A 115,343-nucleotide genomic window follows, 5' to 3' on the forward strand; every position below is an offset into this window, starting at 1 on the left:
GTAGGAAAAACAATAACCGCCGAAACAATAATAATGGCTCAGAAAATAAACCTGCTGCTGAATAAAAGGCAAATCATTTTACTTGCCTTTTTATGGATGGTTACCCTTTCTGTGGGTTGCACAAACAGTGTAGTTGATAGTAATGTAGAAATTGCCGACCGCAGGTGGACTTACCGAAACCATGTTTCTACAACGTTTGATATTAAAGATAATACCAAAGCGTATAATATTTATTTTAAGTTAAGGCATACCGCCAATTATAAATATGCCAATATTTTTATCCTGGCCCATTTTAAAGATGGCAAAAAGGTGGTAACCAAACGTTATCAATATAAACTGGCTAAAAATGATGGCGAATGGTTAGGTAGCGGTTCAGGAAATGTATTCAGTTATACCCTACCCGTGTTGACCAACCATTATTTTCCACGAAATGGTAAGTTTGAGATTGAGATTGAACAGAACATGCGCGATAATCCGCTCCTGGAAGTGAGTGATGTTGGTTTAACTGTAAGTGAATCCTTAACTAATTGAAATTAATCATTCGTGAAAATACCTCTTTTTAGATTACTCTTTTTGGGTTTAATCTTAACGCTTTCATCATGTGTAACTGTCTATCAGCTCAGCCCGGCGAAAAACAACTTCAACTACAAAAACAATATTGAATATGAAGTTTATGGAATGAGTTCTGCAAGTCAGCAAGCTACAGGAAACAGCAGGATAGTTGCCAAAAAAGGCTATACCTTTGTTAGCGTAAAGACGAAGGTGACTAACAAAACAAACGAAACCATTGATATAGACTTCTCAGAAGTTTCATTACTGGATCTTGTAAATAAGGTGAAATATCCGGTCTCTTTTGTTTACCAGGCTACAGTTGTATCAATACCAGCAAAAAATAAAACAACTTTAGGTCCTCAAAAAAGTTTAAAAAGAATATTGCTGATCACCTATCCAGATAAAATGAAGCCTGAACTTTTAGAAATTAATGGTGAAAGGTATGAAATTCAGTTTTCAAAGTAATTTATAGGTTTTTTAACAGGTTTTCCAGTTTCATTCCACGCGAGCCTTTGAGTAATACTAAATGATCTTGAATTAAATTTTCTTGTAAGTACCGGTCAGCCTCGGCCGGCGTTTCGAAGAATATACCTGAAAAATTGTCTTTAAATGCGTAGAAATCCTTCCCGATGAAAATGATGTTATCTAAACCACTTTCATTGGCTTGTTTTGCGATAAGTTCATGCTGATTTGGGGACTCAGAGCCTAATTCAAACATATCTCCCAATATGGCAGTCTTTTTATCGGCTGATATTACCGATAGATTTTTCAAAGCCGCGGCCATACTGCTTGGGTTGGCATTATAAAAATCACAGATCACCGTATTTTTCTCCGTTTTGTTGAGTTGCGAACGGTTATTTTTCGGTTGATAATTTGATAAGCCAATATTTATTTCTTCAGGTGCCATGTCGAAAAAGTCGCCTATGCAGATTGCAGCCAGAATATTTTCGAAATTATAACTGCCGGTTAAATTGGTTTTTACCGATGATGAAAGCTCATGATTGGTCCAGCTCACTTCGATAAAAGGATCGCTGCTTTTTAATTCCCCTTTAATGGCATTTCCATTTTCGGTTCCATAATAAATGAGCTTGTTTAAACCCGCGGTCATGCTCATTTCAAGCAAAAACGGATTGTCTCTGTTGATAAAAGTATAACCATTGGTTTGTTTAAGGTAAGCATAAAGTTCAGCCTTACCTTTTTTTACGCCTTCAAAGCCACCAAAACCATCTAAATGTGCCATGCCAACATTGGTAATAATGCCATGGGTGGGTTGTGCTATAGCAGACAGTAATTCTATTTCTTTCTGGTGGTTTGCGCCCATTTCAATTACCGCAATCTGCACATCATCTGTAATAGATAGTATGGATAGCGGAACACCAATATGATTGTTTAAGTTACCAAAAGTGGCAAAAGTTTTATACCGTTCAGATAAAACCGCATTTATAAGTTCTTTGCTCGTGGTTTTTCCATTACTACCCGTTAAACCGACAACCGGTATACCAAGCTGTTTGCGGTGATGGCGTGCCAGATCCTGTAAACAGCTTAGCACATCCTCAACCAGTAAAAACCTATCGCTTTGCGCATATTTTTCTTGATCAATTACAGCAAATGCAGCCCCTTTTTCTATGGCCTGGGCGGCAAATTCGTTGGCATTAAAATGATCTCCCTTCAAGGCAAAAAAGATACAACCGGGTGTAATATTTCTTGTATCAGTGGATATGATATTGTGCTGTAAATAATGCTGATATAGGGTTTCTGTTTTTGTCATTTGAAATGAATTACTCGCGTAAAATTACGAATCCACTTCAAATAAAACACTCTTTTTCCAATCTTCACCATTTCTTCATCAACTTCCTTTTAAAAGGCGCTAAATTCATTATTTATAAACGCAATGCGATTTTTTTTAGAATCGCTTTCGGATCATTATTAACTAAACTAATTTATCATGAAGAAACTACTACAAAGTTTGTTCATCCTGTTGCTATTTGCCTCAGTTGCAATGGCACAAGAAAGAACCATTACGGGTACCGTTACGGCTAAAGAAGACGGCATGCCAATTCCCGGGGTAAACGTTAAAGTAATGGGTACCAACTTAGGTGTATCCACCGGGGCAGACGGGAAGTTTTCAGTAAAGATCTCATCTGGGGCAAAGAGCTTACAGTTTTCATCAATCGGATTTTCTACACAAACTGTAAACATTGGTACTTCTAATGTAATCAATGTTGTGCTGGTTACCGACTCTAAAGTTTTAGGTGAAGTGGTTGTTACGGCGTTAGGCATCAAACGAGAAAAACGCACACTTACCTATTCTACACAAGAAGTTACTGGTAGTGCTTTGGTAGATGCAAAAGAAAATAACCTTGTTAATGCCTTAGCTGGTAAAGTTGCTGGCGTTCAGATTACGAACTCAAGCGGTGCAGCCGGCGGATCTTCAAAAATTGTAATCCGCGGAAACACATCCTTAACAGGAGAAAATGGTGCACTTTTTATTTTAGATGGTGTGCCGATTGATAACTCTGAAGCGGGTAATCCTGATGGTGCGTTAAGTGCCGGTGGAACTTCCAACCGTGCCATTGATATCGATCCGAATATTATTGAGAGCGTGACCATATTGAAAGGGGCGGCGGCTAGTGCATTGTATGGAGCAGCAGCGGCAAGAGGCGTGGTTATTATTACTACAAAAACAGGAAAGGGAAAACCATCTGTAACTTTAAGTTCTGGAGTAACTTTTGATAATCCGATTTTACCGGAATTTCAGGATAAGTATGCCCAGGGCAGTAATGGCGTTTATGTAGATGGTAACAATGGCAAGTTAAGTTCATCTTCATGGGGTCCACTAATTGATGGCTTAATGGTAAATGGACAACCTGTGCAAAAGCATGATCCCAGAAAAGAATTTTTCAAAACGGGCTTTACCACCGATAATACCCTGGCGGTAAACGGATCGACGGATAATTCAACTTATCTGGTTTCTTATTCGTATCTAAAAACAAATGGAACAGTGCCGTCCACAGATTTTGGCCGACATTCATTATTTACCAAATTTTCGAATAAAATCACAAAGGATATCACGCTTACCGGTCAGTTTAATTATGTTAATTCTGTAAATGACCGTTTAGCTGAAGGTAATGGACTTGCAAGTCCATACTGGACCGTTTATGCAGCACCTATTTCATGGAATCCATTTCCTACCACAAATCCTGACGGTTCACAACGTGTTTATCGCGCGGCAAGAAATAATCCATACTGGTTGGTAGATAATACCAAGTTTGTTTCTGCAGTTAACCGGTTTTTACCAGTACTTACAGTGAGTTATAATCCTTTGCCATGGTTAACCATAACCGAACGTGGGGGTGCAGATATTTATAACGATAATAGCAACTATCACGAAGCACCAGGCATAGTAGGTGGAGAATCAGCGGATGGCAAAATGTATAATCGCGAAATCAATTATAAACAGTTCAATAATGATATTATTGTAGAGGCGAAGAAGAACTTCAATGAAGATTGGTTTGGTAGCATACTGGTCGGTAACAATATTCTAAGCAACTCTCAAAGGGTTGTATTTGATAAAGGAGTCGGTTTGTCAGCTGCTGATTTTTACAATATCAACAATGCATCTACGCAAATATCATCCATAAATAATTATACCAAAAGAAAGGTTGGTTATTACGCTCAGTTAACAACAGAATATAAAAGGATGATATCTTTATCTTTAACTGGCAGATACGATGGAACCTCGGTATTGAGTCAGGATAAAAATTACTATCCTTACGGTTCTGCTTCAGCTGCTTTTATTTTTACAGAACCGCTACATCTTGAAGATAATGCCATATTAAATTTTGGTAAAATCAGGTTGTCATATTCTTATGTGGGAAATGATAATGTTGGCCCTTATGCGCTAAGCACTACATATGTACACCCGGTAATTTCAAACATAGAATTTCCTTATCAAGGCCAGAATGGATTTTTGCTTACCAACACTTATGGCGATCCGAATCTTAAAAATGAGGGCTTAAAAGAGTTTGAAACTGGAATCGAATTAAAGATGTTCAGAAGCAGGTTGAGTTTGGAAGCTACCTACTTTGATAAGAAAAGTGTTGATCTGATTACTACAACGCCAATCACGCCGTCGTCAGGCTTTAATGCGGCCACCATTAATGCAGCAAGTATGTATAATAAAGGCGTGGAGTTAATCTTAAATGGTACGCCTATCAAAACCAAGGATATTACCTGGAATATTGGACTCAATTTTTCTAAAATTAAAAATGAAGTTACCGAAATTGGTCAGGGCTTAGAAAACATACAATTTGCAGGTTTTACCAATCCAGGTATTTTTGCCTATAAAAACCAGCCTTATGGAGTTATATACGGTTCGAGGTATAAAAGAAACAGCGATGGCAAATTGTTGATTGATGATGATGGATATCCGATAATAGATGATCAGTTAGGTGTTATTGGAAATACTACTCCGAAATGGAATGCAGGCTTAACAACTAGTTTTTCATTTAAGGGCTTTACGTTATCGGCCGTGTTTGATATGAGGTACGGGGGGATGTATATAATTTGGATGGTCATTATTTAGATTTTTATGGTACCACCAAAAAGACTGAAGACAGAACTGCAACTAAAGTATTTGATGGCATACGGGAAAGTGATGGTACCGTAAATACAACCGTTGTTAAGCTTGATCAGAAATATTACCAAAACAACGAGAGTGTTGTGGACGAAACAGGTGTAGAGGACGGGACTTATTACAAATTGAGGCAAGTAACTTTGGCTTATAATTTCAATCCTTCACTTTTAAAAAGAACCCCATTTAAAGGATTAAGTATAGCGGCTACAGGCAGGAATTTATGGATTTACGCTCCACATTACACGGGGTCAGATCCGGAAGTGAGTTTGTACGGTACAGGTAATGGTGCCAGTTTTACCAATTTTGTTACCCCAACAAACAGGAGTTATAATTTTGCAATAAAAGCAACCTTTTAATCTAGAATAACATGAAAATTATATATTTTTCAATAGCCACTTTATTACTGCTTTCATTTGGTAGCTGTAAGAAATTTCTTGATGTTAATCAAGATCCAAATAATCCTACAAAGGTGCAGGAATCATTGATTTTATCTCCGGTTGAACTTTACACCACAACACAGATCGCAGCCGGCTATCCATCGGTTACCACTGCGTATTGGACGCAGCAATTGGCGTTAAATCAAGAATCGCCCAATATCGATACTTACCGCATTACGCCTACTGATGTAAATAACACCTGGAGCTTCGATCTGTATCCCGCTATTTTTTACAACCTACGCACCATGATCAGCAATGCAGATGAGAAAGGCAGTACGGCCTATTCGGGAGTTGGCAAAGTACTATTGGCTTATAATTTAGCTGTTTGTACCGACTTATGGGGTGATATTCCATATTCGCAGGCATTTCAGGCTTTAAACGGAACGAAGCCAACATATGATTCGCAGGAAAGTATTTACAAGATTATTCAAAGTACATTAGATGATGCCATTATTAAACTAAGTAGTACATCGTCTGGTAAAGCTATTGGTTCTGATGACTTTATCTACGGCGGAAATTTAGCGGCCTGGAAGAAATTTGCCTACACACTAAAGGCTCGATATTATCTTCGTTTAAGCAAGGCTCCAGGCTACAATGCTGCTACCCAGGCAGATCTGGCGTTAGCAGCACTTCAAAATGGCTTTGCTTCAAATGCTGATAATGCCTTGATCACTTACGCAGGAACGGCAAAAGCAGAAAATCCCTGGTATCAAAATACTTTACCAGGTGCTGGTGGGGTAGTTTTGTCTTCTACTTTGGTTAACATTTTAAAAGCTAATAATGATCCAAGACTGCCAATTTTGGCCAACCCAGGTTCAGGTAATGACTATGTAGGAAGAACGAGCGGTACGGCTGCTGCCACAGATCCAAGCATTTATGCTACCATAGGGCCATTTTATGGTGGATATGATGATAATGGTAGCGGATCGGCAGCACCGGTATTCTTAGCTACCTATGCCGAAGCATTATTTCTTAAGGCAGAGGCTACACTATATAAACTTGGCGCAGCCGCGGCAACGCCGGTATATAATTCAGCCATTGCAGCACATATGGATATGCTAAAGGTATCAGCTTCTGATAAGGCGACTTATCTTGCTGCCCATGCAACACTTGATCCCTCAGTTCCATTGAAAACAATAATCAGCGAGAAATATATTGCAGATTTTTTATCACTAGAAGTATATAACGATTGGCGCAGAACGGGTTATCCTGCTTTATCTGTGGTTCAAAATGCCTTTAAGCCTTACATTCCACAACGTTTTCCTTATCCTTCGCAGGAAATCACTTCAAACCCGCAGCCACAGCAAAGTATTGTTACTTCAACCAAAGTTTGGTGGGCTAATTAGGTTAGCTTTTACACAATGGTTTAATACGGCATTGCAGTATGATCAGATTTGATAAAGCTCCCAGCAATGGGGGCTTTTATTATTGAATGGGCAACATTTTACCAGAAAAATGATAAGAGGTGCTTGTTAAAATCATATTTATTTTATGTATTATTGAATAAACAATTATTTTTCATGAGATACGTTCTGTTTTCCATTGCTTTATTCATTAATATAAGTGTTTATGGCCAAATACAAAGTCCAGACGATTTTTTGGGTTATCAGTTAGGTTCGCACTTTACCCCTCACTATAAAGTCGCTGATTATTTTAGGCAAACCGCTTCTGCTTCTGCCAAAAACATGAAATTGATAGAATACGGAAAAACCAATGAGGGCAGGCCGTTAATGGTGGCAGTGGTTTCTTCACCAGAAAATATAACTAAATTGGAACAAATAAGGAGTGACAATTTAGTTTTGGCAACAGGCGCTAATAATGCGATCGATCTAACCCAACAGCCTGCCATACTTTGGCTAAGCTATAATGTACACGGCAATGAGGCGAACTCTACTGAAACTGCCATGAAAATGCTTTACACTTTAGTTTCGGGCATTAACAAGCCTGCCAGCGAGTGGTTGAAAAATACTGTTGTGGTAATCGATCCCTGTTTAAACCCAGATGGAAGAGACCGATACGTAAACTATTTTAACAGTGTTGTAGGTAAAACACCTAATCCCGACCCTTCATCAAGAGAACACATCGAGCCTTGGCCAGGTGGCAGGCCAAACCATTATTATTTCGATTTAAACCGCGACTGGGCATGGCAAACCCAGATTGAAAGTCAGCAGCGTTTGGCTTTATATAATCAATGGATGCCGCAGGTACATGTCGATTTTCATGAGCAAAGCTATAATGAGCCCTATTATTTTGCCCCTGCGGCAGAACCGGTTCACCAGGACATAACACCCTGGCAAAAAAGTTTCCAGGTGGTGGTTGGTAAAAACAATGCCAAATACTTTGATGCCGAAGGCTGGCAATATTTTACCAAAGAACGGTTTGATCTGCTTTATCCCTCTTACGGGGATACCTATCCTTTGTACAATGGATCAATTGGTATGACTTACGAGCAAGGTGGCATCAGGGCCGGATTATCAGTAGTAACCAATGATGGTGATACCCTAACGCTGAAAGACCGTATTGCGCATCATTTTACCACAGGAATGTCTACTCTTGAAGTAACTTCCTTAAACCATCAGAAATTATTAGCAGAGTTTAAAAAATATTTCCAGCAGGAATTAGCTAATAGTTCTGGTATTTATAAAAGTTATATTATAAAAGCGACCAGTTTATCACGCTTAAAAAAACTGGCAGAACTGTTAAAAAGAAATAAGATCGAATTTGCCTTCGGTGGCGATAAAACCGGAAAAGCTTACGATTATGATACGCAAAAAGAAGAAAGTTTTAGCGTTTCCCGGAATGATTTAATTGTAAACATCCAGCAGCCAAGGGCAGTTTTGGCTAATGTTTTATTAGAACCACAAACTGTTGTAACTGATTCAAATACTTATGATATTACGGCCTGGGCCCTACCCTATGTGTACGGATTAAAGGGCTATGCCAGTAAAGAGAGTATAAAGGGAAAATTCCCGACAATTGAAGAACCAACGATTATCAATACTGAGGTTGAGAAACCGCTGGCCTGGCTTTTCAACTGGGGAACCAGTGAAGATGTTCGGGTTTTAACGGCATTGCAAAAAGAAAATATAAAGGTGAGGCAGGCCGATCAGCCATTCTCGGTAAACGGAAGAGATTATCCTGCGGGCACATTGATTGTACTGAGGGCAGAAAATGAAAAAACAATAAGGGGAATAAAAGATAAAATAGCCTTTATTGCTAAAATGCAGGATAAACCCCTTCAAGCCGTAAGCAGTGGTTTTGTGGAAAAAGGTAAAGATTTTGGGTCTAACGTTTATCCATTGTTAAAACAGCCTAAAATAGCGATTGCCTCAGGGGCGGAAGTTTCTTCTCTGGCCTTTGGCGAAGCCTGGTTTTTTTTGGAACATGATCTGAATCTTTCTCCTGTTATTATTAATGCCAAAGATTTAAATAACCTCGATATCAATAAGGTAAATACATTGATTTTGCCCGATGGTAGTTATAGTGCTTTTATTGGTGACGGTTTTACTGCCTGGTTAAATAAAGGCGGAAAACTGATTTTAATGGAAGATGCCATCGAGAGTGTATTGGATAAGAAGGGGTTTGACATTAAAAAGAAAGAGGCTATTGTCAAAAAAGATGAGAAACCAGAAGCGAACAAACTTCTTTTTAAGGATAAGAATAAGGATGATTTTGAAACGACCATTCCCGGCGCAATTTATAAGATCAATCTTGATTCCAGTCATCCTTTTTCTTATGGTCTGGGCAAAACTTATTATAGCTTAAAAACCGATCGTAAAATATATGAGCCATTTGTTCAGGGATGGAATGTGGGGTTGATCAACGAAAAAAGTTTAATGGCCGGTATTGTAGGCAAAAAAGCAAGAGAAGAGCTGAAAAGCGGGCTGCTTATCGGAGTGCAGGATTTTGGGCGGGGCCAGGTTGTTTATTTAGCTAACGATCCACTTTTTAGGAACTTTTGGGAAAGTGGTAAGACCTTGTTTTCTAATATAATTTTTTGTGGGTATTAAAAAAGTGTATATATAAAAAACTTCTAATTTCTCTCTATTCAAAAAGATTCTCCGAAAAATGAAAGATTCGTCGAACGGTGTCTTGTCGTCTAGCAAGGCACAGCACAGCATCTCCGTTTTACTTAAACCCTGCCTGATAAATTTTTGGGTTCCACTGAACAAGCTGTGCCACTGGCTTTAAAAGAAATGGCGAAGCCATTATGAATGCCAATGAAGACAAGATCAAAAAACGAATAAATTTTCAGAGTGGATTTTGTGTTTCCTTTTGATGCCAAAAAGGAAGAACCCTTAGGCGGCGTACCGGTACCGATTATTCATCTGTAGCCGAGGCAAGACCGAGCCGTAGGGTTAGAAACGTCATTTATATTGATTTTTATACCCTAGGCTATTCCCCCAATATGAATACTTTTCGATTCTGATATAAGCTCTTTCTTTAGTTTTTTAAAGCTTTTCTTGTCTAATTTTCAGACAGATAAAATTTATAATTTTATTTTTTAATATGCATTCGTCCGAGCCTTTTATACTGTTTTTAAGCAAGATATAGTCTTTTTCGGTTAAAATTTAGGTGCTTTTTTGCATATTTGTCTGTAATGTGGTTTCGGCTTGTATTTTTAATCATGCGTATTGTTTGTCAGTTTTAAGTCATTATAACTGTTGATTTAGTTAAAATTTGTTAAATTATTGCTTATCTATATTATATTTAGCGATTCAAATAATTAATCATTTACAAACTTAAATTTCATGAAAAAACTTTTACAAAGTTTGTTCGTACTTTTGTTTTTTGCATCTACCGCAATAGCTCAAGATAGGACAATTACTGGTACGGTAACATCTTCAGATGATAAGCTACCAATCCCAGGAGTAAGCGTGAGGGTAACAGGAACCCAAATTGGGACTGTTACAGACGCTAATGGTAAATACTCAGTTAAAATCCCTTCAGGTTCAAACGCCTTAGATTTTTCTTTTATCGGTTATTTAACACAAAGCAAGACTGTTGGTTCTGCATCGCTCATTAATGTTGTGATGATGTCAGATTCAAAAGTACTGGGTGAAGTTGTTGTAACAGCTCTAGGAATTTCTAGGGAAGCTAAATCTTTAGGGTACAGCGCGTCAGTGATTAAAAGCGATCAATTGACTGACGCAAGATCTACAAATGTTTTGAACTCTTTAGCTGGTAAAGCTCCTGGTGTGAGAATAAATTCCCAATCAGGTACTTTAGGTGGCTCAACAAAAGTTGTGATTAGGGGTGTAAACTCTCTTGGTGTAAACTCTCCATTATTTGTAATAGATGGGGTACCAGTTACAGACGGTACATCAGCTGGAGGTACTGCAGCAAATAACGTTGACTTTGGAAATAGAATTGGTGATTTGAGTTCCGACGATATTGAGTCAATGACAATTCTGAAGGGCGCCGCAGCTACTGCTCTTTATGGTTCAAGAGCAAAAGATGGAGCTATAATTATAACTTCTAAAAGAGGTGCAAGTGGCTCGAGGACTTCTATCAGTGTAAATTCATCAGCGCGTTTTGAGAATCCTTTGGTACTACCTGAATTTCAAAATGAATATGCTCAGGGTATCTATAATACAACAACAAAAACTTATGATTACGGCTTAAAATATTCAAACGGATGGGGACCAAAAATTGCTGATGTTCAAAATCAAAAATTCCAGGATTTCTTAGGACGTCAGGTTACTTTACAGGCCTATCCGGACAATGTGAAAGATTTTTTTAATACTGGCGCGTCTTACACCAATAACGTTTCAATTGCTGGCGGTGGCGATAACTCAGACTATAGATTAAGTTTCACAAGTGTAAATGAAAAAGGTATTATTCCAGAATCAAAGCTAGGTAAATATAATTTTTCAGTTAACGCAGGTAGAAAATTTAGTGATAAGTTATCATCTAGATTTGTTGCCAGTTATACAAGAATAAATGCGGATGGTCGTCCATCACAAAGTTCAAATAACACTAACGTTATTACATCAGCAATATACGGATTACCTCGTGTGGTTGATATTAATGATGTTAGAGATAATGTAATCGATGCAAACGGAAAACAAATTTTCCTGACTACGGATAGAACCGGTAATAATCCATATTGGATTATGAACTATAATAGGACTTCTAATACGGTAGATAGATTTTTAGGATCATACACTTTTGAGTACAAGCCATTTTCTTGGATGACTGTTAGTAATGTTCTTGGTGGTGATATCTATACTGAAAAAAGAGCTAGCGTAACACGTAAAGGTACTGCTGGAATAAATAATGGAGCATTCACAAATACTGATATCTTTCAGAGACAAATTAATGATGATCTCCTAGTGTCAATGGAGCAAAATAATTTAATAAAAGACTTTAAATTTAAATTAGTGGTTGGTGGTAACATCAATGAGCGATCAAGTCAAAGTACTGTTGTTAATGCTACGGATCTTACTATTGATCAATTATATAATTATTCCAATGCTGTTAAAGCAGTTCCCACTTTGGGGTATAGTAAAAGGCGTTTAATGGGTTTATATGGTTCATTAAGTGTGAATTATAAAGATTTTCTATATTTGGATGTAACAGGTAGAAACGATTGGACATCTACTTTGCCTATTAATAATCGCTCATATTTTTACCCATCTGTAAGCGGTAGTTTTATATTTACAGAATTATTGAAAGACCAAAATTTAGATTGGCTTTCATATGGTAAATTACGTGCGAGTTGGGCTTCTGTTGGAAGTGATTTACTACCTTATAAATTGGATTTTCAGTATGATCCAGTTACCACAATCTTTTTACAATATGTAGGTGCCCAGACAGCAATCTTTCCTATCGGTAATATTTCTACAGCATTTTCAGGCCCTAGGATTCTTCCTAATGCTGCACTTGTACCAGAAAAACAGAATTCATATGAGTTTGGTACAGAATTGAAATTTTTGAAAAACAGGATAGGTCTTGATTTCTCTTATTATAACACAAGAACTAAAAATCAATTGATTGATATCGATGTTGCAATATCTACAGGTTATTTTGCAAAAACGGTAAATGTGGGGGCAATTAGGAATAGAGGAATTGAACTTGCTTTGAATTTAGTGCCGCTTAAAACAAGAGATTTTTCTTGGGATATAACAGCGAATTTCTCAAAAAACAAACAGGTTGTCGAGGCATTGGCTCCAGGATTGAATCAGTATAGTTTATCAAGTGGATGGAGTGGTTTACAGATTAAAGCGGAAGTAGACCAAAGCTTTGGCCTTTATGGTTTAGATTGGCAAAAAGATCCAAATGGAAATATAGTCATTGATGCTGCAAGTGGATTGAAAATACCATCTGCTAAAGCTCAACGTTTAGGTAATATTTATCCAGATTGGATGCTTGGTTTAAACAATCAATTTAGATATAAAAATTTTAGTTTAAGTGGATTAGTTGATTTTAGACAAGGTGGTGTATTCTATTCTGGAACTGTTGCAAATTTAAGAACTAGTGGCTTGGCCATTGAAACAGGTGGAGATAGAACACCGATTGTTGATAAAGGTGTTAATTTGGTTAATGGCCAATATGTGACCAACAAAACTGCAGTTAGAAGTATGCAAGACTACTGGGGAAATGAAGCAGCGGTAGCAAATACTATAGGTAATATTTTTGATGCTTCTTATGTTAAATTAAGGGAAGTAAGGTTCTCATATGCAATTCCTGCAAATTTGCTTAAGAAAACAGTTTTTAAATCAGCAGAGATAGGTGTAGAAGGAAGAAACTTATGGTTAATCAAGAGTCACGTACCGCACGTAGATCCAGAAATGAACTTTTTTGGGGCAGGCGTTGTCGGTGAAGGCGTAGAATTCAATAGTATTCCTTCAACAAGGTCATTTGGTTTCAATTTAAGATTTGGACTGTAATCAATTTAAAAAAGAAATATCATGAAAATGAAACATAAAGTTATATTATTTTTACTCCTTGTCTCAATTGGTGGGGTTTCATGTAAAAAGTATTTGAATATAAATAGTAATCCCTTAAGTTCTTTAACTGTAGAACCAAAGTTGCTTTTTGGTTATGCTATTACTGCTTGGGATGCTAATAAAAATAGTGGTGATGCCTGGCTTCCTATAGGCCTTTTTGGTCAGACAATCGCAAGCGGTGGTGATTATGGCTGGGGAAAAGATAATGTGTACAATGTAAATGCTACCGCTCTTGGTAATACCTGGAAAGTATATTATAGTACAGCTGGAAATAATCTGAAATTGGCTATTAAAAATGCCGAAAGTGCAAACCCTGTTGATAATAATACGGCCGCACAATGCAAAATCATATTGGCGCAGATAATGTATGAGGCAACTACCTTGTATGGTGATGTGCCATATACTCAGGCCTTTGATCCTGATAAATTTCCTTATCCACAATATGATACTCAAAAAAGTGTGTTAGAGGCAGTTATTGCTTTGTTAGATGAAGCAAATGCACAAATTAATCTGACGAGTACTTTAAAACTTACAGATTATGACGTGTTTTATGCAGGTGATCTTAATAAATGGAAAAAATTAGCCAATTCGATTAAGTTTAAAACCTTAATGGTGATGGTAGATAAAGATCCTTCAAAAGCCGCAGCGATTGGTCAGTTATTAGCCAATCCTTCTTCAATGATTTCAGCAGCAAATGAGAGTCTGCTAAGACCATATTACGGGACGACTAATAATGAAAATCCAAAATTTAGATTGTTTAACCGTTATACAAATGGAGAAAATCAGTGGTTCTTTGCCAATTCAAATGTGTTTGATTATATGTTTCCTAATGCGGCAGTTAGCGACCCTAGAATTCCAAGGTATTTTGACAAGGGAGCTAATGCCACCTATAAAGCTATAGGTTCTGAGGTGACGGCTGATGAAACTGTATCCTTGATCAGCGCATACCTTTACAGAAAAGATGCGCCTTCAGTTATTTTCTCTTATCAAGAATTATTGCTTTTAAAAGCTGAAGCTTATTCACGAGGTCTTGGTGTTTCTCAAAATTTGGCAACTGCTCAAGGCCTTTACAGAGAAGGTGTTATTCAGTCTTGTTTATTTTATGGTGCATCAAGTACAGATGCGAACAATTTCGCAAATACTACACTTCCGAATCTAACAACCACAAGTGATCCACTTAGACAGATTCATCTTCAACAATGGGTAGATTTAATGGATAGACCAATGGAGGCTTTTGTACAATGGAGAAGATCTGGACCAGAAGGTAGTGAGGTTCCAGCTTTAACTTTGCCTATTGGTGCGACTTCAGGATCGTTGATTAGAAGATATACTTTATCGTTAGATGAAATTGCTGCTAATCCAAACATTCCTAATCCACAGCCAAGATATTTTGACAAAATGTGGTTTGATTTGTAAATCAGTAAATTTTTGAAAAGAAAAGGGCAATTTATAGATAAATTGCCCTTTTCTTTTTGGCAAACTTAAACTTAATTTAGGTGAGTTATGTGTCACATTGTTCAGGAACATTTTGTGTTCCATTAGCAAGAGCTTATTTTTCATGTTCTTTTGAGCTTTGTGATGAGTGACAATCCCTTGTTCATCAGATTTTCTGGTGCTTTTGCATTTGATAAACCCTTTGCCTGCAAAAGCATAACCTTTGAGTTTTCCAAAGAGTTTAACGATTGTTTCCAGGTCTTTATCTGCAACGTTCCTAGGGGTAAAAAAAGCATTGATGATTTCCCCGAAGGCATTGATGATCAGGAACAGTTTAAGCCCATAGAACCATCCTGTTGAGCTTTTTCGCTTGCATCCAGGTTTTTAAATACCCTGTAGCTGTGGATTCGCCTGTTGTTGCACACCTTCAATATGGTTGAATCTGCATAGTATACCCCACAGAGTTGACCCAGCCTGCAAAGGTTCAGATAAAGTACCAGATAGGTAAGCGTCCGGGGTTTCAATTGCTCAAACCTTCCGTAGCAGGGAGCGGCAGGGAAATAGCTCATTAAATATCCGTTTTCGATTTCCTGCGGGTGGTAGTTCTGGAAAAATTATAGCCGCTGTGGTGGTAAAGTCTTTCTATGCACATCATTTCAGAAATGCTTTATCTTAATTATCTTATTCCAATAAGGTTTAACTAAAACTTTATTTTTGTCGATTTAATTAGCGCAAATTTCAACTAAAAAATCAGTTTTTATCTTGATTAAGTCGGTTTTTTCGGTTTTCGGACTATTTTTTTAAAAAAGGAAGATAATTGTTAAAAAATGTTAAAAAATATTTGGTGTTATTCATAACTAACTATACATTAGCATTAATTAATCATTAACTAACCTATTTTCAAATTATGAAAAAACTTCTACAAAGTTTGTTCATTCTCGTGCTATGCGCATTTTCAGCGTTTGGCCAAGAAAGAACAGTTACTGGTACAGTTACAGCGCAAGAGGACGGGCTACCGATCCCAGGTGTATCTGTCAAAGTTAAAGAGGTATCAAACCTCGGAACACAAACTTCCGCCGACGGAAAATTCTCTTTAAGAGTGCCATCAAATGGCAAAACATTAGTAGTTTCTTATTTAGGGTATGCGACTAAAGAAGTTGCGATTACATCTGGAACTATGTCGATTGTATTAGTTTCTGATACAAAATCCTTAAATGAAGTTGTAGTTACGGCTGGAGGTCTTTCGGCAACTAAGGCCCAGTTGGGTACCGCTTCAACAACTGTTAAAGCGGAACAATTAACTCAGGCGAAGCCTACAAACGTTGCTGCGGCACTTACGGGTAAGGTAGCTGGTTTACAGTTAAACGTTATAGGAAGCGGTGTTAACCCTACTTATCGTTTGGTGTTAAGGGGTAACCGTTCATTATTGGGTAATAACCAGGCTTTGGTTGTTGTTGATAACGTTATCGTACCAAGTAGTATCCTAGGAAATCTCAATCCAGACGATATTGAGGATCTTCAAGTATTAAATGGGGGTGGTGCCGCGGCACTTTATGGTTCTGAAGCGTCAAATGGAGCATTAATCATCACCACCAAAAAAGGTAAAAGAGGTTCTACAACTTACAAAATTGGCCAAACCACTAATGCAGAATGGGTAAGTTTTTATCCTGAACTTCAAAAGAGATTTGGATCTGGAGCAGATTCTGATGTGCAGATTTATACTGCTCATGAAAATCAACAGTATGGTCCGGCTTTTGATGGATTACCGAGACCAATTGGCGATCCACTGGAAAATGGGGCAATACAAACTGTTCCTTATGCTTACAACGATTCTAAGTACAAATTTTGGAATACGGGTGTAACAAATATGACCGATTTCTCCATGTCAACCGGAGATGAAAAATCTTTGACTTTCTTATCTGCACAATATCTGGATGCAACAGGTACAACCCCTAAGGATGCTTTTAATCGTTTTACATTACGTTTAAACGGCGATAGAGATTTTGGTAAGGGCGTGAGTATGGCCTTCAATGCAAACTATGTTCAAAACAGATATAATATTACTACTGCTACATCAAGTATTTATGATCAGTTGATGCAGACACCGGGTAATATTGTGGTAACTGATTATAAAGACTGGCAAAATAATCCATTTGCAAATCCAGATGGTTATTACAATGCTTATTATCAAAATCCCTATTATACAATTGATAGTCAGCGCCAAAATGTTAGAAACGATTATTTAACGGGTAACATTGATTTAAGATATAAACCATTAGATTGGTTGAGGTTCTTATATCGTGTAAACATTACTAGTCAAAATTCGTCTAACAAAAACTATGTTGATAAATTTGTTAGATCGGCATATACAAAGGGACTAGGATTATCGTCATTGAAAAACAATGATATTGCAGGTAGTGTTTCTGACGGCGAATCATTTTCAAATCAATTATTAACCGAGTTCCAGACGAATATTAATAAAGCATTAACGAAAGATTTAAGATTAGACGTAACCTTAGGAGCGAGTTTAAGAAGCAATACAGCAAAGAATATCGGTGTTGCGGCCTCTGGTTTAACTTTTCAAGGTTTGTTTAACATAGCCGCGCGTACAGCTGCAAATATAACAGGTTCTGAGGCGAACTCAAAAGTTAACCAACAGGCTGTATACGGAGACATGAGGTTAAGTTTTAAAGATTACCTATACCTACACGCAACTGCGCGTAACGATTGGTTCTCTACATTGCCAACAGCAAATAGATCATTATTTTACCCATCAGTAGATGCTTCATTTATTGCTACCAATGCAATTGATGCATTAAAAGATAATAAGTTCTTAAACGTATTAAAGTTCAGAGCGGGTTTCACTACTGTGGGTAACGTAAACTTGGGTGCTTATTCTTTATTAACTACATTCGGTCAGGCTAGTGGTTATCCATATAACAACAATCCTGGTTATGCTATTGGTACACAGACTATTAATCCTAATTTAAAGCCTGAGAAAACTCAAGGTGTTGAGGGAGGTATTGACGCAGAATTTTGGGATAACCGAATTAGCCTTAGCAGTACTTTATACTACACCAGCACTACAGATCAAATTGTTCCGGTAAGTATTTCTTCTGCTTCGGGCTTTTCTTCTTATTTAACAAATACAGGGGAAGTAACCAACTTTGGCTCTGAGAGTTCATTAAATGTTGTTGCTTTCCGTAATACGGATTGGGAAGTTGCTGTTGGGACAAACTTTAGTTATTTTGATAACAAAGTAAAATCAATCAGTGATGCCGTTTCAAGATTAAACTTATCTACTGGTGGTAATGCACAGGTAGTTGCAGAAGCAGGTCAAACCTACCCGATGTTGAGAGGTACTGATTACAAACGCGATCCTCAAGGACGTGTAATTGTTGATCCTAGAACTGGCTATCCTTCTGCTACAGAGTCCGGGATTATTCTAGGAAATACCAGTCCAAAATATATCTTAGGCGTAAACCTCGGTGTAAAATATAAAACTTTAAGATTAGCAGCTGTTGCTGAATACAGAGGTGGCTATATCGTAAGTTCATCAAGTGCTGGTGACAGCTTTGATTTTTCTGGTTCAGGAGCAAGAACAGTAATTTATAACAGAGAGCGTTTTGTTTTTCCTAACTCGTCCTACCTGGATCCAGTAACTAACCAGTACGTAGCCAATACAACATTAACGGTTAGAGACGGCGGCGCCGGTTTCTGGCCTTCATCAGCTTATAACAGAGGAATCGCATCGAACTACACTTATAATGGTGCATATTGGAAAATTCGTGAAATTAGCTTGTCATGGGATCTTCCAAAAAGTTGGTTAGGCAATATGAAAGTAGTTAAAGGTATTAATGTCGCTGCCCAAGGAAGAAACCTTTTCTTGTTTGTTCCAAAAGAAAACATTTATACCGATCCGGATTATATCTTAGGAAATAATGCCATTGGTATAAACACCTTGAGCCAAACGCCTCCAACACGTTTCTTCGGTGGTTCAGTTTCCGTAACATTCTAAATGAAAAAAACATGAGAAAATTATTTAAAATATTTATTCTTGGAACAATAATCTTATCAGGCTCGTCTTGTAAAAAATTCCTTGATGTTAACACCAACCCAAATAATCCAACTTCAGCAACCCCAAATCTGGTTTTGCCTCAGGCAATCGTTACTTCTGCAGCCGCAATGAACGCATACGACAATTTTGGAGCCTGGACGGGCGGCTATAAAGCTAATGCGGGTGGTTATGGTGGATGGGGTACTGTTTGGACCTACAATTTCACTACTGGTGATTATGCGGGTGTGTATACAGATACATTTGCTGGTATAAACCAGTTAAATTTTGTAATCAATAATACAACTCCTGACGGCCCGTTAAAGTATTATAATGCAATGGCTCGTATTATGAAGAGTTTTATGTACACAAAACTTGTTGATCAATATGGCGATGTACCTTATTCTGATGCAGGTAAGGGCTTAAATAACTTAAGTCCCAAGTATGATAAATACACTGATGTTTACGCTGCTTGCTTTACCGAGTTAAATAATGCAATTGCAATTATGAATACTGCTCCGGTTACAAACGTAACCACAGCAGTAGCTGCAGCACAAGATCCATTATTTGGTGGAAGTGCAACTGCAAATCTTGTTAAATGGAAACAATTTGCTAATACGATTAAATTAAAAATGGTGATTCGTGCAAAAAATGTAGCAGCACTTTCATCGTTTGTAACATCAGCTATTGCTTCATTACCAACGGCTACTGGCGACTATGTAAATGATGACGTAATTGTTCAGCCAGGTTATTCAGCTTCTACGGCTAGCCAATTTAATCCTAGATGGTCAACTTATGCCTGGGATATCAATGGTACAGCTATCGGTAGTGGATTGTCGAATTTGCCAACACCATGGATCGTTTCTTTTTATAACGGAACTAAATTGAGTGATAATGTTCGTGGTAATGCAATTTATGCATCTTTTGGTACCAATATTTCACAGACAATTAATGGAAATACGATTACCTTCCAAGGTCCTGCTACAAATCAGCTAGGTTATGATACAGAGCCGGTTAAGCGTAGCCAAAATGGTTCATACTGGTATTCAGGTATAGGCAGATCTTCAAGACCTACAGGTACTACTGCCAATGCAGCAGCAGATGTTGGCGGCGTTTTAAAAGGAGCTTCGATGGGTACCGTATTGATGTTGGCTTCTGAGTCTTACTTCTTACAAGCAGAAGCTTCGTTAGCGTCGGTAAATATTCTTCCTGCTTTAAATGCTACAGGTCAAACATTGTTTGAAAATGGAATAACCGCATCATTTAATTATTTATATAAAAATGCTGCAAATGTTTATTTTAATTCAACTCCGGCAGCCACGCTGAAAGATAATTATAAAACAGCAAATGCTACCAGCGCCCTAGTTAATTGGCCGTTAGCACTTAGCGATGCAAATAAATTAGAAGCAATTATTACACAAAAATATATTGCAGTTAACATGATCAATAGCGAGGAAGGCTTTAACGAGTATAGAAGAACAGGATATCCAACAATATCTGCTGGATCTACTTCTGCCACGGCTACTTTTGCTTCCTTAAAATCGGGTGCACCAGCAGTAGATAAATTGCCAACCAGAATCCTTTACCCTGCCGTTGAGTTTCAGGTTAACTCTGAGAATGTACCAAAAGGTGTTAGTCCTTACACGACTAAAATATGGTATGCTAAATAGTAACAATATTAAATTGCAAAAAAATGAAAATATTTAAATTATTAATAACAGGAGCAATTTTGACAACGGTGATGTCATCTTGCTTAAAAAACAAATTCGACATTATAAACCCTAGTGGAAGTCCTTCTGTTGTCGAGTTTAAAAATCCTGTTGCACCATCATCAGAAACTCCTGAGGGTTCACTTTATACCGTTTTTCCAGTTGCTTATGAAGTTGGGGCAAGCGTTGAAGTGGCTTATACCGTGCAGCTGACCGGCCCTGATCCTGCACCTCAGGACGTTGCTGTAAACATTGGCATTAAAAGTGCCGCAGTAAGTGAATTGAATGCAGATAAATCAATCATATCCTCTTATGTACCATATGTTGAGTTACCGGCATCATTATATACTATTACCACACCAACTGTAACTATTCCTTCTGGTCAGCGCACGGCCACCGTAAAAGTTGCATATAAAACTGCTAATTTCGATTTTTCTAAGAAATATGCATTACCAATCTCAATTACTTCTAGTAATTACGGCGGTGTAAGCAAAAATTTTGGAACTGTTTTATTAAATGTTTCAGCTAAAAATGCTTATGATGGTATCTATGCAATGCAAACAGGAAGCTTTGTGCAACGTTATTCAAATCCTACAACGCCAACAACAGGTGACGCGTTAAATGGAAATACTTCTACAAATCCTAATGTTACCTTAACTACCGTTGGCGCAACAACCTTAGAGATTACGAATTTAAGATGGGCTGGGGGATCTTCTGGTGTTGCTGGTATTGACAATCTTCGTTTAACAGTTGATCCTGCGACTAATTTAGTTACCATGAGCTCTTTGGGTAATCCCACTCTGGCAAATGTTCCTGGCTCTGTTAATAAATATGATCCCGCAACACGTACATTTACATTGAATTTTGACTGGAATCAGACCGCGGCAAAACGCGTTTACGGTTTAAATATCAAGTATAATGGAGTTAGATAAAATTATATTTTAATTTATTAAAGGTGTTCATTATATTAGTGAACACCTTTTTTTATGCTCATGAAAACCAGATATTTAATTTTGATATTATTTTTAATATCGAGAGTGTCTTATTCCCAAGCCATCCGTCAACAAAAGATGGATCTTCCGGATGGAAGTAAATTGATATACCAAACGATAAATAATGAACTCAATGGAATTTATTCGATTGAAAAAGACGGCGTAACTGTTTTAAGAGGTAATTATGTAAGCGGAAAACGTGTAGGCAATTGGTATATTTTTAATAATGATAAAAGTATTTATGCCAGATACAATTATGATGCTCATAAACTGCTTTCTTTGGATGCTAAAATGTTAAGTCTGGCTACCGTAAATGTCAGGTCTGGAAATGATGATATTAATTCTAAAGCATCTGTAAGTTTTCCATTAATTTCATTAGCGCAATATTTTTCTTTGGTAACCAATCTTGCCGAATCAATCGTTCCTTTGAACGATATTTATAAACTTGAAAAAGACCAAGTTACTATCACAGCAAAAGTTGACGATAAGGGGAGCGCAGAATATTTTGTTTACTATCAAATAAAAGGAAAAGATCAAAAATATAAACTTAAAGTTGACAAAGATCCCTTTTTTATTGACTGGGTTGTTTCGTCCTATGAGGGTAAGGCATACCCTTCAGAATTTATAATCAAAACCAAACTTGTACCCCCAATTCAACAAACCAATCATAGAAGAATTAATTGGCTATAATAAATAACTATTTTAAAAAGTTAACCGTTTCCTAAGCAATTTCGGAACGGTTTTTTTGTGTGCTACTCGATCTTGATTTGTGTTTACTACGGCTAAAAAGCACATATCTAATAAAAAAAATTACTTTTTATCTTTTCTGAACTGAAAATGTCTTGCGATGTTAAGCAATAATCACTTCAGCAATTATCAAATAATGACGTTTTAAGTTGCCTGCCAGTTTGTTATGGCTTTTCAAGCTCTTCTGTAGAAGTGTAAAATATCTTATGTAAAATTTGCATTACAGAATACTAAATTATATATTGCATTATCATTAACTAAACTTAACTTTTTTATGAAAAAACTTCTACAAAGTTTGTTCATATTGCTTTGTATTGCCACCTCGGCAATAGCGCAAGAAAGAACAATCACTGGGACAGTTACGGCTCAGGAAGATGGACTACCGCTCCCTGGCGTAAGTGTAAAAGTCAAAGGTGCATCGAACACCGGCGTTTCTACAAATGCAGCTGGCAAATTTTCCCTTAAAATAAGTGAAGGTGCCAAAGTACTCATTTTTTCTTCTGTAGGATATGCTACGCAAGAAATTGCTATTAGGGGCAGTGTAGTGAATGCTTCTTTGGAAACAGATTCTAAATCTTTATCTGAAGTAATTGTTACTGCATTAGGGCAAAAACGAGAAACCAAATCACTAGGTTATGCCACTACTACTGTTAAGAATAGCGATTTAACCGCTGGTCGTTCAACCAATGTGGTTAATGCGCTGGCTGGTAAGGTTGCTGGTGTAAAAATTTTATCAACAGGTGGTGCAACAGGAGCTTCATCAAACATAAATATCAGGCAGGCTACAACATTTACGGGATCGAACCAACCGTTGTGGGTAGTTGATGGTATCCCGATAGATAATGGCGGAGGTTCACAGAGTGTTAATACAGGTAGTACAAACTCCAACCGGGGTATTGATTTAAATCAGGATGACATCGAATCGGTAACCATTTTAAAAGGGCCAGCTGCGGCTGTACTTTATGGTTCAAGAGCTGTTGCCGGTGCGGTAATTGTTACGACTAAAAAGGGCAGCAAAGGCCAAACCGGACGGGTAGAATTAAGCAGTAACTACAACTACATAGAGGTTAACCGCTTACCTGATTATCAGAATGAATATTCGCAGGGAACAAATGGATTATATGATTCTTTTTCCCAAATGTCGTGGGGAGCAAAGATAACCGGACAAACAGTTACCAACTATCTCGGTAATCCAGAAACCCTTACCGCCTACCCGAATAACGTTAAAGATATATTTAAAGGTGGTTATAATCTGCAGAATAATGTGACTTTTTCTGGTGGAACTGATAAAACAGCTTATTATTTTAACTATGGCAACTTTAAAGAGAGTGGATATTTAGACAATAATACATTGGCAAAGAACAACTTTACGGTGAATGCTAATACCGAATTAACCAAAAGACTAACTGTTAGTGCTTCTGTACAATATATCCGTAACAATTCTGTAGGTACCCCTACAGGAAATGCAAGGTCTAACCCTTTGTTTGATGGAATGACATTACCCCGGACCTATAACCTCGCCAATTATCCATTTGAAACCCCTGCTGGTTTGAATAATATACCAACCAGTCGTGTTAACAACCCCGCTTATACCTATTATAACATTTTAGGTACAGATAATCCACTATGGTCCATTAAATATGTTCTCTTTAAGCAAAAAATAGACCGTGTAATCGGTAACGCGGGTCTTGATTATAAGATAGCAGATTGGTTAAGCGCCAATTATAAAATTGGTATTGATCAATACACCAATGTTTCCAAGACAATAAACGAAAAATCAGCAAATAATAATCAGTCTGCCAGCAGGGTGGGCTCTATTATTGATAACACGACCAACAGACGTGAGGTCAGCTCGTATTTCAATTTAGTAGCTAACAAAAGGTTTTGGAAAGATTTTGGAGCGAGATTTTTATTAGGTAACGAGATTAACTACAGGAGGTTAGATCAGCTGCAGGTTACTGGTAACGGAATACAGGCTGCCCATAACTACAATATCTCTAATACTTTAACTTATGTTCCATTTCAGGCCATAACAGAACAAAGCCTGGTTGGGGTGTATGCTGATATCAGTTTGGATTATAAATCTTTTGCATACCTGTCATTTACAGGGCGTAGAGATGTTTCTTCAACCTTCGCGCCTGATAAAAGAAGTTATTTTTACCCTAAATTAGATGCTAGTTTTATTGCAACAGAAGCTTTTCCTGAGTTAAAACGAAATGATGTTTTAACTTACTTGAAAATCAGGGCCAACTATGCAAAAGTGGGTAGGGAAGCCCCGGTTTACAGCACCGGTACCTACTTTGGTACTGCGGGTCCCTCTGATGGCTTTGGCCCAAATTTGATATTTCCTTTTAACGGGGTAAACGGTCAAACCTATTCTGATGCCGCCGGAAATATCAATATCAAACCCGAATTTACAGCTTCAAGAGAGGTCGGATTAGAGGCTAAGCTTTTAAAAGACAGATTGAGCATTGATGTAGCGTACTACAGTACTAAGAGCACCGACATTATATTTTCTGTACCTAGCGCACCGTCTTCGGGCTTTACCAGTACCCTGTTAAACGCAGGAACTTTAAAGGCACATGGTGTCGAGTTATTGATTAGCGGAACGCCAGTAAGAACTACAAACTTTAATTGGGACCTATCGGTAAACTTTACTAAAGGAAGAAACGAAGTGGTAGAGTTAGCGCCTGGTGTACCTTTTATTGGTAATGGTGGTTTTACAAACCCGCAAGGTCGCATCGTTACCGGCTATCAATACGGTACGCTGTTCGGACAGGTATTTAAGAAACTCAATGGCAAAGATGTTGTTGATGCAAACGGTAGATTGGGTTCGGGTCAGATTAATACAGCAGAGCTTCAACCGATAGGAGATCCAAATCCAAAATGGACAGGAGGTGTAAATACCACATTATCTTATAAAGGTTTATCACTAAGCCTTTTTGCAGATATTCGTTATGGCGGTGATATTTATTCGAGAACAATTACTGATCTGCGAAGATATGGTGTTGCCGCAGAAACAGGCAATAGGGATCGTTTGTATATGCATAACGCAGTATATGCAGACGGAACACCAAATAATACCTTAATCACTGCAGAGCAATATTATAGTGATTTGTACTCTTCAGCTGCTCAGCAATATGCCGTTTTTGATGGCTCCTGGATCAGATTGCGTGAGGCTACATTATCTTATCGTATCCCAGGCAGATTATTAAACAAACTGAGTTTTATAAAAGGAATTAATGTAGGTTTAACTGGACGAAACCTGTTGATGTATGCGCCTAATTTTCCTCATTTGGATCCGGAAAATAACCTTTTGGGGGTTGGTAATGGACAGGGGATTGAATATAACGGCCAACCTCAAACCAGAACATATGGTGGATTCTTAAAATTGTCATTTTAGTATTAGGAGAGTTTAAATATGAAAATTAATATAAAGGAAATAGTTTTTGGATTGGCTTTAGCCATGATAGGACTAAACTCATGCAAAAAATTTGTAGACATTAATGACGATCCTACAAGGTTAAAGGATCCGGATGCCAGTCTCGTTTTGCCTGCAGCCCAGGGTAGACTGGGCTTTACAATGGGATCTGATATTCATCGGTTTACATCCTTATGGGTGCAGCAGTTCGCCGCACAAGGTGGTGGTTCCGCCCAGCCTACGCAATATGATAAATACGCAATAGGTGAAAGCGATGTAAATAACACATGGGCGGCTACTTTCGCAGGAACATTGGCAGATCTGCAAAAAGTGATCGAGAAAACCAAAGCCACAAGTCCTAAATATGCTGGTGTTGCCGAACTTGTAAAAGCTTATGTTTATCAAACACATGTAGACGCTTTTGGTGACCTTCCATATTCAGAGGCCATTGGTTACGAAGCAAACTTAAAGCCTAAATTCGATGGCTCTTCTACTATTTATGATAATTTATTCGGCTTAATTGATGAAGGTATTGCCGATATTAAAAAAGCATCGTTGCTCACGCCAACTACCGAAGATTTATTTTATGGCGGTGATATGGATAAGTGGGAGCGCTTTGGAAATGCATTAAAATTGAGAATGTATATTCATTATTTCGCTACAAATGGAACAGCTGCAGATGCAACAAAGGCAAAGACCGGAATATTGGCCATTCTGGCTACCAACAAGTTGTTAAGATCAAATGCTGACAATTTTCAAATGCGCTTTTTAACTTCAGCTAATCAAACAAATCCCATTCACCAGTTTGAAGGATCGAGGCCAAACCAATTTTTTCCAAGTAAAACATTGGTAGATATGATGAATGCGAAAAATGACAGTAGAAGAAATTCATTTTTTACCTTACAGGGTGCCGGTTATGTTGGCGCGACTAACGGTAACGGTGATGTAGTCGTAAGTACCGCTTTTTCACGTATGAGTACTTACCTCAGAGGCAAACTTGCTGCGGGTTTATATTCCGGCGAGGCCCCGATAAGGATGTTAACTTTTGCAGAACAAAATCAGATTTTAGCAGAATATTATGCAAGAACAAACGGCGGAAGCGATTTGGCAACAGCAGATACTTATTACAGAGCAGGAATAACAGCATCATTTGCCAGTGCTATAGAATTCTCTGATGCCACAGAAGCCTCGGCTGTAACCGGTGGCTTAGCTACTTATCTGGCCTCAGCAAATGGAACGCTGGCAACAGGTAATGCGCTTCAAAAAATTATTGAAGAAAAATTTGTATCTAATTTTGGCGTTGCCATTGAGCCATGGACAGACTGGAGAAGAACAGGTTTTCCCGCATTGGCTCCAGTAACGCCTGCAACCGCTATTCCACGTATTTTGCCATATTCTTTTAACGAAAGAAGTTATAATCCTAACACACCAGCCCGACCTTCAGTATTTGTAAAATCTGTATTTTGGGATAAATAATCAATTGCTATGAAACGAATTTTAATCATATTATTTGCATCAGTACTGGGTTTAGCCTCATGCAAAAAAGATCCAAAACAACCAGAAACACTTGATACACCGGCTACAATTGTTTTTGATGGCAATACTAGCGCTGTTATCGGCACTTATTCAAGTTATGCAGCTGCTACACCAACCACGAAAGGAACAGGAACAGTAAACATTGTAATTACATATAGCGGAGACGTAAAAACACTATCATTTACCACATTAACAGGTACTGTTGTAAACAATTTAGGTACGGTGAATGTAAGTGGAGGCACATATACCTTTAGCAAGTTAGTGAAAGATTTAAGGGGGACTGCTGATGCACCGCTTCCCACCTCCGGAACTAGCGGATCGGTAGTTTTAACGGTCTCTGCCACGTTGGGGAATGGCCAGGTAGTAAAGCGCTTTTTTACGATTAATATTACGGGCTAACACAAACAAAGGCGGGGAAATTTCCCCGCCTTTGTTTGTAATGATCAAATAAGTCCCCTTACTTCTTATCAACGCTATATTTTCCGGGGCCGATAAAAATCAACCCGATAAATACAATAGCTAATTCAATAGCATGACTGGCACCTTGTAAGCCTTCCCCTTCGTTAAAATGAACCAGCGCGGCTATTATCATTGTAATGATCAACAACATCAGTGCCGGTCGGAAAAATAATCCTACAATCAGCAGGAATCCACCAAAAGTTTCAGTTGCGGCAGCCATAAAACCCCAAAATATGGGCATAAAATCTATGCCGATTACTTTCATACTTCCCCCTAAACTGGTCCAGCCACCTGGGCCACCTGCCAGTTTGGGGAAACCATGAATGATAAACATGATACCTAAACCAATCCGAAGCAGCAATAAGCCCGTATTGCGGTATTTTCCTAAATTGTCTAAAATTGCCATCTTATAAATATTTAAATTGAACGTTATTTACCTCTACTTTTAAGTTTACCTCAGCACCTAAAACCATACTGAGGTTATTGTCGATATGCCCTGTTGGGAAGTTAAAGCAGACCGGATAACCATATTCTTTAACCAGATCCCAGGCTACCTCATCAGCAGTTTGCCCGAAAGGGATTTTTTCTTCTTCAATTTCAGTAAAGGCACCAAGAATCAATCCCTTTAAGTTTTTTAACTTTCCCGCTCTTTTTAGCATACGCAACATGCGATCTATGCCATATTCCTGTTCACCTACATCTTCCAAAAAGAGAATTTTATCGGTAAAATCCATTTCCGAAACCGAACCCTGTACCATCGTAAGCAAGCTTAAATTGCCACCGATTAAAACTCCGCTTGCCTCCCCTGCCCTGTTTTTAAATAAGCTTTGATACGAATAGGTCTGTTTCTCGCCAATTAAAGCCTTTTTTAAAGAACTCAAAGCCTCAGGAGTAGACTCATCAAATGTATAGGGCATTTGAGCATGTATACATTGGCAATTGCATTGTGCAATCAAATGAGATAGCAAAACCGTAATATCGCTAAAACCCACCAACCATTTCGGGTTTTTGTTAAATTCAGTAAAGTCAAGGTCGTCAATAATCCGGATGGTACCATAGCCCCCACGCCCTGAAATAATGGCTTTGATAGATGGATCATCTAAAAAACGCTGAATATCTTCCGCTCTTAAGGCATCATTCCCTGCAAATTGATGGTGGCTGGCATATACACTTTCGCCAATAACAACCTCCAGTCCCCAGCTTTCCAGTTGCGCTATGGCATGGTCTATCCGTTTGGGTAATTTCTTTGCCGGACATACCAGCGCAATCTTATCTCCTTTTTTTAAATATGGTGGCTGCTTAATCATCTTCAAAACACTTATCTTTGCCAAATTAATAAAAATTGTTTTGGATAATAGTAAAATAAAAAGATATACCGTAACTGCAGCGCTTCCGTATACGAACGGACCGGTTCATATTGGACACCTGGCTGGTGTTTACATCCCTGCAGATATTTATGCCCGTTATTTAAGATCGAATAAACGCGATGTAAAATTCATTTGTGGATCTGATGAAAATGGTGTACCCATTACGCTAAAAGCCAAAAGGGAGGGGATTACGCCTCAGGAAGTGGTAGATAAGTACCATAAAATTATTGGCGATTCTTTTAAAGAGTTTGGGGTATCTTTTGATATCTATCACCGTACTTCATCGCTTACCCATCACCAAACTGCTGCTGACTTCTTCGAAACCCTTTACGAAAAAGGTGTATTTACAGAAGAAATTACCGAACAATATTACGATCCCACTGCAAAACAATTTTTGGCCGATCGGTACATAACAGGTACCTGCCCTAAATGTGGCAATGAAAATGCATATGGCGATCAGTGCGAAAACTGTGGTTCTACACTCAATGCTACCGACCTGATCAATCCAAAATCGACCTTATCTGGTGATAAACCCATCTTAAAGGAAACTAAAAACTGGTTTTTACCACTTGATAAATATGAAGACCGTTTACGGACGTATATCGAAAGCCATAAAGAATGGCGACCAAATGTGTACGGCCAATGCCAAAGCTGGTTAAATGCAGGTTTACAGCCAAGGGCCATGACCAGAGATTTGGATTGGGGGGTGCGTGTTCCGCTCCGAGATGCCGAAGGTAAAGTGCTTTATGTGTGGTTTGATGCGCCAATCGGATATATTTCTGCAACTAAAGAATTATGCAACTATGCTAAGCTTGATGTTTGGAACCCAAAAGCAGAAGAATACTATATTAATAATTACGAAAACGACAAATGTGGTTGGGAAGATTACTGGAAAAGTGATGAAACCAAGTTAGTTCACTTTATTGGCAAAGATAATATCGTTTTCCATTGCATTATTTTCCCAGCGATGTTAATGGCGCATGGTGAATATACTTTGGCTGATAACGTGCCTGCAAACGAGTTCTTAAACCTGGAAGGACAAAAAATATCAACTTCTAAAAACTGGGCTGTTTGGTTAAATGAATATTTAAGAGAGTTTGAAGGGAAACAAGATGTACTGCGTTATGTATTAACGGCAACCGCACCTGAAACTAAAGATAATGACTTTACCTGGAAAGATTTTCAGGCCAGAAATAATAACGAACTGGTAGCGATACTGGGTAATTTCGTAAACCGGGTGGTGGTGCTTACGCATAAATACTTTGATGGTGCTGTACCAACCTGTATGGAAATTGCTGAAATAGATAGGACCGTTATTGATGAATTGGCGGGTTATCCGGCTAAAATTGCTGCATCTATAGAAAACTACCGTTTTAGAGAGGCTTTATCAGAAGTAATGAACGTTGCGCGTTTGGGTAATAAATACCTGGCCGAAACCGAACCCTGGAAACTGATTAAAACAGATGAAGACCGCGTAAGGACAATCTTACATATTGCACTTCAAATAGCCGCCAATATTCAGATCCTTATAGAACCTTTTATGCCTTTTACCGCAGAAAAGTTAATGAAAATGCTTAAAAATGGCGGTCATGATTGGAATGATGCAGGTACGGTTAACCTGTTAAAACGTGGTCACGATATTGGAGAAGCTGTACTCTTATTTGAAAAGATAGAAGATGCAGAAATCGACTTCCAGATCGAAAAACTGAATCAAAGCAAAGCCAATAATGCAGCTAATAACGTTGTTGCTGTTCCGGCAAAGGAAAATATCCAGTTTGACGATTTCTCGGCAATGGATATCCGGGTGGCTACTATTATAGCGGCTGAGAAAGTGGAAAAAACTAAAAAGCTGTTAAAGTTAACGGTAGATACAGGTATTGATGAAAGAACAGTGGTTTCTGGTATTGCCGAGTATTATAAACCTGAAGATATTATAGGTAAACAGGTAAGTATGATTGTTAACCTGGCGCCTAGAGAAATCAAAGGGATTTTATCACAAGGTATGATTTTGATGGCCGAAAATGCTGAAGGCAAACTCACTTTCGTGGCACCTGTAGAAAAATTTCAAGCGGGCAGTGTTATCAGATAATATGATTTTCCTAAAACGATAGCTGATTCGCTTGGACGGCTATTCTCTATTAAATTTTTAACAGGCATTCTCCTCAGGAAAATGCCTGTTAAAATGAATTCTCTTGCGACAAAACTTTTACTATATTTGCGCAACAATTTGGTCCCGTAGTTCAACGGATAGAATAGAAGTTTCCTAAACTTTAGATATGAGTTCGATTCTCGTCGGGACCACTTCCTCGGATTCAAACCAGAACATTGTCGTGCAAATCATTGATTTTCAAGACTTTGTTTTGGTTTTTTTAACGCATTAAGACTCTTTTTCGACCATGCTGAATGGTTAATTTTAGTGAGTCGAAAACTGACTATTTTTTTGTAAAATACGGTTGGTGCTTCTCGTATTCCTGTCCATAGTTTCTATGTTTTCTTATTTGACTGTGATTCGGAAACGTGTTCCTGTTGTACCTCTATTGTTTCATGTTTCTGCTAGAGTTATTGATCTCAATCTTATATGGAGCACTGCATCTGTTTTTAAATTTGCCAGGCAAAAAGAAAATTTGCATCTTGAAAACAAATTCTAAACTGCTATCAACACATCCACATGACCGTTACTATTAAAGATGAAACCTTTGCTGGTAAAATTCTTCAGGAGATCCAGCTTCATTTCCAGTCCAGCACCGTAAGCGTATCAGAGATTATCTCAAGCCGCGTAAAAAAAGAGGTTGAAAACTACAACAATAAACTCCCTGAATATTTTAATGGTCTGGTAGAGCCCACAGATGCTGAAAAGACGCTTAACGGATACAAGCTTAAAAACCGTAAACTCATCGATGCCGAAAAACAGGTTTACATTGCTTTGGATGCCTTTCAGAAAAACGGCTTTTTTGTACTCATCGATAATCAACAGTCTGAAAGCCTGGAACAGCAGGTTGAGCTCGGTAACAACACGGCCATCAGCTTCATTAAACTAACGCCTTTAGTTGGGGGATAGCGATGAAAATATTTGATAAGATTAAGCAGGCCATAGCTGGTGCAACTGAAAAAGTTTCCAGCAGCCTAACGGATTCCCTATCGACTGAAAACGCGGATTTCAAAAAGGTTATTGTTTCTACCCGGAGGGAGTGCGTGAAAATGAACGAGCACTTTTATGACGTGAAGCTCAGCGGTATTGATGTTTACCAGAATGAGGTGCAAAACTGGTCAGATGATAAAAAAACAGATTTCCTGCTGTACTGCCTTAGCGAAACAGACACTTATACAAAACACAATCGCGATACCAGCTCAGAAGAATACAAAGACAATGTCGTCAGGGATGCTTACCTGATGCAGCTTCTTCGGACAAAGATCCATTATCAGGATAATGATATCATCAGGATCATTGACGCCTTTTTTACCAAAAAACGGTACGGCAAATGGTCCACTTTCAGCCAGTGGCCGATCGCGTTGTTTATCAACCAGCTTTTAAACCAGTACAAAGCTGATCAACCTGCTGACGCGGTAAAAGTTGTGCTTGAGAAGTTAAAAAAAGCCTATACCAGCAGTGATCAGACGACGTTGAAAGAAATCGTCAAATTAAAAGCTAAACTTGATGAACTGCTTTTCGAACAGACGGCCAACGAAGCCAAACCGACGCTTTTTCTGGGCGAGGATGCGCTTGCAGCATATGCCAACCCGATGCTGATGGCCAAGGAAAACCCGGAAAAACAAATCTGGTTTGATTTGCTTTCCAAAGCCCAGAAAGCAAGTGGCTCAAAACCGAGCAAAAAATACCTTGATGAATCCCTCGCCTTGGTTAAGACCTTGGGGACGGATAGATTCAAGAAGGTCATCGGCAGCTGGATAGCGTTCATTACTGCCCACAAGGAAACTACCGTGACGCACACCTATGGTACCGGGGCCCAGCGTTATAACTACAGCACGACTGAATTTTTAAGTGGCATTAACCTGGATGCCATCAAGGGCCTGGTCTGGATATGTGCACACTTTCATGACCAGAACACGCTCAACCTCATCGCTAAGCTGGCCGAACGGTGCTTCCGGAAAATTCCGGGCAAAGGCCCGGCAGCGGCAGGACTGGGCAATGCTTGTTTGTATGCGCTCTATAAATCTAAAGGTCTTGATGGTATTGGGCATCTTTCCAGGCTTAAGCTACGCATCAAACAATCCAGCACCCAGACCCTCATCGAAAAATACATTGCTGAGGCAGCTGCTTTCCAAAAAGTCTCAACGCATGATATTGAGGATATGGCTGTCGAAGATTTTAAGCTTCTTCGTGGAAAGCGCAGTTACGCTTTTGAAGATTATAACTGTACACTCGAGATTACCGGTATAGGTAAATCAACGCTTAGCTGGACCAGGCCGGACGGAAGTCCCCAAAAAACGGTCCCAGCTTTCATTAAGGAAAAATACGCGCAGCGGCTTAAAAAAATAAAGGATACACAAAAACAAGTTGATCAAAATACCTCAGCCCAGAGAGACCGGATTGACAGGCTTTTTAGAACTGGTAGGGTGTGGAATTACGAAAACTTTGAAAAGTATTTCCTGCAGCATGGTCTGGTCAGCTTTATCGCTGAAAAGATTATCTGGACATTTACCGACCCTGAAAATCCAGGCCATCCGCAAAGCCTTATTCAAATCGGTCAGGAATGGCGAGATAATAAGGGAAACCGGGTGACACCCAAAAATACTTGTACGGTATCGCTTTGGCATCCTGCTTCAGCCAGTACTCAGGAAACTACCCAATGGCGGGCGTTTCTCAGCGAACAGAAAGTCCAGCAGCCTCTAAAACAGGCCTACAGGGAAGTTTACCTGCTCACAGATGCCGAAATCAATACCCGCACCTACAGCAATCGCATGGCCTCACACATTTTAAAACAGCATCAGTTCAACATGTTGGCAAAGACACGCGGATGGAAATACTCGCTGCTCGGCGCTTACGATGATGGCCGTGACAACGAGTCTGCAAAGGTCTATCTTCCCGAATATAACCTTCGTGCAGAGTATTGGGTAAGCGAGGTTGCAGCAGACGACGCCTTTAACGATACGGGCATCTGGAACTATATTTCCACCGATCAGATCCGCTTCATCGACACTTCAAATGACCAGGTGAAAAACCTGATTGATATCCCTGCTCTTCCCCTTTCAGAGGTGCTCAGGGATGTGGATTTATTTGTCGGTGTTGCGAGTGTGGGTAACGATCCCACCTGGCAAGACTCTGGCGGCCTGCCGGCTTATCGCGATTATTGGACAACTTTCTCTTTTGGGGATTTATCAGAGGTGGCTAAAAACAGGAAAGAAATCATTACGAATTTATTGCCGCGCCTCAAGATCAGTAAGGTTGCCCAGATTAAGGATAAGTTCCTGGTCGTACAGGGTACCTTACGTACCTATAAGATCCATTTGGGAAGCACTAACATCCTGATGGAACCCAATGACCAATACCTCTGTATCGTGCCTGACCGAAGCCAAAAAAGCCATACAGAAAATCTTTTTATACCATTTGAAGGTGATGCAGGTTTATCGGTAATCCTCTCCAAGGCATTTTTGCTCGCCCAGGATGATAAGATCACCGATACCACCATCACCTCCCAGATTAACAGAAGTTAATGCAGCGTTACCAACAGCAGATCCTAGTGCCTCAGGTACTCAAGGGAGGACAGGAAAAGATCGGCAATGCCAAAGTACTCATCATTGGTGCAGGTGGCCTGGGCGTGCCTCTTGCAACTTACCTGGCCTCGGCCGGAGTTGGCCATATCGGCATAGTGGATCAGGACTCGATCTCTATCACCAACTTGCACCGCCAGTTTCTGTATACCACAGCAGACCTGAACAAAAACAAAGTAGACATTTTAAAAGAAAGGCTTCAGCAGATCAATCCTGAAATACAGATCACCACCTATTGCGAAAAGCTGGATGAAAACAATGCAATGGCATTAATTGAAAACTACGGGATCTTATGCGACTGCACAGATGATACGGAAACAAGGATCTTGATTGGGACAATCAGCGCGTCGCTGCATAAGCCTTTGGTATATGCAGCAGTGTTGGAATGGACGGCCTATCTGACGGTGTTGAACCATAAACAAGGGATCACGCTCGAAGATATCTTCTCTAGTCAGGCCCTGCGTGAAAATGACCTCAATACCTGTAACAATTCCGGTATCATCAATACCACCTGCGGAACAGCTGCCACTATGCAAGCCTCAGAAGTTTTAAAAATAATCCTAGACCTTGAGAGCAATCTGGATGGCCGGCTACTCTGCATGGATACACTGAATAATATCTTTAAATCCTTCAAGATAAAAAAGTCCTGCTAAGATGAACTTAAAGATTGCCGGTGATAGTAAGTTATATTTTGGTAAAAGCGATGAAGAACCAGTATCCGCCGGAATGTGAGGCAGGACCTGCTGTCTGCAGGATACGATGGGGATGGCAAAGAGGTAAAGGGCAAGTTTCATATTTATCCAGAGCAGGCTGCCGCCGGTTTATGGACTAACCCCAGGGATCTGGCCAAATATATCATTGAACGCATTAAGACTCTTTTTCGACCATGCTAAATGGTGATTTTAGAGAGTCGGAAATTGACTAGTTTTTTTAAAATACTTTTCGCGAGGGCTGTTACGTTCTCAAATGGAATGCAAAATTTCGGCAGCTTTTATGGGCTATTAGGTTTACATCAGATTTTTAAGTTCAAATGCTGATAAAATACCTTGATTCAGCATCCGTTCAGTTGTATAAAGGATGACCAATTACGTCGTCCGAAGGGCGAGAAATGGTTGTTGAGATGGGGCAAGAATATATGTGTTAGGATGCTTTGACAATTCCATAGTATTTCTTTCTAAACCAAAAGGCGACATTTACCAATGCAATGAGCGCAGGTACCTCGACCAGTGGCCCAATTACTCCCACAAATGCCTGACCGGAATTAATGCCAAAAACTCCGACAGCTACTGCTATGGCCAGTTCGAAGTTATTGCCTGCTGCAGTAAAGGCAATGGATGTGCTTTGGGCGTAATCAGCCCCCATTTTCTTCCCTGCAAAAAAGCTGGCGATAAACATGATGGCAAAATAGATGACCAGCGGAATGGCAATGCGTACTACGTCCATTGGTATCTGCACAATAAGTTCCCCTTTGAGACTGAACATCACCACAATTGTAAAAAGCAGCGCAATCAGGGTTATTGGCGAAATAAACGGTATATACTTCTGCTGGAACCATTGCTCGCCTTTAAGCCTGATCAAAACATACCGGCTGATCAGCCCGGCGGCAAAGGGAATACCCAGGTAAAACCCTACACTTTTTGCAATTTCAATAATGGTAATGTTTACCGATAATCCATCAATACCAAACAGCGGTGGGAGTACTGTAATAAAGAGATAGGCATAAAAACTATAGAGTAACACCTGAAAGATGCTGTTAAGCGCAATCAGACCGGCTGCATATTCCCTGTTGCCTTCTGCCAGTTCATTCCAAACCACCACCATTGCGATACAGCGTGCGAGGCCGATCAGGATCAGGCCGGTCATGTAATCGGGATAGTCCTGTAAAAACACAACCGCCAGTGTAAACATGAGTACAGGACCAATAATCCAGTTTAAGGCCAGCGAAGTACCCAGCACCTTCGTGTTGCGGAAAACTTCCCCCATTTTTTCATACCTGACCTTGGCCAGCGGTGGGTACATCATTAGTATTAGTCCGATTGCCAACGGAATATTGGTTGTTCCGCTGGAAAAAGAATTAATAAAACCTGATGATGACGGAAACAAAAAGCCAATAGATACGCCAATAGCCATCGCCAGAAAAATCCATAAAGTCAGGTAACGGTCTAGAAAGCCCAGTTTTTTACGTTCCGCCGCAGGGGTACATGTATTTGCAGCCATATTTATTTGATTTGTGAAAAGACGTAGAACATTTCTGTTGCGATCTGCAAACTTCTTTCCTGATATTTTTCGGCCTGCTGTGGTGTATGATCAAATGCTTTCGGGTCATCGAAAGTTATTGGAATACGCTTTTCAGCCCCGGAAATGAAGGGACATCCGCCGTCAGCTTGTGAACAGGTCATTATTGCCGCGAATCCTGCCGAAGGATTGAAGTGATTATCGTAGGTCTTCGAAAAGCCGATTACAGGATGTTCTTTATCGCTATATTTTATTGCATATATGGGGTTATTGCCTTCGGCGATAATTTGAATCTGAAACCCCATTTGCTTCAATGTTTCGGCAACTACCGGAAACAAGGCCGTAGCCTCTGTTCCTCCAGAATAACAAAATACATTTTTAATCCCATAATAAGTTGCTGCTGTTTGCGCCCAAACTTGCGAGAGATGGCTTCTACGCGAATTATGGGTACAGATCAGATTAAGCCTGATTTCACTTTTTGTGTGGTGTTTATGTTGAATAAAATCAATCAAGGGCTGTAATACCGCTTTGCGTTCTGATGTGATATTATCAAACTTCATGGTATTCACCACACTTTCTATTGCATGGAAAAGTTTTGCCTTCATCGTTATATCTAAATTAGCAGCACCCTCCACCAGGCGTACATGCTGAACCTGAGGCCAGATTTACCATTTCAATTTTTTGCTTTTTAGCTGGAACGCCACATTTGTCCATTGCAAGGCAAGCGGTTTTTTTTGCCAATAAAAGAAAGTTTTTTCCATCAAACCCAAGGTCATACTTACCAATGGTTTCTGCCTGATATTCCACTTCAATTTCCAGATCTTCCATCCCCAAAATTTCTTCCGAAAGTGAGATAATGTGAAGCAGTTTGCTGGCCTTTAAGCGATGTTCATAATCATCAGCATCCCATAACTGGAAATTAGCTACTTTTTCGTGGCGAACGGTTCCGCCGCAGTCTATAAAGTCTTTTGTAATAATTCCGACCTCGGTTACATGGAAATGTTCAGGCACCGGGTTGCCGTTTTCCAGTTTAAAATTTACGCCTTCAGCTGCAGCTAAAATTTCTTTTATCTCCGATAATTTCATGATTTGTATATTTATAGTATTATTGCAATTTAACGATTGATATAGTTAAAAAAAGGTTAACAGCAGGTCGTTTCACCTTTATAAGAGGCCAAAAATCCACCAAGTTGTTCCTCTAACAACTTCCATGTTTTGGGGTTGATGCAGTAACAAACGCTTACACCTTCTATGGTGCCCTGAATGATGCCGGCTAGTTTCAATTCTTTAAGGTGTTGGGATATTGTTGCTTGCGCCAGTCCAAGTTCGCCCACTAAATCCCCGCAAATGCAGGTGTTTGATATGATAATCCGTTGCAGGATAGCAATCCGGGCCGGGTGGGCAATTGCTTTCAATAAAGCAGAAAGCTGGTTCTGCTCATCTGTAAATATTTCTGATTTTGTAAGCCCCATAATTTTATATCGCAATATTACGATGTATAGCTGAAAATGCAAAATAATCATGCATCTTTATTTATTTAGGTACTTAAAATCGTTAGCGAAAAAGTCATTTAACGGTTAATGACATTCTTTGTCAGGTATGCATACTTTTCCCGCTGTTACATTCAATGCGGTCTGCGGGCTTTCTTTCTGCCATTCGGCAAAGGAATTTTCAAGAGTTTGCAGAATATGGTTAGGTTGTTGCGCACCTGCGATGGCGTATTTGCGGTTTAGTACGAAAAAAGGGACGCCTGTAGCGCCAAAACTCTGAGCTTCGTAGCTTTCGCTTTCTACCTTCTGCAGGTACAAAGGATCTGTGAGGGCTGTGTAAACCTCACTTTCTGTTAAACCGATTTCTTTTCCTAACTCAACTAGTGTAGCACTGTTATTTAAATTTTTACCCGCTGTAAAATAGGCAAAAAACAAAATTTCTTCGGCTTTTTCACCTAACCCTTTTGTTTTGGCAAATTGTATGATGCGGTGGCCCTTCATTGAATTGGTAACCAGAGCCTTATCCAGGTTATATTCAAGCCCCACACTTTTTGCGTATTGTATCAGGTCCTGGTGCTTCGTTTTAGATTGCTCATAACTCATGCCTTTCCTGTCGGCTACAAACATATACATATCATCCTGATATTTTGGTGCTTCGGGCATTGTGGGATCAAGCTGAAAGCTTTTCCATTCTACTTCAACGAGGTCTTTATTGGGGAATCGGGCTAAAGCTTTCTCAAAATTCCGTTTTCCGATGTAGCAAAACGGACACATAATATCCGACCATATTTCTATTTTCATTTTATTTTCCATCGTTATATTTTTTGTTTCTGTGGGTTAGTTCTGTTGCATTTCCTGACCACAGGCGATGAAGAATAGCACGAAAAAACTACAAACAGCACATTATTTTTCATAATTCAGTCTTCGGAAATAATAATAAGACACCGTAAGCAATGCAAACGGAATAAGCGGGGCAACACCCTTTACAAATCCATCCACCATGCCGTGCGCCAGACTTGCAGACAACAAGAGGATTCCGAAGCCCACGTAGGCCCATTCCTTTAACATCGTTGGAATAGCCGGAACTAAAATCGTGATCGCTCCCACCATTTTCAGGATATCCAGTTCAAGTGGGAAATAATCTGGAAACTGTAAGTTTTTGGTCGTCTGGATGAGGTATGCTCTCGGTGCGAAATACGATGGCAATATAATTAAGGCCATTGTAAGAATGGTGGTGATCCAATAGATGCGTTTTGCCTTTTTATCAGGATTCTGGGAGAAGTCGATCTGTTTTGTCATTTTTAATTGATTTAATTTGATTGTTGGAATAGATTTTCTAGTTTGATTTTATATAGGTGTTCCATCTTAAAATGGTTTGGGTTGATATAGCTTAATGTTGATTGAAAACATAGGTTATGCCCGTCATTTTTAAGTTCCTGTTATGGAAACGGCCTTGCCTTGTTGTGAAGCTATATTTGTTTCATTCCATTTTTGTATAACCCCATTTAAATTTTGAACGGCTTTTATTCATACAAAAATACGTACATTAGCTTACATTTTGTAAGCAGTTACCCAAATGTAAGCAGTTACCTTAAAGTAAGCGATATGACAGAAAAATTTCCTGACAATACCAGAAATGAATGTTTAGCAAGAATGCTGACTGTACGTGACGCGCTTGATGTGATCAGTGGTAAATGGAAAATCCTCATTATTATTTCTGTCATGAGCGGCAACAAACGTTTCAGAGAAATAGAAAGGAGCATTCCCAAAATTTCCTCTAAGGTTCTGGCCAAAGAATTGAAAGACCTGGAGGAACATCAGCTGATCAAACGTACTGTTTATGACGAATCGCCTGTATTGGTAGAATATACGGCAACAGACTATGTTTTTACATTAGAAAAGGTAATTGAGGCGCTACATCACTGGGGATCAAACCACAGAAAAAAAATATTGGAGCAATGAGATGATTGAGCTGCGAATCGAGCGTAATATTCCTGGCCAATTTGTAATCGTTCCCTAGCCTATTATTCCCGTTGTATAAAATATGATCAGGTAGTTTTTGGGTTATGATCACTTTCTTCAGTTGGGGTTAAAACAATATCTGCATAGTCACCTATTCACCTAATGGTGTACCCGTATCAAAATATCTAACTTATCTTCGGTGCTATTAACGATCCAGGGAATTTTATATATCCGATTATATGCTTTCAGATGCTGTCCCTATCAATAGCAATGACCGGCAAAACCATTTAATACATTTCCTATGCAACCTTTTCCGTTAACTCCGCGTCTTTAAAATTGTATCAATACTTTATAGTTTTAACCGTTTTACATTAATTATATCTAAACAGAAACTGATGAAAATCCCTGCCTATTTATTAATCATCTTTTGCGGTTTACTTTATAACCCCGTTTATAGCCAAAGCAATTCACCTAGCCGTACTACGGTGAAATTAAATAAAGAAGTTTTCACCATACTGAAAAATAATTCTATGTTTAGCGACAAATTAGATTGGCGAAGCATACAGGAGGAAAGCGAAATGTTATCGTTAACCGCCAACGATTCTACCAGTAAGCAGGCACTTTACAATTTTTATACAGCGAAGCTAAGGGCAGCCGGCGATAAACACTCATTTTTTATTTCCGGAAAACGGATGAAGCAGATTGCCGAGTCGCCAGTGGCGGAACGGCCACAAGGCGAATATCTGGGAGATGGTATTGCCTGGGTTAAGGTACCAAGGTGTTTGAGTTTTAATGAAGTGAAAGACGCTCATTTTGCAGACACCATCCGTCGGATCATTCAAAAATTAGATACCGAAAACACCATTACAGGCTGGATTGTAGATCTGCGTCATAATACAGGTGGTAACATGTGGCCTATGCTGGCGGGGCTGAATGCGCTGGTTGCTGATGGTACTGCAGGTTACTTTGTATATGGCAGCAAGGAAAAAAAACAGCCCTGGCTAAATGAAAACGGTAAAATTTCGGGTAAGTCAGCCAACATCAGCACTTATAAAGTTAAAAACAACTCACTAAAAATCGCTGTGTTGCTGGATGCCAGAACCGGAAGCAGCGGCGAGATGGCAGTAGTTTCGCTACTCGGACTGCCCAATGTTAAATCTTTTGGGCAAACATCGGCGGGGTATACCACAGCTAATTATACCTTTAATCTTTCCAATGGTGACCAGCTGCAATTGGCCAGAACCTACGTAGCTGACCGAACCGGAAAAGGCTATCCAGAAAACATTAAACCCGATGTTTTTATTGACGACCTTTCTAACACCAGGAATGATCGTGTGATTGACGCCGCTAAAGCGTGGTTATTAGAAAAGTAGAGCCAACGCCACAGCCATTTTGAGAACTGGTAAGCTTTACGGTATGGCAACTATTAAAACTGAAGGTTGTTCACATTTAAGAAATTGACTGATCGATATCTTGTGCTCAACGCTTACAAGTTTTGCTGCCTTAGCTATTTAGCTAGTGGGTACGCGCTGTTGTATTGTAAACTTACAACATCAGATGGCCAATTCCATAGCTGGTGGTGACAGTTCGATTTTCATCTGCTTTTCTGCAAGTAGATAGCCGGTTCTGAATGCACTTATCGGGTAAACATCATTTGCTTTCCGAAGTTGTTCCGCCGTAATCGGATACTCAAATATGTTTAACTTTAACCAGATTGGACCACACCACGGATAATATTGTCTATGGACAAGCTGTTATTCATCCCAGCTAGGTAGAAAAGGTTTATGATTTAGATAGCAAGACGGGTAAATGGGTAATTAATATGACATCCTATGGCTTTGATTATGCTTGCTGATAATTTCCAGGCATAACGACAATTGTCTGGTATCCATAGGTTAGCTCTATTGTTGTAGTATAAAGCATAATTTAGTAATAGCTAAAAATGTTATTGCTTTGCTTTTTACAACTACATTTTTTACCTTCGCAAGGTCCAGATTTATCAAATTAATTATTAAAAACCTCATTAATTAATATAATTTCATCTCAACCTATTATCTAAAAAAACAGCTTTATTCCTTAGTGAATACCTATTGATCACATGGGTTTAGTCAGAAATTCGTGCTATGCACATAGGTAATTTTTGCATCTTCATAACTAACACAGTGCATTATTTTTAATTTATTACAGCTTATTATGCTTAAATATATATTATGAAACAAACTTTCTTAAGATGCCTTATTGGGCTAACTACTGCGTCATCTTTACTTTTTAATTCGTGCTCTAAGCCTGAATTAGCTTACGAAAAGAATAATAAAGAAAATTTTGCCAATCCTAAAAAGGTTATGGGACTTCCCTCGCCAAACTTAGCATTTGATCAGTTGTCGGCCTTTCCTTTCGGACCGACAGAAACTGTTCCTGCTCCATGGGCTGGTGGAACGGGTAGATCTTTTCCAGTTCAATATCTGGATGATTATAGAGGGTCTGATGGTTGGGAGCTATACTATAATACTTTTACTACAGCAAGGAAAGCAAACGATCCTTTCTTTATTATTTATAATCGGTATCGGGGACTTATGAGGCTATATTATTACATGGTTCCAAAATCTGGAGCCTCTACTGACGTTGTAACCTTTCAACTTGATTTGAGAGGAACCACTAACACCTCAAGCATTCTCAATTTTGAACAAGGCGAATTGGTAAATTTTGATCAACTTAATACCATATCTACCAAGGTGCAAAATGAAAAAATTGTTCAAAGTGGAACATGGTATGCTGAAGAATTTGAATTAGCTTATGATCCAAATCTTTTAAATACAAGCTATGTAGCAAATCAATTGAGATGGAGCATGTACTCCACTTCCATTAGCCAAATCACACTTGACGGGACTCAAAAAGGGAGCATTGACGGAACCATTCAGACTCCAAATCCAACAGGTAGTAGTCTTTTTGGATCGCTTCTAAAAGGTGCAATATCTGTTGGTGTTGGTCAACTAGGTATTTTGGCAACCGGTTCCAAAGCATTAGGAAATTTTTTCTCTAAAAAACTTGGTCCTCTAAAATTGGAAGATGTAAAAAACGGAGTTCAGGAAGCTGCTAAAGGAGAGAGTAAAAGTGGCGGAAAGAGCATTTTTAATGCGGTACTTTCTGCTATAAAAGGGGGAAGTAATGATCCTGGTTTTAGTGAACAAAAAATAAATCTAAAGCTGAACACTCAAATCAGTCTCAATGGGAGTATCACCCAAAGTCCGGAGGGGATGTTTAATCCTGTTGTATTCATATCAAATACTCAAGGATTAGAAAATATAGCTCCTGATTATATACCTAACTATCCAGCTTCGCTTGGAGTTTTTAATATTAGTAACACCCCCACTGTAAAAATTTATAAGGTTATCCCTCCAGTTGAGGAACCCTCAGATGTACCAAGCAATTTGAATACCTACATCTACAGTTATGAGCTTGATCAAGCCTCATTTAATATTTTATTTAATCCCGCAGTCATTAATGGAAACGCTAATGGAGCAACTATTCAAAATTTAAAAAAAGAAGTAGTGTTGCTAAGCCCAACCGGAAGCCGTCAACCAGCTGAGGTTGTAGGTAACAAAGAATACCTGGATGAATCAACTACTGCTTATACAGATTTTTCTTATATTTCTTTTGTTACCTCACTTAAAACATTTGAAGCACCAGCTAATTTATATGTAAGGATATCATTTGACGTCGTTCCCAATAATAGTAGTATTGCAAGAACGACAATTATTAAGACATTTTTGGCCAAATCAGTCAAACAATACTAGCAGGATTAAATATTGTAATTTTTTTTGATAGTATTAAAGTCAATATTAGCCCATATCACTTTTTAAATTTGATATGGGCTACATAGTCGTTCCTTAAAAAGTCATTGAACAAAGATTGTATCATATTTTGGTTGTTTCATGAATGTTTTTACGAGCTGAACAAAGCTTAAAAAAAGCGCCCAAAGATGATCTTTCCAGATATTCATCATCCTTTTGAAGTTCATCGCGGCGGCAGCTAACATTACATTGATGTTATCGCCTTTTATTCCTTTGTAAAAATTGCGGCTTAAGCGATGGTCTGTTTTCAGATGCCCGATCTTAGGTTCGATGGCCGCTCTTTTGGTAAAGCCTGCCTTTAGTTTGGTCTTTCGGTAGTTCGTTAGTTTACTGCTGAAAGTTTTTGGGGTATGGATAGTAGTTCCGAGCACCTCTTTTCTCCCTCGGTAACCCCGGTCTACAAAGACCTCTTTAAGCGTATGACCGGTTAACCTTTGCTGTTGTTCCAGAGCTGCATCCAGTGTATGTCCGTCGTAGTCATTCCCCTGGATATTGATTGCACCGATGATCACACCGCTGTTCTGGGTGACTGTGATGGATACTTTACTGCCAAACTCGTATTTTTTATGCTCTTTGCCTTTGCTGATGCATACTACATCCGGCTCATGCAGGCTATACACCTTGTTTTTGTCCTGCCGTTTTTGGAGGAGTACACGCTCAAACAGCTCCAGGTCGGTTTTGTAGTTTTCTGCCGGTAATTCCCTTTGTAGTTCCCGTACCAGTCTGCCCGCTATTGTTTTTACTTTTTTGTCTGCTTTCCGCGCTTTGGCTCCGTTCTTAGGATGGTTGCGGAAACGCTGTTCAACACTCAGCTTCTTTAAAGTGCGGGTATAACGCTGACGAAGCACGAGTCCTGCTTTGTCAGCTATCCCGATACATTTTTTGATGATCTTCCGGTGCAGTTTGCTATCGGTAGGATAAGTAATGTTCTTCTCCTGTACAGTAGTGTCTATGCTGGCCTTATCTTCCTTGCCACCTTTTCCATTGATACGGATACTTTCCCTGAAGATCAGTTCCACACCTTCGGCACCGATACGGTTACGAAAGTGAACAAGCTCTGATGCCTCACAAGGGGCTTTTGCCGCAAATACCCGCTCTCCGCTGAAATATTGGTAATAAGCATTCTCTGCCCACTGTTCTACAACACTTTCGTCGCTCAGGTTGCGGATGTGCTTGAGCATCAACAGCGCTACCATCAGGCGGATCGGCTTGGCCGGGCGGCCAAAATTCTCCTTGTAATGCTTCTTAAAACTGTCCTCGAACAATTGCCAGTTAACATACTCCGCTAAAATGTACAAGGGATGTTTGTTCGACAATTGTTCCTTTAAACCCGGCTGTAAAAAACTTAGTTGTGTTGTGTTTTTTGGTTGTTTAAGCATAAATATCTGCAAGCTTTTGATATAAATATAACCAAAACCCGCAATTTATAATACTGAAATTTATCAACAAATTATTGACAATCAAATATTTAAATTGTTTTTAAGGGGCGACTACATAATCACTTTAAGAGAGATAATGCTGAATCGGGGGAATGATAAGGTTGCTGAATTGAGAACTGATATAGAAAACTTGCAGGTTCAGGCTAACTGAAATCCTTAACTACAAGCCTAGAAAAAATTGTATTCAACAAAGGGAGGACTCTTGGTATTAAAACTAATCGTTATTGATTTATAGAAAATGCCTATGCCATAGCGCGCTCTTAATGCATGGAGATTATGCTTTTTTTACTGTTTCGAGGTGAATAACCTCACTTGGCGCTATTCCGAATTTCTTTTTAAAGGCATGTGAAAAATGGGAAAGACTTTCGAAGCCCAAATCCAGATAGATGGCCGAAGGCTTTTGATGTTTATGTTCAATTAAAAATTTTGCAGCATCCAGCCGTTTTGAGAGCAACCATTGGCGAGGCGGAAGGCTAAAAGTTTTTTGAAAATCACGTTTAAAACCAGCCAGGCTGCGGCCTGCGAGCTGGGCAAATTTTTCTACGGGAACATTAAACTGGAAGTTATTAAGCATGAACTTTTCCAGATTTATTTTATAGGGTTCTGAATAATCAAATAAAAAACTTTGTAATATCGGCATCGCCAGAAGTAATAATTTAACGCCCTCTTTTACTTTCAAGATTCCCATTTCATCTGTCATGGAGGCTCCTGAACTTCTGGCATACGGAACGATGGAATGAAAATAGCCCTGCAAAAATTCATTGGAGGGAATCAGGAGGTTTGGCAGACCTATATATTTTCCACCAGGTTCAAGTTTTTCCTCCAATGCAATTTTGCGCATTAAATCTTCCTGTAGTGAGATCACAATCGTTTCATAGCTGCCTCCGGCGCCAGGTGTTTTGGTTAGCATACCCAATTGATTTTTACCAATCAACAGCATTTCTCCTGCACCCATCGAAATCGTTTGAGCAGAAGTTTCTAATGTAAATTGACCTGAAACCTGTAGTATCAGGGTATGATGATTCCAAAAGCAAGCTTTCTGTTTCTTTTCGGTTGAGAGGTAAGAGTAAAAGATTACACCAGGAAGGATTTCTGCCGGACTTTCCATTTATCGTTCTAAATAGGTACCACCTTTAATGGCCCCTATTGCAAAAGTAGTGTTTAATGTATTCATTTCTTCCGGGGTAAAGCTGATTTCCATTGCTTCGATATTTTCGGGCAAACGCGATCTCCTGCTCATGCTTACCAACGGCATGATTTGATCCCCCTGCTCTTTTACCCAGGCAATAGCAAGCTGTGTTGGCGTAATCCCTTTTGCAATGGCTAAATGCTTCAGCACCTCCACTTTTTCAAGATTGTGCACCAGGTTTTCATTTTGGAAACGGGAGAAATGGTTCCGGTAATCGTTATCCGGAAGTGGTGCAGTCATTTCGCCGGTGAGCAAACCCTCCGCTGTATTCGCGAAAGCTACAACAGCAATGCCTAACTCCCTGGCTGCGGGTAACAATTCATTTTCTATCTGTCGTTCAGCTAGAGAATAGCCAATTTCCAGTGCACTTATGGGGTAAACATCATTGGCTTTACGGAGTTGCGCTGCGGTAATTTCAGATACACCAATGTGTTTAACTTTGCCTTCCTTAACCAGGTCGGCTACTGTACCGATAATATCTTCCACAGGTACACTGTTATCCATCCGGCTGGGCTGATAGAGATCAATGGTTTCAATGCCAAGCCGGGTTAGGGAGTAATTAATGAAATTCTTGATTGAATTCGGCCGAAGGTCGAGCCCTAGCCATTGGCCGTTGTGAAAGATGGCCCCAAACTTCACGCTAATAAAAGCGTCATCGCGCCTTCCCCTTATTGCTTTTCTAATCAGCATTTCGTTATGTCCGGCGCCGTAAAAATCGCCGGTATTCAGGAAATTGATACCGAGATCCAAAGCTTGCTTTATCGTAGCCATACTTTCCGCTTCATCAGGTTGCGATCCTCCCCAAACAGATGACATGCGCATGCAGCCCAGCCCAAGAGCGGATACCAACGGGCCATTCTGGCCTAACTGGATTTTATTGATGTTTTTCATAATGCAAATATCCGTGATCAAACCCTCAATCAAATTGCTTGTACGGCTCAATTAATTTGCTTCTGTAGCTCATCTGTGCTTTATAGTGAATGAGAGATTTACATCACCAGTAGCTATACAATCGCGTTATTCATGATATGTGAATGCCAAATGAGTAACATCATATACCTTAAATGAGTGGCGGAGATGGACGATCAGGTGTAAATACATCAGCGTTAAGGAAGATAAGGAAAAAATTTAAGAGGCGTTCGTCTAGAAATTACCGGCGTTGGTCTAGAAGTTACGGATAATGGTATAATGGCGGGTTTTTGCCTGCAACGTTTGGTGGTCAGCTGCGTCTTAATAACAAAACAATAACAAGCACTTAAAATATTAAAGATATGAAAACCTTAACAAAAACCTTATTCGCAGCAGTATTAACAGCAGTAGTATTCACTTCATCAGCAATGGTAACTTTTGCCGCTGAGCCTGTTAAAGCAGAAACAAAAACGTCCACACTATCAACATTCAACAGGATCTGGGTAAGTGGTAATGTAAAACTTATCCTAACGCAAGGCGAAAAGCAACATGTAGAAGGGGCAGGCAACTACGATGCTGCAAAAACTTCGGTAACCACTGATGGAACAACCTTATTTGTCAATTCAATGGAAACCGGTCAGGTAACACTTAATATCACCGTAAAAGATTTAGAAAGAATTGAAGCTTACGGCCAGTCGGTTGTAATAACCAGTAATAACTTTGATGTAAAAAACCTTCAGTTGTTTTTGAGCCAAAGTGCTACTGCCAAGATTAAAACTACGGCTGGCAGTTTATACACCATCGTTAAGGAAGATGCAGTATTAAAATTAAATGGTACTGCTGATCAAAGTACCATGATTGCAAGCAATATGAAAAATGTAAAACTAGCAGACTTTGCCAGTCTTAAATCAGAATCATATGCTTCTGAGGCGATTATGAAAGCAGAGCAAAACGCGATGGTTTTAGCAAAATAAAAACATCAATCAGATAAGTAAAGCTGCCCTTTGGGGTGGCTTTTTTTGTTTTAAGCGCGATTTAAAGAATGTTATTTTAATGTGAAAACATGCTGATGAGATGTTTGACTTCTCATTTTCAAAAGATTGGTATAAGTTTCGGTAGGTGTAGGCATATTATAATTTGTATCATTGGGCGACAACTGATGGGACAAAGCTTGTTCATCAATTCAATAAAGACCAGTTAGATAGGTAGGATATTACAGAATACATCAGCAGGCAGTTTATATACTATTGTTAAGGGTGATTCGGTATTTAAATAGTACTGCTAATCAAAGTGCCCCAAGCAATTAGAATAATGTAAAATTAGCTGGCTTAAAAGTTTTAGCGGTTTCCGTTTTGCTAAGATGCAAATTCCCTTGCTTTATTCCACAATCTTTTGTCAGCCGCATTGAATCATAGTTTGGGCGTAATCGGTAATGACTTTTTTATATCGTATTTCTCCCGGTAAAAGTTATAAGCGGCCCATACCTCTGCGGCTGTATGAAACTGGCCCAGCCAACGTTTAATATAACCAATATCCCAAAAGTATATAAGTCCATTCATGATGGCTTCCACTTCAATTGGGGTAATTTTCTCTCTTCCGGCGTTGCCCAGTTCCATATTTAAATAACGAAGTGCCTGTAGTACATTCCAGGTGCTGGCCGAAACGCCTGCTTGCGTGCCTACATCATCAGGCAGATCTTTATAAAAGTCACTTTTACGGTTTATTAATTTATTTGCCTGACGCGTTTGACTAAATTGTGCTTCGAAGGCGGCCCTAGCTTCTGTTTTATCCGGAAGCAGTTTACTAAGTGCAAGCCCCATATCCAGCAAAAGGCCTGATGTATAATAGATGTCCCACGTTTTCTCATTCCAGTCTGCTAACAAATGATTTAGCTTATTTAATTTGAGCGTGAGTAAAAAAGCATAAATAATTTGATCTCTGCCCCGAATCTTAAGACTGGAAATTGCGTTGTGTTTTTCCTGATTTGTACTCAAGAGAAGATTTTTTATTTTTGACATCGCACTGTTTACGTCTTTTTTCACGTTTTCCCAATCCTGGTCAACTACGACTTGCTTAATTGGATCTTGTTTTGGCATATATCATGTATTAAGGTTGTTCGCTATCTATTTGAAACTACTGGTCTGTACCCTTGATGGTTAATACTTGCGGGCAATCAAATAAGCATTTTTTATACCTGCTTTTCACTACTGCTGATTAACGCCAGCGTATTTAAAGTGTCCTTATTGCCATTAAAAAGATCCTGGTCTACCTGGCCTGACACGCCTGTTACCGCTCCGCTTCCAGAGTATTGCCAGAATGCGTACTGCTGCCATGAAGCAAATAGTCCCGGCGGGTTAGATTGGTAAGAAGGCACCCATAAAGGGTAATCAGGGAAAGCGACTCCGCCAAAATATTCCGTCCAGAACGATTTTGCGGTATAAATGATCGGTGTACGGCCCGTTGCAGACGAAAGTTGCGTAAGGCAATCATGAATCAGCTGAGCGCAGGCAGTTTTATTATTTAGAATGTACTGGTTCATCGCCTGGGTCTGCCCGTCATTCGAGCCCACCTGCCATTCAATATCCAACACTGGTGGCAGGGTACCCGGGGCGGTGAAATCAATCCCGCACGATAAAAAGTTCTGCATTTGAACGGTGGCAGAATCCTGGAAAGTTAAAAAATGATAAGCGCCGAATATCAGCCCTTGCTGTCTGATGGTTGCCATGTTAGAAGATAATGTAGGGTCTTTAAAACCTGCCCCCTGGCTGGCTTTGCAATAAATAAACTGGATATGTGGCGATAACTGGCCCCAGTTAATGTTGCCGGTAAAATGGCTGATATCCATGCCCTGCGGCACCAGATTGTCCAGCACGGCCCAGGTGTCGGGCCCGGCAATGCCGTCGGCACTTAACTGATGTTCCTGTTGAAATTGTATTACTGCAGCCTGGGTGCCAGGACCAAAATTACCGTCAATGGCCAATGAATAATTAAGAAAAGAGAGTGCCCTTTGCAGCATAAAAACCTCGCTGCCTGCCGAGCCGATTGAAAGTGTTTGCATAAAAATAAGATTTAGATGAATGAATGTGTTAAGTTTTTAACGGGTATTATAGCAGCTATCCGTAGAATGCATTACCTCCACTGCCTGCATGAGCGGGAGGGTTTTGTACAGCCGTGGGGATATAATCAGGAACGCCGGTTTTTGGGGTGTCCTCAGCATCGTTTTCTCTTGATCGGATAGCCACAAATGTTGCACTGCTAATGCCCATTAATAACAGTAAAGTATCGCTTAACTCTGGTAAAGCACAGCCTGTTTTAACTTCTCCTATTTTATAAAGATAAATGCTTATGCCCACCAGGGTCCATACTACGTGCTGAAACCGGTGAATGCTGATGCCTAGATCGTCTGATAATATATCCGTAAAGAAGCCTCGCGAGGGTCTATTCTGATGCCTTGGCCGCTGATCTTTGATTTCGCGTTTATCTATGATTTTAGATGTGACTGCAGTACCTGAAAAAATCCCCAATAGCACCAGTGCTGTTTGGTTAACTTCAGTTTCGGCACAATCTCCTTTAAATAAGGACAAATAAATATAGGATGATGAGATCACCATTGTCCATACTCCCAGTTGTACTTTAGACAGGCTGAAAGGAGATGTCTGGTTTACCGGTTTGCCCAACTTAATTTCCTGCGCTCGCTGGTTAACGTTAAATTCCCGGTGATTACTGATTTCTTCGCGCAGCAACGAGGTCCGCGCCGCTAAACAGACAAATATGATCAAAGTAACAACTATAAAACCTCCCGAAATCAGCATCGGGTAAACCATAAGATCTAGCAGCAAACAAGTTGAATTCATCAGGATTAATTTATAAATTTAGGGAAAGGGAATAGGTTATCCGCTTAGTTCGCATCTTCATTCCGGTTAACCGTGGTTATCAAAAATGAGTTTAAGGAACCAGGATTAAAAGGATGCCAAGCCCATTCTGCTCACAATAACCTGCTTGTCCGGCATTGTCAACCGAATATTGCTTCATTTGTGCTTTTGCCGCCACACTGAAACCTATGCCCACTACATATTTGGATAATTTCACCTCGCTTCCCTGAACCGCGTAATATCCTATTTTAGTAACGTCTTTTAAGATACGGTTCAGAAAAGGCTTGGTCTTGGCAGCGCTTTCTACTTTCATTTCAATCGCATAATACTCCTGATTGTGCCCAATACCTATGTCAAGACGTGATTTTTCCCATGGTGAAGGGTAAGGTAGTTCACGGGCACCACTATATCCCTGGTTCGCATCTCTGAGCGCCAGAATCAATTCAGTCTGAAGCCAAATTTCCCAACCCGCACCTGAGCTGATCGCATTAACCGTTTGCGGTGCTTTTAATTTAAAAAAATTAAATAATTCATCTGCTGTCATAAGTTTTCATTTTATTGTTAATCATTCGGTAATTTCCATCGGATTTGACGCTGATGAACCAAGCAACGACGACCCGGATGTAAGGTCTATGGGATTTGATACAGACGAACCAGGCAAAGGCGACCCAAAAAGACCAGACGAATTAGATGACCCAGGCAAACCAAACTGTGCTACTGAAGATAAAGGTGCTATAACAGGATTTGCCAAGTCTGGCTGAACCGAAGTGTAAAAAAGCTTGGCCCAAATTTCCACCTCGCCATTTGTTGTTATGTAAATACTTTCTAAGTCAGTGTAATTTTTCAGGTAGTTTTGAGCTTCAAGCGCAAAATTTAAAGCCACAACGGTTGTTTGACAATAGCGATTCTGATCATTTATATTATCTTGATCAAGTTTTTTCTTATCTTCATTTACACCTGTGACTAAAGAATAAATTGCTGGGTAGAGTGGTTGGTTCGAGATATTTAATGGATCAACCTGTTGGGGATCTCCTATAGAATTAACAAGTGGTCCCGCGGAGAGACATTTTAACTCTACCGCAATTCGGTATCTAGGATCTGCAGTGTTACCATTAATCAACCAATCAACTGCGGGCTGTTTTGAACTTTTTTTTCCCTTCGAATTTAATCTCATTTTGAAAATTTCCGCTTCCCGCAAAATTTCCACATCTGGATAGTTTGAGTGCATATATGCTGCAAAATCAATTTGAACCCAAGCCTCCCAACTACCTCTCAGGGGCCAACACTGTTTGATGTAATTACTTCTTTCTTCACACCAGTCCTTCAAATATTTTAAAAAAGTTTGATAGTTTATTTCCATATCTTTTTGGATTAGCTTCCCGGCGTTTGCTGCGCAGGATCGTTTACCATACTCTCGGCATTTTTCACACTTTGCTGGGCGGCCAGCATGGCCGCGTCAACACTGGTGTTTACCGTATTAATTGCCTGCTGAATAGGGTTGATTACTGGTGGTGGCACTACCGGCGCAGCAGCTTGACCCTGGTTATTTACCATTTGCAAACTGCTTGCTGCCAGCGTTTGGAAGCTGCTGTCTACCTGCGCCTGCATCGCCTGTAAAGCCTGTTGCTGAATGATGGCGATCTGCGCTTTAAGGTCAGTAATTTGTTGCTGCATCACCTGTTGCGGTGATGTTGATGGTGCCGCTGCAGGCTTACTGTGGGGCGCAACCGGTGTATCAGCTGTATTAGGGGAATCACTTTGCTGTTGCATAATATTGTTCTTTTAAGTAATTGGAATGAGGGCTGCGCCAGCCATTGGCACTGCCCTCTTTAACCATTTCCATCCCTTTTTGGATCCGGTTTTTGTGCGGCTAAGAGCCAAAGATTTGTTTGGTGCCTACGGCATCAGATGCAGTATCGATTGAATACAGCATCGTAACCCCCATAGTGGTGGCTGCCTGTGCCGTAATATTACTTTGCTGCTGGCTGCTGGTGGCATTGTGTGCTGCATTGGCCAATGCTTGTGCGGTGGCCTGATACAGGTTGCCCATTGCAATTGCAGGCGCGTCGCCCAGTACTTTGGTGTTTGCCTGGGTTACAGAGTCGGTGATCTGATCGTTTACTGATGTTGGAAAAGCCATAATAAAGTTGGTTTAAGTGAATAATTGGTTCGGTTTTATTGCCCTAGTACTTTACCCGGAGCATAGATTTGTTTGGTACCCACAACACTGGAGGCCGTGTCAATAGAATACAGGGTGGTAACGCCCATTGTAGTTGCCGCCTGCGCCGTGATATTACTTTGCTGCTGGCTGGTAGAAGCATTATGTGCCGCATTGGCCATTGCCTGTGATGTAGCCTGGAAAAAATTGCCCATCGCGATAGCGGCCGCGTCGCCCAATACTTTGGTGTTGGCCTGGGTCACCGAATCGGTGATCTGACTGTTTACTGCTGTTGGAAAAGCCATTGTTTATTTTTTTAATGTGAATGTTAAGTTTATTGATAAATCATATTTGTGCCTACCGCGTCTGATGAAGTATCGATGGAATACAGGGTAGTTACCGCAGAGGTTGTTGATGCCTGTGAAGTAACGTTGGTTTGCTGCTGCGTATGGGTTGCATTATGAGCCGCGTTGGATAAAGCCTGAGAGGTAGCCATAAAAAGGTTGCCCATTGCCATTGCCGGCGCATCGCCCAGTACCTTAGTATTTACTTCAGATACTGAATCGGTAATTTGACTGTTTACTGCTGTTGGAAAAGCCATAACGGTTTAGATTTAGGGTTAAAGATTTAATTATTGATAAATTTTACGTGTACCTACTGCATCGGATGAGGTATCTATCGAATACAGGGTGGTAATGCCTGATGTGGTGGCAGCCTGGGCCGTAATGTTGGTTTGCTGTTGTGAGTTGGTTGCATTGTGGGCTGCATTTGCCAGCGCTTGTGAGGTAGCCATAAAAAGGTTGCCCATTGCCATTGCCGGCGAATCACCTAAAACCTTGGTGTTAACCTGTGATACTGAATCGGTGATTTGGTCGTTTACTGATGTTGGAAAAGCCATAATTGTTTTTATTTAATTTATTGATTAATTGTTAATTACTTTTTAAGCGAATATTTTAGTTGTTCCCACCGCATCAGATGCAGTATCTATCGAATAGAGGGTTGTTACGCCCATGGTGGTTGCCGCCTGCGCGGTAATATTACTTTGTTGCTGACTGGTCGTTGCATTATGCGCTGCATTAGCCAGTGCCTGCGCGGTGGCCTGCATAAGGTTAGCCATAGCACTTGCCGGGGCAAGGCCTAATACCTGGGTGTTTGCCTGGGTCACCGAATCGGTGATCTGGCTGTTTACTGCTGTTGGAAAAGCCATAGTTTTTGTTTTTTATTGTTTATAATGATTAAATTTTAATAGCATATATAAGTGCCACGCCCTGAGCGGTTACTGCTTGTCCCAAAATATTGGCCTGTTGCTGCGCTACCGTTGCATTATGGGCCGCATTGGCCAAAGCCTGGGCCGTGGCCTGATAAAGGTTGCCAATCGCAATAGCAGGTGCATTTCCGATAACCTCCAGGCTTGATTCGGTAATCGAATCAGTAACCTGACTATTTACTGTTTCTGCCATTTTAGGTTAAGCTTCTTTTTAAATATTAATTGCTGGTGTTATTACTGGCAACTGGGGTACCACTTTCGGCTGCAGTTGCTGTTCCGGTAGCTGGTGTTTCCGGTGCCGCATTTGGCGTTGGTGGGGGAGTTGGCGCGGGCGGCGGTGCAGGCGCAGGCGGGGTGGCCCCCATTACTGAAAGGATACGTGCACAGGTAGATGTGGTCGTGGCCGAATTCAGCATTTGTGCATTATGTTGAGCGGTAACGGCGTTGTGCATAGCCATGCCTATGGTTTCGGCCATTACATTGTTCAGCATTGCTACAGATTGCGAATCAGCATTACCTTTTAGCAGTTGCTGCACATCGGTTACGGAAGAAAGGATATAATCGTTAGCCATAATTTCCTATTTAATTTAAGTTAATAATCTTGGTATCTGGGAACAGGTATACGGTACCATTTCGGTCTACGCCGACATTTGCAATGCCCTGGCCGGATTGGAATTTAAGCGAAGCTGTGGCGCCGTCCTGCGACAGTGTGTTGGTGGCTAAAGGTGTAAAACTGATGAGGTTTTTTACTGCAGCCAGGTAATTGTTTATAGCTGTCGTCAGGCCGCCCCCGGTCTGGTAGTTAAGAGAAATATTTTGTATAAGGTTGAACATCGCAGAACTGGCTGTGATATAGCCAATAAAATTGCTTCCCCTCGCCAGGTCCGGAACGGATTGCACCATGTTCCCGCCGGCAGTCGTCATATCGATTGAAGGGGTAAATAAATAAGGCTCTACCACTGCCGCAAGCTGCGCATACATGGCCTGTATTTCGCTATTTTGGGTTTGAGGGATAAGGTTTTCGCCCAGCAGATGTTGCTGCGCATATTGGAAGAAAAGCGACAGGTTGACAAAATCGGATACTGTAGCCGCGGTTGCACTCGCGAATTCAGCCGATTGTGTCTGCAATTCGGGGTTAACTTCGCTTTGTTGTATCGTAAAATCAGCTAACGTGAGCATGTCACTAAATGAGATGGCCTGAAAAAGATCCGGCCGCTTTTGAACAAGCTGGGAGATCAAATCGTAACTTTTTGCAAGATCTCCATAGCTTAGCATATCGTTTTGATGAAGCAATACCGCCAGGTTAGCTTCATTATCATTTGCCGAGAGCCGGATCGCTGCCAATTGCGCGGCATCTGAGTCGGATAAAGAAAGTATTTTGTCGATATCCGCCCTGAAAGTATTGAAACGAATATAGTTATCGCCTGTTAACCCGCTTTGTATCAGCTTAAGCAGTTGGTTTTCGCTTTCGACATTGATGCTGGTGATCGAGGTATCAGCAATACACATACTTAACCATTTCTGTCCTCCACTGATCATAGCAAGTACCGCCTGCGACTTTGTGCTTAACCCGCCGATAGCATTCAGTTGTTGTCCGTTGAGATAAATCATCTGATCTTATTCTTTTAAACAATTATTTCGATGGAAAGCCGCTGAGCACCGTTGCGGCATTTTGCCCAACCACCAGAAAGTTGGCCGCTGCGGTAGTCGCTAAGGCTTGGGCAGCAGTTACAATAGTTGTATATTGACCTGCCTCAGCCGGCACCGCAAGCATTTGCGCCATCGCAACACCAATGGCAGTAGAGCTGATGGTGTTTACATTTCTGAGATTATCAACAGCATCCTGTACGGCTAGCGCTGTTGATTGAGCGACAGATTGAAAGGCCTTAATCGTACCCTCGTCTTGCATAATTTGTGGAGTAATGCTACTGTCTGATGTTGTTAAACTTGTATAAGGCATAATATTTATTTTAATTGTGATACCATCCGTTTACCAGGTTAATATAAAGCCGGATAAGGCTTAAGAAAATGATTAGGTATTGCTTTGACTTTCCAATATTTTTTTACAGCAGACAGACAGGCAGGCATTGGCTATAAGTTGCCCGCTGCGCTGATTTGTGCTGGCATTGTGCATGGCTATTCCCATAGATACTGCCATGCTTTGAAATATGATTTGTAAAGAATCCATATAAGCTGTTTTATTTTCCAATTTATGATCACCAGGTACTCCTGCACTTCCTCTTTACTATAGCTTAAGCGCTATGGGAATAAGGGGTTTCAAGAATTTTTACCCGGTTTAAATCCTGCTAATTATTTAATATTCTATACCTCAAAGAAAGGTTATAATTAAAGCCGTTTAAAGAGCGTAAACACTCGTTTTTATAAATGAGGGTAAACCATGCAAAACCCAGGGTAAACCCTTGTTAAAATGCTAAAAGTTGTATACTTAATATTAGGGGGATAAGAAGTCTATTTGTTGCTGAAAAATATATTTATATATACATAAACACTGTTTTGCAACTACAATTTTGTATTTTAGATCATTATTCAAGGGATGTGATTTGATTGAATAAATGCTGCAGCCTGACTTACAAACTATTGATCAAAACAAAAAATAAATTTTTTCATTAACCGGTTTTATTACATAACATGATGAACAATCACGATTACTCATCTAATCCTGCCAGCTTAGAAAACTTTTACATCATCTCGGAATTACAATTTCTGGAGTATACATTTGAATGGACCAAACAAGTTTCCAGCACTAAAATGCCCTGCAAAATTTTTGCAGATAAGGACAGCAGCACGGAAAAAATGTTGGTACAGGTTCACTTTAACGATGCAACTATACAGAGTTTGTTGTCGTGTATTGGCGTCAAGCACATCCATGCAAGATTTGCGATAGCTAATAAATATCAACCCTATAAGATAAAGTCACCAACATTTACCATTGTTATATACGCAACTGATCAGCTGGGGCAGAGATGTTCGGCTTACCATTTAGGTAGGCCACAGTATGATGATACCATTGTTGTATCGGGAGACAAGCCTTTTCAGGGGGTTGGCAACTTTATTTCAAGCCGCCTCGCACAAGAATGGATAGACGGGTGGAAAATGGTGTGTGATGGCAATCCAAAGGCACCAGGATGCTTAAGTGAGCTGTTTTTAACAAATTACGGATACCTTACCGGCTATAACTACCTCATGTCAGACTTTATGTATTCGTTGTTTCCTCCGGGAACGCAGAAAGAGTGTTATGATCTGGTCATCCTGCCGGTTATACACAAACATGTTTCCAATAACCTGATTGGCCAGCCTACCTTGAGCCGTACATTCGGACTGGTTCTGGCGGGTGTACAACTCCTTACTGATGACAGCGCTGTCGATAATGCTGAAGAGGTGAAAACCTTTTATGATCTTTCTCTTCCCACACCACCCAATCACATAAGCCTGTAAGCAAACTGCAATAATAAAATTTTGAATAAAGATCCAATGTTGAATATTTATGGATGGTGCTTCGCAAACCTTTTTAATTTATTCGTCTCTTATGGTCATCGTACCATTTTTAATCGCTCTTATACGATTTAAAAAAATGGAGCAAATATGGAGGTCTCTGGCTTTATTGATTTTTTTTGATTTTTCAGTAGAAGCAATCGGGCATGTTTTGTACTTTCTGAAAATCAGCAACCATTTTTTATGGCCAGTTTTTATACCGGTAGAATTTGCATTGCTTGCCCGGATATATCAATCTGAGTTCAAAAAAATGGCAATTGGCCGTTTCATACCAATAGTAACCATATTGTTTACCACTTATGTCATTGCTGACAGTTTGATGGCACCTGCCGACGACCTGAGCGCTATTCCTCATTTCACTGAAGGCGTATTAATATTGCTATTGGTGATGTGTTATTACTATAAAAACCTGAGCTCACTCATAGAGACACGCCTTGAATATCAACCTATGTTTTGGTTATCCACAGGCCTGTTTATTTATTTTTCAGCAAATTCTGTGATCTTCATTTTCAGTAATTATATTCAAATGTTATCGCTGCGATTCTTCAATCTCATTTGGTTTACCCATGCCATATTTAACATGCTTTTATACATTTTTTATACTTTAACCGTGTGTCTGATCCCAAAGAAACTGAATTACAACATCTGATATTCGGCAGTATCCTCGTCATGCTATTGCTAGCTATTGCGATCATTGCATTTTTTGTTTTATATCAAAAACGGTTGCTCAAAGAGCAACGCCGTTTACAAAAAGTTAAGGATGACTACCAAATACAATTACTTGGTTTTAGCATTAGCATTCAGGAAAAAGAAAGGGTACGTATCGGGCAGGATATGCATGACGAAATAGGTTCATCCCTTTCAGCTATAAAAATGCTTGTTAATCAGCTTCCGGAAAATGATATGGAAAGCCGCCGGCTCATTGCGGGCATTAAAGATGGATTGAGCAATACCATTAATGACGTGAGAAAGATTGCAAATAATCTTTTCCCATCTGTACTGGCAAAATTTGGATTGGCTGATGCACTACGTTACCATGTAAATGTATTATCTGCCAGCAATACCCTAAAGATTGATATGGCAATTGACACAAAATTCGACCTGAGTTTTGAATACGAACTGTCTATATATCGAATTATCCAGGAACTGATCAACAACGTCATCAATCATGCAAATGCAAAAAGCCTGTTCATTACGCTCAATCAAACCGCTGAGGGTATATTGGCTATAGTTAAGGATGACGGCTGTGGCTTTGATGCTACCATCACTAACGATTTAATCCGTACGGGGATAGGTATTAAGAGTATAAAAACCCGGGTAGCAGCTATGCAAGCTGCTTTAAAGATAACATCCAAAGAAAATTCAGGTACATTAATCGAAATCACTATTCCTTTAAATGATGGAAAAGATCAAAAATGATTTAACTAACCAACCTGCTAACCGAATTAAAATAGGCATAGTAGATGATCATAAACTATTTAGGCTGGGGTTAATGGAAATTTTAGGACGGGTTAAACACTTCGATCCTATTTTTGACGTTGAGGGTTATTCGCAATTATTAAAGGAACTGGAACTGCAGGTACCTGATATCATTTTGATGGATATTGAACTACCCGGAAAAGACGGAATGGATTTGTGCAAACTAGTTGCAGAAAAATTTCCGGAAGTAAGGATCATTGCCTTATCCATGCATACAGCCGATAATTTTATTTTCTATATGATGAAAGCCGGTGCGCGGAGTTATTTACCAAAAGATATTGATAAAGAAATTTTATATAAAGCCATTGAAAAGGTATATGTAAATGGTTTTTACTTTACCGATGCTGTTGCCGCGGCCATGGTAAACGGTGTTAAAAGTAATTATAGCAGGCGATCAACTTTAAAGTATGGCGAAAGCCCGCTGACTAAAAGGGAACTTGAAGTACTTACACTCATTTGTAATGGCTTAACCACCACAGAAATTGCACAGAAATTATTCATCAGTGTTAAAACGGTAGAGGGCCACCGTAAAAATTTATTAGAAAAATCAGGTACGTCCAATTCGGTGAGCCTTGCGGTATATGCAATAAAAAGCGGCATTATCGATGAAATTCAGTAATAAAACGAATCATTTAAACCTGCTTTGCTAAATTGTAATGCCTACTTATCGTCCATTTAATTTCCGGGTGCTGACTGTCAGTAAAAATCAGCGGATGTAAATAGTTATTGAAGGATATCTCAGAATAATGTTCATAAGCCTGGCGCATCTACTGGCAGATACTCACGATCCAATACCTGCTAACCTAAATTAGGAGGTAATCTTGCTTTGGCTGATGCTATGCATGGTTTAACCTTTCTGGTCGCTCTGCCTTTAATTTTTAATATCCTGCATATAGATTTAATTAAGAAATGATTGCGCTATCAATAGGTTAACCCATGGAGTTGCAGCACTGATTTTTTTATAATTCAGGTAATTACTTTTCTCTGATACCAAGGGAGGCCGATAGCTTTCAAGATCCTTAAAACTAATTTTCTTATTTCTCCCATTCTGTAAAACGGCAGTATCTTCCTGATCCTTTAACTTGATTTATGCAAGTCAGGATATAAAGTTGAAAAGCGTTTGTCTAGAAATTACCGGCGTTGGTCTAGAAGTTACGGACAATGGTATAATGTCGGGTTTTTGCCTGCAACGTTTGGCGTTAAGCTGCGTCTTAATAACAAAACAATAACAAGCACTTAAAATATTAAAGATATGAAAACCTTAACAAAAACCTTATTCGCAGTAGTATTAACAGCAGTAGTATTCACTTCATCAGCAATGGTAACTTTTGCCGCTGAGCCTGTTAAAGCAGAAACAAAAACGCCCACACTATCAACATTCAACAGGATCTGGGTAAGTGGAAATGTAAAACTTATCTTAACGCAAGGTGAAAAGCAACATGTAGAAGGGGCAAGCAACTACGATGCTGCAAAAACTTCGGTAACCACTGATGGAACAACCTTATTTGTCAATTCAATGGAAACCGGTCAGGTAACGCTTAATATCACCGTAAAAGATTTAGAAAGAATTGAAGCTTACGGCCAATCGGTTGTAATAACCAGTAATAACTTTGATGTAAAAAACCTTCAGTTGTTTTTGAGCCAAAGTGCTACTGCCAAGATTAAAACTACCGCTGGTAGTTTATACACCATCGTTAAGGAAGATGCAGTATTAAAATTAAATGGTACTGCTGATCAAAGTACCATGATTGCAAGCAATATGAAAAATGTAAAACTAGCAGACTTTGCCAGTCTTAAATCAGAATCATATGCTTCTGAGGCGATTATGAAAGCAGAGCAAAACGCGATGGTTTTAGCAAAATAAAAACATCAATCAGATAAGTAAAGCTGCCCTTTGGGGTGGCTTTTTTTGTTTTAGTGATTAAATTCCAGGAATATTTACGTATTATGCATAACCATACTAGTTGTATAGCTTATCAATAGACATCATGGTAGTTATACCGGCCGCTGAAGCTTGGTTTTAAACCGGTAATGATTATTTTTAACCTGCACACCGATATGGCAAAAACGGCTGCCGCCCCGAAACAGCCATGGTCAGCCGGTGGAATACCTAACCTTGCGCCAGCGGGAAGAAGTGGCCCGGATAAAACTGTTGCCATTTGGCGTATTGTTATGGGGCAGCAGAAGTAGGAATTAACCAATCAGAAAACCAGGGTTAAGTTTATCAATTAAAAACCAATAATCCTGAGCAGTTCAGTGTTACACAAAGATAATATAAATGAAAAATACCGTAAGAACCCATTTGGGTAGACTTAAGGCGGCTAATCAGAAAGCCTATACAGGTACTGCCTGCCTGGTTTTGTTTTTTTTGGTTTTCAGTTTTAACACTACTCTTGCGCAATCCACAGTCGAAGACCGGATCAGACAGGTTGAAAACGGGCTTACCGAAAACATCCAGACCGGCGATTCTGCTGCTGCGAATTTGCTCGATCGGATGAAACATTTTAAGGTGCAGGGGCTCAGCATCGTGGTGATTAAGGATTATAAGGTCGATTTTGCCAGGGGTTATGGCTTTGCCGATCCAGAAAAGAGAATTCCGGTAACCGATAAAACACTTTTTCAGGCGGCATCTATCAGTAAATCGCTCAACGGCCTGGCCATCTTAAAGCTGTTTAAAGACCGTAAGCTGGATTTATATGCAGATATCAATAATTACCTCAAAAGCTGGAAATTCCCTTACGATTCCGTTTCCAAGGGAAAGAAAATCAATATGGCAAATCTACTCAGCCATACCGCCGGGTTAAATGTGCATGGCTTTGCGGGCTATGATTCGGGTAATCGGCTACCTTCAGTCATTCAGATTTTAAATGGCGAGTTTCCTGCCAATTCAGATGCGGTGAAGTCACTTTTCCCTCCCGGCAGCCGTCAGGAATATTCCGGTGGGGGCACAACGATCTCTCAACTGGTACTCACCGATATTACCGGAGAAAAGTATGAAAACTATTTAAGGGAGCAGGTATTGAAACCGCTGGGCATGCTTAGCAGACTTTTGTACAACCACCAATGGGCATCAGGCCGCAATTATTATCCTCAGGATTCGACGGAGATGGGAAAGATGTGAAGGGCAAATATCATATTTATCCCGAGCAGGCTGCTGCGGGTTTATGGACAAATCCCAGGGATCTGGCTAAATATATCATCGAAACCCAGCTTGCTTACCAGGGTAAATCGGCAAAGGTTCTTGATGAGGAGAGAACAAAGTTACGCCTAAGTCCTTACATGAATAAAAATGGCGCTGCCTTAGGTGTTTTTGTGGAGGATTACGATGGAGTTAAGTACTTTGGCCATGGTGCGGGGAATGCAGGATTTACCGGCGGATACTATGGAAGCTTTGAGGGTGGGAATGGTCTGATAGTGATGGTCAATTCAGATAACGGAGAAATTGTTCAGGAGCTGATCAACAGCATTTCCAAGGTGTATGGTTTTAAAGGCTTAAACAAAACCAAAAAGGTAACCCTCGCTGCGGTTCCTGATCAGGATCTGGATCTTTATCTGGGCAATTACCAGCTTACCCCCAAACTGGTATTAACTGTAAGCCGCGAGGGTAAAAAGGTTTTCGTACAGGCAACCGGGCAGCCCAGGATAGAGGCTTTCGCAGAAAGCAATAACAAGTTCTTTTTTAAAACGATTCAAGCCAGTATGGAGTTTGTAAAAGATCAGAATGGGTTAATAACAGAGCTGATTTTTATACAAGGCAGTACTATACATGCGAAAAGATTGTAAACTCCTTGCCTAAATTATCCGTGTAAGGAATTTTTATTGGCTATTTTTTGTTAAGCGGTAAGTCGTTTAATCCCCAGGGTTTTAATCATTAATAAACCTCTACCATTAAGTTTATGGGGTGCATCATACCCCGTGCCAGTATACGTTTTGAACAAATTAAGCAAGTTATATAGAGCAGAGTTAACTTGAAGTGAATGGTTTCAATGAGGAAAAACGTGCTGGGTTTCTAAAACTAAATCAAAATTTTATCACAACCTTTAAACTCAATTGATGAGCAATCTGCGCACATGCTGGCAGACAGCTGGCGCCGGGCACCACCCTATTGCCGGCATAAAAAGACCTCCGGCATTACCTTTTGTTTACCTAAAGGGTAACGCCGGGGTAAACAAAAGGTAAAGAATAGGTAACGAAAGGGTAAACATGGGGTTAACCTGTCTCGAACAACAGGTAAAGAACAGGTAAAGAATGGGTAACCAAATGCATTTTATCCGGCCACTTAAATAAGCCAACCGGTTTTTCAGGTAAAAGCGGTCTCCCCGGCAGGTTTAAGGGTTTTAAAATGTCGTCTTTTACCTTACGTTTGTAGGTGTTTTCGCTTATGTTAAGGTAACCTGTAGTCTGCTGGCGGGTGAGCTATCAGGTGGGGCTGCCAAAGAGATGGTAGAGGTAAAGATCGGTTTCTTTATTCAGCAGGAGATCAATATTGCAAAATCTGCACTAGCGTTTCATAGTCTCCATTATATAAGGCTTAAAACATGAAACACGCAAGCGGTTACTTCACCAAAACATGCTTCATCGCTCTCCATTCCCATGGTGCAGTTGCAGTGCTATCCTGCCATAAACCTACTTTATGTTTCCTTGCGGTAATTTCAAGTTGCGCATAAAGCGGATCGGAGGAGTACTTTTTAAAATGCCAGGCCATACCCAATTTAACCATTTCCTGGTTGACTACCTGTTTTTTATTATTAATCACTAAGGCGATCAATCTTTTATACCGGTCGTAATTTTGGCCCTGTATCATTACCATTTGGCCGAAACACAAATCCGAAAGCGCCTGTCTGGCTTTGGTTCCAAAAGGCTGGTGGCCACGTTTCTCGGGGCAATCAATATGCGCCAAACGGATTTTAACAGGATGGTTCTGGTATAAAACCTCCATGGTATCGCCATCCATAATGCGGATGACTTTGGCGGTAAAAACCAGATTGCTATAATTGAGGCCTTTATTTCCAGCGGGCTGGATGAAGCAGGATTGAAGCGTGAGTAACAACAGCAACAGGCCTACTTTTCCCAGCCGCATAATGTTTTGCCGTCTTTTTTAGCTTGTTCAATATCCACTTTTACAATTTTGTAAGTACAATTACTTAAACCACGACAATTTGAGCTATTGTGGTATTTTTTAGCACCTGGGCTGTTGCAGATGTACACCATTGTGCTTTCCTTGCAGGTAATGTTTACGAAGAAGAAGATGATTAGGGAGAGGGTTTTCATTTTTAATAAAGTTTTATATTATTATGGTAAATTTTTGTTTTTCTATAAATCGAAGGATTAGTCCAATCGCCACTACTACATCTATTACATTCCAGAGGAAATGACTTAAAGCGATTCTAAATATAGGCTGAAATACAACTGCCAATACAGTATCAGTAATAGTGACGTTAAGATGATTTTTTCTGTTTGTCTGATATGCCAATATTCCAAACCCAATCATTGCTAAAACCCAACTAATTGATAGTAGCTATAAGGCATATTTACAAGGCAGATCAATAAGAGTAATGCCAGGGAGACCTTTATTTTATTTTCCATTACAAATTAATTTCGAGTACAGCTCTTCGTTAAAATCATCCTGACTTTTCAAATTCAAGGATTTCATTTGTCAATTTATCTTTTAACTTTAGATAATTATCAGTTAATTCAAGTATGATATACTCTACTTTTTTATTTAACAAATCAATATCAATTTCATACTTACTCCTGTATCCCCATTCTCCCTTATGGAATTGATTATTTTTGAGGTGAATTAAGGAATTTCCCTTTAAGGAGCCATTATGGAAATAATACTCAGTATTATCTACCGCTCCCTTCTGCATCCAGAAGATGCCAGATATCTTTTTATCAGATTCGGTAAGCGGACCGGGATTCTGGGTGTTGATATTAGTTGTTATATATTGAGGTTTTTGATTTGACTTTAGCTTATTTAGTTCGTCATCATACCATTTTTTTACTGCTATTTTGGCAAGATTTGCCTGCTTTTGAGAAATGTCAAGCAGGAGACTTTCATTCGCTTTTATCTCTGCATCTAGTTTGGTTTTATTTATTAAAAGCCGAGTTTCGCTTTTCAGCTTGGTTATTTTGTCTATTTCTTCCAAAAGATTATTTATCTCTGAATTTTTGTCTGAAATAATTCTCTTTTGTTCAATAAAAATTTCGTACTCCATCCTGTCTAAAATTTCATCATAAGGGCCTCTTGGTATCATGAGTTTAACTATTAAAGGAAGTATTTCAAGCGAAATAAAAAGCAAGGTTATCACCCAATGGAATACACCAAGTTCATACAATGCCCCAATCCGCATTTCTGCTCCATCAAATCTTTGTATAATTCCTTTGTCATATAATTTTTCAACAGATAATCCATCTTGGCTATTCATTAATTCATCATTCAATTTTGTAAGATTGGAATTTAGTGAATCAACTAATTGGCTATAACGAAAAGATTTATTTTCCCATTCTTTTGCTTTTGGTCCATACCTTTTTATTCCTGTTAAGCCTCGCCCATTTTTTTCAGCGACTGCCTTTGCATAAGCATCTTCTCTTAATGATGTATTTAATATTATCTGTTCTTTCGTATTTGCAATCTGATTTTTAAGTGGGGTAGTTGTTTGGTTATTCAGGCCAATTTGTTGGTTAAGGATTTTCTCTTCAATTTTTTGGGTGATTTCTTTTTCAAAAAACTTCATTTCTAAAGGTGTTGATATGACAATCCCTATAAAAAAAGCGAGAATAAACCTTGGGTATGCTTTTTGTAATTCATTTTTTAAAACTCCTGTTTTGCGAATAGTGGATACGATATTTCTATCTATTGTAAAAATAATTATACCCCATAAAATGCCGCATAATATGTATTGCCAATGAATAGCAAAAGATAACTCATTGGTATTTTTCTTTGCAAAGGCATACGTTATGAAGAAAGTTGATGATATAACTGATAGGATTGATATAAAAAATACCGCCATTCCCATGCCAATAAATTTTCCTTTTTCAATAGGACATTCTGAGAGGACTCTTTTTTTTGCGCCACTACACCAGATGAAAAAATCTCCAATCATTATAATATATGTTTTATTTGATCTATTATTTGTGATATCCTATGAATCTTAGGATTCTCCTGAATAAGCTTTTCCGATGTCTGCGAAATATTATTAGTATCGATATTGATTGATAGATCAAGTTGAAAGCCTTGAAAGTTCAGCCTATCCATACTATAGTATTGTTGAATCTCTGGAGTGGGTACTATCAAGGACTCTATTATTGGAGTAGGAAAGACCTTAATCTCCAATTGTGAGTGCGTTTGCCCGTAATAGCCTGTTGCTGTAAGCTTAAAGTTTTGATTTTTAGCGGGCTTAGTTTTCACCGAACCCTTAGATTGTAACTGACCTAAGTTGGGATCGATTTCAATTGTATGTGCATTTTCTACTTCCCAGCTTAGTTCAACATCCAAACTATCAATAATTGCATTTTTATCAGTTCTAAAGAACAGGATTTTTGGCGGTTGTTGTATTGCAAATAGAGCAGTTTTCCAATCGCTGTAAGAAGTTCTAGCAACAGGGTTTTTGTAACCGAAATTTATCGTATGGGCTAGCTTTTCTCTGACTAACTGTGGTATTGCTGAGTTGAGCCAAGGTAGATATTGATCGTAAATGGCTTCATTTGCTTTTTGAAAGTAGGGGGTACTTTTATTAATATTGGGCCATTGATTTTGAGGAGTAAAATACTGCTTTGCTACCCTAGGTGATAGTTCCGTTAAGAAGAATAAGGGGTGGAACGTGGTCATTAGGTAATGAATGCCAACAGCAACAGACCATTTATCAGAATAAATATCAACTTTTATTTTATCTCCTCGTTGTATATTTGTTTGTTGCTCCCATATCTCGGGTGCAACCCAATCATTTGCAGCACCCCAAGTTGATGGCTCGTCATCTGGGTTTTCGGTTATAACCCCGCTATCAAAATCAATTATGGCAACCTGTCCCACTGTCAAGTTTATAAATAACGCCTCCGGCTTTAAATCTGCGTGTATAAATCGAAAATCTTCCAATACTTTAAATGCTGAAACTAGTTGATAGGCTATTTGCATTTTTTTTTCGATTGGAAAGTTTTGATATTGAGCTAAATATAACGGATTTTGCAGGAAATGCTGGAACTCGCTAAAACCAAGGCTTACAAGGTTGTCAGCCATAAATCCAGAGATATAATTCCCATTGATAACTCCCTTAAAACTGTATTGTGGTAACCCAGAGAAAGCGGGATAAATCTGTATAATGTCTTGACTTTTTTGAGCCAAGAGCATCTGGTTTTCGTTGTTGACTTTTTTCTGAAGCCTTTGCGTAGTTTTGAAGCTGTGTTCTTCAGAACCTTTTAGATTGTCTTTAAAAATTTTAACAACCAACTTTTTAACCGCAGGAATTTCATTAATAGAAATGCAGTGATAAACTTCTCCAAATCCACCAACGGCAAACGGCTTGTCTTCGATTTCAATTGAATTTACAAGATCAAACTCTTTTCTGATACCGCTTGATAATCCGCTATTAACTATTATCTTCTTCATTATAGGGTGCTTTTCAGCTGTTTCTCATAAATCGACTGGTGATATTCTATTGTATTTTCTGAAATTATAATACCAATGGTCGTATCATCATGCATGATAGTTTTTTCTTTTAATTCACTTAAATATTGAATTAAAACTTGTTCAAGATCTTCGGCCTTCGAATCCTTGGGATTTCTACTAAGAAAATCTGAAAGTTGCGAATAAAGAATTGGCATGGTTTCTTCTCCTTTAATCCATATCGTATTATTTGAATCTTTTCCAATTGGCACAGCATCATTACTGAATATACCGTCTGTGGTGGCTAAAATTATTTCGCCAGGTGGGAATTGATTTTTGTTTAAAATCAAGATAGTTGGTAGGTACTGTCTATCTGATATTGATAGATAACGATATAAGGCAGCTTTCCCATCTTGTTCAATCGTATGTGGATTTAAAAAGTTTATTGAATTCCACGGTAGATAGAAGTTTTTGCTAAATGTATTAAATCTACCATCTACATGCCATATAGATCCATTGCCAGAATATGCAATAAGATATGTATTGTCAAAATCGAGGATACAAATAAGAGTTGTACCTAGTGAGGAATTCTTGTCAATCGTATTAAAATCAAACTCATTACTATTTTTGGCAAATTCCATTAAAGATAATTGAACATGGTTGTATAGTATTTCAAGATTTAGCTCTTCAATTGTTCGTATTTGTTCTATTAGTTCTTTTAATTTACTAGAACAAAATTTAGCAGCAATCTCTGATTTGAAGTGAGAACCAATGCCATCAGCTATAATTACACCAGAAATACCTATAATCTTATTTTCAACTATTAGGCAATAATCTTGATTTATGCTATTTTTGTTCGTATCAGTCGCGCATGCTATCAGCTTTCCCATATATTAGTCAATTTTAATCCCAGCTGATTGGCTGATTGAACGTTCAAAGAAAGCCCTTAATGCTTCACCATCATAAACTGTTGTGTAGAATGTAGCTGGATCTGTACTAACTTCTTTTAATACTTTCTGAGCATCGGTAGTCGTTTCTCCAACAGTTCCAAAATATGCGCAAGCTATGTTTATCTTCGGATTTGATTTTAGACTTGCTGCAACACTAATAGTTGTTTGAGGTTGGAAACACATACCATCAGACATTAATAGTATTAGTGCTTTATGAGGTACTCCGTCTATGGGATTGCTGTTTAAGAAATTTTCAGCAAGTTTCTTTGCTTCATTCAATGCTTCAAAAATTTGTGTTCCACCACCTTTTCCAACAGTTGGATCATAGTCCTCACCCATCAGGCGGTTAAAGTCGAAAGGTGTTGGTGGTAGTGTTACTGTAGCTGTTTCATCGAATTTTATACAAGCAAAAGAAAAATTCTGTTTTACTCTGCTAACGTTTAGTCGGTTGAATAATTCCACCACACCAGAATTAACCTCTTTGGCTTTTGTCGAATTCATAGGAGCTTTGTCCGTCATTGAGCCACTGCCATCTAAAACTAGAATACCTAATTGATGAAAGTACCGCGGTATTACCGGAGTTCCAATAGGAGCGTTTGTTTCCATTTTAATTTAAGATAAAGTTGATAATGTTAACTATTCAAAAGTATACAAGCTTAATCCCTTAACCTTACGGGAAACCGTAACAAGAAAAACTATTGCTTTATGTATAAAAATTGAATACCAGTCCTCTAGCGCTGATAAACTGCAATGGAATAGTCACCCTCGACCGGACCAATGCAAAGTTGCTGCCCCTACTGGCGTGAAGACTAGGTTTTTGAAATCAAAATTAAAAGATCTCTCCGCTGCGGTCGGGATGACGATATCAAGTTACTGTGGACCTCCTTAAAATCATATCATTTACATTGATTTTATGATATGGTTATCCCCCCCGGGATGAAAAATCAGCTGAGCGTTTGCATAATTAAAATGAGAGGCTGCCCCGCCTGCTCCCAACACAGGCCATGGAGCAACCCCAGCATTTTGTGAGAGAGATAGCTAATTAATAATTTTCTAAAGTTTGATGCAATTGAGCCCGGTAATCGTAAAGTTCGTCGAGATTAAACAACTGTTTTTTGTCACCGGCATCCTTGCCGTTCTGGAAAGTTTCGAGGTATTTATTGGCCGTATTAAAGTGGAACCTGCAGATCGGTTTGCGGTTATTATCATCCAATAATACCCCAAAATAGGATTGAGTATCACGCGCTGCAATGCGCCCTGCAGGAATTTTTTCGCGTAATATGGCTTTCACAATCTGGAAAGCTTCCAGTTCTTCTTCGGTAGTTACAATTTTGGAAGTATCGGCATCTTCTATACCAGGTACCGCTTTATCGTCTTCCTTTTGTTCTATTTTCTCATTAATGTTCAGTGCCGATTTTAAACGGTCGCTGATGGATTCATTAATGGAAATGGTAAGGGCTTTTTTAGTATATTCTTTAAAGGCAATCATCCGGTTGGCAGTTAATGGTTTGTTAAAAAACCGGTTTACCAATAGTTTTACCATTTCATCAGAAGGGCTGTCTATTTCCTTTTCAAACTCCTTTCTAATGGCTTTGATGTATTTTAAACCTTCGGCCGAATCGAGGATGTTCTCTAAGTTGTATTCGTTCTTGGTAAAACTTTCCAGGATTTTAATGGCATTATCTTTCAGGTCTTCAATATCGATGGTTAAGAATGGTTTTTCATCCATGATATTCGGCTTTTCCAGATCGGCGTAAAAATTATAAATTGTTCCGTTGGTTAACACGCCAAAGCGTGCTTTAGAAACATGGTAGTAGCGGTGCAACTGGGAGTTGTGTGCATCGGCATTTTCTTTCCAATGTTTGCATTCGAAAATGAGGATAGGTTCATCGTTTTTTCGGATGACGTAATCTACTTTTTCGCCTTTCTTGGTGCCGATATCGCAGATGTGTTCGGGTATAACTTCTGTCGGATTAAAAATATCGTAACCCAGGATTTGAATAAATGGCATCACAAATGCATTTTTCGTAGCCTCTTCGGTATTAATCTGATCTTTTAATCCTACCACCCGCTGGTGGAGTTGTTCTAACTTTAATTTAAGATCCATTTAAGCTTGGCTTTTGGTTTGTTGATCAAAAGTAAAGCGACTGAAGATATTATTATTACGGGAAACCGTAGCAGAGTTTGTTACAGGTTTCGATTGGTTTAACAGGTTAATTGTTGAAAGCGGTTAATTGATGGTGATCGTATTCTTCTTAGCCGCAGATTTTCGGCTAAGGATCGTCATGAAAGACCCTGAAACAAGTTCAGGGTGACGATATCGGGAGTTTTAGTCCCCCTTGAGTATTAAGCGGCTATTCGAATCCGCTACGCTATAGCTGGTCCGGGACTATGGACTCAGCGCTTTTTGATCAATTGACCGCCAACGCTTACCGCCTGGCAAAAATCCTAAATAATACCTACGTCTTTACAATAAGCGATCAGCTGTTCGTTTTTAGAGAAACCCAATACCTCTTTCATTAAGTTAAGACGTTTTTCAATGCTGCTCAGTCCAGATGGTTTAATGTTGTTCTCCTGCAGGTAATAAGGAATATTTTTTTGAGGTGTTCCTTCCACGAGTTGGGAAATAATGGCAATATCTAAATCTGTAAAATCGTGAGAATTATTTTCTTTTCGTGCGAGTTTTAAATCAGGTGAAAGGTATTTCTTATGGTTATGGATGGCATTAATGGCCAGCTTGAGGTATTGACCATCATGGCGGGCTTTGCGCACATAGCCGTCAATATTCATTTCCTTGAATAACATGTCGATAACCGCCGTTTTACTTTCGCCTGAAAAGACCAGTATTTTTAAATCAGGCTGTACTTCTTTCGCCGCTTTGATGAGTTCGGTGCCTCCGGTAATTTTTTGACGATTATGGTCTTCTTCAAAGTAAAGATCGGTAATCAGCAGATCATAAGGCTGTTCTGTTTTAACCGCATTTTTTATCCAGGTGAGGGCGTCATCGCAATAATAAACATATTCGGGTTTTGTGGCAGCCAGTTCGGCCAATGTTTTTTGCAGCGAAATATTCTGTGTTTCTTGATCTTCGGCAATGAGTATTCTTTTAAACATATTTAATACAATTAGGAAACCGGAAAAGAGATTTGGATTTTAAGCCCCTTTTCAACTTTGGTATCAAAGGTAATGGTACCGCCAATCGCTTCAATACGGGTTCCCGTATTGGTAAGTCCGTTGTTGGGTTTCACCCCACCGCTAATGCCGATACCATTATCCGTATAAGAAATGTTTATTTTTTGTTGTGCCTGCTCAAACCTGATCACCACATCACTGGCCTGACTATGTTTGCTCATATTCACCATCAGTTCCTGGAGGATATGTTGTATTTCTTCTTTGGCCTGTTCTGAAACTTGTTCCCACAGTTGAATGGAATTGCCCACCAGTATTACCCTGGTATTTTCGGAAGCGAAGGATTTTAAAAGATCGAATATTTTTTCGTGAAAATGATGATTTTTAGGTCTTGGTTTCTCGTAGGAGAGGTCGCGAGATTGTTCGTAAAGTTCTTCTATCTCGTTGATAACCGGATTATTTTTTAGGGTTTCCTGGTTATCCAATTTGCTCATGATCTTATAGAGTCCGTTTGCCACTACATCATGCACTTTTTGGGAGGTTTTGAGTTTATTTTCGCGGATGGTGTTTTGAGCCTGAAGCTCTATCCTTTGTTTTCTTTTTTTATAAAGAACGGTGCCGGTAACAGATATTAAAACAATACCGAATGCCAGAATAATGATTTGATATCGTTTACCATCATTGTCTTTTTGCAAAACAAGGTTGTCGGCTTTGCTTTTTTCGGCATCGTAACGGATCAGGGCAAATTGGTTTTTGGCAGCGCTACGCGCGGTTTGCAGACTGTCATTTAATTTCTCATAAATGCCAAAAAAATACTGTGCTTCTTTTGCTGGACTAAGCCTTATCAGTTTTTGAAGTGATTGTAACTGATCATCGGGACTTTTTAATCTTTGAGCTACCTCATACATTTTACGTGCATAGGAAAGTGCCATTTTGGGTTGCTTTAATGCGCTATAATCGGAAAGATGAGAATAGCTAGCATTTTGTCCCCATAAATCATTATTTTTCTCTCGGATGTAAAGGGCTTTCAAGAGTTCAGGTTTTGCATTAAAGCTTGGATTTTGTTTCCATTTGTTAAAAGCATAATTCGACAGGGTCCTAGAAAAATTCTCATTAGTCATTTTCTGGTTTAAAATACTCTTAAATATTGCAAATGATTTTTTATAGTTGCCTATTTTACCGTAAGCATTTGCAATGCTGTTTTTTGTTACCAATATGGATGCACTATCCTGAGCATATTGAATAGACTGATTGTAAAAAACAATAGCCTGTGAATAGTTTTTTAAATAGGAAGCTGCAACACCTAATTCGTGAAAGTTCGATTCTAAATAGACAAAATGCTTTTTTTTATTCGTTTTAAAATATTTAAGTGCTTCTAAAGAAATTTCCTGGCCACCAAAGTAATCTCCGCGATCGATGGAATTGATAGCCATGTTTACTAAACACTTTCCCACTCCTAAACTATCTTTCTTTTGTAGAAATAGGTCCTTAGCTTTGTTAAAATATCTAAAAGCGCTATCTGGCATGCCCTTTTCTCTAAATTCAAATGCCTGATCGTAAAAGGGATTAATTGATTCTTTTTCTTCTGTTTTCTTTTTTGGACAAGAAAAGAAAAGCATTGAGAGTAACGTAAAATATAGATATTTCAATATTGTAGTTTTTATTTCTAAATTATAAAAATAATATCAATTATTTAATTCACTCTCGCTTTAAAAGTCTAAAAAGAAAAGGCGACAATAATGCCGCCCTTTTCGCTCTTCATTTATTAATCTATTTTTGGTGGAGGTAAGTGACCATTTTCTCCTCCAGTGTCACCACCTGCGCCACCATCACCTCCAGAGCCTGTTCCAGGATCGCCAGGCGTGTTACTATTAGTCGTTACTGTACCACCGTTGTGGTCACAATTATTATTTGTATTTGTAGGCGTTGCCAGGCCAAGTAATATGGCAATAAAAAAAGGTAAAAACATCTTGTCAAAATTTTAGAATGTGAAATACTTGGAGAGTATCCGCGACCGCTCGCGGACCTTGCTCCGGTTTGTAAATCAGAAGGCCTTCTGAAAATTTTGGGAAGTTTTGAGTATCTGTCGCGGGAGTTAATAACTGCTTCCCAAACCGGCTATTTACTACTGCGATTTCTACTCGTTTTTAACATTTAATTCTTTGCTGGATTATTGTTTGAATCGTTGCTTGAATTAATTGTTGAGACAAATATCCAAGCTTCAAAATGCTAGTTTTCAGATAATTCCAAAGATTCTAAATAATTCTTTTTAAATTCCAAGGAATTCCGGAAACCCGTAAAGATTCCAGGAATTCCATTTTTACTTTTACATCAAATTTTTTGAAAAATGCCTGAAGATTATCAAGACATAGTATTGGCTGCCTATAAAAAGATGAAGAATAGCGGCAGGCTGCATGCAATTTTGCCTGAAGAAACTACTACCAGATTAAGAAAGGCTTGTTTAAAGGTTTATGATTGCAGAAATAATCCAAATGATATCGATATACTTTCGACGTTCTTCAAAGTGGATAAAATGAAATGCGATGACTTTAGAAAAGTTATAGATGACTCAGAGCCTGATGATTATAGAGCTCTTTGGAAGCACATCAAAGGTGAAACAGAGACAACAGATGAGAGAAATAGTAATCTTTTAGCGTGGTTAATAGATTTGGAACCTAGATCTAGAAGTTCTTATTATTATTCAAGTAGTGATAAAACAATTAAAATAGGTGGGATACCTATAAATGATCTTTTTCGATTTCCACAGCCTAAACCATCACAGCCTGAACCACCAAGACCACCTGAGACAATACATGTTCCGCTCTTTTCACCCCGCTACATCACTATTTTCTGTATTGTTTTACTCCTCGTTGGCGCCACTTCTTTTGCTTATTGGGAACGTAGGACCAAAATCAGGATGCCAGAATCAGATGAAAAATTTATGTATTGGGATGAAGATCACTATGAGTCGGTTAAGGATGAGAAACAAAATGTTGGTGCACCAATAATTCCTTTAAATGAGAACACGCTAAGGCAGCAACAGAAAATCACTTTACCTGATACCTTGACCAGTTATTCAATTGGTAAAGTATGGTATAAAGGCCATGGAAAGGATCATGAGTTTTTTACCGCCAGCGGTGCTTATCCTCAGGACTTACAACGGGTTTTAAAACCACTTACCAGTACGATTTTAACCAGATACACGTCTAATTACAGGTATATACTTACCCGGCTGGTATGGTTTATATGTGCTGCTTTTTTTATAAGCCTGTGTGGTTATGGAGCGAGTAAGCTGGAGAAAGAAGTGAAACCCGCTGTGAAAGAATCAGATACTGAGGAAGAAGAAACAACAGCGCTTCTTGGCAATGAGTTGCAGGCTACTGGTGCGTAGCCTTAGCAGATGTTGGCCGGGAGGTTTTGGAAGTTGATAATGGTTTAATTCAAATATTCAAACCTGAATTAAACCATATATGAGTTTTATTTTCCCCAGTTTACCTGGATATTGTGTTCCCGGGCATAGGTTTTGCCTTTCTCCATTAAGGCATTAAAGTTTTGCTCAAAACGTGCCCCATATTTTTCAGCGATATTTTTAATCATTTCATCTTTGGCTGCCCGACTGCCTTTACTGTCGCAGAGTTTGGCGTAAGCCAGGTATTCATTTTTATAAACAGGGATAACCAGCTCGTATAACTGCTGGGAGAGGGCTTTAATTTGTTTTTCTTCTTCTCCGGAGGCTGAAAGTTTTTTCACTTTTTCGAGCGATTGTTCGAGGTATAATATTTTGTTATTGATGCTAATTGCTGCTTCGTCGCCTTTCTTTTTACTGGATGGGATATCGGGATATTCTTTCGTTTCATCTTCAATATGCCGGGCCAGATCAGCACTGGCAAAATCGTTGATCATATTGGTGTTAAGGATGGCGATGTCGAAGAAACGTTCAGGGGTTTCGGAGCAGGCCGTGCAGAAAAGGCTAAACAGGATTAAAATTGCGGCCAATGGCTTTAGGGATAGTGCTGGTAATTTGTTCATGATCTAAATGGTTTCCTTACTAAATTTAAGCTTCGGTAGGAGCAAAGATTGAGCCGTTTTTGGGTTTTTGCCTATTCTAAATATAAGATCATTATCTCTCATCCTATTGCAATGCAAGCCCGGAAGTCTGGAATCGGTTTACAAAAAGATATTATTAACCTGAGTTCGATTAATAATGTGCTTTAATTTGGGTTCATTGGTACTTTGAATGAACGGTCGTCACCCTGAACTTGTTTCAGGGTCTTTATAGCAAGGCGTTTTAACGAAAAAGATGCTGAAATAAATTCAGCACGACGAAACGGCTAGCAATTTGTCCTGATAAAGCTCATTAATTTTTAAATATTAATCGAACTTAGGTTATTACTATTAAGAGGTTGGGGAGGCCTAATCACCCTGCTTGTTGTTATCTTGCCCAGCCACTGCAAAATTGCTGTTTAAAGATCAGGATATTTCACCATTAAGAATTTAAGGTTGAGATAACATTGTGCCTAACATTTCTATATGTTTCCCGTATTTTTTGCGGTCTCAGGGGAAGAATATAATATGTCCGGATGCAGGAAGACAAAAGCCTAAGTAATAGCATGAAATAACCACCTGCCGTATGTTTTTACCCGCACGCTGCGAACTTGCAGTTAAACATGCTAAAAAGGCCTCTATCCTGCAATTATTTTCACCGCTAAAATGTGCTTACAGATACCTCTTTTTCCCTGATAAGCGGTAAACCACTCACAGGTACAGCGATGCCCCAGTTGATTAATAACCACTTTGTGCACTACGCCCGTTCCCTTAACCTCGGCTTCAATATCATCTTTTTCCTTTTTGAGAATATGCACCTGCTGTTCAGCAATTAGTTTTTTGGCATTTTTAAGCCGGGGGTTCAAACTTAAGATCCTTTCCGTTTTAAAAGGAAGTTGTCGATAAAAATGACTTCTTCTTACAACGTCGTAACCGAGCAAACCAATAGATGATAAACTTGATGTAAGCTGGTCCATTGTGCCAAAATCGATATCATTTTCTATGGAAAGTAAGGTCGGGTCGAAATTTTCGTTTGCTTTGAGTAAACTGTTCAGGCCATATATCCATTCAGCTGGCAGGTTTTCAGTCATCTGTTCGAGCGCCTTGCCCTCACCTGAAAACCCACGGTAGGCATCGGGTGAGAAAGCCATGAGTAATTGCATTTTACCAAACTCAAATACGAAAGCCACTGTTTGCTTATCAGCCGATTCGTAAATATAAACCTGATCTGCAATGGCTAAGACACCATCTAGTAAACGCAGGCGGTGTAAGCCACCTATACGCACGGCATCAGCAGTTGCCAGTGTTGAAAACATAAATTTGCCCGCCCTTTTCGAAATAAAGAAATCACCTTTAACAGTACCTTTCGGCATATTTTGAAAAAGCTGTATGGTTTGTATCTTATTTAGCTCAAATTTCAGATCCATGTCGGCAAGGTAAAGCTGTACACTGGTTAGGCCTTTAATCCAGCGGACTGGCAGCGTTACCTTTTTTTCTACCACTTTACTTTTTGCCGTAACCACCTGCATCTCCTGCTGGCCAACGGCCAATGTTACTTTTTCATTTTTTTGTATACTGTTCAGGGCATTTAGCATCGGGTCGTTAAAATCGACATTGGTTGTGCCGTTTGCTATAAATTCGCCATCTATAGATTCCGGTTTCATGTCCAACCTGACATATACCCCATTACATGAGGAAAAACCTTCAAACCTGATGCGTTCGGTGCCCGCGGTAACAATGGGGTCGCGTAAGCTTGGTGGGATTGGACCAAAGCTTGATCTGACTACTTTAGCGATGGTACCCCAGCACTTTGCTGTAATATAAGGATCAGTTAAATTGCCCCAAAAAAAGCAAGGAATGCTGTTTACAGATTCGATTTCGGTTTGGTGGGCCAAAACTAAATGATTTATCCCTTTGGTTTTGGTAAAAGAAGAAACCCCGTTATAGTTGTATTGCAGATCAGTCATGTTAAGCTTTGATGATTTGTTTGATTAAGCCTTTGAGAGAAGTGTTATCTTTCCATCTTTCGAAAAAATTAATGGTTTCGGCCGACGGCTCTTGTTTGGTTTTATGAAGCATATCAACATAATGCTCAACCAGTTTCTTAAAATTGACCGGAAGTTTTTCAGTTAAAACCAGGTATTTAAAAATGTTTTCGAGCAATTGAAAAAATGCATCGTTATGCAAAGCAGCAACATTTTTCAGTGCACTGATACTTTCTACCAAACGTAAAAATGCGCCATATTTATTAGAAGCCAGGTAGGCCAGTTTAAGTGCAAAAAGATTGATGTCAATATTCCTTTTTTCGATGAGATTGATCAATACTTCGGCAGCCATTAGCCTGATCTCTTTTTTATCCATAAAAAATATGCAGGCAAAAACAAGCATAGAAATATCAGAAAAACGGAAGCCCTTTGCATTAATTACATGGAGAAAACCCTTTAACTCCTGTAGGCCACCGCTGGCAAGTTCGCATGCCGACCTTAAAATAAACCAACTTAAAGCATCATTGTTCTGCGGCATCAGGCTGTTCCAATAATAGATATTTCCTTCACTACCTATCATGTACTCCCAGCTGTTTTTTCTGCCGTAAATATCCAAGCTGAAAAGGAAGCACTGGTTTTGAGCGATGTAGGCAGGCGAATCATATTCTATTGCATACCAGGATGGCGATCGCTCTTTTTCCTTTGTCTGGTAGTTTATGTATTCGTTCCAGTGTTCTTTGATCCTGATTTCCGATTTAAAGGGTGATACAGCCATGGGGTAATCTTTAAGGTAGGTATGCTTAAATTCCATAAAGGTTTCATCAGGATAAAAAGTACGCGCGGCCATTGCCCATGCCTCATTTAATCTGTTATCTGTGCCAGCACTAATTTTAGTAAGCAGTTTATTTAAAATACTGTCGCTTTTAAAAATAATGTCTTTCGTGGTGCCTAGGCAAAAAGCCATTAGCGGTTTAAGTGGTCCTTTAAGCAGTTCTAACAAAGGTATCGCCTCTTCTACCTGTTCTCTTGGCATCCGGCCAATTGCAATAATCAGATCGAGCTGATTGATTTCTTCGCCATTTTCCTGATAGGTAATTAATCTCTCTAACAAGACTTTCGGCGCTATCCAATAGGGATAATGGCTGGGAAAAGATAACATAGGCAAAGGAATGTTGCTAGCCATTCGTTTTTGCACAAGATCTAAATAAGGCCTGATGAGCAAAAGCGTGTTTATTTTGTGATAGGTACTTTTTGCTATGGTAAAAATATAATCAATATCTTTTATTTTTTCACGCAAAAATATGCTGATATAATTTTTATGGACAGCCTCAAAATATTTTTTTTCAAGCTGCTGTCCATAGGGAGCCAGTTGTTTGGCATAATCATTAGGAAATAAATGTTTTTGAGTGATATAGGTATTCAAAAGTATTTCGCCATCGGCTATTTCTTCTGAAGCAATAAATTTTCCAAACTGATAAACAATATCATTCCAATCTTGTGGTAATACAATAGGCTCATCTAGTACTGACTCCTGTTTAGGTTCAAAATCATAAGTTTCTATATTATCATCTGCAGTTAATAGATCTTCTGCATCTAAGAAGCTGCCTAATCCGATGCGAACATTACCGAGCATGAGTGCAGTGTAGCCAGATATTTTGCTACGCAGCGCTTCGTCTTTTGGAGATGCAATTTTTAACAGCAGTTTGTTTGCCCTTTCCTGTAGGTTAAGGTCCGGCACAACATACACATCTGCAATAAGCGCCGTAATTTTTTTGTTTAATTTAGGATATGATTTATTAAGTTTTTCTAAAATAGGTAAAACACTCTTAATCGCTGTTTTATTATCGTTGCTCATCATTGCCGGCTCCAGCCAATCAAGAAAAGAATTTACATTAAACTTTTTCTCAGCGTAAATCTGTTTGATGAGTTCCATAGCCCCGTTAACAATAGGCGCGTATGCATATTGTAGACATGCAAAAATATATTCCTGATTAACAAGAAGTTCTGCAGGAATCGGGCTTAAATCATTTAATCTTTTCCGGTAAAAAGATTTAAGGTTATTGTTCCATTCCTTTGTCTGGATTAAAATCGCTTGTTCTATAAACTGCTGCCGGTTTAATTTCCCCTCCGTTAACAGGGTATTATAGATAATTTCCCAAAGAGAAAACTGTTTATAAGACTGGGTATCATTATCTCTGAAATGGATATTATGTAAGCGGGTTTCATAGTTGTATAAATCGGGCACATCACGTGTATAGGCCAGTTTATCATTTAAAATGTACCCAATAAAATCCCTTGATTTCACCTTGGTTGTCCATTCGTTAAAGTTGGCCAAACATAAAGCATAAAGCTCAGCATGTACAGCTATTAAGCTATGGCTTTCGAGAAAGCGCAAGGTTTGATAACTAAAGCTCCGCCACTCATTCTTTTTTATTTTGTCTAATAAATAATCAGTCACCCAATCGGGCTGTGCCCACTGTAGTATGCTTAAAATACTTTTTCTTTTTTCTGCCTGACTCAATATGTCGAAGGCTTCATCCCAAGCCATCATATCTGTTTTGCTCAAGATGCCGATGGCGGTAAGGGTAATGATCTCATTTAATTTTTCATCGCCCCTGGTACCCCAACTATAATTGTTTGTTTTAAACTGAGGTTCATTGGTGAGATCAATAAATGACATCCAATAACGCTTTTTGGCTCTGATGTGCTTTTTAAGGATTTCAATATTGCCCTTCGCATTTTCCTGTAGAAAAGGTAAAAGTGCCGCCAGATTTTTCTCCCTTAAAATGGCATCGTAAGTATTTAAAAGCGTTTCAATATTTTTATCCTTAGTGTTCTTTCCTGATGATATGCCCTGGCTAATCACTACCTCTCCCGTTTCAGAGTAACCTTTTTTTATCTTTTCATTAAGTAGTTTCTCTGCCGCTTTCAGGCATTGAACATCATCATCAAAACTTTTAAGCTGTGAGGTACCGCTTGTTCCATTTCGGCCATAAGTAACGGTATAGCTATTATTGATTACTTCGATCTGCCAGAATTTGTCAGAGCTTCCATCAATATATTTGAGGTGTTTTTTCATGCCTGTAGCACTATTTTAGAATTTGAGAATACGGTAATGATATCGTTAGCTAAACTATTCAATTTTTTCTAGATGGAGAAGTTTTAGGTCAAGTCGTTGGGCCGTAGGCATTCGGTATCATTAATCAATGAATAGTCGGAAGTCATATTGCCCGTACAACTATTATCCTAAGCGGAGCCGAAGGATCTAAAGAGGATAAGTTAAGCGATGGGCGTATCATAACAGTTAATCCCTAGCATAGTCGAAGTGTAATGCATTATCCAGTTAACCCAGTGAAATCCAAATGGCAATCGTTTTTATACGCAGCATTTAAAGGAATATTGGGAAGGTTTTTGTACATGTTTTTTACTATATTAGGGTGTGATTGTTAGTACAACAACCATCCAAACAATCCTATTTTTTATATCTGTATTGAGATACTTTTGTGAAATACTCTTTCTACCAACATTTAATAGTGAGGTCGGCCGCTTTGCCAATAGCTACCAGTTTACAGCCAGAAGCTCTTATACAAATGTGGAAAAATCCTTTTATACGGGAGAGCATCTATCTGGCCAGTAAATCTCTTTATAACGACCTGGATAACCTTTTCAGTGCTACTGAAAAAATCGACGGCTTAAAGAAAGAAAACCTGATCAGAAGTTTTTATAAATATCTTGCGCGTATGAGCAACCGTGCTACTCCTTTCGGCTTGTTTGCCGGTTGCTCGGCATTGCAATGGGGTACATCACTGCAAATGGTGTTAATTGAAGGCTTTAAAAGAAGTATAACCCTGGATGCCGCTGTTAACGAACAGTTGGCAGAACTTGGCGAAATACATGATCCGGCAGCCGCTTATGGGCTGAATAACACAATTTACCTACAGGGCAAACAATATAAATTTATTGTATGTCAGTTGGTTGACGGAGAACGTTTGTATGAAATTGTTGGCCTGGCCTATAATGAGGTTATTGCCCGTTTGGTTAACCGTATGCAGGGAAATGCTTATACCTGTAAGGAGATGAGCGCATTACTTGGCGATTTTGATCCCGATGAATCCATGGCTTTTATCAACCAGCTTATCCAGATTCAATTTTTGACCTATACCGGCAAGCCAAGTATCGGATTGCGTTTCCCGGATTATCTGCCACAGCCCTGGCCAAAAGCCCTACAGCCTGAATTACATTTAATAACAACCATATTGGAAAGAACAGCTGATCGATATGGTGTAAGCGAAACTATGATTAAGGATTATCAGGAGATTGAGATTAGTCTTAAAAAGCTATTGGGTTATACCCCGGCCAACTGTATCCATGTAACTAAAGTAAATTATTTACAGAAGGCTACTGTTCAGAACAGCTTACAAGGTAAACTTTTACGAGGGATAAAACTTCTTCATAATTTAACTGATTTTGCCCCACAGAAAAGGCTCAAACAATTTCAGACACAGTTTCTGCAGCGGTACCAGGGCCGTAGTGTATCGTTGCTGGAAGCCTTCGATCCAGACAGCGGACTGGAATATGGCCAATGGCACAATAAGGAAACCTTATTTACCGAAGGTTTAAATGCTGGTTTAATCAGGCCGGTAGAGCAGATGCCCTATACCGAAAATAATTTAAAACTGCTCAAGGTGCTAACCTCGGCCAATGTAGGTGGCGATTATACCTTTATCCTGCCGGAAGATTTTGTGCCTGAGAAGCCTTTAACCAATCTGCCGCAAAATTTGGCAGCTGTTTTCCAGCTTTTTGATCAGGAGCAACTTTTTCTTGAAATGGTTGCGGGTACTGGCAGCCTGGGCCTTTTGGCAAGGTTTGCTGACGCCGATGATGACATTAAACAATTGGCTGCAGCCATGGCTGCGAAAGAAAGCCTTACTAATCCTGATGCCATTTATGCAGAAATTATTCACCTGCCTGAAGAACGTTCTGCTAATGTAATGTCGCATCCACAATTTTGGTCACACGAGTTAGCCTATATTAACCAGGCAGGAGGAAAGCAGGTAATCAACCTTGACGAAATTGAGGTAAAACTGCAGAACGGCCTCTTTAAACTCTTCTCTAAAAAGGAAAAAAAGGAAATTATCCCAAAGTTGAGCAGTGCTTATAACTATAACCGCTCACAACATCCCATATATACTTTTTTATGTGATATTCAGCACCAAAATGGTCCAAATGGCCTGAGTTTTAATTGGGGGCGTTTGGCCGGAGATTTTGTTTTTTTTCCACGCATAGAAACTTCTTTCGGTGTCATTTTGCACCGGGCTACCTGGAAATTTTCTGCAGCTGATCTTAAAGCCATTACCAAAAAAACAAATAACGAAAGCAGCCGATCGGAAGCTTTTAAACAGTTCAGGTTGGAATGGAAGATACCGGACAAATTTTTTGTGGTAAATGGCGACAATGAATTATTAATTGATGTAGAAAATGCATTATCAGTTGATGTTTTGCTGAAGGAAGCTGCAAAAACTGTTGATCATCTGGTGCTTAAAGAGTGTTTGCACAGCCAGATGGAACCTGTATTGCAGAACGAGTCAGGCCAACGCTATGCACACCAGTTTGTTGCACCCCTTTTCGCCATCATGGAGGCAAAAAAGGCCAGCTACCCGTTAAACCAAAGTACAATAACCCGACATTATTTTCCGGGGAGCGAATGGCTTTATGTTAAGATATTCTTAAACGAAAATACTGCTCAGCAGGTTTTGATTGCCCTATATAAGCTTCTCGATAAAAACAAAGGTATAATTGATTATAAAAAATGGTTTTTCATCCGTTATTACGAATTTGGCCACCATATACGTTTACGGATATTGCTGCATAGTGCGGATGATTTTCAGCAGACTTATTTTCTGGTTAAAAAAGTACTTGATCCCTTCATCCTGCATCAGCAGATCAGCAATATCCAACTGGATACATATGAACGTGAAATTGAACGCTATGGGGCCGAACAGATTGAGTTGGCTGAAAGCCTTTTTGATGTGGACAGCAGGTTCTGTTCCTATATTTTTTTACTGTTCGAGAATAACAACTATACTGAGCAGGGCTGGCTGGTTATTTTTTGGGTGATGAAAGAATACCTATCACGCAAAAGCGAAGATGCAGCTATACAATTAAAGTTTGCTGAAACTCAACTGGCCTTTTTTTTAAAGGAAATGGATAGTAAGCTGATTAAAATACAGATAGATCAGCTATTTAGAAAATATGGCGCCATCTTACCTAAGCTGGTAGAGGAGTACGAAGCATTATTGAACAACAGGCGCGAAGAAATAGAAGTGCTGCTGGAGGGGAAACATGTGGATTGGAACGATAGTTTTTTAGCAGGTGTGATCCACATGCTTATAAACCGCTACTTTGTAAACCAGCAAAGGCTGCATGAGTGTCTTTTATACGGAATAATGGTTAAACAACTAAAATCTGGTTTGGCCAGGGCCAGCCATTGATTATTTGTATAGTGTTTTATTCAGCATGTAGAAAAAACTATCGCGGTAGGTAACCCCGATAGGCACTTTCTCAGTAATGTTATCAAACAGGATCATATTCCCGTCAATTGATTTGATTTTTTTGATCGCTATGATATATGATTTATGGGTTCTGATAAATTCTCCCTCAGGCAAGCCATCCGATAGCGATTTCATGCTCACCAGCGATACATGGCGTTGTGTATCAGTAAACACCGAGCAATAATTTTTTAAGCCTTCGATATAAACAATGTCCTCAAAATTGATCCTCACAATTTTGCCGCGGTCGGTTTTTAAATAAAAAGCTTCCGTTTTGGTGCTAAGCTGCTTATTATCCTGGTCTTTTTTTAAAGAATGCAGCATCATTTTATCCAGTACCTTTTGAGTGGCACTTAAAAAACGATCAAAAGAATACGGCTTTAAAAGATAATCCAAAACATTGTTTTCGAAACCGGCAACAGCAAATTCACTATAGGCCGAAGTAATGATTACTTCGATACCAGGCGGCAGCATTTTGATCAGGTCAATGCCTGAAAGTTCGGGCATATTGATATCCAAAAAGACCAGATCAACATGGTTTCCCCTTATTTCAACCAATGCCTCTATTGGATTGGTGAACACACCTGCCAAATTGAGGAATGGAACCTTATTTACAAAATCTTTTAAAATATTGTGTGCATAAGGTTCATCATCTATAATAATGCAGTTAAGTTGTTTCATAGCTTTTTAGCGGAAATTTTAATTTACACTCGTAGGTCTGTTCGGTTTCGGAAATGGTAAGCGAATGGTTATCAGGGTATAATTCATTTAGTTTTTGTTTCACATATTCAATACCTATTTTGTTTGAATGTACCTTTTTATTATTGTTTTTATAGTTAAAAGAATAAAAAAGAAGCTCGTTATCAATTACTTCAATACTTAAAATGGCTGTCTTTGCAGGATCTTTGATTATGCCATGTTTAAAGATATTTTCGACCAATGTAATGAGGATAAGTGAAATTACCTTTTTATCTTTCGTATTTTGCTCAAGCCTGTACTCCATAGAAAGTGATTCATTTCTTTCATCATGAATCCTGATAAAATCGTGGATATAATTCAGTTCGCTTTCCAGTGTACTATAGCCCCCTTCGCTACCGGTTAAGGCATGTCGCATGATATTGGAGAGCATCAGTATTGATTTACCTACATCGGGCATTGCTTTATAGGTTTTAGAATGTAAAAAGCCCAAAGTATTGAATACAAAATGTGGATTGATCTGCGATTTGATGAGGTTAAGTTCGGCCTGGAGCGCATTTTTTTTCAAACGTTCCTGTTCCTGCAACATATTCATCCTTTCCAGGTTATAACGGTAAACCTCCTTATCACGTTTGGCGGCAAGCTGTGCAAAACTGAAACCCATGGCGATAATGTAAAAATAAAGCCAGCGCATCACCAGCGCTGTAATCTGGTAACGGGTGAGGTAAATCTCCAGGTTTTTATCATATAGAAAAACCTCTACCGAAATCTTCATCACGGCAGATACGGCAAGTGTAAACAGGGTAATTAATGTGATGCCTAAAACCTTTGCCATCAGTGAACGCTTCTGTTCTTTTATAAACATAAAGCCCAGCCATGTGGCATAAAATACAGCAATGTTAATGGCAAATGATAATACGGTAAATAGCGGACGGAGATCAAGCCCGGCAAAATAACTGATCAGAACTTCGTAAAGAATATATGCCGCCCATACGATGATATGGATGCCGATGTTTTTTCTATCCATTTAATTTAGTTTGTCTGCCTTAGGAATGAAATTTCACTTGTCCTTTTATAGCCACTCATTCGTCATTCAAAACCGCTCATTGGTACAAATTATTTTGAAGCCTTTCTAACAAACTCCAAATTTATATCAATAACAAACCATAAAGCTATGAAAAATCAAATTAAAGTTTCACTACCGCAAATCGAAGTTAAACAAATTCAGATTCTTAACCGCAGTACGTCTGCAAAAACAATGGTTTTAAATCAGCGCGGAAGTTATTTTCCAACAGAAACACTGGTAACAACATTAACTGGTATTTAATTATGAAAGCAACACTACTGAAAAAGCTTGGCCTGGAAAATTCGGCAACTGTGTTATCTGATGAATTAAGCGACATGATCGGCGGTGGTCAGTCAGAAGATGATATTCGCTTAAGCCTCAACCTTCCTTTCGAAGCAAAGTTATCGGGCTACGCCTTAATGCATGTTGCCCAGCGTAACCAGTACCATAAGCGGGTAAGCCAGGAAGACAGCCTGATATAAAACTGTAAATGCTGATCAATAGCAATATGACAGTAAAAAAATACAGTGTTGAACAAGGATATACTACATGCCTGAAAAGCAATCTACCTATGAAAAACGCTCGGAATGGCTCTGTTGAAAGTGCTTATGGAGGATAGCCATCTACTGTCCTCCAAGGCATTTCCATCTCCACCTGGCTTTAATCATTAATCTCAATTTTAAACTATTGAACATGAAAAAACAGCCTAAAATCAAACTTTCTTTAGCTAAGGAAACCATTGCTAAACTGAATGAGGAACAAATGGAACTCATTGCCGGTGGACAGGGATTGCCATTAAATGGACCCGTTACTGCAAAAACAGAAGTAGATGCCTTAGGAGACGTTGGCAACTGTGGGCCGCAAACCGTTCAGGTTTCCAAAACATGTCCGGCCACAACTTCCTGCCTGTGCGTGTGCGAATAATGCAAATATCTAACCCTACATCACCATGAAAAAACAGCTAAAAACAAAACTTACATTGAATAAAGAAACAGTAGCAAAGCTTAACGAAGAGCAGATGGAACTGGTAGCAGGAGGTCAGGCTGCCGGGGCCAATGCAACAGTAGTGATAGACATTGGGCTTGATACTGATACAGGTAAATGCGGCGGTAGCACAGGTCCTTCATGTCCCATCCATTCCAAAACCTGTCCACCTACCAGTACTTGTTGCTGCGCGATTTAATAGATACCTGCACTAAATCACTAGAAAAAAAGACAGCCTAAAAAGGGCTTATTGAGTACAGAGACCTCGCAAAACTAAATTAAGAGCAAATGAAGCTGATAGCTGGTTGACATGCCTGGACACTGATGCAACAATTCTACTGGATGTTCTTTCAGAAACTTCCTCAAGGAGCAAAGTCGTTGGTAAACAGACAGTAACGGTTTTCAAAAAACTGCCTTCAAATGAATCGGCTGTCAGTGATGCTAATAAAAAGCAAAATAACTTAATCAATCACCATAAAAAATCAAATCTTATGAAAAAACAACTCAAAACCAAACTATCCCTTAACAAGGAAACCGTTGCCAAACTCAATGAAGAGCAGATGGAACTAATTGCCGGTGGTCAGGCTGCTGCTGATGGCTCCACTTTCGTAGTGGGCCTGAGTTTGGAAGCCGAAGCTGCCGACGGCGGCAGCTGTGGTCAGAAATCAATTATTGCTTCAAAAACCTGTCCTGCAACCAGTACCTGCGAGTGTAGCTGTAAATAATTAATCATCAAAACATCATGATATGAAAAAGCAATTAAAAACCAAACTTTCTCTAAACAAAGAAACTGTAGCCAAATTAAATGAGGAACAAATGGAGCTGATTGGTGGCGGCCAGGCCGCTGCTCAGGGATCGACGGTGGTTATTGGCTTTGAAGCTGAAGCTTCGGTAGCTGATGACGGTGGCAGCTGTGGTAAGCAATCCATCATTGCCTCAAAGACATGTCCGGCAACCAGTACCTGTAAATGTAGCTGCTAAAAACAATTCATCAATTTATAAACAAAACCTTGGAAAAAATGAAAAAACAATTAAAAACAAAACTTTCCCTGAACAAGGAAACTGTTGCAAAACTCAATGAAGAGCAGATGGAACTGGTAGCTGGCGGCCAGGCTGCTGCTGCTGGCTCTACGGTGGTAATCGGTATTGAGCTAAGGGCTGAAGCAGCAGCAGTAGAGGGTGATAGCTGCGGCAGGCAATCCATTATTGCTTCAAAAACCTGCCCTGTAACCAGTACCTGTGGGTGTAGCTGTAAATAATTAATCATTAACTATAAAAACCTCAGAAAAAATGAAAAAGCAATTAAAAACCAAACTTGCGCTGAACAAGGAAACTGTTGCAAAATTGAACGAAGAACAAATGGAACTGGTAGCGGGCGGTCAGGCTGCTGCTGCAGGTTCTACAGTTGTAATTGATATTCCGATTCTTTCTGCTGCAGAGGCTGAAGGCGGAAGCTGCGGTAAGCAATCCATTATTGCTTCAAAAACCTGCCCTGTAACCAGTACCTGTGGGTGTAGTTGTAAATAATTAATTATAAAAACCTCAGAAAAATGAAAAAGCAATTAAAAACCAAACTTGCGCTGAACAAAGAAACTGTTGCAAAATTGAACGAAGAACAAATGGAACTGGTAGCCGGTGGTCAGGCTGCTGCTGAAGGTTCTACAGTTGTAATTGATATTCCGATTCTTTCTGCTGCAGAGGCTGAAGGCGGAAGCTGCGGTAAGCAATCCATTATTGCTTCAAAAACCTGTCCGGCTACAAGTACATGTAAATGTAGTTGCTAAATCAAGATACATTGCCGGTAAGTGCCGGCAATGTTTTACACCGCAGCAGATCTGAGTATGCTGCACAATACTAAAAGCCATGAAAACATATATCATATTCATACTCGTTTTTTTAAGTACAGCTGTCTTTGCCAGCCATGCGAAAGCAGAAAGCATTGTTGCAGACAGTGTGAACTTAAAATTTACCGGTAAGGTAATCGATTCTGCTTCTAAAGAACCGCTCATTTACGCACAGGTAGTAATTAATGATGGCCCTAAAATAATTGCACAGGTACTTACCGATACTTTGGGCAGGTTCGAAGCGAAGATAAAGCCAGGCACCTATAGGGTTAAGATATTTTATATGGGTAGCGAAAACCAAATTTTTAACCTCGTGGCTGCTGATAATCCAACGCATGCATTAAGTAAGGTTTTTAACGTAAAAATAAACACCGAACTGTTGAAAGAGGTTTCTGTATATGCCAGGCGCAAAGTAATTGAAAACACTGCCGAGAAGATCGTTTATCATGTAGACCGTGATCCGATGGCAAAAAACAGGTCGCTCAGCGAAGTGATCAAAAAAGTTCCGTTGGTTACCGTCGATTTTAAAGGCGTTCCTTCTTTAAAGGGCAGTGAAAAAGTGCAGGTTCAGGTTAACGGGCGCTCAGTTACCGACTATGCCATTCCGGTTGACCAAGCCCTTAAAATGATTCCAACGGCTAATGTAGAAAGCGTAGAAGTGATTACCAGCCCCGGAGCAAGCAGCGATGGCGAGAACCTGGCCGGTATCATCAACATTATAACCAAAAATACGCTTTCTTTGGGCGGAAATCTTACCGTGGGCGTAGAATCAACCATTGGTAAAAGTTATACCACCAAGCCTACCTTAAATTTTACGTATGGCGTGGGCAAGGTAAACTTCTCGCTCAACGGAAGTTATACCAATTTTAAAACACTGGGTTTTAGCAGCCAGCTTTATTCGAGAAGTAATTTCTTACAAACACAACAGGGAAATTTAGGTTACGAAGGCAATCCTATTTACTTAAATGGAGGACTGTTTTACGAAATCAGCAAAAACCAATCGCTTAATGCAGGTTTTACAGCTTCAAATTCGCCATACACTTTTAACCAGACCCTTCAAACCAATATCAATAATCAGGGAACAGTAAACATATTTAATCGCTTTTCCGACAATTCGGTTAAAGCCAACAGCTTATCAGCAAATCTTGATTATAAATTAAAATTTAATAAACCCGGAAAAGAATTTAACGTTGGTGCTTTGTTCACTGCAGGTAAACAGGACAACCTGAATAACAGCACCAACAATTATGTTTCAGGTAATGATATACCTTTTTTAAGAGAGTTAAGCATCAATAACAGCAATATCCGGACACTTATCCTACAGACTGATTATAAACTTCCTTTAGGTAAACATAAGCTGCAGGCGGGTATCAAGATTACTAACAGGCATTTCGATTCGCAGTATCAAAATGCGATGAGCAACCAGCTGAATGCGGAGCCATCCATTTCCGACGAATATGCATACAATCAGGGGGTTTATGCCGCATTTGGCCAGTTGCAGTTGATGTTACCCAAAAAGTGGACCATGATAGGTGGTATGCGTTACGAAAGGACGCAGAACGATGCCAGGTTTATATCTAACCATAGTAGCGTAAACCAGGGATTTAATAGCTTTTTGCCTACTTATGTCATCGGGAGAAACCTAAAAAACGGCATGATCAGCCTTACTTACAGCTATAAGATCTCGAGGCCGGGCATTTCATACCTTAACCCCTTCCAGAATTTTGTAAATGCCAATACCGTATCGCAGGGTAATCCCGATCTACAGGCAGAACATAAAAATGGCCTAAACCTTGCCTTTTCGCATAATGCGGGCAAAGTTTATCTCTATGTTGATGCAAGTGCCGATTTCTGGTCGGATTATATTTTGCGTGTAAATCAGTTTGTTAACAATGTGAACCAGATTACCTATAAAAACATTGGTTCATACAGGCAGTTTGGTACTTCTGCAAACTTGAACCTGAGCATTACCAAGGCACTTGGTTTAAATGTTGGTGGTACCTTAAATCTCATCTCAACCAACGATGCGGCCTTTAATGCCACCTACAATGAGAAATTAAACTTTAACGCCAGTTTTATCGGTACTTACAATTTTAAAGGTGGTTATAACCTGCAAGCCGAGTATTACCTCTACTCGAAAAACTATTTTTTCCAAAGCAGGGTAGCACAACCCAATACCTCGGCGGTAAGCTTTAACAAATCTTTTATGAAAGATAAGATCAACCTGAGTGTAGGGGTAATCAACCCATTGAACAATAAAATAGAGTACGATATGCTGAACATCAACGGCGGCCTTACTAACCAAAATATCCAAAGCGTTTATGGCAGGGGGCTAACTTTCGGTTTTAGCTACCAGTTTGGTAATGATAAAGTAAATAAAAAGAGCAAAAGCAATATTAAAGATAACGATACCAAAGAAGGAAGCACTAATCCGATTGGTTTTTAAATAACAGACGATGAAAAGGGACGCGCTTAACCAACAATACCAGTTCTTGCCTAACCTGATGCTTAGGTTTCCATCTTACCACAGCGAGGGCGAAATAACCAAAGAAATGATCAGGGAATTTATCAGGGATGATTTCTTTATGGAAGCCTTGTGGATCGCCTCTAGAGATCTGTATGAGGCAGTACTTCGTATTGATACGATCACCGATCCGAAAAAACTCGAAAAGATCGAAGTAGCCTTATCCAAATATATCAACCGTACCAAAAACCGGGCAACACCTTTTGGCCTGTTTGCCGGATGCGCACCCGTAACCTGGGCAATAGATACGAAGTTGGAACTGGGTGCCATCAATAAACACACCCGCCTGGATATGGGGGTACTCTGCACCATTTTCCGTTATCTGCTTAAGAATGAGCGCATCAAAAAATCTTTGAGTTACAGCGTAAACAAAACCCTTTATGATATCGATGGAAACTATAGGATGGTTGATTACAAAACCCTGGGCTACCGGAAATATACTGTATCGTCTGTTAGCGGATCTGAATATCTGGAGGGAATTATTAATTTCTGTAAAGAAACAAAACCCTACCCTGCCATTGCTGCCTTTATTGCAGAAGCCTTTGAGGTAGAGGTTGAAGAAGCCAGTTTATTTTTGGATGAACTGATTGATGGGCAGGTTTTATGGAGCGATCTGGAACCGAGGGTTAGTGGTCCTGATTTTCTCGACCAGATTATTGAAAGTCTGGCGGATGTATTAACAGCAGATGTAGATCACGATGATGCCCTAACCTATCTTTTGGCCTTCAAAAAAATTAAGTCAGTTTTGGCGGATACCGGAAGTATTATCCACAAAAAGGAAGAAATATCGGGCATACTACATCAGCTGAACATTGAGTTTAATAGCGAAAGTATGTTTCAGGTTGATCTTTACAAAGACGGTTCGGAACAAACGTTAAGTAATAGCTATGCTGATAAATTGATTGAGGCCGTCCAATTTCTGAGCCAGCTTACGCCAAAACATAACAATAAAGACTTGCAAGCCTTTAAAAACCGTTTTGCCGACCGTTATGATGAACAGGAAATCCCTCTTTTACAGGCTCTGGATCCCGAATCGGGCCTGGGCTACGCAGCCAATACACACCTGGCGGGCGAGGCGCCATTGGTACACCGCATGGTTTTCTCATCAGGCGCCACCAGTGAGATCAGGGAGACCCAATACACAGAATTTAGCAAATGGTTGATCGGTTATTTAACCAGCAACCCTTTAAGTAAAGAAATCTGCCTTGATCAGCATGATCTGGGTAACCTCAATATCAACCCTAGTGATTTGCCTCCAAGCTTCTCTATCATTTTCAGGCTCAACGGGGGCGAAGAAGACCAGATTTATCTGGAGCATTGCGGCTGGCCAACCGGTGCCTGTATGATCGGGAGGTTTGGCTATGGCGATCAGAAATTTGAACAGATCCTGCAGGATATCAATACGGTAGAAAATGCTTATTACGAAGGCGCGGTAGTGGCCGAAGTGGCGCATCTTCCTGAAGACCGCCACGGTAATATTGCCTCAAGGCCAAAATTCAGGAATTATCAGATCCCTGTACTGGCCGGAAGTGGATCGGATGAAAGCGAGATCAGCCTTAACGATCTCATGGTTTCAGTGCGCAACGGGCAGCTTTATTTAAGGAGCAAGCGGCTAAACAAAGCCGTGATACCGCGTTTGAGCAATGCCCATAATTACGGCATGAATGCCTTGCCCGTGTATCATTTCCTTGGAGATTTACAAGGTGACGACCATAAATACTGGCTGGGCTTAAACTTAGAGGTGTTGCCAAAATTGGGTATTTGTAAGATCCCAAGGATCAAATACAAGGAAGTGATCCTCTCGTTAGCGTCCTGGTACCTTCAGGCAGAAGATATTAAAGAGATTTTAACTGTAAATGCTCCTGATCATGATAAAAAGGTTAAACAATTCTTTGAGAAATGGGAACTGCCCCGGGTTTTCATCTTTGCTGATGAGGATAATGAGCTTTTGGTTCACCAGGAAAATCGTATAGAAGTGCTGGCCTGGCTATCAGCCTGCAAAAAGCGAAGCCAAATCGTCTTAAAAGAATATCTGCCGGTGAGTAACACCTTGTTAAAAGATGCAGATGCAAAGGCGGTTAATAATCAGTTTGTTGCCCTGTTAACCAGAAAAGATGATAAAAAAAGACCAAAGCCCGTATTTAATGCAAACCACCAGAATGATCAAGAAGTGAAAAGACAGTATTTTCCGGGAGAGGAGTGGCTTTACGTCAAAATTTATAGCGGCATAAAAACGGCCGATCAACTGATTGGCAATGAATTGCTTGATCTGGCAAAGCAATTGGTAAATACCCGATTGATAGACCAATGGTTCTTCATCAGGTATGCAGATCCCGAGCCACATTTAAGGTTCAGGGTGCATGTAACCGCGCTGGATGGATTAGGAACCGTAATGCGCGAGATCAATAAAGCTTTTGAGAAACTATCTGAAACTGGTTTGATATGGAAAATGCAGTTTGATACCTACGAACGCGAAATAGAACGTTATACTGCTGGTGGAATTGCTTTGAGCGAACAGTTGTTCTATTATGATAGTTTAGCCGTATCAAGCTTTCTATCCCGACGCGATATGGTAGAGAACTTTGAGCAGTTGCGCTGGCTATGGGGCATCCGATCAATCGACAGCCTGCTTAACGATTTTGAGTTTTCGCTTGCCGATAAGCTAAAAGTGATGGAAATACTTTCCGCTTCTTTTCATCAGGAATTTAATTCGGATGCTTTGCTAATCAAACAGCTATCGCAAAAATATAGGTTCAGCAAAGAACTGATCGCCAAACACCTTGATGCAGGCAACGATTTTTCAGGATCAGACCTCTTACAGTACCGCAGTTTCGAAATCATTCCACTGGCACGGACCATTAGGGAGAAAATAGCGGATGGATCTATCAACCAGGATTTAAATAGCTTGTTGATCAGCTACATCCACATGAATATGAACCGCCTGTTCAAAACCAAGCACCGTGTACATGAGCTGGTGGTATACGACTTTCTTTTAATGTATTATAAATCAACTTTTCATCGTCAAAAAACCGGAATATGAACACTTTAGAAGTAGAAACCACCATCAATACCCGTATAAGAGTGGTATATGAGCAGATTAAACACCTACTGCACCATCAGGAAAATCAGGCCGATTTTATTACCAACGGTAACTTATTTAATGGCTACGCAGGGATCGTTTATTATTATTTCAGTCTGTTGAAAGTTTTCCCTGAAGGCGAAACCAACGCTTACATGGCGCTCGAAAAGCTGATCGAATCATACAATTCGCAGGAAAATATGGCCAGTAAATACATGACTTTCTGCAGTGGCTTATCTGGCTTTTATTTCCTGATCCAAAAACTGGTCGAACAGGAATATCTTGATGAACTGTTCCTTGAAGATGTGTTGCCTATCAATGAACTTATTTTTGAAGATACCCAGCGTTTGCTCAAAGACGAAAACACCGATTTTCTACATGGTGCAAGCGGACAGATGCTGTATCTTTTAAACTGCAAAAACGATCCTAACCGCGAAACATATCTCAATATTCTTGTGGATGAGCTCCTTAAATTTGCCATCATTGACGAAAAAGGAATGCGTTTTCCAAATAGCACAGTAAAAGAATTTCAGAATACAGATAATATCAATATGAGCCTTTCGCATGGGAATGCCGGCATTTTATTGGTGCTGTTGAATATTTTCAATGGAGGCATTGCAAAGGAAAAGCTGGAAAAAGCGATTAAACAGGGACTGGATTACTTTATCCACTACTACCATCCACGTAGCTCGGCTAACTTTTCGGCCTTCCCGCTCTTAGTTAACGAAGCCATGAACACACAGGAACTGCTTGATGGCGAGTTTTATGCCGAAAACTACAGTTGGTGTTATGGAGATTTGGCGGTAACCTGGCTATTGTACCAAAGCAGCATTGCGTTTGACGAGGTTGGCTACCGCGATCTTGCCGATGAGGTAGGCAAGGCAATGGCGCAAAGCATGATCAACGTACCACAATCAGGTATTAAGATCAACTCACATTTCTGTCATGGTACCTCGGGAATTGCCCTCTTTTTAAACCGTCTTTACCATTTCTCGGGCCTTCCGGTTTATAAGGAAGCTGCACAGATCTGGTTGGAAAGCACCCTGGATCACCTGGAAAATGACCTTAGCAAACCTGAGTTTATGAACAGGGAAGGTGCATTTGGCCTGTTGGAGGGTATAAGTGGGGCCATGTTTGTATTGACAGCTGCCGAACATGAAGATATTGCAGCAAACTGGACCGATATGTTTCTTTTATCTTAAATTTTAAAGATTATGGGTATCAACAAAATTGGATTGATGGATTTTGGTACAAGATCCAAAAAGATAGATAGCCTTTCGATCATCGAAAGTGTTATCGAAGATGCGGCTCTGGCCGAAAAACTGGGTTTTCACCGCCTGTGGTATGGAGAACATTTTATTACTTCGGCCAACTCGCCATGGTTTAGCCCCGATATGCTGCTGCCCCTTATTTGCGGAAATACCAATACCATCCGTGTAGGCATTGCAGGTGTGCTGGCAGGATATACCTCACCAATCAGAACCGCTTCGAGCTATAAAATGCTTAATAACCTGTTTAATAACCGTATCGATTTGGGTTTTGCCAAAGGTACACCAGGGGGGAATTTTTTACCTTTTTTTAGTCAGCCTAAAATTGCCAGTCACGAAGAAGGGATACTGTATATCCAGAGTCAGATAGCAGCGATCAGCAGCTTGTTGCATGATGAGGACGAGCATGTTAAAAATGGTGTTATTCTGGCTCCCTATAGAGGCTCAGTTCCTTCACTGTGGAACCTCGGCGGTTCGCCTCACAGTTATCAGGCCAGCTTAAGCAACCAGCTCAACTGCTCCAGAACCCTTTTTCACAAAGGGGTAAACCTAGAACTGGGCCTCGACAATCTTAAAGCCTATCGGGAAGATTTCTATAAACAATTTGGCCGTTTACCTGAAGTGAATATTGCCCTTGCAGGTTTTACCAGTCCGAATAAGAGCAAAAGGGAGGAAGTAATAGCGCTTTCCGAAGCGGAATTTGACTTTGTAGAACCTAAAACAAGACTTTGCTGCGAACCACAGGAACTGTTCGATAAAATGTCGGCCTATGCGGAGATGTATGATGCAGATGAGGTTATATTTTTCGACATTGCCCGCGACCCAGATTACCGAAGAGAAAGCATGGCCTGGATGAGCGAAGTATTCGGTATGAAAAATAGACAACAATTAGTAGCCTAATTTAAAAATCTAACCATGTTTAAACTAAACTACAGACCATCGATTCCTATATACCGCCAGTTGGAAACAAAAGATTGCGGACCAACTTGTTTGCGCATGGTATTAAGCTACTACGGTAAGTCTTATACTTTAAATACCATCAGACAGGCTTGCAGGGTTAACCGTGATGGAAGTACCTTTCTAGGGCTTAAGGTAGCGGCAGAAAAATTCGGCATGAATGCAATATGTGTAAAACTGCATTATAACGACCTAATCAATGCCGATATCTGGCCCGCCATTATCCATTGGAAAACCAACCACTTTGTGGTGCTGAAAAAACTGACCAACGACGAGGCTGTGATTATCGATCCGGCACAGGGAAAAGTTAAAATTAGCAGATATGAATTTCTGGAGCATTGGAATGCTGTAGAGGAAAAAGGATATGCCCTTATTTTAGAACCTGATGCTGATCTGGAACAATTGAATCAAGAAGAGCAGGAAGCACAAACAAATGTAAGCTTCTGGAAGCTCTTAGGATATTTGAAAAAGCACAAATCGTTGATTTTACAGTTGTTGATCGGTTTAGTAGCCAGCTCGATATTGGAATTAAGTTTGCCCTTTCTAAGCAAATTGCTTATTGATAAGGGTATAAAACTCAAGGAAGTAAATGTTATTTACCTGGTGCTCATTGGTCAGGTGGTGGTGTTTGCGTCCAAATCTTTTATCGAATTTGTACGCTCATGGATTTTATTGTTTGTGAGCGTGAGGGTAAACCTAAATATTTTGGTCAGCTTTTTTATCAAACTGTTAAACCTGCCTCTGTCTTTTTTCGAAACACGTAAACAAGGTGATGTAATGCAGCGCGTTAACGACCATACCCGGATAGAAAACTTTTTGACAAGCAATACCTTAACAACCGTATTCTCTTGTTTCAACATCTGTGTATTGAGTATTATCCTGTTTCACTTTAGTAGCCTCCTGTTCCTTATTTTTGCAGGAAGCAGCATTTTATATGTAGGCTGGGTATTTTTATTCTTCAATAAGCGAAGGCAGATCGATCAGAAAAGATTTGAGGTAAATTCTTCGGTGCAGAGCAAAATTGTACAGCTTATCGAAGGCTTTCAGGATATTAAAATCAGCAACTCTGCTGATCAGAAAAGATGGGAATGGGAATCGCTCATTGTGAAAGAGTTTAAAGTTAGGGTTAAAGGACTTACCTATAACCAATATCAACAGGCAGGCTCGCTGATCATTACTGAAATGCGAAACATCGGGATTACTTTTGTAGCCGCATTTATGACCCTCAGGGGTGAAATTAGTTTGGGAAGCCTTTTCGCCATCCAGTTTATAGTAGGCCAGCTTATTGCACCAATAGAATCGCTGATTTTCTTTTTGCAATCGTATCAGGATACAAAAATGAGTTTAGAACGGTTAAATGAAATCCACGATATCCAGGATGAACAACCTGAAACGGCTACAAAGGTAAAAATAGATCAGCTGATTGGTGATATTTCAATCCAGAATCTGCAGTTTAGCTATCCTGGATTTGAAAATAAAGCCGTTTTCAATGGTTTGAGTCTGGTGATACCTAAAGGAAAAATAACGGCTATAGTTGGACTAAGTGGAAGTGGCAAAACCACGTTATTAAAGCTTTTACTCAAACTATACGATCCAACCGGTGGGATCATTCACATCGGAAAAGAGAAACTAAATGATTTAGATGTTGGACAGTGGCGAAACCTATGTGGCACAGTTTTACAGGATGGTTTTATCTTCTCAGATACTATTGCAAAAAATATCGCACTGGGTTTTGAAGAGATAAATGAAGAACGGTTGCATGACGCAATCAAAATGGCAAACATAGGTGATTTTGTGTACAATTTGCCAAAAGGTATAGAAACTGAAATTGGTATTGGTGCAAATGGCATATCGCAGGGCCAAAGACAGCGTTTGTTAATTGCGCGGGCAGTTTATAAAAACCCTGAATTGTTACTTTTTGATGAAGCGACAAATGCACTTGATTCGAACAACGAGCAGACTATTATGAATAACCTCAGGGATTTTTTTGACAACCGCACGGTTGTTATAGTGGCGCACCGGTTAAGTACCATCAAAAATGCCGATCAGATTTTTGTAATGGAGTACGGCAAGATATTGGAATCAGGAAACCATGATACTTTAATGAACAATAAAGGGCCTTATTTCAATTTAATCAATAATCAACTCGAAAAAATAAAATAATATGGAAATTCAGGATAAAATGAGTGCTGATATTAAGCATATACTTAACAAAAAACCTAAGGGTGTTATACGTTTTGGTTCTGGCATTATGCTAACAATAATCATAGTTTCAATCCTCTTTTATTTCTTTAAAGAAGATATCAAAATATTAAGTATTTTTAACTATTTCAGTTACACTAAATAATTAATTCAAACATATCCAAAATTTAATATTATGCATAGATATATTGTTTACATCTTGAGCATAGCATTTTTAAGTGCTTGCTCTTATGGTACATACGAAATGAACAAAGGCCCACTTAATATTGCAGCTAAAGCCAGTTACAAAGTAACCTACAAAGTATTGGCCAGTAGCAGTGCTACGGTAACGTTTACCGATGAAAGTGGAAACCAAAAAACTTTAGAAAATATATCTGGTGAATGGGAAAAAAGCATTGAAATAAAATCCGGACAAAAGGTTCAGTTTACTGTCGATTCGAAAGATAAACAGCAGGCATCCGTTCTGGTAGATCAAAAGCCCGTTTCTGATATAGAAAAAACTAATAAAACCGCACATTATAGCCTTAGTTTTGTATTACCATAGGCCGGGTTCAGTTAGCGGTTTGCAATTAAACAGCCAGCAATCCAGTTAACCAGTAAATCCGCCTTTCAATCCATATACTTCTCCCTGGTAATCTTCTTTCAGTAGCCGCACCGCCATTTTACTCCTTTGCCCGGTTTGGCAATAACACACTACTTTTTTGTTCTTTGGGATACTTTTCAGGGATGATGTTAATTCATATAAGGAAATATTTACCCCACCCATATTGTTTTCCTCATGCTCATAATCTTCGCGTACATCGATCAGGAAAACTTCATCAGGAGATTCAGAAAGCCATTGATCTAAAGTGGCTTTATCGATTTCTTTTGAGCTGCTCACTGGAGTTTCAGCTTTAACTATTTCGGTTTGTTTTTCCTGTGCGATTTTAAATACGAGTACCGTATTGTTCAATGCATTGATGGTCATTAATTTACCGGCTAACGTTTCACCGATGCCGCAAATTAATTTAATCGCTTCGTTGGCCATATACAAACCGATTATTCCAGGCAAAACTCCAATCACGCCACCTTCTCCGCAATTCATGCTTTCGGCTGGCGGTGTTGGGTAAAGATCTCTGTAATTTGTACTTCCCTGGTGATTAAATACGGCAACCTGTCCGTCAAAAGCCAGGATGGAGCCGAATATCAGGGTTTTGCCCAAGGTTACACAGGTATCGTTTACGAGGTAACGCGTATTAAAGTTATCAGAACAATCCATTACCAGATCATATTCCTGGCAGATTGATATTGCATTATTGGGGGTAAAACGCTCGTGATAAGCTGTAAAGCTGACGTGGGGATTGAGCACTGCAAGTTTCGCACTGGCTATCTCTGCTTTTGGCTGGCCAATATCAGTATGGTTATACAAAAGCTGCCGGTGCAGATTGCTTAGCTCCACTACATCATCATCTGCAATGCCTATTTTGCCCACGCCTGCTGCGGTGAGGTATTGTAATACCGGACAGCCCAGTCCACCCGCACCGATAAGCAGTACTTTGGCCACTTTTAGCCGTTCCTGTCCCTCCAAGCCCAGTTCGGGCAAGATCATTTGCCGGTTGTAACGCTCTAATTCTGTTTTAGCTAACATGATTTATGGATTAAACTCCTATCCCAATCTTTCCAGATGGGTTCGTAACCTTGTTTTCTGATCATGGCGGCAATTTCCTGCGCCGAACGTTCATCAGATATTTCGAACTGCTCCAATGATTGTGGCGCTACTTCGTAACCACCCGGATTGGTTTTAGAGCCCGCACTAATGGCCGTGATCCCCAATTTAATAATATGGTTTCTGAAAGTTTCTGTTTCGCGCGTAGAGATAGACAGTTCCACTTCACTGTTAAATAAACGATAGGCACAGATCAGCTGTACCAGTTCCTTATCATTCATCACCACTTTAGGTTCCAAACCGCCACTAAATGGCCGCAACCTTGGAAAGGAGATACTGAATTTACTCTGCCAATACTGTTTTTCAAGGTAAGATAGATGTAGGGCCGTAAAAAATGAATCTGTTCTCCAGTCTTCGAGGCCAATGAGCACGCCGAGCCCCATCTTATGGATGCCCGCCTGCCCCAAACGGTCAGGGGTTTCCAGGCGGTATAAAAAGTTAGCTTTTTTTCCTTTCGGGTGGTGTTTGCGGTAATCGTCCTGATGGTAGGTTTCCTGGTAAACCAACACTGTATTTAAGCCATGAGGAATAAGTATTTCGTAATCTTCTACATCCAAAGGTTGTACCTCCATCGAAATATGGGCAAAATGCGGGCTGATCAGATCCAGAACTTTTTTAAAATAATCGGTATGCACGGTTTGGTTGGCTTCACCTGTTACCAGCAATACATGATCGTAGCCCATGCCCTTAATCACGGCCACTTCCTGCATAATTTCCATGGAGTTAAGCGTTCTCCTCCTTACCTTATTATCATAACTGAAACCACAATAGGTACAGATATTATTACACTCGTTGGAGAGATAAAGTGGAATATACATCTGAATTACCCGGCCAAAGCGGTCTAATGTTAAACGCTGGCTGATCTGCGCCATATCTTCGAGATAGGGCAATGCCGCCGGGGAAATCAACGCTTTAAAATCTTCCAGTGTCCGTTGCTGGCTGTTTAGGGCGTTTTCTACATCTGCCGCCGTTTTGTCGTAAATACTGGCCTTGGTATCCTCCCAGTTGTAGTGCTCAAATACTTCGTTAAAACTCTTCATCTAAAAATGCGGTTAATGGACTGCTTGCTGCAGCTTCATGTTGCTGGCTGCCCAGTTTAGATTTAAAGGCCATTCTGCCGGCTTCAACAGCCAGTTTAAATGCCGTCGCCATATCGGCCGGTTTTTTGGCAATGGCAATCGCGGTATTCACCAAAACGGCATCCGCCCCTATTTCCATCGCTTTTGCGGCATCAGATGGTGCACCAATACCGGCATCTACAATTACCGGTACCCGGCTCTGGCTGATGATCATTTCTAAAAAATCGATTGTTCTCAAACCCTTGTTGCTGCCGATTGGGGACCCGAGTGGCATTACCGCTGCGGTTCCCACATCTTCTAACCGTTTGCATAAAACGGGATCGGCATGGATGTATGGCAGCACCACAAAACCGAGTTTAACCAGTTCTTCCGTCGCTTTGAGCGTTTCAATAGGATCGGGCATGAGGTATTTAGGATCTGGGTGGATTTCCAGCTTGATCCAGTTGGTCTCTAAAGCTTCGCGTGCCAGTTGAGCAGCAAAAATGGCTTCTTTTGCATTGCGCACACCAGAAGTATTGGGTAATAAATTAATGTGCGGATATTTAAGGTGCTGGAGGATATCGTCGTTTTTGCCTTTTAAATCAACGCGTTTAAGCGCTACCGTAACGAGTTCGGAGGAAGAGGCGATTAAAGCATTTTCCATTTCTTTTGCCGAAGAAAATTTTCCGGTACCGGTGAAGAGGCGCGAGCTGAAGGTTTGATCTGCTATAGTTAACATATTTAGGGCTTTAAAGCGGATGCATGGTGAATTTTACTGATGATTTCTGCTAAAGCAGTTGAAGTTTGGACTTGATTGGTGAGTGCTGCCGAGATGGCAATTCCGTAAATTCCGGTTTTGAGTATAGCCGGAATATCTGCTGCTTCAATGCCACCAATGGCAATAATAGGCGTACTTATTCCGGCTTTACTTACTTTATCCATCAACTTCTGGTATCCTTCCAAACCTACAATAGGGCTTAAGTTTTCCTTTGTTCTCGTAAACCTGAAGGGGCCAAGGCCAATGTAGTCTGCTCCCTCCGCTACCCTTTGCCGGACGTGTTCGAAAGTATTTGCCGTACCTCCGATGATCTGGTGTTTGCCTATAATTTTTCTGGCTTCGGGAACAGGCATATCCTGCAGACCTAAGTGCACGCCATAACTATTTACGGCCTTTGCCAGGTGAGGATAATCATTGATGATCAGTTTGGCGCCATAGTTTTCACATAAAGCCTGCGCGGCTTTTGCAAAAGGTAGAATTTCTGCCTCCGTCTGGTTTTTAATGCGGAGCTGGATCCACTTGCCTCCTGCCTGGAGCACCTGCTCAATGGCATCGATATGGGTACCTGTTTTAGGCGCTTGCGATATATACTGTAGGGACGCTATCATATGGGTATGGTTAAATTTTTTGATTAAGCCTGGCATTTCACCAAGGCTTTTTTAAAAGTGGTTATGGCTTGTGAAGGGTCATTCCAGATGCTGCCCAAAAGTGCAATGCCATCGAAATTCATTTCTTTAACCTGATCAATTTTAGTTAAACCGATGCCGCCAAGGGCAATGATTTTAGGTGCGGCCTGATGTTTCTCCAAGCGGAAGTGAGACGGAATCATACTTTTATAACCCGGCTTGGAAAGGCTGTTAAACACCGGACCAAAGAAACTGTATTGATATTGACCGATCTCTTCCCTATCAGCCAGGTGATGGATAGAAGTGCTGAAGATTTTATTTTCCGGCAATTCTCCATTATGCCTTTCCTTCCTGAAACTTTCGGTGTGGTGAATCCGTTGGATATGGTAATCGCCAGCAAGTGAATGAAAATGATGCAAAGCAATCCGTGAATGATATTCAGGTGAAATCCCTTCAATGATTTTCCGGTAAGCTGCTTCGTCGGCATTTTCTTTACGTAGGTGAAAAACCTGTAAACCGGCTTCGAAAAGCTGGTTAATCAGGCTACTTTCTTCTTTAAAAACGGTCGGTTTAGAGATTACAATAAGTTCCATCATAGGCTAAGAATAAATTTCGCTTCCTTTTTCAGTAAACTCTTTCGATTTTTCCTCCATGCCTTTGGCCAAAGCTTCATCTGCGGCTACGCCTTGTTTTGCAGCATATTCGCGCACATCCTGGGTAATTTTCATCGAACAGAAGTTGGGTCCGCACATCGAGCAGAAATGCGCAATCTTGGCGCCTTCTGCGGGCAAGGTTTCATCATGGAATTCTTTTGCCGTGTCCGGATCGAGTGATAAATTAAACTGATCCTCCCACCTGAATTCGAACCGGGCTTTGCTTAAAGCATTATCACGGTATTGCGCCCCGGGATGTCCTTTGGCCAGATCGGCAGCATGGGCAGCAATTTTATAGGTAATTACACCATCTTTAACATCTTTTTTGTTGGGCAGGCCCAAATGTTCTTTAGGCGTAACGTAACAAAGCATGGCCGTTCCGTACCAGCCAATCATGGCAGCACCAATAGCAGATGTAATATGGTCATAACCTGGTGCAATATCGGTCGTTAGTGGTCCTAAGGTATAAAATGGCGCTTCAGCACAATGCTCAAGCTGTTTTTCCATATTGGCTTTAATCAGGTGCATGGGTACATGTCCGGGGCCTTCAATAATGGTCTGTACGTCATGTTTCCAGGCAATTTTGGTCAGTTCGCCAAGGGTTTCGAGCTCCGAAAATTGCGCAGCATCATTTGCATCTGCAATACAGCCCGGCCTTAAACCATCACCTAAAGAGAAAGCTACATCGTAAGCTTTCATGATCTCACAGATTTCTTCAAAATGCGTGTACAGGAAGTTTTCCTTGTGATGCGCCAGGCACCATTTGGCCATGATCGATCCGCCACGCGAAACAATTCCGGTAATCCTTTTAGCGGTTAAGGGTACGTAGCGGAGCAGTACACCAGCATGGATGGTAAAATAATCAACCCCCTGCTCGGCCTGCTCAATTAAGGTATCGCGGAAAATTTCCCAGGTAAGGTCTTCCGCTTTTCCGTTTACTTTTTCCAGGGCCTGGTAAATGGGGACAGTACCGATCGGCACCGGCGAATTTCGGATAATCCATTCACGGGTTTCGTGGATATTTTTTCCTGTAGAAAGATCCATAATGGTATCGGCACCCCAACGGCAGGCCCAAACGGCTTTTTCTACTTCTTCTTCTATGGTAGAAGTAACCGCTGAATTGCCAATATTAGCATTGATTTTTACGAGGAAATTACGGCCGATAATCATCGGTTCCAACTCCGGGTGGTTAATGTTGCAGGGGATCACGGCACGTCCGGCAGCCACTTCATCACGCACAAATTCAGGCGTGATGTATCCTTTTGGGGTATTGGCCCCAAAGCTATTGCCCTGATGCTGGTGGTTCATGACCTCGTGCTGATTGCCCAATTGTGCATTCAATAATTCAATCTGTTGATTTTCCCTAATGGCAATGTATTCCATTTCGGCTGTTATGATGCCTTTTTTGGCATAATGCATCTGCGATACATTGGCACCAGGCAGCGCTTTATAAGGTTTAGTGGTATAATTAAAACGCAAAGCATCAAGTTTATCATCTGCAAGGCGTTGTTGCCCGTAAGCAGAAGATAATCGATCAAGCTGCGTAACATCCTTCCTGTCCTTAATCCATTGTTCCCTTAAGCGTGGAAGCCCTTTCCGTACATCAATAACGGCATTTGGATCAGTGTAAGGGCCGCTGGTATCGTAAACCGTTACCGGTGGATTCGGTTCGGTTAAACCAAATCCATTGTGGATTTTGGTTTCCGTTAAGCTGATTTCGCGCATGGCCACCTGGATATTGTGGATTTTTCCGGGTGCAAATATTTTGCGTGAAGCCGGAAATGGACTGCGGCTGATGACTTCCTGATCTGGTGTTTTTTCTTGTTTCATGTTGAATGTTTTGAAGGAGAGAAGAAGATAATGAGTGATTTATTGAATGAGTGAATGACTAATTGAGTGAAGGAAAATGAAGGAATGATTGAGTGAATTTTTGAATGTAAGTATCCCGGTTCCATCATTAAAATTCCCTTATTCAATCCTTATATTACCCTCCCTGGGTGGCCTTGATGACGATGACCTGATCGCCTGGGTTTAACAGATAGGTGTCCCAAACAGATTTGGAAATGATGGTTTGGTTAACGGCTATTGCAATGCCATTTGTCTCCGTTGAAATGACAGCAGTAAGCATCTGTTCGATAGAACACGATTCGTTAAGTTGGTAGTTTTGATTGTTTATAGTTACTTCCATATTTTAAAAAATTGGAAAAACTATAGAGATTGCCCCAGAATGGAGGTCGAAAAGACAGCAATTATAAAATTGCTTTCACTTTTCCCTTCGGCAGTACTAACTGCATCAGGTTCAAAGGGTATTTCTCAGCACGTAGGCACCCCTAAAGTTTTTTGTAAATATAGGCGATTAAATTTTTAATGCAAGAAAAAAATGATATAGATAAAATCTATTGATTGCTATTGGTAATATCATTGTCATTCTGAACGCAGTGAAGAATCTTTAAGTGATTAATGCAAAAATCATTAAATAAAAATCCTTCGTTATACTACATTGACGTTATTTTGTAATCACCTATTAATGAACAGAATGCGGCATCATGCATTTCCGTATAGCTAGGCCATAGCACCGTATCGCCGTTCTACTTAAAACCGGCCTAATAAATTTTTCGGACTACACTGTTCTAGCCATAACACTGGCTTTGAAAGGAAAATTTTCAGCCGGCATTTTTTGTTACTTTTTGATGCCAAAAAGTAAGAGCCCTTCGGCGGCGGTGAGCCGAGGCAAGAATTGTGCGAAGGAAAAAACGTCAATCATATTGATTTTTATATCATAAATTATCCCTCAGGATGACAAATTGGAGCGAGTGAGCGCCCAATTTTTGGCTTACCAGACTGCCGACTTCGGACTAAAGACTATGGACTGGCCAACCGCTTTTCGCAAAACACAGAATTTTTTTTACCTTTGCATCATCACAAAAATACCCCAATCCATGTAAGATTCATTTCTTTTCCAAAAATAGATAGCAGGCAGAGCGGTTCCGTTGCTGCAATTATTTACCCATAAAAAAAGAAATTTATGCTTAATCTACAAGGGGCTAGCTATATCCATGCTAATGGAAATTTATTGTTTTCAGATTTAAATCTCACCATCAACAAACACGAAAAAATTGCACTCATTGGCCATAATGGCGCAGGAAAATCAACACTTTTAAAAATTTTAGCAGGTAAACTCGTGCCAACTGGCGGACATGTTAAGGCAGAATCGACGCCTTATTATGTACCACAGCTTTTTGGTCAGTTTAATGATTTCACCGTCGCACAGGCACTCCGGATTGAAGATAAACTAAAAGCACTGAACGAAATTCTCAACGGAGAAGTGACCGAGGAAAACATGTTTATACTTAATGATGACTGGGCCATTGAGGAACGCTGTGCTGAAGCTTTAAGCTATTGGCGGTTGGAAGATTTAGACCTAGACCAGAAGATGGAAAGTTTAAGCGGCGGACAAAAAACCAGCATATTTTTAGCCGGCATCGCTATCCACCGCCCTGATATTGTTTTGCTGGATGAACCGACCAATCATTTGGATCTGGAAGGCAGAAACAGGTTATACGATTATATCCGATCAACCCGGACTACTTTAGTAGTAGTGAGTCATGACCGTACTTTATTGAACCAAATTGAGAAAGTTTGCGAATTAAGTTCGCATGGAATAACCCTATACGGTGGAAATTACGATTTCTATGTTGCACAAAAGAAAATTGAAAATGAGGCGTTGAATCATGATCTAAAAGCGAAGGAAAAAGCACTCCGTAAGGCTAGAGAAGTAGAAAAGGAATCACTTGAGCGGCAACAGAAGCTTGATGCCAGAGGCAAGAAAAAACAAGAAAAAGCGGGATTGCCGACTATTTCGATGAATACGTTAAAAAACAACGCAGAAAAAAGCACAGCAAAGTTGAAAGGTATACATGCCGAAAAGCTTGACCATATTTCTTCCGAATTAAGCCAGCTCAGGTCTGCACTGCCTGATGCAGATAAAATGAAAATCGTTTTCGACCAGGCTACACTGCACAAAGGAAAAAGTATTCTGGAGGCTAAAGCGCTCAATTTTGCTTTTCGAGATCAGTTACTTTGGAAGGAGCCGATTAGCTTTCAGGTTTTTAGTGGTGAGCGTTATGTCATCAAAGGTAGAAACGGATCGGGAAAAACCACCTTGATTAAGCTTATTTTGGGGCAGATACAGCCCTCAACGGGAAGTTTAAACCGGGTGGGCATTAGCTCCATGTATATTGATCAGGATTATTCCCTGATCGATAATCAGCTCACCGTTTACGAACAGGCCCAGCAATACAGCTCTGGCGCATTGCAGGAACATGAAATAAAAATCCGTTTAAACCGGTTTCTATTTGGTAAAGCCGATTGGCATAAACCCTGTTCGGCCTTAAGTGGTGGCGAGAAAATGCGGTTAATCCTTTGTTCGTTAACCATCAGCAACCAATCGCCCGATCTGATTGTATTGGATGAGCCCACCAATAACCTTGATATCCAGAATATAGAAATTTTAACGACAGCCATTAATGACTACCAGGGAACACTTCTGGTTATATCGCACGATGAATATTTTCTTGACCAGGTACAGGTAGAATATACCATACATCTTTAAAATAAATATATAGCCTTATCTTCGTCTGAAATATTAACCCAGTACACCTATGCAAAGCCTGTCAGCATTAAAAAACGGAAAACTTAAAGGAGCGGTTTCGTTAAAACTTTCTGAAAACTTAACTGAATTCCCTGTAGAAATATTCGATTTGGCTGATACGTTGGAAGTACTGGATTTATCATCTAATCAATTAAGTTCGTTGCCAACAGATTTCGGCCGGTTAAAAAAACTGAGAATTTTTTTCTGTTCTGAAAATCTTTTTTCGGTTTTACCAGAAGTACTGTCCGATTGCCCTGCTCTGGATATTGTGGGTTTTAAATCCAACCGGATTGAAGTCGTACCGCCAAAGTCGATCAACCCGAATTTACGCTGGTTGATCTTAACAAATAACAACATTGCTGAACTACCAAAAGAAATTGGCCTTTGCAAAAGGATGCAAAAGCTGATGTTATCTGGCAACCGTTTATCTACACTGCCTGAAGAATTGAGCAATTGCCGGAATTTAGCATTATTGCGGATTGCGGCGAATAAACTCCACGAATTACCGCAGTGGATTATGCAACTGCCAAAACTATCATGGATTGCATTTTCCGGGAATAATTTTAGTAAAACACCCGCTGTTGAAAGACTTTCACTGATCAACTGGCATGATTTGGAAATCAGCCATTTGTTGGGCGAAGGGGCATCAGGTATGATTTCAAAGGCCTATCAGACAGTTGGCAATGAAAAGCAAGATGTAGCGGTTAAAATATTTAAGGGCGATGTAACAAGCGATGGTTTGCCGGAAGACGAAATGACAGCTTATATCGCTGCAGGTTATCACCCGGGCCTGGTTAATCTAATCGGGCAGGTTGCTTTACATCCGGAAGATAAAAAAGGACTGGTAATGGACCTGATCCCGCATCATTTTTATAATCTTGGCAATCCACCAAGTTTAGAAAGCTGTACCAGGGATGTTTTTCCTGCTGATCGAAAACTTTCTGAAAAACAGATTATCAGCATCGCTAAAACCATTGCTTCGTTAGCAGCTCAACTACATGAAGCAGGCATTATGCATGGCGATTTATATGCACACAATATCTTGATTGATGATGAGGGCAGCACACTGTTCGGTGATTTTGGAGCAGCAAGCTTTTATGATAAAACAGCTAAAACCGCAGATGCGTTTGAAAGAATAGAAGTTAGTGCTTATGGATACCTGCTGGATGATTTACTTTCTTTAAAAAACGAAGAGGTAAGTGAGGAAGTTTATAAAATGATCAGCGAACTCAGAGATGCCTGTTTGGCTACGACGCCCTTAGAGAGGCCTGATTTTCAGGAGTTGGTTGGGGCGTTCCGATAGAAAAATCGTCATCTCGACTGGAGCGCAGTGAAACGGAGAGATCTTATAATCAAGTTAAAGATTTCTCCGCAAGGTCGAAACGACGACTACTTTATAAAAAATATCAATTCTGTTGTTTTTTTGCCCAATCCAATCTTCTCTGATCAGGTGTAGTTGTAACCTTAAAATTTTCGAAGGAGGCGTTAAAACCTTTACCATCCGGACAGGCGGCTACCAACCCGACCATTACAGGTGCGTTATCTTTAAAATAACAGGTACGCAACATGGTATATTTTTTATCATCCAGCGAGTAGAAAATCTCAACGGCATCGAGTTTTCTAACCGCTTTCATCCAGATTGATGCAGGTGCTTTTTCCAGTTCTACCACGCTCCAGTCACTCGTTTTATGCGTGACAACGGCACTTACATTTTGTTTCCCGTTAACAAATTCTACTCCCGCTTTTATCCACTCTTCTTCATTAATGCGAAGCATCAATCCCATCTGATCAAAAGTAGTTACATAATTTCCGGTAATTTTTACCTTCACCTCAAACTCGCCCCCATAAGTAGCATAGTAAAATGGTGCATCATCAACCGTAAAACCATAATGCGAAATGCGCCAATAATCGGTTTTTGCGGGCACGAACATGCTGAAGGTATTTTTATCTTTAATTTCCCATTTTTCGGGTTCGTTGAACCAGTTCATTTTGGCTAAACTCTGGGCATAGGTTTTGGCGCTCATTAAAGAAAATAGTACCGCAATTATGGCAAGTGATTTAAGTTTCATTTGTGTGTTTTGTATGTGGTGTGATGCAAACATAATGCAGGAAAAAATTTTGGTAAAGGACATACATCACTATTTTAACGTGATGATTATCACGCCAGCATTTGGCTAAAATAAGTTTATCAGGTTTAAAAATCTTGAATAAACAGTACATTTGTTTGCATCAGAAACATGGAATTAGATTTTTTACGGACACACATCCATCAGATCGTTTGTTTAACAGATGAAGAATTTGAACATGCTGCATCTTTTTTTACCAGGCGGAAATACAAGAAACACCAGTATATTATCCAGGCAGGTGATGTGGCCAGTCAGGAACATTTTGTAGTGAAGGGCATTGTAAAATCTTCTTATACCGACCACGAGGGAAAAGAATACATTTTACAGTTAGCCATGGAAGAGTGGTGGTTTTCCGATCCAAATGCTTTCAATACAGGTATGCCTGCTACTTTAAATGTAGACTGTATAGAAGATACGGAAACGCTTTCTATTTCATTTGAAAATAAGGAAAAACTCTGTGCCTCCTCCCGCAAGATGGAGTATTTTTTCAGGAAAAAATATACCACAGGCAATATGGCCTTACAAAAAAGGGTATTGGCTTTATTGAGCAACAATGCCGGCGAACGTTACAAGCAATGGCGTAACCAATACCCTTCTCTACACAAAAGGATTCCGAAAACCCTTATTGCATCTTATCTTGGCGTAACCAGAGAAACTTTAAGCCGATTATCGCTTTAATTTCAGCGTTCTGTTTGGTTCTGCTTTTACCACGAAGGTTACAAAGAAAAGGCACGATGGGCGGGGGCACATTGGAGATGATCGCACGACTCTGCTGATCAGATCAAACTCAAAGTTCTGGCGCAACTAATCAGAAAAACCAGTTTAAAAACATGCTACTTCCCAAAACCGCGACCAGGTTTCGCCTGCCCCAAGTTTTATGATCCCCTCTTTGCCGGATAGCTCCTGGTTGTGGTTAACGCCATCAGCAACTCCGCACCAGGGTTCTAAACACACAAATGGTGCATCGGGTGCCGCCCATATCCCAAAGAATGGAAACTCCTCAAAATTGAAGTGCAGGCCGTTATCGTTTTTGGTGTTCAGTAAACTAATGCTGTTGCTTTGCAGGTTTTTAAAAACCAGTGCATCGTTATAGAACAGCTCATGTGTAAGCTTCAGCTTATGCGCATTAAGCGCTATATTTTTGGTTTCGTTGGCCACCAGTCCATCTTCCAGTTTCCAGTAGGTTAATTGCTCATCAGCATTAAAGGAGAGGTAATAATCTTCGTAAACGGTATCTGGCGTGTTGGGTACCGCAAATGCCGGATGTGCGCCAATAGAGAATAAAAGTTCGCTCGTGCCGGTATTCTTTACCTCGTAAGTTAATTTTAACTTTCTGTCTATCAGTTGATACTTCAGTTTAAGCTCAAAATAAAACGGATATGTTCTTAAGGTGTCAGCATTTTGGGTTAACGTAAAAATACCCTCGCTTTCACTTATCTTTTCAAAATTAAAAACATTGTCCCTGGCAAAACCATGACGGGGTAATTCGTAGTGTTTACCCTGGTAAATGAAGCTGTTGTTTTTTAATGAGCCAACAATAGGAAATAGTACCGGGCTATGTTTTGCCCAATACTTTGGGTTGGCATTCCATAAATATTCAAGTTTGGTTTCTTTACTAAATAAACCTTGAAGTTCTGCGCCTTTAGCCGCCAGGCTAACTTTTATATAATCGTTTTCGAGAGTTATCATTACAGGTTAAAATTAGCAAAATTTGTGCTTTGAAAATACATTTTATTAAAAATCAATCCCATCAGATTGGATTTTAGCGTTAGGCGTTTGGTGCAATTATAACATCAAACGCCCAACTCCAGACTAGCCTTTCTCTTCCCAGATACACGCAATGTTAACAATGGTTTGTACAGCCTTTTCCATATCCTGTACGCTTACCCATTCTTGTTTGCTGTGAAAAGCATGTTCTCCGGCAAAAATATTGGGACATGGTAAACCCATATAAGAAAGTCGTGAGCCATCAGTCCCGCCACGGATACTTTGTTGTTTAGGTACTACACCAGCTCGTTCAATTGCCTCAATACCATATTGTACAATTTTAGGATGCTGATCCAAAACCTGTTTCATGTTGCGGTATTGTGGTTTAATATTAAGCTTGTAGCTGGATTTTGGATAGTTAGTCATTACTTTTTTTACAGTTTCTTCCAAAAACCGGCCATGTGAAACTAAGTTCTCATCGGTAAAATCCCTGATGATGAAATGTGCCTCTGCCTCTTCTACCTGTCCGTTGATACTTACCGGATGGATAAACCCTTCTTTCTGGTGCGTGGCCTCTGGTGTAAGGGCATCTTTTGGCAGTGAATCTAAAATTTCGGCAAGAATCTTAATTGCACTTTCCATTTTTCCTTTTGCAAACCCCGGATGTGTACTTACACCATAAATTTTAAGGGTAGCTCCGTCGGCAGAAAAAGTCTCATCTTCGATTGATCCGAGTGTTTCCCCGTCAATGGTATAACCAAAATCGGCACCTAACTTCTTCAAATCAACTTTGTCTACGCCTCTGCCAATTTCTTCATCAGGGGTAAAAAGAAGCTTTATGGTTCCGTGTTTTACCTCTTTGTTTTTCATTAAAAAGGCCGCTGCTTCCATAATTTCTGCTAATCCTGCTTTATTATCTGCACCCAATAAGGTTGTTCCGCTGGCGGTAATAATATCATTGCCAATCTGTTGTTTCAGGTCTTGGTGTTCAGCAAGTTTGATTACAATGTGGTTATCGTCTGGCAGAACCAGGTCTTGTCCCTGATATTTTTCATGAATAATCGGTTTAACATTTTCTCCGCTACAATCAGGCGAGGTATCCATGTGCGAACAAAAGAAAATTACGGGTAATTGTTTATCTGTATTTGATGGGATGGTTCCATAAACATAGCCGTTATCATCCATTTCGGCATCAGAAATTCCAATTTCCTGCAATTCCTCAACCAATACTGCCGCTAAGTTTTTTTGCTTTAAAGTTGAAGGGCAGGTAGGAGAATTTGGATCGGATTGGGTATCAATTTTTGCATATTTTATGAACCGCTGTTCAAGCGATTTGTTAAAGTTGGTGTATGTGCTCATAATTCAAAGGTAAAAGTTATAGATATCCGATAATCATCTTATTTTTGTAAAAAAGATATGATTTTTTATTCATTGAGAGCGACTTATATAACCTTTCTGTTTGTTTTTATTGGAAGTTTTTCCTTTGCTCAATCCAACTATTTCAAAATGTCTTATGGTTTTGGCGGTGGCATGAATAAATCATATACCGATGTATATGAGGGAGACTATGGGAAAATTGTTTACGGTGTTTTTGATTATCACATCACCCCTTTTTTGACAATGGGACTGGAAGGGCAATACGGAAGGATTAAAGGGGGGATTGCTGTTAAAGATCCATCCGGCCGTTGGTTTGTCAATAAATATACCGCACTTACAGCTAACCTGAAACTGATGTTAGGGGAACTTGTTAATTATCGCCAGGGAGGATTAC

The 115,343-nt window shown here is 39.8% G+C and carries 106 protein-coding genes, 1 tRNA gene, 2 pseudogenes and 1 riboswitch (2 of these 110 cut by a window edge); of the genes and pseudogenes, 54 read left to right on the forward strand and 55 right to left on the reverse strand.

All coding sequences use genetic code 11. From position 1 onward, the window contains the following. The 3 genes in view from ricT to DV942_RS13505 are tightly spaced (at most 12 nt apart) and all read left to right on the forward strand, a layout consistent with a single transcriptional unit that may run on beyond the window. On the forward strand, positions 1-65 hold the final stretch of the coding sequence (ricT, locus tag DV942_RS13495) for a PSP1 domain-containing protein (RefSeq protein ID WP_145858242.1). The gene continues 1,471 nt to the left of window position 1, outside the view; 65 of the gene's 1,536 nt are visible here — the last part of the coding sequence; its start codon lies beyond the left edge, outside the window; it ends in the stop codon at positions 63-65. After that, positions 34-531 carry a gliding motility lipoprotein GldH gene (locus DV942_RS13500; RefSeq protein ID WP_145858245.1) on the forward strand — a complete coding sequence of 166 codons (498 nt, stop codon included), beginning with the start codon at positions 34-36 and terminating at the stop codon, positions 529-531. Before ricT ends, DV942_RS13500 begins: the two co-directional genes overlap by 32 nt. 12 nt (positions 532-543) lie before the next feature. Further along, complete coding sequence (locus DV942_RS13505) at positions 544-1,017, forward strand: hypothetical protein (RefSeq protein WP_145858248.1); 474 nt, start codon at positions 544-546, stop codon at positions 1,015-1,017. A gap of 1 nt (position 1,018) precedes the next feature. Here the strand turns inward: DV942_RS13505 and DV942_RS13510 are convergent, their stop codons facing one another. Beyond that, positions 1,019-2,320 (reverse strand): UDP-N-acetylmuramoyl-tripeptide--D-alanyl-D-alanine ligase, encoded by a 1,302-nt coding sequence (locus DV942_RS13510; RefSeq protein WP_145858250.1) that lies wholly within the window; start codon positions 2,318-2,320, stop codon positions 1,019-1,021. Positions 2,321-2,497: 177 nt separating this feature from the next. On the opposite strand from DV942_RS13510, the gene DV942_RS13515 reads away from it, so the two are divergent. From DV942_RS13515 to DV942_RS13540, 6 genes are all read left to right on the forward strand, one after another. After that, a complete protein-coding gene (locus DV942_RS13515; protein ID WP_145858253.1) occupies positions 2,498-5,137 on the forward strand; it encodes a SusC/RagA family TonB-linked outer membrane protein in 2,640 nt (879 codons plus the stop codon). Further along, positions 5,119-5,544 carry a hypothetical protein gene (locus DV942_RS13520; protein WP_145858255.1) on the forward strand — a complete coding sequence of 142 codons (426 nt, stop codon included), beginning with the start codon at positions 5,119-5,121 and terminating at the stop codon, positions 5,542-5,544. Before DV942_RS13515 ends, DV942_RS13520 begins: the two co-directional genes overlap by 19 nt. Before the next feature lie 11 nt (positions 5,545-5,555). After that, positions 5,556-6,971, forward strand: a complete 1,416-nt coding sequence (locus DV942_RS13525; RefSeq protein WP_145858257.1) for a SusD/RagB family nutrient-binding outer membrane lipoprotein — start codon at positions 5,556-5,558, stop codon at positions 6,969-6,971. A gap of 174 nt (positions 6,972-7,145) precedes the next feature. After that, positions 7,146-9,635 carry a M14 family metallopeptidase gene (locus tag DV942_RS13530; RefSeq protein WP_145858259.1) on the forward strand — a complete coding sequence of 830 codons (2,490 nt, stop codon included), beginning with the start codon at positions 7,146-7,148 and terminating at the stop codon, positions 9,633-9,635. A gap of 741 nt (positions 9,636-10,376) precedes the next feature. After that, on the forward strand, positions 10,377-13,517 hold the full coding sequence (locus DV942_RS13535; protein ID WP_145858261.1) for a SusC/RagA family TonB-linked outer membrane protein: 3,141 nt from the start codon (positions 10,377-10,379) through the stop codon (positions 13,515-13,517). A 21-nt stretch (positions 13,518-13,538) separates the two neighbouring features. Beyond that, positions 13,539-14,993, forward strand: coding sequence for a SusD/RagB family nutrient-binding outer membrane lipoprotein (locus tag DV942_RS13540; protein WP_145858263.1), 1,455 nt, complete (start codon positions 13,539-13,541; stop codon positions 14,991-14,993). Here the strand turns inward: DV942_RS13540 and DV942_RS24155 are convergent. Continuing rightward, positions 14,916-15,580 (reverse strand): annotated as a pseudogene (locus tag DV942_RS24155) (transposase). The gene DV942_RS13540 and the pseudogene DV942_RS24155 sit on opposite strands and share 78 nt — an antisense overlap. Before the next feature lie 338 nt (positions 15,581-15,918). Between DV942_RS24155 and DV942_RS13555 the strand changes: the two are divergent. The 7 genes from DV942_RS13555 to DV942_RS13585 all read left to right on the forward strand — a co-directional run bounded on the left by DV942_RS13555 (position 15,919) and on the right by DV942_RS13585 (position 27,869). Next, on the forward strand, positions 15,919-19,029 hold the full coding sequence (locus DV942_RS13555; protein ID WP_145858267.1) for a SusC/RagA family TonB-linked outer membrane protein: 3,111 nt from the start codon (positions 15,919-15,921) through the stop codon (positions 19,027-19,029). An 11-nt stretch (positions 19,030-19,040) separates the two neighbouring features. Beyond that, entirely contained in the window at positions 19,041-20,735 is a 1,695-nt protein-coding gene (locus tag DV942_RS13560) for a SusD/RagB family nutrient-binding outer membrane lipoprotein (RefSeq protein ID WP_145858269.1), read from the forward strand. A gap of 23 nt (positions 20,736-20,758) precedes the next feature. Beyond that, on the forward strand, positions 20,759-21,706 hold the full coding sequence (locus DV942_RS13565) for a DUF1735 domain-containing protein (protein ID WP_145858271.1): 948 nt from the start codon (positions 20,759-20,761) through the stop codon (positions 21,704-21,706). Positions 21,707-21,766: 60 nt separating this feature from the next. After that, positions 21,767-22,456 carry a hypothetical protein gene (locus DV942_RS13570; RefSeq protein WP_145858273.1) on the forward strand — a complete coding sequence of 230 codons (690 nt, stop codon included), beginning with the start codon at positions 21,767-21,769 and terminating at the stop codon, positions 22,454-22,456. A gap of 331 nt (positions 22,457-22,787) precedes the next feature. Then, entirely contained in the window at positions 22,788-25,916 is a 3,129-nt protein-coding gene (locus DV942_RS13575; protein WP_145858276.1) for a SusC/RagA family TonB-linked outer membrane protein, read from the forward strand. Between the two features lie 18 nt (positions 25,917-25,934). Continuing rightward, the gene (locus DV942_RS13580; RefSeq protein ID WP_145858278.1) at positions 25,935-27,410 is read left to right on the forward strand and encodes a SusD/RagB family nutrient-binding outer membrane lipoprotein; all 1,476 of its coding nucleotides are present in this window, start codon (positions 25,935-25,937) and stop codon (positions 27,408-27,410) included. Positions 27,411-27,419: 9 nt separating this feature from the next. Beyond that, positions 27,420-27,869, forward strand: a complete 450-nt coding sequence (locus DV942_RS13585) for a hypothetical protein (protein WP_145858280.1) — start codon at positions 27,420-27,422, stop codon at positions 27,867-27,869. 58 nt (positions 27,870-27,927) lie between these two features. Here DV942_RS13585 and DV942_RS13590 read toward each other — a convergent pair whose 3' ends face one another. Continuing rightward, the gene (locus DV942_RS13590) at positions 27,928-28,335 is read right to left on the reverse strand and encodes a DoxX family protein (protein WP_145858283.1); all 408 of its coding nucleotides are present in this window, start codon (positions 28,333-28,335) and stop codon (positions 27,928-27,930) included. Position 28,336: 1 nt separating this feature from the next. Further along, positions 28,337-29,236 carry a S66 peptidase family protein gene (locus DV942_RS13595; protein WP_145858286.1) on the reverse strand — a complete coding sequence of 300 codons (900 nt, stop codon included), beginning with the start codon at positions 29,234-29,236 and terminating at the stop codon, positions 28,337-28,339. Positions 29,237-29,276: 40 nt separating this feature from the next. Between DV942_RS13595 and metG the strand changes: the two genes are divergently transcribed. From metG to DV942_RS13620, 5 genes are all read left to right on the forward strand, one after another. Then, entirely contained in the window at positions 29,277-31,385 is a 2,109-nt protein-coding gene (metG, locus tag DV942_RS13600) for a methionine--tRNA ligase (RefSeq protein ID WP_145858288.1), read from the forward strand. A 140-nt stretch (positions 31,386-31,525) separates the two neighbouring features. Beyond that, positions 31,526-31,597, forward strand: a tRNA-Arg gene (locus tag DV942_RS13605). A 367-nt stretch (positions 31,598-31,964) separates the two neighbouring features. Beyond that, positions 31,965-32,354 (forward strand): hypothetical protein, encoded by a 390-nt coding sequence (locus tag DV942_RS13610; protein WP_145858289.1) that lies wholly within the window; start codon positions 31,965-31,967, stop codon positions 32,352-32,354. Between the two features lie 2 nt (positions 32,355-32,356). Next, entirely contained in the window at positions 32,357-34,969 is a 2,613-nt protein-coding gene (locus DV942_RS13615; protein WP_145858291.1) for a DUF4132 domain-containing protein, read from the forward strand. Beyond that, entirely contained in the window at positions 34,969-35,679 is a 711-nt protein-coding gene (locus tag DV942_RS13620) for a HesA/MoeB/ThiF family protein (RefSeq protein WP_145858293.1), read from the forward strand. Before DV942_RS13615 ends, DV942_RS13620 begins: the two co-directional genes overlap by 1 nt. Before the next feature lie 487 nt (positions 35,680-36,166). Here the strand turns inward: DV942_RS13620 and arsB are convergent, their stop codons facing one another. From arsB to DV942_RS13650, 6 genes are all read right to left on the reverse strand, one after another. After that, the gene (gene arsB / locus DV942_RS13625; protein ID WP_145858295.1) at positions 36,167-37,243 is read right to left on the reverse strand and encodes an ACR3 family arsenite efflux transporter; all 1,077 of its coding nucleotides are present in this window, start codon (positions 37,241-37,243) and stop codon (positions 36,167-36,169) included. A gap of 2 nt (positions 37,244-37,245) precedes the next feature. Continuing rightward, positions 37,246-37,866 carry an arsenate-mycothiol transferase ArsC gene (locus DV942_RS13630; protein WP_145858297.1) on the reverse strand — a complete coding sequence of 207 codons (621 nt, stop codon included), beginning with the start codon at positions 37,864-37,866 and terminating at the stop codon, positions 37,246-37,248. A gap of 13 nt (positions 37,867-37,879) precedes the next feature. Continuing rightward, entirely contained in the window at positions 37,880-38,347 is a 468-nt protein-coding gene (locus DV942_RS13635; RefSeq protein WP_090981220.1) for a DUF6428 family protein, read from the reverse strand. A gap of 56 nt (positions 38,348-38,403) precedes the next feature. Beyond that, positions 38,404-38,733 carry an ArsR/SmtB family transcription factor gene (locus DV942_RS13640; RefSeq protein WP_090981219.1) on the reverse strand — a complete coding sequence of 110 codons (330 nt, stop codon included), beginning with the start codon at positions 38,731-38,733 and terminating at the stop codon, positions 38,404-38,406. A gap of 105 nt (positions 38,734-38,838) precedes the next feature. Continuing rightward, the gene (locus tag DV942_RS13645) at positions 38,839-39,564 is read right to left on the reverse strand and encodes a DsbA family oxidoreductase (RefSeq protein WP_222431111.1); all 726 of its coding nucleotides are present in this window, start codon (positions 39,562-39,564) and stop codon (positions 38,839-38,841) included. Between the two features lie 90 nt (positions 39,565-39,654). Then, positions 39,655-40,050, reverse strand: a complete 396-nt coding sequence (locus DV942_RS13650) for a DoxX family protein (RefSeq protein WP_145858300.1) — start codon at positions 40,048-40,050, stop codon at positions 39,655-39,657. 306 nt (positions 40,051-40,356) lie between these two features. Here DV942_RS13650 and DV942_RS13655 point away from each other — a divergent pair, with 306 nt between their 5' ends. The 3 genes from DV942_RS13655 (at position 40,357) to DV942_RS13665 (ending at position 44,507) form a co-directional block, all read left to right on the forward strand. Continuing rightward, the gene (locus DV942_RS13655) at positions 40,357-40,713 is read left to right on the forward strand and encodes a winged helix-turn-helix transcriptional regulator (protein ID WP_145858302.1); all 357 of its coding nucleotides are present in this window, start codon (positions 40,357-40,359) and stop codon (positions 40,711-40,713) included. Between the two features lie 395 nt (positions 40,714-41,108). After that, positions 41,109-42,086 carry a S41 family peptidase gene (locus DV942_RS13660; RefSeq protein ID WP_145858304.1) on the forward strand — a complete coding sequence of 326 codons (978 nt, stop codon included), beginning with the start codon at positions 41,109-41,111 and terminating at the stop codon, positions 42,084-42,086. 837 nt (positions 42,087-42,923) lie between these two features. Then, a complete protein-coding gene (locus tag DV942_RS13665) occupies positions 42,924-44,507 on the forward strand; it encodes a hypothetical protein (protein ID WP_145858307.1) in 1,584 nt (527 codons plus the stop codon). 101 nt (positions 44,508-44,608) lie between these two features. Here DV942_RS13665 and DV942_RS13670 read toward each other — a convergent pair whose 3' ends face one another. The 3 genes from DV942_RS13670 to DV942_RS13680 form a co-directional block, all read right to left on the reverse strand. Then, positions 44,609-45,943 carry an IS5 family transposase gene (locus DV942_RS13670; protein WP_222431112.1) on the reverse strand — a complete coding sequence of 445 codons (1,335 nt, stop codon included), beginning with the start codon at positions 45,941-45,943 and terminating at the stop codon, positions 44,609-44,611. A 334-nt stretch (positions 45,944-46,277) separates the two neighbouring features. Continuing rightward, positions 46,278-47,111 (reverse strand): helix-turn-helix domain-containing protein, encoded by an 834-nt coding sequence (locus DV942_RS13675; protein ID WP_145858309.1) that lies wholly within the window; start codon positions 47,109-47,111, stop codon positions 46,278-46,280. After that, positions 47,112-48,083, reverse strand: coding sequence for an aldo/keto reductase (locus DV942_RS13680; RefSeq protein WP_145858312.1), 972 nt, complete (start codon positions 48,081-48,083; stop codon positions 47,112-47,114). Between the two features lie 380 nt (positions 48,084-48,463). Here DV942_RS13680 and DV942_RS13685 point away from each other — a divergent pair, with 380 nt between their 5' ends. After that, positions 48,464-49,075, forward strand: coding sequence for a GIN domain-containing protein (locus DV942_RS13685; RefSeq protein WP_145858315.1), 612 nt, complete (start codon positions 48,464-48,466; stop codon positions 49,073-49,075). Positions 49,076-49,510: 435 nt separating this feature from the next. Here DV942_RS13685 and DV942_RS13690 read toward each other — a convergent pair whose 3' ends face one another. The 16 genes from DV942_RS13690 to DV942_RS13765 all read right to left on the reverse strand — a co-directional run bounded on the left by DV942_RS13690 (position 49,511) and on the right by DV942_RS13765 (position 57,607). Next, positions 49,511-50,197 (reverse strand): hypothetical protein, encoded by a 687-nt coding sequence (locus DV942_RS13690; protein ID WP_145858318.1) that lies wholly within the window; start codon positions 50,195-50,197, stop codon positions 49,511-49,513. Positions 50,198-50,289: 92 nt separating this feature from the next. After that, entirely contained in the window at positions 50,290-51,159 is an 870-nt protein-coding gene (locus tag DV942_RS13695) for a GH25 family lysozyme (RefSeq protein WP_145858321.1), read from the reverse strand. 55 nt (positions 51,160-51,214) lie between these two features. After that, entirely contained in the window at positions 51,215-51,955 is a 741-nt protein-coding gene (locus DV942_RS13700; protein WP_145858323.1) for a hypothetical protein, read from the reverse strand. Between the two features lie 91 nt (positions 51,956-52,046). Next, a complete protein-coding gene (locus tag DV942_RS13705) occupies positions 52,047-52,517 on the reverse strand; it encodes a hypothetical protein (protein WP_145858325.1) in 471 nt (156 codons plus the stop codon). 21 nt (positions 52,518-52,538) lie between these two features. After that, positions 52,539-53,333, reverse strand: a complete 795-nt coding sequence (locus tag DV942_RS13710; protein ID WP_145858329.1) for a hypothetical protein — start codon at positions 53,331-53,333, stop codon at positions 52,539-52,541. 11 nt (positions 53,334-53,344) lie between these two features. After that, positions 53,345-53,743 carry a hypothetical protein gene (locus tag DV942_RS13715; protein ID WP_145858331.1) on the reverse strand — a complete coding sequence of 133 codons (399 nt, stop codon included), beginning with the start codon at positions 53,741-53,743 and terminating at the stop codon, positions 53,345-53,347. Positions 53,744-53,843: 100 nt separating this feature from the next. Beyond that, positions 53,844-54,113 (reverse strand): RebB family R body protein, encoded by a 270-nt coding sequence (locus DV942_RS13720; RefSeq protein ID WP_029287502.1) that lies wholly within the window; start codon positions 54,111-54,113, stop codon positions 53,844-53,846. Between the two features lie 35 nt (positions 54,114-54,148). Continuing rightward, positions 54,149-54,436 (reverse strand): RebB family R body protein, encoded by a 288-nt coding sequence (locus DV942_RS13725; protein WP_145858334.1) that lies wholly within the window; start codon positions 54,434-54,436, stop codon positions 54,149-54,151. Positions 54,437-54,465: 29 nt separating this feature from the next. Then, positions 54,466-54,732, reverse strand: coding sequence for a RebB family R body protein (locus DV942_RS13730; RefSeq protein ID WP_121284323.1), 267 nt, complete (start codon positions 54,730-54,732; stop codon positions 54,466-54,468). A gap of 30 nt (positions 54,733-54,762) precedes the next feature. After that, positions 54,763-55,029 (reverse strand): RebB family R body protein, encoded by a 267-nt coding sequence (locus tag DV942_RS13735; protein ID WP_145858337.1) that lies wholly within the window; start codon positions 55,027-55,029, stop codon positions 54,763-54,765. A gap of 42 nt (positions 55,030-55,071) precedes the next feature. Beyond that, positions 55,072-55,338 carry a RebB family R body protein gene (locus tag DV942_RS13740; protein WP_145858341.1) on the reverse strand — a complete coding sequence of 89 codons (267 nt, stop codon included), beginning with the start codon at positions 55,336-55,338 and terminating at the stop codon, positions 55,072-55,074. A gap of 28 nt (positions 55,339-55,366) precedes the next feature. Next, complete coding sequence (locus DV942_RS13745) at positions 55,367-55,591, reverse strand: RebB family R body protein (RefSeq protein ID WP_145858343.1); 225 nt, start codon at positions 55,589-55,591, stop codon at positions 55,367-55,369. A 25-nt stretch (positions 55,592-55,616) separates the two neighbouring features. Then, positions 55,617-55,970: a RebB family R body protein gene (locus DV942_RS13750; RefSeq protein ID WP_145858346.1), complete on the reverse strand. Its 354-nt coding sequence runs from the start codon at positions 55,968-55,970 to the stop codon at positions 55,617-55,619. A gap of 10 nt (positions 55,971-55,980) precedes the next feature. Beyond that, positions 55,981-57,009, reverse strand: a complete 1,029-nt coding sequence (locus DV942_RS13755; RefSeq protein ID WP_145858349.1) for a hypothetical protein — start codon at positions 57,007-57,009, stop codon at positions 55,981-55,983. A 22-nt stretch (positions 57,010-57,031) separates the two neighbouring features. Beyond that, the gene (locus DV942_RS13760; protein WP_145858352.1) at positions 57,032-57,358 is read right to left on the reverse strand and encodes a hypothetical protein; all 327 of its coding nucleotides are present in this window, start codon (positions 57,356-57,358) and stop codon (positions 57,032-57,034) included. 72 nt (positions 57,359-57,430) lie between these two features. After that, positions 57,431-57,607, reverse strand: a complete 177-nt coding sequence (locus DV942_RS13765; RefSeq protein ID WP_450091356.1) for a RebB family R body protein — start codon at positions 57,605-57,607, stop codon at positions 57,431-57,433. Positions 57,608-58,047: 440 nt separating this feature from the next. On the opposite strand from DV942_RS13765, the gene DV942_RS13770 reads away from it, so the two are divergent. The 8 genes from DV942_RS13770 (at position 58,048) to DV942_RS24015 (ending at position 64,173) form a co-directional block, all read left to right on the forward strand. Beyond that, a complete protein-coding gene (locus DV942_RS13770; protein WP_145858354.1) occupies positions 58,048-58,854 on the forward strand; it encodes a hypothetical protein in 807 nt (268 codons plus the stop codon). Positions 58,855-58,990: 136 nt separating this feature from the next. After that, positions 58,991-59,560 carry a hypothetical protein gene (locus tag DV942_RS13775; protein WP_145858356.1) on the forward strand — a complete coding sequence of 190 codons (570 nt, stop codon included), beginning with the start codon at positions 58,991-58,993 and terminating at the stop codon, positions 59,558-59,560. Continuing rightward, positions 59,524-60,330 carry a sensor histidine kinase gene (locus DV942_RS13780; protein ID WP_145858357.1) on the forward strand — a complete coding sequence of 269 codons (807 nt, stop codon included), beginning with the start codon at positions 59,524-59,526 and terminating at the stop codon, positions 60,328-60,330. The genes DV942_RS13775 and DV942_RS13780 overlap by 37 nt, the downstream gene beginning before the upstream one ends. Continuing rightward, a complete protein-coding gene (locus DV942_RS13785; protein ID WP_186462309.1) occupies positions 60,311-61,009 on the forward strand; it encodes a response regulator in 699 nt (232 codons plus the stop codon). Before DV942_RS13780 ends, DV942_RS13785 begins: the two co-directional genes overlap by 20 nt. 633 nt (positions 61,010-61,642) lie before the next feature. Then, positions 61,643-62,254 carry a GIN domain-containing protein gene (locus DV942_RS13790; protein ID WP_145858363.1) on the forward strand — a complete coding sequence of 204 codons (612 nt, stop codon included), beginning with the start codon at positions 61,643-61,645 and terminating at the stop codon, positions 62,252-62,254. Positions 62,255-62,421: 167 nt separating this feature from the next. Further along, the gene (locus tag DV942_RS23500; protein WP_186462310.1) at positions 62,422-62,580 is read left to right on the forward strand and encodes a hypothetical protein; all 159 of its coding nucleotides are present in this window, start codon (positions 62,422-62,424) and stop codon (positions 62,578-62,580) included. Positions 62,581-62,668: 88 nt separating this feature from the next. Next, a complete protein-coding gene (locus tag DV942_RS23835) occupies positions 62,669-63,511 on the forward strand; it encodes a serine hydrolase domain-containing protein (RefSeq protein ID WP_280525527.1) in 843 nt (280 codons plus the stop codon). Continuing rightward, positions 63,508-64,173 carry a DUF3471 domain-containing protein gene (locus DV942_RS24015; protein WP_280525528.1) on the forward strand — a complete coding sequence of 222 codons (666 nt, stop codon included), beginning with the start codon at positions 63,508-63,510 and terminating at the stop codon, positions 64,171-64,173. The genes DV942_RS23835 and DV942_RS24015 overlap by 4 nt, the downstream gene beginning before the upstream one ends. Before the next feature lie 772 nt (positions 64,174-64,945). Here the strand turns inward: DV942_RS24015 and DV942_RS13800 are convergent. The 11 genes and pseudogenes from DV942_RS13800 to DV942_RS13850 form a co-directional block, all read right to left on the reverse strand. Continuing rightward, positions 64,946-65,470 carry a thermonuclease family protein gene (locus DV942_RS13800; protein WP_145858365.1) on the reverse strand — a complete coding sequence of 175 codons (525 nt, stop codon included), beginning with the start codon at positions 65,468-65,470 and terminating at the stop codon, positions 64,946-64,948. After that, complete coding sequence (locus DV942_RS13805; RefSeq protein WP_145858368.1) at positions 65,452-65,661, reverse strand: hypothetical protein; 210 nt, start codon at positions 65,659-65,661, stop codon at positions 65,452-65,454. The genes DV942_RS13800 and DV942_RS13805 overlap by 19 nt, the downstream gene beginning before the upstream one ends. A gap of 13 nt (positions 65,662-65,674) precedes the next feature. Further along, positions 65,675-65,976: pseudogene (locus DV942_RS24160) on the reverse strand (DUF6804 family protein). Positions 65,977-66,011: 35 nt separating this feature from the next. Further along, on the reverse strand, positions 66,012-67,496 hold the full coding sequence (locus tag DV942_RS13815) for a DUF4407 domain-containing protein (RefSeq protein WP_145858370.1): 1,485 nt from the start codon (positions 67,494-67,496) through the stop codon (positions 66,012-66,014). Next, on the reverse strand, positions 67,496-68,995 hold the full coding sequence (locus tag DV942_RS13820; protein WP_145858373.1) for a protein kinase domain-containing protein: 1,500 nt from the start codon (positions 68,993-68,995) through the stop codon (positions 67,496-67,498). The genes DV942_RS13815 and DV942_RS13820 overlap by 1 nt, the downstream gene beginning before the upstream one ends. Next, positions 68,995-69,882 (reverse strand): protein phosphatase 2C domain-containing protein, encoded by an 888-nt coding sequence (locus DV942_RS13825; RefSeq protein WP_145858376.1) that lies wholly within the window; start codon positions 69,880-69,882, stop codon positions 68,995-68,997. Before DV942_RS13825 ends, DV942_RS13820 begins: the two co-directional genes overlap by 1 nt. A 3-nt stretch (positions 69,883-69,885) precedes the next feature. Further along, positions 69,886-70,548, reverse strand: coding sequence for a vWA domain-containing protein (locus DV942_RS13830; RefSeq protein WP_145858379.1), 663 nt, complete (start codon positions 70,546-70,548; stop codon positions 69,886-69,888). A gap of 436 nt (positions 70,549-70,984) precedes the next feature. After that, positions 70,985-72,049, reverse strand: coding sequence for a type I restriction endonuclease (locus DV942_RS13835; RefSeq protein ID WP_145858382.1), 1,065 nt, complete (start codon positions 72,047-72,049; stop codon positions 70,985-70,987). A 341-nt stretch (positions 72,050-72,390) separates the two neighbouring features. Continuing rightward, complete coding sequence (locus DV942_RS13840) at positions 72,391-73,056, reverse strand: DNA-binding transcriptional response regulator (RefSeq protein WP_145858384.1); 666 nt, start codon at positions 73,054-73,056, stop codon at positions 72,391-72,393. Positions 73,057-73,067: 11 nt separating this feature from the next. After that, the gene (locus DV942_RS13845; protein WP_244950695.1) at positions 73,068-74,720 is read right to left on the reverse strand and encodes a tetratricopeptide repeat-containing sensor histidine kinase; all 1,653 of its coding nucleotides are present in this window, start codon (positions 74,718-74,720) and stop codon (positions 73,068-73,070) included. Between the two features lie 116 nt (positions 74,721-74,836). Next, positions 74,837-75,040, reverse strand: coding sequence for a hypothetical protein (locus DV942_RS13850; protein WP_145858388.1), 204 nt, complete (start codon positions 75,038-75,040; stop codon positions 74,837-74,839). Positions 75,041-75,418: 378 nt separating this feature from the next. Here DV942_RS13850 and DV942_RS13855 point away from each other — a divergent pair, with 378 nt between their 5' ends. Beyond that, complete coding sequence (locus DV942_RS13855) at positions 75,419-76,462, forward strand: hypothetical protein (RefSeq protein ID WP_145858390.1); 1,044 nt, start codon at positions 75,419-75,421, stop codon at positions 76,460-76,462. A gap of 86 nt (positions 76,463-76,548) precedes the next feature. Here DV942_RS13855 and DV942_RS13860 read toward each other — a convergent pair whose 3' ends face one another. The 3 genes from DV942_RS13860 to DV942_RS13870 form a co-directional block, all read right to left on the reverse strand. Next, a complete protein-coding gene (locus DV942_RS13860) occupies positions 76,549-77,100 on the reverse strand; it encodes a hypothetical protein (protein ID WP_145858392.1) in 552 nt (183 codons plus the stop codon). A 653-nt stretch (positions 77,101-77,753) separates the two neighbouring features. Next, positions 77,754-79,082, reverse strand: coding sequence for an SWIM zinc finger family protein (locus DV942_RS13865; protein WP_145858394.1), 1,329 nt, complete (start codon positions 79,080-79,082; stop codon positions 77,754-77,756). A gap of 1 nt (position 79,083) precedes the next feature. Next, a complete protein-coding gene (locus DV942_RS13870) occupies positions 79,084-82,179 on the reverse strand; it encodes a DUF6493 family protein (RefSeq protein ID WP_145858396.1) in 3,096 nt (1,031 codons plus the stop codon). 511 nt (positions 82,180-82,690) lie between these two features. On the opposite strand from DV942_RS13870, the gene DV942_RS13875 reads away from it, so the two are divergent. After that, a complete protein-coding gene (locus DV942_RS13875; protein WP_145858398.1) occupies positions 82,691-85,591 on the forward strand; it encodes a lantibiotic dehydratase in 2,901 nt (966 codons plus the stop codon). Here the strand turns inward: DV942_RS13875 and DV942_RS13880 are convergent, their stop codons facing one another. Further along, entirely contained in the window at positions 85,592-86,329 is a 738-nt protein-coding gene (locus DV942_RS13880; protein WP_090981156.1) for a LytR/AlgR family response regulator transcription factor, read from the reverse strand. Next, the gene (locus DV942_RS13885) at positions 86,316-87,371 is read right to left on the reverse strand and encodes a sensor histidine kinase (protein ID WP_145858400.1); all 1,056 of its coding nucleotides are present in this window, start codon (positions 87,369-87,371) and stop codon (positions 86,316-86,318) included. The genes DV942_RS13880 and DV942_RS13885 overlap by 14 nt, the downstream gene beginning before the upstream one ends. Before the next feature lie 147 nt (positions 87,372-87,518). Between DV942_RS13885 and DV942_RS23505 the strand changes: the two genes are divergently transcribed. From DV942_RS23505 to DV942_RS13955, 15 genes are all read left to right on the forward strand, one after another. Further along, the gene (locus tag DV942_RS23505) at positions 87,519-87,671 is read left to right on the forward strand and encodes a hypothetical protein (RefSeq protein ID WP_159435201.1); all 153 of its coding nucleotides are present in this window, start codon (positions 87,519-87,521) and stop codon (positions 87,669-87,671) included. 2 nt (positions 87,672-87,673) lie between these two features. Beyond that, positions 87,674-87,892, forward strand: coding sequence for a hypothetical protein (locus DV942_RS13890; RefSeq protein ID WP_090981152.1), 219 nt, complete (start codon positions 87,674-87,676; stop codon positions 87,890-87,892). A 211-nt stretch (positions 87,893-88,103) separates the two neighbouring features. After that, positions 88,104-88,334, forward strand: a complete 231-nt coding sequence (locus DV942_RS13895; RefSeq protein ID WP_145858402.1) for a class I lanthipeptide — start codon at positions 88,104-88,106, stop codon at positions 88,332-88,334. Positions 88,335-88,359: 25 nt separating this feature from the next. Then, positions 88,360-88,593: a class I lanthipeptide gene (locus tag DV942_RS13900; RefSeq protein ID WP_090981146.1), complete on the forward strand. Its 234-nt coding sequence runs from the start codon at positions 88,360-88,362 to the stop codon at positions 88,591-88,593. Between the two features lie 292 nt (positions 88,594-88,885). Then, the gene (locus DV942_RS13905) at positions 88,886-89,119 is read left to right on the forward strand and encodes a class I lanthipeptide (RefSeq protein ID WP_134204482.1); all 234 of its coding nucleotides are present in this window, start codon (positions 88,886-88,888) and stop codon (positions 89,117-89,119) included. 22 nt (positions 89,120-89,141) lie between these two features. Then, the gene (locus tag DV942_RS13910) at positions 89,142-89,375 is read left to right on the forward strand and encodes a class I lanthipeptide (protein ID WP_145858404.1); all 234 of its coding nucleotides are present in this window, start codon (positions 89,142-89,144) and stop codon (positions 89,373-89,375) included. A 38-nt stretch (positions 89,376-89,413) separates the two neighbouring features. Further along, entirely contained in the window at positions 89,414-89,653 is a 240-nt protein-coding gene (locus DV942_RS13915; protein ID WP_090981141.1) for a class I lanthipeptide, read from the forward strand. A gap of 31 nt (positions 89,654-89,684) precedes the next feature. After that, entirely contained in the window at positions 89,685-89,921 is a 237-nt protein-coding gene (locus DV942_RS13920; RefSeq protein ID WP_090981140.1) for a class I lanthipeptide, read from the forward strand. Positions 89,922-89,944: 23 nt separating this feature from the next. Further along, a complete protein-coding gene (locus tag DV942_RS13925) occupies positions 89,945-90,178 on the forward strand; it encodes a class I lanthipeptide (RefSeq protein WP_090981138.1) in 234 nt (77 codons plus the stop codon). A gap of 79 nt (positions 90,179-90,257) precedes the next feature. Continuing rightward, entirely contained in the window at positions 90,258-92,684 is a 2,427-nt protein-coding gene (locus tag DV942_RS13930) for a TonB-dependent receptor domain-containing protein (RefSeq protein WP_145858408.1), read from the forward strand. A 10-nt stretch (positions 92,685-92,694) separates the two neighbouring features. Next, positions 92,695-95,802 carry a lantibiotic dehydratase gene (locus tag DV942_RS13935; protein WP_145858410.1) on the forward strand — a complete coding sequence of 1,036 codons (3,108 nt, stop codon included), beginning with the start codon at positions 92,695-92,697 and terminating at the stop codon, positions 95,800-95,802. Next, positions 95,799-97,043, forward strand: coding sequence for a lanthionine synthetase LanC family protein (locus DV942_RS13940; RefSeq protein WP_145858413.1), 1,245 nt, complete (start codon positions 95,799-95,801; stop codon positions 97,041-97,043). The genes DV942_RS13935 and DV942_RS13940 overlap by 4 nt, the downstream gene beginning before the upstream one ends. Positions 97,044-97,055: 12 nt before the next feature. Beyond that, entirely contained in the window at positions 97,056-98,009 is a 954-nt protein-coding gene (locus DV942_RS13945) for an LLM class flavin-dependent oxidoreductase (RefSeq protein WP_145858415.1), read from the forward strand. Positions 98,010-98,024: 15 nt separating this feature from the next. Further along, complete coding sequence (locus DV942_RS13950) at positions 98,025-100,229, forward strand: peptidase domain-containing ABC transporter (RefSeq protein ID WP_145858418.1); 2,205 nt, start codon at positions 98,025-98,027, stop codon at positions 100,227-100,229. A gap of 214 nt (positions 100,230-100,443) precedes the next feature. After that, positions 100,444-100,812, forward strand: a complete 369-nt coding sequence (locus tag DV942_RS13955; protein WP_145858421.1) for a hypothetical protein — start codon at positions 100,444-100,446, stop codon at positions 100,810-100,812. A 45-nt stretch (positions 100,813-100,857) separates the two neighbouring features. Here DV942_RS13955 and moeB read toward each other — a convergent pair whose 3' ends face one another. From moeB to thiS, 7 genes are all read right to left on the reverse strand, one after another. Next, positions 100,858-101,895: a HesA/MoeB/ThiF family protein gene (gene moeB / locus DV942_RS13960; RefSeq protein WP_145858423.1), complete on the reverse strand. Its 1,038-nt coding sequence runs from the start codon at positions 101,893-101,895 to the stop codon at positions 100,858-100,860. After that, positions 101,889-103,013, reverse strand: coding sequence for a 2-iminoacetate synthase ThiH (gene thiH, locus DV942_RS13965; protein ID WP_145858426.1), 1,125 nt, complete (start codon positions 103,011-103,013; stop codon positions 101,889-101,891). The genes moeB and thiH overlap by 7 nt, the downstream gene beginning before the upstream one ends. Further along, positions 103,000-103,770 carry a thiazole synthase gene (locus tag DV942_RS13970; protein ID WP_145858428.1) on the reverse strand — a complete coding sequence of 257 codons (771 nt, stop codon included), beginning with the start codon at positions 103,768-103,770 and terminating at the stop codon, positions 103,000-103,002. The genes thiH and DV942_RS13970 overlap by 14 nt, the downstream gene beginning before the upstream one ends. 2 nt (positions 103,771-103,772) lie before the next feature. Continuing rightward, positions 103,773-104,417, reverse strand: a complete 645-nt coding sequence (locus tag DV942_RS13975) for a thiamine phosphate synthase (protein WP_145858430.1) — start codon at positions 104,415-104,417, stop codon at positions 103,773-103,775. Positions 104,418-104,440: 23 nt separating this feature from the next. After that, positions 104,441-105,031 carry a thiamine phosphate synthase gene (locus tag DV942_RS13980; protein ID WP_244950696.1) on the reverse strand — a complete coding sequence of 197 codons (591 nt, stop codon included), beginning with the start codon at positions 105,029-105,031 and terminating at the stop codon, positions 104,441-104,443. A 3-nt stretch (positions 105,032-105,034) separates the two neighbouring features. Beyond that, positions 105,035-106,918, reverse strand: coding sequence for a phosphomethylpyrimidine synthase ThiC (thiC, locus tag DV942_RS13985; protein ID WP_145858432.1), 1,884 nt, complete (start codon positions 106,916-106,918; stop codon positions 105,035-105,037). A gap of 154 nt (positions 106,919-107,072) precedes the next feature. Continuing rightward, positions 107,073-107,276, reverse strand: a complete 204-nt coding sequence (gene thiS, locus DV942_RS13990) for a sulfur carrier protein ThiS (RefSeq protein ID WP_090981109.1) — start codon at positions 107,274-107,276, stop codon at positions 107,073-107,075. 65 nt (positions 107,277-107,341) lie between these two features. Further along, positions 107,342-107,430, reverse strand: a riboswitch (TPP riboswitch). A 683-nt stretch (positions 107,431-108,113) separates the two neighbouring features. On the opposite strand from thiS, the gene abc-f reads away from it, so the two are divergent. Beyond that, positions 108,114-109,700 carry a ribosomal protection-like ABC-F family protein gene (gene abc-f / locus DV942_RS13995; RefSeq protein ID WP_145858436.1) on the forward strand — a complete coding sequence of 529 codons (1,587 nt, stop codon included), beginning with the start codon at positions 108,114-108,116 and terminating at the stop codon, positions 109,698-109,700. 49 nt (positions 109,701-109,749) lie between these two features. Further along, positions 109,750-111,042: a leucine-rich repeat-containing protein kinase family protein gene (locus DV942_RS14000; RefSeq protein ID WP_145858439.1), complete on the forward strand. Its 1,293-nt coding sequence runs from the start codon at positions 109,750-109,752 to the stop codon at positions 111,040-111,042. A gap of 103 nt (positions 111,043-111,145) precedes the next feature. Here the strand turns inward: DV942_RS14000 and DV942_RS14005 are convergent, their stop codons facing one another. Further along, entirely contained in the window at positions 111,146-111,808 is a 663-nt protein-coding gene (locus DV942_RS14005; protein ID WP_145858441.1) for a DUF1349 domain-containing protein, read from the reverse strand. Between the two features lie 168 nt (positions 111,809-111,976). On the opposite strand from DV942_RS14005, the gene DV942_RS14010 reads away from it, so the two are divergent. Next, positions 111,977-112,543: a Crp/Fnr family transcriptional regulator gene (locus DV942_RS14010; RefSeq protein WP_145858444.1), complete on the forward strand. Its 567-nt coding sequence runs from the start codon at positions 111,977-111,979 to the stop codon at positions 112,541-112,543. 144 nt (positions 112,544-112,687) lie between these two features. On the opposite strand, the gene DV942_RS14015 is transcribed toward DV942_RS14010, so the two are convergent. Both DV942_RS14015 and pepT read right to left on the reverse strand, forming a co-directional pair. Continuing rightward, entirely contained in the window at positions 112,688-113,554 is an 867-nt protein-coding gene (locus DV942_RS14015) for an aldose 1-epimerase family protein (protein WP_145858446.1), read from the reverse strand. Between the two features lie 123 nt (positions 113,555-113,677). After that, positions 113,678-114,931, reverse strand: coding sequence for a peptidase T (gene pepT, locus DV942_RS14020; RefSeq protein ID WP_145858448.1), 1,254 nt, complete (start codon positions 114,929-114,931; stop codon positions 113,678-113,680). 57 nt (positions 114,932-114,988) lie between these two features. Between pepT and DV942_RS14025 the strand changes: the two genes are divergently transcribed. Continuing rightward, a protein-coding gene (locus tag DV942_RS14025; protein ID WP_145858450.1) for a hypothetical protein crosses the window boundary here: on the forward strand, positions 114,989-115,343 show its beginning. 371 nt of this gene lie beyond the right edge of the window; the window shows 355 of its 726 coding nt (coding positions 1-355); its start codon is at positions 114,989-114,991; its stop codon lies off the right edge, out of view.

This window comes from Pedobacter suwonensis, assembly GCF_007833675.1.
In the GTDB taxonomy this organism is placed as follows: Bacteria; Bacteroidota; Bacteroidia; order Sphingobacteriales; family Sphingobacteriaceae; genus Pedobacter; species Pedobacter suwonensis.

Excerpts from the sequence above, each read along its gene's own strand:
- DV942_RS13500 (WP_145858245.1), top strand. The coding sequence starts at position 34 with ATGGCTCAGAAAATAAACCTGCTGCTGAATAAAAGGCAAATCATTTTA.
- DV942_RS13510 (WP_145858250.1), bottom strand. The coding sequence starts at position 2,320 with ATGACAAAAACAGAAACCCTATATCAGCATTATTTACAGCACAATATC.
- DV942_RS13515 (WP_145858253.1), top strand. The coding sequence starts at position 2,498 with ATGAAGAAACTACTACAAAGTTTGTTCATCCTGTTGCTATTTGCCTCA.
- DV942_RS13525 (WP_145858257.1), top strand. The coding sequence starts at position 5,556 with ATGAAAATTATATATTTTTCAATAGCCACTTTATTACTGCTTTCATTT.
- DV942_RS13530 (WP_145858259.1), top strand. The coding sequence starts at position 7,146 with ATGAGATACGTTCTGTTTTCCATTGCTTTATTCATTAATATAAGTGTT.
- DV942_RS13535 (WP_145858261.1), top strand. The coding sequence starts at position 10,377 with ATGAAAAAACTTTTACAAAGTTTGTTCGTACTTTTGTTTTTTGCATCT.
- DV942_RS13540 (WP_145858263.1), top strand. The coding sequence starts at position 13,539 with ATGAAAATGAAACATAAAGTTATATTATTTTTACTCCTTGTCTCAATT.
- DV942_RS13555 (WP_145858267.1), top strand. The coding sequence starts at position 15,919 with ATGAAAAAACTTCTACAAAGTTTGTTCATTCTCGTGCTATGCGCATTT.
- DV942_RS13560 (WP_145858269.1), top strand. The coding sequence starts at position 19,041 with ATGAGAAAATTATTTAAAATATTTATTCTTGGAACAATAATCTTATCA.
- DV942_RS13565 (WP_145858271.1), top strand. The coding sequence starts at position 20,759 with ATGAAAATATTTAAATTATTAATAACAGGAGCAATTTTGACAACGGTG.
- DV942_RS13570 (WP_145858273.1), top strand. The coding sequence starts at position 21,767 with ATGAAAACCAGATATTTAATTTTGATATTATTTTTAATATCGAGAGTG.
- DV942_RS13575 (WP_145858276.1), top strand. The coding sequence starts at position 22,788 with ATGAAAAAACTTCTACAAAGTTTGTTCATATTGCTTTGTATTGCCACC.
- DV942_RS13580 (WP_145858278.1), top strand. The coding sequence starts at position 25,935 with ATGAAAATTAATATAAAGGAAATAGTTTTTGGATTGGCTTTAGCCATG.
- DV942_RS13585 (WP_145858280.1), top strand. The coding sequence starts at position 27,420 with ATGAAACGAATTTTAATCATATTATTTGCATCAGTACTGGGTTTAGCC.
- DV942_RS13590 (WP_145858283.1), bottom strand. The coding sequence starts at position 28,335 with ATGGCAATTTTAGACAATTTAGGAAAATACCGCAATACGGGCTTATTG.
- DV942_RS13595 (WP_145858286.1), bottom strand. The coding sequence starts at position 29,236 with ATGATTAAGCAGCCACCATATTTAAAAAAAGGAGATAAGATTGCGCTG.
- DV942_RS13610 (WP_145858289.1), top strand. The coding sequence starts at position 31,965 with ATGACCGTTACTATTAAAGATGAAACCTTTGCTGGTAAAATTCTTCAG.
- DV942_RS13615 (WP_145858291.1), top strand. The coding sequence starts at position 32,357 with ATGAAAATATTTGATAAGATTAAGCAGGCCATAGCTGGTGCAACTGAA.
- DV942_RS13620 (WP_145858293.1), top strand. The coding sequence starts at position 34,969 with ATGCAGCGTTACCAACAGCAGATCCTAGTGCCTCAGGTACTCAAGGGA.
- arsB (WP_145858295.1), bottom strand. The coding sequence starts at position 37,243 with ATGGCTGCAAATACATGTACCCCTGCGGCGGAACGTAAAAAACTGGGC.
- DV942_RS13630 (WP_145858297.1), bottom strand. The coding sequence starts at position 37,866 with ATGAAGGCAAAACTTTTCCATGCAATAGAAAGTGTGGTGAATACCATG.
- DV942_RS13635 (WP_090981220.1), bottom strand. The coding sequence starts at position 38,347 with ATGAAATTATCGGAGATAAAAGAAATTTTAGCTGCAGCTGAAGGCGTA.
- DV942_RS13640 (WP_090981219.1), bottom strand. The coding sequence starts at position 38,733 with ATGGGGCTTACAAAATCAGAAATATTTACAGATGAGCAGAACCAGCTT.
- DV942_RS13645 (WP_222431111.1), bottom strand. The coding sequence starts at position 39,564 with ATGGAAAATAAAATGAAAATAGAAATATGGTCGGATATTATGTGTCCG.
- DV942_RS13650 (WP_145858300.1), bottom strand. The coding sequence starts at position 40,050 with ATGACAAAACAGATCGACTTCTCCCAGAATCCTGATAAAAAGGCAAAA.
- DV942_RS13655 (WP_145858302.1), top strand. The coding sequence starts at position 40,357 with ATGACAGAAAAATTTCCTGACAATACCAGAAATGAATGTTTAGCAAGA.
- DV942_RS13660 (WP_145858304.1), top strand. The coding sequence starts at position 41,109 with ATGAAAATCCCTGCCTATTTATTAATCATCTTTTGCGGTTTACTTTAT.
- DV942_RS13665 (WP_145858307.1), top strand. The coding sequence starts at position 42,924 with ATGAAACAAACTTTCTTAAGATGCCTTATTGGGCTAACTACTGCGTCA.
- DV942_RS13670 (WP_222431112.1), bottom strand. The coding sequence starts at position 45,943 with ATGCTTAAACAACCAAAAAACACAACACAACTAAGTTTTTTACAGCCG.
- DV942_RS13675 (WP_145858309.1), bottom strand. The coding sequence starts at position 47,111 with ATGGAAAGTCCGGCAGAAATCCTTCCTGGTGTAATCTTTTACTCTTAC.
- DV942_RS13680 (WP_145858312.1), bottom strand. The coding sequence starts at position 48,083 with ATGAAAAACATCAATAAAATCCAGTTAGGCCAGAATGGCCCGTTGGTA.
- DV942_RS13685 (WP_145858315.1), top strand. The coding sequence starts at position 48,464 with ATGAAAACCTTAACAAAAACCTTATTCGCAGCAGTATTAACAGCAGTA.
- DV942_RS13690 (WP_145858318.1), bottom strand. The coding sequence starts at position 50,197 with ATGCCAAAACAAGATCCAATTAAGCAAGTCGTAGTTGACCAGGATTGG.
- DV942_RS13695 (WP_145858321.1), bottom strand. The coding sequence starts at position 51,159 with ATGCAAACACTTTCAATCGGCTCGGCAGGCAGCGAGGTTTTTATGCTG.
- DV942_RS13700 (WP_145858323.1), bottom strand. The coding sequence starts at position 51,955 with ATGAATTCAACTTGTTTGCTGCTAGATCTTATGGTTTACCCGATGCTG.
- DV942_RS13705 (WP_145858325.1), bottom strand. The coding sequence starts at position 52,517 with ATGACAGCAGATGAATTATTTAATTTTTTTAAATTAAAAGCACCGCAA.
- DV942_RS13710 (WP_145858329.1), bottom strand. The coding sequence starts at position 53,333 with ATGGAAATAAACTATCAAACTTTTTTAAAATATTTGAAGGACTGGTGT.
- DV942_RS13715 (WP_145858331.1), bottom strand. The coding sequence starts at position 53,743 with ATGCAACAGCAAAGTGATTCCCCTAATACAGCTGATACACCGGTTGCG.
- DV942_RS13720 (WP_029287502.1), bottom strand. The coding sequence starts at position 54,113 with ATGGCTTTTCCAACATCAGTAAACGATCAGATCACCGACTCTGTAACC.
- DV942_RS13725 (WP_145858334.1), bottom strand. The coding sequence starts at position 54,436 with ATGGCTTTTCCAACAGCAGTAAACAGTCAGATCACCGATTCGGTGACC.
- DV942_RS13730 (WP_121284323.1), bottom strand. The coding sequence starts at position 54,732 with ATGGCTTTTCCAACAGCAGTAAACAGTCAAATTACCGATTCAGTATCT.
- DV942_RS13735 (WP_145858337.1), bottom strand. The coding sequence starts at position 55,029 with ATGGCTTTTCCAACATCAGTAAACGACCAAATCACCGATTCAGTATCA.
- DV942_RS13740 (WP_145858341.1), bottom strand. The coding sequence starts at position 55,338 with ATGGCTTTTCCAACAGCAGTAAACAGCCAGATCACCGATTCGGTGACC.
- DV942_RS13745 (WP_145858343.1), bottom strand. The coding sequence starts at position 55,591 with ATGGCAGAAACAGTAAATAGTCAGGTTACTGATTCGATTACCGAATCA.
- DV942_RS13750 (WP_145858346.1), bottom strand. The coding sequence starts at position 55,970 with ATGGCTAACGATTATATCCTTTCTTCCGTAACCGATGTGCAGCAACTG.
- DV942_RS13755 (WP_145858349.1), bottom strand. The coding sequence starts at position 57,009 with ATGATTTATCTCAACGGACAACAACTGAATGCTATCGGCGGGTTAAGC.
- DV942_RS13760 (WP_145858352.1), bottom strand. The coding sequence starts at position 57,358 with ATGCCTTATACAAGTTTAACAACATCAGACAGTAGCATTACTCCACAA.
- DV942_RS13770 (WP_145858354.1), top strand. The coding sequence starts at position 58,048 with ATGATGAACAATCACGATTACTCATCTAATCCTGCCAGCTTAGAAAAC.
- DV942_RS13775 (WP_145858356.1), top strand. The coding sequence starts at position 58,991 with ATGGAGCAAATATGGAGGTCTCTGGCTTTATTGATTTTTTTTGATTTT.
- DV942_RS13785 (WP_186462309.1), top strand. The coding sequence starts at position 60,311 with ATGGAAAAGATCAAAAATGATTTAACTAACCAACCTGCTAACCGAATT.
- DV942_RS13790 (WP_145858363.1), top strand. The coding sequence starts at position 61,643 with ATGAAAACCTTAACAAAAACCTTATTCGCAGTAGTATTAACAGCAGTA.
- DV942_RS23500 (WP_186462310.1), top strand. The coding sequence starts at position 62,422 with ATGATTATTTTTAACCTGCACACCGATATGGCAAAAACGGCTGCCGCC.
- DV942_RS23835 (WP_280525527.1), top strand. The coding sequence starts at position 62,669 with ATGAAAAATACCGTAAGAACCCATTTGGGTAGACTTAAGGCGGCTAAT.
- DV942_RS13800 (WP_145858365.1), bottom strand. The coding sequence starts at position 65,470 with ATGCGGCTGGGAAAAGTAGGCCTGTTGCTGTTGTTACTCACGCTTCAA.
- DV942_RS13805 (WP_145858368.1), bottom strand. The coding sequence starts at position 65,661 with ATGAAAACCCTCTCCCTAATCATCTTCTTCTTCGTAAACATTACCTGC.
- DV942_RS13815 (WP_145858370.1), bottom strand. The coding sequence starts at position 67,496 with ATGATTGGAGATTTTTTCATCTGGTGTAGTGGCGCAAAAAAAAGAGTC.
- DV942_RS13820 (WP_145858373.1), bottom strand. The coding sequence starts at position 68,995 with ATGAAGAAGATAATAGTTAATAGCGGATTATCAAGCGGTATCAGAAAA.
- DV942_RS13825 (WP_145858376.1), bottom strand. The coding sequence starts at position 69,882 with ATGGGAAAGCTGATAGCATGCGCGACTGATACGAACAAAAATAGCATA.
- DV942_RS13830 (WP_145858379.1), bottom strand. The coding sequence starts at position 70,548 with ATGGAAACAAACGCTCCTATTGGAACTCCGGTAATACCGCGGTACTTT.
- DV942_RS13835 (WP_145858382.1), bottom strand. The coding sequence starts at position 72,049 with ATGGATCTTAAATTAAAGTTAGAACAACTCCACCAGCGGGTGGTAGGA.
- DV942_RS13840 (WP_145858384.1), bottom strand. The coding sequence starts at position 73,056 with ATGTTTAAAAGAATACTCATTGCCGAAGATCAAGAAACACAGAATATT.
- DV942_RS13850 (WP_145858388.1), bottom strand. The coding sequence starts at position 75,040 with ATGTTTTTACCTTTTTTTATTGCCATATTACTTGGCCTGGCAACGCCT.
- DV942_RS13855 (WP_145858390.1), top strand. The coding sequence starts at position 75,419 with ATGCCTGAAGATTATCAAGACATAGTATTGGCTGCCTATAAAAAGATG.
- DV942_RS13860 (WP_145858392.1), bottom strand. The coding sequence starts at position 77,100 with ATGAACAAATTACCAGCACTATCCCTAAAGCCATTGGCCGCAATTTTA.
- DV942_RS13865 (WP_145858394.1), bottom strand. The coding sequence starts at position 79,082 with ATGACTGATCTGCAATACAACTATAACGGGGTTTCTTCTTTTACCAAA.
- DV942_RS13870 (WP_145858396.1), bottom strand. The coding sequence starts at position 82,179 with ATGAAAAAACACCTCAAATATATTGATGGAAGCTCTGACAAATTCTGG.
- DV942_RS13875 (WP_145858398.1), top strand. The coding sequence starts at position 82,691 with ATGTGGAAAAATCCTTTTATACGGGAGAGCATCTATCTGGCCAGTAAA.
- DV942_RS13880 (WP_090981156.1), bottom strand. The coding sequence starts at position 86,329 with ATGAAACAACTTAACTGCATTATTATAGATGATGAACCTTATGCACAC.
- DV942_RS13885 (WP_145858400.1), bottom strand. The coding sequence starts at position 87,371 with ATGGATAGAAAAAACATCGGCATCCATATCATCGTATGGGCGGCATAT.
- DV942_RS23505 (WP_159435201.1), top strand. The coding sequence starts at position 87,519 with ATGAAAAATCAAATTAAAGTTTCACTACCGCAAATCGAAGTTAAACAA.
- DV942_RS13890 (WP_090981152.1), top strand. The coding sequence starts at position 87,674 with ATGAAAGCAACACTACTGAAAAAGCTTGGCCTGGAAAATTCGGCAACT.
- DV942_RS13895 (WP_145858402.1), top strand. The coding sequence starts at position 88,104 with ATGAAAAAACAGCCTAAAATCAAACTTTCTTTAGCTAAGGAAACCATT.
- DV942_RS13900 (WP_090981146.1), top strand. The coding sequence starts at position 88,360 with ATGAAAAAACAGCTAAAAACAAAACTTACATTGAATAAAGAAACAGTA.
- DV942_RS13905 (WP_134204482.1), top strand. The coding sequence starts at position 88,886 with ATGAAAAAACAACTCAAAACCAAACTATCCCTTAACAAGGAAACCGTT.
- DV942_RS13910 (WP_145858404.1), top strand. The coding sequence starts at position 89,142 with ATGAAAAAGCAATTAAAAACCAAACTTTCTCTAAACAAAGAAACTGTA.
- DV942_RS13915 (WP_090981141.1), top strand. The coding sequence starts at position 89,414 with ATGAAAAAACAATTAAAAACAAAACTTTCCCTGAACAAGGAAACTGTT.
- DV942_RS13920 (WP_090981140.1), top strand. The coding sequence starts at position 89,685 with ATGAAAAAGCAATTAAAAACCAAACTTGCGCTGAACAAGGAAACTGTT.
- DV942_RS13925 (WP_090981138.1), top strand. The coding sequence starts at position 89,945 with ATGAAAAAGCAATTAAAAACCAAACTTGCGCTGAACAAAGAAACTGTT.
- DV942_RS13930 (WP_145858408.1), top strand. The coding sequence starts at position 90,258 with ATGAAAACATATATCATATTCATACTCGTTTTTTTAAGTACAGCTGTC.
- DV942_RS13935 (WP_145858410.1), top strand. The coding sequence starts at position 92,695 with ATGAAAAGGGACGCGCTTAACCAACAATACCAGTTCTTGCCTAACCTG.
- DV942_RS13940 (WP_145858413.1), top strand. The coding sequence starts at position 95,799 with ATGAACACTTTAGAAGTAGAAACCACCATCAATACCCGTATAAGAGTG.
- DV942_RS13945 (WP_145858415.1), top strand. The coding sequence starts at position 97,056 with ATGGGTATCAACAAAATTGGATTGATGGATTTTGGTACAAGATCCAAA.
- DV942_RS13950 (WP_145858418.1), top strand. The coding sequence starts at position 98,025 with ATGTTTAAACTAAACTACAGACCATCGATTCCTATATACCGCCAGTTG.
- DV942_RS13955 (WP_145858421.1), top strand. The coding sequence starts at position 100,444 with ATGCATAGATATATTGTTTACATCTTGAGCATAGCATTTTTAAGTGCT.
- moeB (WP_145858423.1), bottom strand. The coding sequence starts at position 101,895 with ATGTTAGCTAAAACAGAATTAGAGCGTTACAACCGGCAAATGATCTTG.
- thiH (WP_145858426.1), bottom strand. The coding sequence starts at position 103,013 with ATGAAGAGTTTTAACGAAGTATTTGAGCACTACAACTGGGAGGATACC.
- DV942_RS13970 (WP_145858428.1), bottom strand. The coding sequence starts at position 103,770 with ATGTTAACTATAGCAGATCAAACCTTCAGCTCGCGCCTCTTCACCGGT.
- DV942_RS13975 (WP_145858430.1), bottom strand. The coding sequence starts at position 104,417 with ATGATAGCGTCCCTACAGTATATATCGCAAGCGCCTAAAACAGGTACC.
- DV942_RS13980 (WP_244950696.1), bottom strand. The coding sequence starts at position 105,031 with ATGATGGAACTTATTGTAATCTCTAAACCGACCGTTTTTAAAGAAGAA.
- thiC (WP_145858432.1), bottom strand. The coding sequence starts at position 106,918 with ATGAAACAAGAAAAAACACCAGATCAGGAAGTCATCAGCCGCAGTCCA.
- thiS (WP_090981109.1), bottom strand. The coding sequence starts at position 107,276 with ATGGAAGTAACTATAAACAATCAAAACTACCAACTTAACGAATCGTGT.
- abc-f (WP_145858436.1), top strand. The coding sequence starts at position 108,114 with ATGCTTAATCTACAAGGGGCTAGCTATATCCATGCTAATGGAAATTTA.
- DV942_RS14000 (WP_145858439.1), top strand. The coding sequence starts at position 109,750 with ATGCAAAGCCTGTCAGCATTAAAAAACGGAAAACTTAAAGGAGCGGTT.
- DV942_RS14005 (WP_145858441.1), bottom strand. The coding sequence starts at position 111,808 with ATGAAACTTAAATCACTTGCCATAATTGCGGTACTATTTTCTTTAATG.
- DV942_RS14010 (WP_145858444.1), top strand. The coding sequence starts at position 111,977 with ATGGAATTAGATTTTTTACGGACACACATCCATCAGATCGTTTGTTTA.
- DV942_RS14015 (WP_145858446.1), bottom strand. The coding sequence starts at position 113,554 with ATGATAACTCTCGAAAACGATTATATAAAAGTTAGCCTGGCGGCTAAA.
- pepT (WP_145858448.1), bottom strand. The coding sequence starts at position 114,931 with ATGAGCACATACACCAACTTTAACAAATCGCTTGAACAGCGGTTCATA.